Consider the following 115343-nt stretch of genomic DNA (forward strand, 5'->3'; position numbering starts at 1 on the left):
AATAAATATGCCTTTTATGACCTATGAACAGTATTTGCAGCTTTTGAGCATGCCGAAACGCACCATCATGGATGGGTGGCAGAAGGCAAACTTCCTCTTAAAATCAAAGATAGAGCGAAAGAAACACCCATGATCAATATGTGATAAAGCCTGATACTCATAGCCAAGCCAAAAATGGCTGGTCGTTGATGATTAAGTCGTAAGTAGTCGAATAAGAATTCGAAGGTATAGCCTTATCCGCTTTTAAAAACTGTTCTACTGAATTGTGGTGGGTGACTGGTTTCGGCCTACCTATTAGAGGTTTTGCTATATCTCTGGTAAACCGTCAAGTGACAGTTTAGTTAAACCCGTAAAACAGTTTTGTCCAAAAACGATTCAACCACCTCCCATTGAATCGTTTCGGATCTGTCAAATACTCATACTCAAAGAACTGGATGTTGGATTGCGTTAAGTGCACTAGTCAAAGCGTTTATTTTCCCAAGTGTACTTTCCGAACGTTCCTTCGCCCGAACATAGATCGGCATTAATAGTTCTTTTTTATCCGGGAAACGACTCATCAAACGGCTGTATTCCTGCTCTTCAGCATATGTGACAGACAATTCACTCTTGTACTGAACACGTTCTTTTTCTAATGCTTCAATGTATTGTTCCGTTTGAACTGTTTGGACACTTTTTTCCTCTTCCAATGACTTGCACTTATACCTTTTAACCGTTTTCTTGGAAAAAGAACCTAAATTAAAAGCTTCTGTTTTTATATAAAGCTTTTCTCGGCCTTTACCTAACGTCTTTAAGTAGCCATTAGATACCAGATGGTTGATCTGGCGGTATATGTACTTTCTCGCGTGATTATCATCATCAAACCGATCTTCCGATTGCTGCAGTTCATCCCGCGCCTGTATCACTGTAAAGCGATCCAAATTTCGATTTATCAAAAGGTTATAAATTGGATGACTGAGCTTTTTGGTTCTTTTCACTATGACCTCTAAATACCACAAAACTTAGGATTGCTAAGTATACAAAAATAAGTAAAACTTAGACAATCTAAGTTATCTATAGGTATAAAAAAGAATGTCTAAGTGGAAAACCCGATCCCAGCGAGGCTCAAAGCAGCGCGTAAAAAAGCCAAAATCACCCAAAAAGATCTTGGGGTAAAAATTGGAATGGAAGAAAGCTCTGCAAGTGGTCGAATGAACCATTACGAAAAAGGTCGTCATGTCCCTGATATCGGAACATTAACCCGTATGGCTGAAGAGTTGGATGTACCGCTGAATTACTTTTTTTGTAAGGACGAAGTGACGGCTGAATTGGCTTGTCTGATTGATAAGTTGAGTGATGAAGAGAAGGCGGGGTTGTTGGAAAGCCTGAACGTGAAAAGTAATCGCTAAGCTCTAAGCCCATTTTTGCTCAATAGCATGCTCAACGGAATGGCATCAGTAAAGCGAGGGGCAAGTATTTTATCTTCAGTGGTCATTGCATTTAGGTTGTAAGCAGAACCAGAGTCAATTTGATGAAGACTAAGCTCGTCTAAAGGACGATCAAAAGGGTTATCCAGGTAGGGGAACTTAAATGCAAAAGTGCGTGACAATATTGCTTTGTCGATCGTATCCGCATTCTCGTTGAAACTCACAAGTAGCGCATCTTTCAAGAAGTGTTTTAACGCTCGACACTCTCCTCGACACATTACAAACAAAGGAAATAGCACTTCATTCTTTGTAAGCACAGGTGGCTCATCAAAACCCATCCTTGAACTCAAACCCGCGACAAATCTGGCAAAGTGTTTTTTTTGTTCTAAGTCAACCCCATAAGATGCCGTTCTACTCGAACGCCTGTTGGCTTTCAACAACTTGAAATAATGTACCTTTCTTCTCCAACTTAGCCGCGAGTTCCATTGTGATTCTGTCGCTATCACATCAGCATAAGGCATACCCACTAACACAAACGAGACTCTTGCTTCTTCACTTATATATTTAAATGTGTTGGCAATAACTTGTCTCTGTTCTGCGGTTGAAAACTCAACGAGCTCTTGAATTTCATTAACAATAATAAGCTCTACAGATTTACGTTTAAGTTGCTTTACAACAGCTTCACCAAGACCAATTTCATTACGACGCCGGACACCTCTTCCTCCTGATTTACAATCCAAATCAACCAAAAATTGGGTAAGCGTGTTCTGTTCATTGATACGGCTTGGCACTCTAGTGCTTAATACTGGCTGCTTCCCCCAAGCTGAACCAGAATGAAAGCGTGACAAGTAGTTATTGATCAAAGCCGTCTTTCCACTTCCGGCCTCACCAGTTAACAGAAAAGATTCCGGCTCACCACCAAGGGTATGATTAAAACGAAGTTGATCGAAAATAGAATATATTTCCGTTATCGCGGGATACTCGATAAAGCAAGTTTCAAAAGATTTTAGCTGCTCAAATTGCTTTGGTGTTAAGTTCAAATTAATACCCTTCAATATCTTCAAAATCATCGTCTGCTAAGTACTCTGAAGCATCGAAGACAACCTCAGATTTATGCTTAACCGGAGTCGTATTGATTGAGCTTGGTCCCTCAGAACCCACATCATTAAACTTTGCTAGTTTCGAAGTGTTACCTGTTTTGGGAAGGTTGGGCTTGCGACTGTTAGCACTACGGAATCTATCAGTTTCTTCCTGAATACGTTTTTTCATATACAGAAATGTATCCGCAAGAGCTTCTTCATCAGCAAGCTGCTTAGTGTTAAGCCTGCGTACTTTTTGTATGCGTTCGTGTTCAAAAAGTGACAGTCCGTTTGTATATCCGCTGTTGTCTACCGCTGGAACTTTTATGTACCTCTTCTCTGATTCTAGGTAAACATGAATGTAGCTGATATCGGAAGGGTCTGTTTTGGTCTTAACAAAGAGCTTTTTACCATTGTTAGATGTGCAATATTTCCGGTATTCAATTAGCTCGGCGGACTGATAACGTAAGTTATGAAGCCTGATCCCTGCAACTCCAATGCTTCTGTGTCTGAGTAATCCTAACTCTACTCTGAGTTGCTCCTTCTCTGTACCGTCATAGTAAGACGGAGTCCATTTCGATTGGTTCCACTTGTGGTATGGAATCTCACGCTCTCTAGAATCTGGTGCCATGTGGTAATAATCGACAATCCACTTATGGAGTAATTCAAGAAATATCGATACCCTGACCACCGCATCCTTTTTAGGGTTGTAATCTTGTAGCTGAGTCGGGTTAGTAAATGTTTTACCAGGCAAAGCATTAATTAACCCTTTATTCATTTGGTCGAACAATTTTTCGATTCCTGACTTTCGCCATGGTTTAGCGGCTTGGCTGTATTGAATGTCTGACACCAAAGGCCGTAACGAATCTTCCAAGCTTTGACTCCAAAACTCGGCACCATTGTCGACAACCAAACAATCAACCTTACCGTGACAAGGCCATTCTTTCTGAATGGATGGATACTTTTCTTTAATCCAGTTCTTATCCAAAAGTGAATTCAACAGTGCCTTTCTAACAGAGTCAAAGCTAGGCTCTCTAAAGTTGATGCTGCAACCCACGATACATTTACTGAAACGATCATAAAGCATCGTAAGATAGGGACGGCCCAAAGGAATATCTAACTCATCATCAATCAAAATCACAGGAACGGGGGTATGGTCTATTTCGACAAACTCCATTGGTTTGGTCGCAGCTACCTGCTGACCAACCGATCGAAACTCCCGATCTGCATACCGTTTACCAAACCTTGCAATCGCTACTTCATAGGGAGGTAAGTCATTTATTCGATTGTAAAAAGCACGTTGGCTAATCAGCTTAATTTTTCCTTCGACAATCCCACGATTTATTTGAATCACTCGACTCTTATAATATCGGTAAGCTTCTGCAACACTAAGTCGTTCGCGAGTCAGGTATATGTTCTTAATTGCTTCATCGATCAAGGGTTGTGAATCCATTTCTTTTTGGCGATTCCCCTTAAAACTATGTTTCGGAATAAGTGCACATGAGTCTTTTCCTGCCTCAAAGTAGGCTTTCTTCCAATCTGCTAATGTTCGCCAACTTGGGGGAATAAGTTGTAATTCTGATTCAACGAGACTTAAGATTGGATTTAAGTTTTTCTCGGTCCACCCACCTTTTAAGCGTTTTTCCACAAAAGCAATGACTTTTATACGGCGAAGAACCTCTTTTTGCACCTTGTTGGGCAAGCTATCTATGGTTGAAGATATTTCAATATGTTCTTGAATTAGCTCTATTGGAGGCAGCTGTGACTCTTCTTCCGAAGCTTTAAACTCATCAAAGAACCCAAATATATTATTGGAATCCGATGGCATAGTTAGCACCAAACGTAAGTTTCGAGGCCAAATCCAATATTGCTGGGGTCTGCTTTAACTTGCCCCGCAGAGATCCAAGGCAGAGTGGAGATAAGCGTGTCTTGCTCTGATAGACCGAAATACAAAGACACCTCTTGCAACTTCACCATTTGCTTTCGTTGAATAAACGCTAAAACTAGCTTTTGAAATTCGGTCACTGTGCGCAATCCAGAATAGCGGTGTAGCAACTTAAAGTTGTCTAACGTTGGCCCCATTCTAATTTGTTTCTCAGTAACCAAAACTAAGCGTCTATTGAACTCATTCAACGCAACTCTTTGCTTCTCTTCAAAACGCTCCCTGAAAGCGGGTTTTAAGATCTGACTAGAATGTTTTACCTCGAAAAATGTTGATTGTTCCTTGTGATCCGTTACTAAAAAATCTGGAGTATATCGGCACTTACGATTATTGAATTGATAGTGGAAGCCAAAAGGTTGGGAAGTGAAGCTTTTGATGTTTGCGTTGTATTCTAGGTGAAAGCAGAAATCGAATTCCAGAATGGAGAGAGTGCGAACAACTGCGTCGTTCTTCAAACTCATAAACTTGCAGATGTTGTGTACGTGAGAAGAATTTTTGGTTTGGTCGAACATAGTGTGAGAACTTTTGTTGTAAACCTACAACAAAAAATAGACTATGAAGACTTATGCTGCAAATATGCAAAAAAGCCTGCAATTTATGCGAACATATATTGCAGGCTTCATAATGGGTGGGACCCCAGCCACATCCCGGCACACAAGTCACTCGCTGCGGCTGCTTCCTTCCGGACCTGACCGAGTTCACGAGCTATTGTTGCGAGAGGACCAGAGCCCCATTATTCTTTGCTGAGGGCTTACCTCAAACGATGGGGCGATTATTCAGTATCGGACTTCATATTGCAAGGGTAAAAAACTCGAATTTGAATTTTTCTCAATCGTTTGCACAAAACTCGATCAATTTAGACCTAGGACTATAGCTCGGCTTGCTCATCATCAATGCGCAAGATGTAATCGGTCATCCAAGCGGTACCAAGCAAACATATCCACACCACAAATATCGGACTTGGAACGTCGACACTTGGATTCACGACCAATGACGCAAATCCGACGGTTGGTAGTGTCCAACACAACAATTTACTCCATTGAACCGACTCCTTCATCTTGGTCAACGCTTCCATTGAAGCAAGCATTCCAACTAAACCCAGAGAAACGAACACCGCATGATGTAGCCCCGCGATCCACAACGGCAACAATAACAGTAACGGCCACCAGCTGTGTGTGCCTGTATTTTTCCAATGTGTGACTGACCACCATATAGCAATCACCGCTAACGCTTGTACCGCGGTTACGCTTGCCAAACCACCCAGCTTACCGCCTTGCTGAGTAACCATAATCCCGACTAGCAACGTCAAAGCAATTAGGCTCGTGGTAAGCAACACGCCAATTGAGCTTCGGTGTGAAAACACCACTCTTAATAATGGAAATAAAATGAGAATCGCAATAGACAACGTGATGGGCTGTGTGGAGAGCGTGGCCCCAAACGCCATCATCGCACCAAGTAAGACTACGCCTGCTACCCCTCCCTGAGGAAGTACCCACAATGCAGGCACCATGAGCACGAGAACAGGAAGCTCTCCCTCACTTAAGCTCATCACTCTGGCGCATACAACCGCGAGCAATGTGGTAACAATAAATTGAACTGTCGATAAAATCATAGCGCCTCCTGCTTCCCCACCTGATTGAGAACTCAACAGCCAACAAGACAGTACAGTAAGGCTGTTGAATGGGTCTAGATTCAAAATTACGTTCGTTTTGTTTTTCCTCGTTACTCTAGTCACTGCAAGAGTAAGAGCGAGCCTGACAAAAGTGTTGAGCGACGTCACGAGTAACGACCAATAAAAATTGGGAAAAAACAAAGCGTCTGTATTACCATTCCTTGGTAATGCACTTAGGTCTGTTGACCTTTAAGATAAACAGTGTCTAAGGACTCCTTTAGTATGGACCAATTTTTGCCACAAATCTTTGCTGTGATTCACCAAATTCCGTTCGGCAAGGTCTCAACTTACGGTGAAATCGCTAAAATGGCGGGGTATCCGGGTTATGCAAGGCATGTGGGTAAAGCATTAGGTAATTTGCCTGAGGGCAGCAAACTTCCTTGGTTTAGGGTAATTAACAGTCAAGGCGCTATATCATTAAAAGGGAGCGACAAAGACAGGCAAATACGCAAACTAGAAGCGGAAGGAATTGAAGTCTCGGAAGTAGGAAAGATATCGCTCAGAAAATACAAATGGCAGCCTTAACGTGACTGCCATCTATTTATTTTGTTTTGGCGTAACTTGTCTTCGTTGTATTAACGAACGCCCACCATTCTGATATTTAGCTCATGAGTTTGCGCTTCATCTGTGATCACTGCGTTATTGGTGTCGCTAATGAATAGAAGTTTACCGTCTACTTCGATACGAGCACGCACGCTGTAGCGGTGTTTCGCCTGAATGTCATTGCTGTCATAGCTTAGTTGAAAATCAAAAGGCACTTGCTTACCCTTCGTTTCGAACGTTTGCTTGGCCAGTACGGTCGCAGGAGCATCCGCGAGAGACACATCCTCTAGTACCACGGTTACCACCGCATTATCTGGCAGGGCAATACGCTCACGGTAAGCCACTGTACCTGTAATTGTCTTCATTGACGCTTCAGCAGATTCCATTTCTGTGGTTTGAGAAGTTTGGCAACCCGCTAACGCAGCACCAAAAAGTAAAGAAGTCACAAGCAGGTAAGTTTTTTTCATAGATTCCTCTGAAAGGGAAATTAAATCGCGTTAAGTATAGAGCTAGAATTCTAAACTGTCTCCTGATCGAGCGATGATTTAACAGTAGCTTGACCAAACGAGAATGAATCAATTCACTGATTTTATTGTGGAATTGTAGGAATTTACTGACCCAACACTTTACCCTTGTAGCCGGAATTGCTTCACACTTTGATAAGAAATGGGTTAACTTATCTCATGTACGTCAATGCATATCTGCCTACACCTTGAGGAAATCGAATGAGTAAACCACTAAGAGAACTGCTTAACCTACTGCAACTCGAACAGCTCGAAGAAGGCTTGTTCCGTGGACAAAGTGAAAACCTAGGTTTACCTCAAGTGTATGGTGGGCAAGTGATAGGACAGGCATTGTCTGCCGCGCGCTACACCGTCGAAGATACGCGCACCGTTCACTCATTCCACAGTTACTTTTTGTATCCTGGCGACCCTGAAAAGCCGATCATTTATGATGTTGAGAACTTACGCGATGGCCGCAGCTTTAGTACTCGCCGTGTGAAAGCAATCCAAAATGGACGCCCTATTTTCTACCTGACCGCCTCTTATCACGGCGATCAACCGGGGTTTGATCACCAAAAGACCATGCCCGATATTCCTGGGCCAGAAAACTTCCGTTCTGAAAGCGAGTTAGCCAGTCATATTGCCGAGCGTCTTCCAGAAAAGTTACGTCAAACATTTTGTGGAGAAAAGCCGATTGAAACTCGACCGGTTACGGTGATTAACCCGCTCAAGCCGAAAAAAGAAGAACCCAAACAGTACCTTTGGATTCGCGCTAATGGTGAAATGCCTAGTGACCAGCTTATCCACCAATATCTGCTGGCCTACGCTTCTGACTGGGGCTTTTTAGTGACGGCATTACACCCACATGAGGTCTCGTTAATGACACCGAACTTCCAGGTGGCCACAATTGACCACTCGATTTGGTTTCATCGCCCATTTAAGATGGATGACTGGTTACTGTTCGCGATTGAAAGCCCAACCGCAAGCAATACACGAGGTTTGGTTCGTGGTGAAATCTATAACCAACAAGGTCATTTAGTTGCGACTGCGGTGCAAGAAGGGGTGATGCGATTCACTAAGTAGTATCGCCAAGGACGGTAAAAATTGATCATTGAAAGGAGCCGATACGCTCCTTTCTTGTCTATCCAAGAGGAAAGTTCACCGTATCTACCGAAGCGGTAGCTCTGTGGTGTATTTCATGGACTCCATGGCAAACGTCGATGTAACATTGGACAGTCCTTTGACACTATTCACCAAACGTTTATAGAACTCGTCGAAGGATTTCATATCCTTGACCAGCACTTTCATCATGTAATCGTACTCCCCCGCCATACGATAAAACTCCATCACTTCGGGAAACTCCCGCACCGTGGTAACAAAGTGGTGATACCAATCCTCGGAATGGTCAATGGTTTTCAGTTGCACGAACGCAATAAAAGAAAGACCGAGCTTCTCTGCACTAAGCAAGGCAACCCGCTTTTCAATATAACCCTCGTCTTCTAACTTTTTCAGCCGCTTCCAACAAGGCGTGGTAGTAAGATTAACCCGCTCTGCAAGGTCATTGAGCGATAAAGTACTGTCCATTTGCAATAGAGAAAGTAACTGCCTGTCAATTCTATCCAAATTCATTTCTATAAAAAACCAAAAATAAAGAAAAATTTTCCACAAATGGAAGCATACAAAACAACTATAGCAAAGTTTTTCTCCAGTTTTATAGGTAAATTATACCCATAAATCAAGAATCTCAATCACTGAACTCAATCACTGAAATAGATGTATTCCAAGGAGAGACAACATGTGCACTGACCATAACTGGATAAACAATGCGGTGCGTAAGATCGAAGCCGATTACCAACGGTCTGCTGATACTCACTTATTTAAGCTCGACCTCCCATCACTTGATGGAATCGATATTTATTTGAAAGATGAAAGTACGCATCCAACCGGGTCATTGAAGCATCGCTTGGCACGCTCTCTGTTTTTGTATGCGATTTGTAATGGCTGGATCGGCCCCGAATCGACAGTGATTGAGGCATCCTCAGGGAGTACAGCCGTGTCTGAGGCTTACTTCGCGCGATTACTTGGTCTGCCCTTTATCGCGGTAATGCCCAAAAGTACGGCTCGTAAAAAAATTGAGCAAATCGAATTCTATGGCGGTCAAGCACACCTTGTTGATCGTACTGACCAAATTTATGACGAATCTCGTCGCTTAGCACAAGAGTTGAATGGTCACTACATGGATCAGTTCACCTATGCAGAGCGTGCTACCGATTGGCGTGGCAACAATAACATCGCCAATGCTATTTTCGACCAGATGCAATTAGAAGATCATCCGATCCCGAGCTGGATCGTGATGAGTCCTGGTACAGGTGGCACGTCGGCAACCATTGGACGATTCATTCGTTATCAGAAATACGATACTAAGCTTTGTGTTGTTGACCCGGAAAACTCGGTATTTTATGACGCATTCCAGTCAGGTAGCTCGCAGCTAACATCAGAAATTGGCAGTAAAATTGAAGGCATTGGGCGACCTCGCGTAGAGCCTAGCTTTATATCCGGTGTGATTGACGAGATGCGTAAGATTCCAGATACTGCCAGCGTTGCCACTGCACATTGGGTCTCACACCTAATAGGGCGTAAAGTTGGCGCCTCTACTGGCACGAATTTGTATGGGGTGCTGCAACTGGCCTGCGAAATGAAACAACGCGGTGAGACAGGCTCTATCGTGACACTGTTGTGTGACTCCGGCGAGCGCTACCTAGATACGTATTATGATATGGCGTGGGTAAAAGAAAACATCGGTGATATTCAACCTTACCTAGCTCAATTGGAGGTCATTCAAGCAAAAGGCTGCATTTAACCTGCCTGTTACTATCCTTTAATGAGTTAACGAAGCGATGAATCAGCCCAAGTTAAAGGGGCTGATTCCCACTTGCAAACTTACTTCTTGTTCTGACGCGCTTCAAATGCCGCCAGTTGCTCTGGCGTAGCTTTTGGTTGGTGGTGTTGTTTCCACTCATCGTAAGTCATGCCATACACGCGCTCACGAGCGTCATCGATATCCAGATCAACCCCTAAGCTTTCCGCTTCAGCAGTATACCACTTACTAAAACAATTTCGGCAGAAGCCAGCAAGTATCATCAAGTCTATGTTTTGTACATCTTTATTCGCATCTAAGTGCGCTAATAGGCGTCGAAATGTTGCCGCATCCAGCTTATCTTGTTCTTCTTGTGTCAGTTTTTTATATTTAAATTCAGCCACTTTACCTTCCTCTTGTTGTTTGCTTGCTGTCGCCCAGTTACTTTTTGTCTAAAAATCAGCCATTAACAAATATTTTGCTTTGTATAATCACTAACTTGTCGCATTAACTGTTATGATAAACACAAACTATATTATTGATTAATTTAATAATTGCACGACAAGTGCCGTCTATTCAAAGGTTATCGTCCTATTATGAAAAACGCTATCTTACTATTGTCTGCTCTGACTGTGAGTTTACCAACTTTTGCGGCTCAACAATCACATAATCCTTACTTGTATTTTGGTACTGGTAATGTCAGCTTTGACGTCCCTGATATCGGTTCAGAACGTAACAGTGACTGGTCAACGCCCCATTTCACTCTTGGTTGGGGCTACAATGTTAACCCACATCTAGCGTTTGAAGGGGTGCTGCGTTATTCACGTAATGAACGTGAGGTAAATGGTGTCGAGTTAGACTTACACCACTATCAAGCAGGCATATCGGCAGTCCTTCAAAGCGATAACCTAGGTGACACGCCACTATCACTCTTTGGTCGAGCAACAGCAATGGGCACCAAAGCGGAACTTTATGTGCCTGATGTACAGAAAATCGATGACGATACTGGCGCTTTATTTAACCTTGGCGCCGGTGTTCACTGGGATATGAACAAAGAGTATTGGTTACGTGCAGAATATATTTATAGTGTTGCCGACATGGGTTTTGAGAATTTTTACGACCGCTACGACGGTGTACAAATCAGTTTGGGTAAACGCTTCTAGCCAATTGCGAGCAAGTTTCTGACTCAAACACTCAGCCATTGGCTAAACACTTTGGGCGATTAACAAAATACTTTGTCATTAACAAAAAACACCGAGCTGGATGGCTCGGTGTTTTGTTTTATGACTTACGGGTGGGCGACTCGCCCTTTGGTGTCATGACTTAACGCTTTGTTTAATTCCACTTCTACATGCCCAGGCGCTTGTGTATTGGCGGAAATTAAACGGTACATCGCAGGGATAACGAACAGCGTAACGAACGTCGCAAAGCCCATACCAAAGAAGATGACTGTACCCACTGCAATGCGACTTTCATAGCCTGCACCACTGGAGATAATTAAAGGGATAGCCCCTGCCAATGTGGTAAAGGCGGTCATCAGAATCGGGCGTAAGCGTCGAGCTCCAGCGTCAATAATGGCTTTTTCAAATTCAACACCACGATCGCGCAATTGGTTGGCAAACTCCACAATCAAGATCCCGTTTTTGGTCACCATACCAATCAGCATCACCATACCTATTTGACTGTAAATGTTCATACCTTGATTCATGAGAACCAAACCCAAGAATCCGCCAAACACACCCATTGGCACAGTAAACATCACCACAAGCGGGTTAATAAAGCTTTCAAACTGCGCAGCAAGTACTAAGTAGGCAACCAATAGCGCTAACGCAAAGACGATGGCAACACTCGCTTGGTTCTCTTTAAAATCTTTCGACTCACCGGAGTAACTTACTGAAATGTCACCTGGCAAGTTGTCGATGGCTTGCTGATCAAGGAAATCTAACGCTTCACCTAATGTGTATCCATCAATTAGGTTGGCGGTAATCGTAATCGATTTCTGTTTGTTGTAGTGAGACAGACGAATGGATGCCGCGACTTCTTCCACCTTAGTCACTGTATCAAGTGTCACAAGTTCACCACTGTTCGTACGCAAGTAAATTTGGCTTAAATCGGCAGCGTTGTTAAAGCGACCTTCATCACCACGTAAATACACATCGTACTCTTCACCACGGTCGACATACGTGGTTTCACGTTTACCACCCAGCATGATTTCAAGAGTATCTGAAATGTCTTTTACGCTGACACCTAACTCTGCCGCTCGTTGTCTATCCACAGAAACAAGTAGCTCTGGTGTTTTCTCCGAGTAATCGATCTCAGCCCCTTCCATCATGGGAGAATCTTCTGCTTTACCTTTAAGGAGCTCTGCCCAGGTTAGGAGTTCATCGTAATCTGAGCCACCCAATACAAACTGTACTGGTTCGCTTGAGCCCCCTTGGAAGCCGGGCATAAAGGGGAACACTCGCACATCCGGAATTCCAGCTAACGCGCCCCTAGCCTGATTGAGCGCTTGTTGAGCGGTGACGTCTCGCTCGTTCCAATCTTCAAGAATCATGATCACGAAGCCCGTTTGGTCTCCGGCCTGACCACCAAAAGCTGGGGTCTGAATACTAAAAGATTTAAGCACCCCTTTCCCGAGCATCGACATTAAACGCTCTTCTACAATGTCCATATTGGCGGCCATTCGGTTATATGACGTGGCATCAGCACCACGTACAAACGCAAAAATAACGCCTCGATCCTCTTGCGGGGTCAACTGTGCTGGTACTAAATTCATCAGAACATAACTACCGCCAATACACGCGAGAATGACAAGTGGTGCAGCCCAGCGAACCTTCAACGCCCCTTTTAATAGTGAACGATACCCTCGCTCTAACTTGCCAAATAAACGGTCAACACCTTGATTAAATCGATTCGGCTTCACATTCGCTTTGAGGATTTTACTCCCGAGTACAGGGGTTAGCGTTAAGGCAATCAGCGACGAGAAAATCACTGACATCGCCAGCAATACGGAAAACTCGGTGAACAATAGGCCAACCATGCCGTCCATAAAGGAGATCGGTAAGAACACCATGACAAGAACGAGCGTCGTCGCGACAACCGCAAACCCAACTTCACGCGTCCCTTTATAAGCCGCCAATAAAGGGGATTCACCACGCTCGATATGGTGGAAGATATTTTCCACCACAACGATAGCGTCATCCACAACCAGCCCGATAGACAGAATCAATGCCATCAGAGTGATCAAGTTGATCGAGAATCCAAAGTAATACGCCGCGATAAAAGACGAGATCAGCGATACAGGCACAGTGATGGCTGGTATCAACGTCGCACGCGCTTGCCCAATGAAAATGTACAATACTAAGATCACCAAGCCACCGGTAATAAACAGCGTGTTATACACTTCTTCAATCGAACGCTCGATAAATACGGTCGCATCGTAATCGATGGCAAGCCTCGTTCCTTGTGGCAAAAATTGTTGAATGTTCTCGACTTCTTCGCGAACCCGTTTTGCCACATCAAGTGGGTTTGAATCTGACTGTGGAACAACGCCTAAACTGACATTGACTACACCATCACTTTTAAAGGTCGAGTTTTCGTTTTCTGCTCCAATAAAAACGTCTGCCACATCTTTTAAATAGATAGGAGTTTGATCACTTGCTCGCTTCACAACTAAGTATTGGAAATCTTCCGGCGTGTTATAGGTACGAGCTGTACGCACTGACATCACTGTTTGATCATTACGAACCTCGCCTCCCGGACTTTCTAGGTTTTCGTTGCGAAGCGCTTGGGTAATATCAGATGCCGTCACCGCTCGTCCAGCCATAAGCTCTGGCTTGAGCTTGACGTACATTACTTTGTATAAACCACCGGACAGATCAATCGAACTCACACCGGAAATTAGACTGAATCTGTCCATCAGTACGCGCTCTGCGTAGTCAGTCAACTGTGTTCGGTCCATTTCTGACGAGCTAAGGTTGATGTACAACGACGCTTGCCCAGAGCCGTTGTTTTTGAACACTATCGGATCATCCGCTTCATCGGGCAACGAGCGCTGAGCACGTGCAACCGCATCACGGACATCACTGACGCCAGTGTTAAGGTCATAGCCTAATTCAAACGTAATTGTTATGCGTGAAGAGCTGTTTCGTGTGGTTGAACTGATCTCATCAATACCACTGATTCCCGAAAGTTGGTCTTCTAATACCGAGGTGATCTGACTCTCAATGATCGTTGCCGATGCGCCTTCATAACGAGTGGAGATGGAAACAACCGGACTTTCAATATCTGGCATTTCTCGAACAGCAAGCTTGGTGAAAGACACAAAACCAAAGACACAAAGCAACATGCTTAACACGAGCGCCGCAACAGGGCGTTTAACCGACACATCAGAAAGTAACATTAGTTCTGTTCCTCTGCTGATTCACTTTGCGTACTGACTGGACTCTGACTGTTGCTTTTTGACGGTGCGACTGTTTCTGTTACTTTCACACCATCGCGCATGTTGACGATGCCTTGAACCACTATTTTGTCACCCACCTCGACGCCAGATTCGATCACCACTTCATTGCCAACACGAGCACCAAGCTGCACTTCTTGTCGAGATGCTTTGCTATCTTGGTCAATGACATAGACATAACGTTTGGTCCCCGAATACTCGAGGGCTTGCACCGGAATGATCGGTGCTTCAATAGCAGGAAATGCTAACGAGGCGTTCATCAACATACCAGGCTTTAACTGATTTTCTGGGTTATCAAACTTGATTCGAACCCGTAAATTCAATGTTTCAGCACTGATCCGAGTATCAATACCAATCACATTACCGATAAAACGTTGCTCGCCCCATGCACTCGACGTTGCTTCAACTCGCATGCCAACCGAGAGCATCGATAAATAACGCTCTGGGACTTGTAAATCCAACTCCATCTCAGATAAATCATCCAACGTGACCAATTCTGTGCCTGCGCTGACCATTTTCCCGCGGCTAAAGTCAATCAACCCCACTGTCCCTGAGAATGGCGCACGAATATGCAAGTCGGCTAAGTCTGCCTTTGCCGCATCCAAACGAGCTTCAGCGATTTGGACACTCGCCTTCTGAGCATCGATTTCAGTGGGCGTGATTGCGTTACGTTTCACTAATCGCTGGTACTCTTTGAGCTTACGCTGCTCATCTTTAAGGTAGGCGCTTGCTTCGACGATTGCGGCTTGCGCTCTGTCATCATTGAGCTGGATTAATAATTGACCTTGCTGAACATTTTGATTGGCTTTGACGGCAATTTTTTTCACCTTTCCTGACACTTCCGCAGCAATCACAACGGATTCTGCCGCTTTTAATTTACCAATAAGTGAGAGCGACTGATTGATTTGATGAGTTTGAACTTGCTCAGTCACGACCGTCACTGCAGACGGACCGCGGGGCGCAGAAAGAGCACTCGGCGATGCCATTATTAAAGACAGTGATAAAGATAGAATAGATACAGATAAAGTGGCTTTCATGCTCATAATCTTGGCTAGTAAAAGAATAAACAGGCTTGATGCTTGTTAAAAATAGGCTCGCTATATTTTAACAATAGATAAGCAGTAAAAACGTCAAGTATTGTAAATAAGCTGGGAAATATTGTGTCTTTCTGTATAAATGCTAAACAAAACGCTGAGTTTCTGCCATCTTTGCCCAAAAAGGCAGCATTCGACGTAAAAACAAAACAAAAACGCTTTACAGCCTGAGCGAGTTTGCTATGATTCGCTCCGCACTTGAGAGATGCGTTGGGAAAACATCTTTTAAGCATGCTTAAAGAGCATGAAATACCCTGGAGGGGTTCCCGAGTGGCCAAAGGGAGCAGACTGTAAATCTGCCGGCACTGCCTTCGATGGTTCGAATCCGTCCCCCTCCACCATATTGCTTTTATGACACTCAATTTAGTGTTGTAAAATATCGCTTGGAAAACTGCGTTGGGAAAACATTTTCTAAGTTTGCTTTTCAGAGCATAAAAAATACCCTGGAGGGGTTCCCGAGTGGCCAAAGGGAGCAGACTGTAAATCTGCCGGCACTGCCTTCGATGGTTCGAATCCGTCCCCCTCCACCATATTGCTTTTGTGACACTCCGTGTTATAAAACATCGCTTGGAAAATCGCGTTGGGAAAACATTTTCTAAGTTTGCTTTCAGAGCATAAAAAATACCCTGGAGGGGTTCCCGAGTGGCCAAAGGGAGCAGACTGTAAATCTGCCGGCACTGCCTTCGATGGTTCGAATCCGTCCCCCTCCACCATATTGGAAAGCCAGCTCAATGAGCTGGCTTTTTTCGTTTCTACTTCAGTCTATTCATGTTTTACCAATACTAATCTACCTCAGCATTATACCAATCGTAGTAAATAGCTGGTCATTCTTGCTTATTAAAATGTACATACTTCCAATCACTTACTGCGAATTCTGCCCTAATATATACAACAAATTGACCACCGACTTATCCAGATCCAGATTAGTAATAGTATTATTCCCCTATTCTTTTCCTAGAACCTAGGCGCCTAGAACCTTAAGTCCACTCCTAGAGCCTCAAGTCCAGACATAAAAAATCCCGCAACGAGGCGGGATTTAATCTTAAGACTAAATTGTATTGAGGGAATCGAATCGGACTAGCTTTGAATACCAATGATCAACCAAGGCGCATTTGGTGTTGTTAGGTCCCGCTCCAAATGCCAAATGTCGGTAACATCTTCTTCAATACCTTCAACTACATCACGGTAACGACCTGTAAATTGCAAACTTAGCTGCGCTTTATTTGCATCATAATCAGCACGAACAATCTCAGCATCAATGTACATCACATCAGTGTGTTGCTCTCCGTCGAGTTTCGCACGTTCTGATTTGAGGTCCTCAAACAAGCTTGGTGATACGTATTCTTCAATCGTTTCGAGTTGATTGTGGTTCCATGCACCTTGTAAAATACGATAGTGTTCACGAGCTCCATTTACAAATGCCGCTTGGTCAAAGCCAGGAGGGAAATTGTGTGGCACATCAGTTTGTGTACCAAAGCCCGCAAAACCACCATTATTTGTGTTTGGCTGCTGTTCAAAATTGTGCATGTTTGGCTGCTCGAATTTTGAATGATTGCCACCAAATGCCGGTTGCTGGCGGTGCTGATTCATGCTGCCTTGCTTCGCGCCCAACATGCCGCGCATCAATTTGAAGATCAAGAAAGCAATCAAGCCAATAATAAGAATATCCATAAACTGAATACCCTCAAAAGCACCACCAAAGAAGGCGGCAAGCAATCCACCAGCTAAAAGGCCGCCCATCAAACCACCCATTAAACCTTTTTTGCTTGATGGAGATTTAGCAGTTTGCTCTTTACCAATCGTATTGGTGTTTTGTTGCTGCTGTTTTGGCGCTGGTGCTGTCTTAAAGCTTTTACCAAAAGACTTACCACCACCAAACCTCTTTGCTTCCGCTATCGGGGTTACAGCAACGGTAAACATCAACAGAGCAACAATCGAAAATAAACGTTTCATCGTTATCCTTAAAATTGACGAAAAATAGCTATAGCGAACTGTCTTTACCTTGTTCAGATTGAATATCAACCGAATCATCAGTAGTAGCACGCTAAAAACCTACATAAATGAATCATACTCTGTCTATCTGGGAATGGAAACAAACGAACAGCCCCGACTTGTTTCAGAATATTGCCAAACATGTCACCGGTTAATCGGTTTGTATTATTGACGCTGCACGGGTAGCTGACTATTATATTGAACGATGTTCAATAAAACAGTTTAAAAGATGGCACGTAGAAACGATCATACTAGAGAAGAGTTAATCAACCTGACCTTAAAGACGGTCAAAGCCTTCTTAGAAGAAAGCTCCTACCACGAGCTCAGCCTGCGTAAGATCGCTAATATGATTGGTTATGTACCAAGTACGTTAGTCAACGTTTTTGGCAACTACAACCTTCTGCTTCTTCACACTGTCGCTCAGACGTTGGACGAACTCTCTCAAGAAGCGACCCAAGCAACCGCAAATTGCACAGAACCGAAACAAGCCCTCTTCGAACTCGCTTATTGCTACCATGATTTTGCGCAAACTCATCCGTATCGTTGGCAACTGGTTTTTGAGCATAACATGAACGGGGCAGAGTTACCTGAATGGCATGCTAAGCGCATTGATGGTATGACAGGTATGCTCGAATCGCTTCTAGCACAGATGGCGCCACAACGAACAGAGTCTGAAGTATTAAAGGCAAGTCGCGTTTTATGGTCTGGTGTGCACGGTATTACCCTACTCAGCGTTGATGATAAGTTTTTCTCTAGTGAACCGGTTGATGGTAAAGAGTTGATTGAAAACTTACTCACCAACTACCTTATAAACTGGTGATGGTAATAAAGGATTACTCATACTCATGTCCTCTGACAGACAGCCTTCTCTATTAAAGCAAAGAAAATTTCTGCCTTATTTCATTACGCAATTTTTCGGTGCGTTTAACGACAACATTTTCAAAAACGTATTGTTACTGTTTGTCGCTTTTGCGGGCGCAAGTGCGTTACCTGTGTCGAGCAACTTATTCATCAACTTAGCGGCAGGCCTCTTTATTTTGCCTTTTTTCCTGTTCTCCGCGTCCGCTGGTGTGTTGGCCGACAAATACGAAAAGTCGTGGTTTATTCGCAAGGTTAAACTATTCGAAATTGCGATTATGCTGTTAGGTGCGATAGGATTTATTACCGAGAGTTACGGTATTCTACTCTTGTTATTGTTCCTGATGGGCACACAGTCTGCTTTTTTTGGGCCGGTAAAATACGCTCTCCTACCACAAAATCTAAATGCAAAAGAACTCGTGCCTGGTAACGCCTTGGTCGAAGCTGGTACGTTCATCGCTATTCTTATCGGGACGCTTGGTGCTGGTGTCATTGCCTCTTCCGAAAACGCAAAATACATCGCGGCGTTTAGTGTGGTTCTGTTCGCTTTGCTGGGTTACCTCTCTAGTCGTTCGATCCCGCTTGCACCACCCAGCGCTCCAAGCCTCCGGTTTCGCTGGCAACCCTACCAACAAACCAAACGGACACTTTCTATTGCAAAATCCGATCGCACTGTCTTTCAGTGCATTATGGCGATCAGCTGGTTTTGGTTTTTAGGCGCTGCCTACCTCACCCAGTTCCCTAACTTTACCAAAGTGTACTTAAACGGAACCGAGAGCGCGGTTTCTTTTTTACTTGCCCTTTTTTCAATTGGTATTGCACTAGGTTCATTTCTTTGCAACTGGGTTTCTCATCATCGTATTGAAGTCGGCATAGTGCCTTTAGGCGCATTGGGCATTACGATATTTGGTTACTTAATGGCGACATCGGTTCCGAGCAACTTACCTCAATTCACCACATTCGTTGAATTCATCCAATATGAAGGGCTCTGGTTACTGTTTTTTTACTTACTTATGATTGGAGCGTCAGGCGGGTTATTTATTGTGCCTCTTTACGCACTGATGCAACACAGAGCGAAGGAAACCGAACGAGCTCAGGTCATTGCTGGACTCAACATTTTTAACTCGTTGTTTATGGTCGGGAGTGCGGTGCTTGGCATCATCTGCTTAAGCGTATTAAACATGACCATTCCACAACTGTTTGCTTTGTTGTCCATCCTGAATTTTGTGGTCGCAGCGTATATCTTCCTCCAGATCCCTGTTTTCGCAGTTCGCTTTGTCGTTTGGATGCTTACCCACACCATTTATCGAGTGAAACACAAAAATCTGCACCATTTGCCTGAACAAGGTGGCGCATTGATCGTATGTAATCATGTCAGCTATATGGATGCCTTACTTCTTAGTGCTGTATGCCCACGTTTGATTCGCTTCGTGATGGAAGAAGATTACGCTAATTGGACTCCAATTCGGCGTTTTCTGCGTCGAACTGGCGTCATACCTATTTCTGCTGGCAATCGAAGTTCGATTCGACGTGCGTTTAATGACGTTGAACAAGCACTCAATCAAGGACACATTGTGTGTATATTCCCGGAAGGCAAACTGACAACAGACGGTGAGATCCATGAGTTTATGCGTGGGATTGATATTATTTTGCGTCGCAGCCCGGTACCAGTGATCCCGATGGCATTAAAAGGGCTATGGGGCAGTTACTTTAGCCGAGCTAAAGGACGAGCCTGTAAAGGCATACCTTCTCGTTTCTGGTCTAAATTGGAAATCGAAGCCGGTGAGCCTGTCATGGCGACCGAGGCCACCGCAAAGGTTATGTACGACAAGGTGCGGGCTTTGCGTGGTGACTGGCGCTAACACACTCAAGTAAAAGCGATGACAACAGGCGTTCAGGTAAACTGAACATATGTTCAAATCATTAAGACAAACTGATCGTAAAGGTGCGTTATACTACCACCTTCGCAACCAACAACGAATACCGCACTTTGAACAGAAATCGCATTGTTTTTGGCTTGGCACTGCTTTTGTGCCTGACGCCGTTCGTTTCCTCTCCAATCGCCCTTGTCATTGGCTTCTTACTGACGAGCTTTGGTTTCGTACCCCAAGAGTTGCCCCTTGGCAGTATTACTAAAAAATTGCTGTCCTACTCTATCATTGGCTTGGGTTTTGGAATAAATTTTCAACAGGCACTGGCCGTTACATCTGACGGCATTGGACTTATCATTGCCACGATTCTAGGTACATTGATCATCGGTTCTGTGATTGCGAAAGTGATTAAGCTTGAGACAACCACTGCGTATTTGATTTCGTCAGGTACGGCGATTTGTGGAGGCAGCGCAATTGCCGCTGTCGCGCCAGCAATCAAAGCCAAAGATGAACAGATTGCGTTGGCACTGGCTACCGTCTTTGTACTCAACTCACTTGCACTGTTTATCTTCCCGGTCATTGGACATGCGTTAAATTTGGATCAACACACTTTTGGTACTTGGGCTGCGATTGCAATCCATGATACATCATCGGTGGTTGGTGCCGCGTCCGCATACGGTGAGGAGGCACTGACTACGGCGACTACGCTTAAGTTAGCCCGAGCATTGTGGATCATACCTGTTGCGTTGGTGAGTGCGATCATATTTTCCCGAGGAATAAAGAGAGTGGCAAGAAGAAGTTAGTGATTCCCTACTTTATTTTTTGGTACTGCGCTGCTATTGCATTCAGTGATTTTTTCCCACAATTCGAGATAGCTTATGACAGCATCTTTATGATTGCTAAAAAATCGTTGGTGATCTGCTTGTTTTTGATTGGATGCAGTATATCGATTGGAAAGTTAAAAGCAGCCGGAGCTAAGCCACTTCTATTTGGCGTAAGTTTGTGGGTGTTAATTTCGACCACGTCATTGAGCTGGCTAGTGTTAAGTTAGTGCCTGTTAGTCTTGGCGTGGTTTAGTACCGCTTTGATGGACGAAAACCAACGCCACAGCAACTAAAAATGCGGTTAGCTCAGCTAAAGAACGAGCTAATCCATCACTACTAAACGCAACACCAATTTGCAGTAAAACGGCCGCAGCCAGCACCACTTTAATCATAATGAATCTTATGCCTTTCTTGCTCACACAGAGGCTTTATTATGATTCATAGTTATAAGGTTGCGAAATTCCCTTTGTGACTAATACATAGCGAAATTGACTAATATGAGTTACGCGTGTTTCGTACCCACTCTCGAACCGCAGCGCGCGAGATTTTAATTCCACTCTGAAGTAACGAATCGGGCATCAGATAATACGCAATCGGCCACTTAAATTTTTCGAGCTTTTGCTGCAGTGCCTGTTGATACGCTTGGTCTGCAAGCAATGCTTCCGCTTGAATCACTGCAATGGGACGTTGTCCGTACTCCTGATCGTCAACGGGAATAACGATAGTCTGAACAACCCCTTCAATTTGATTTAGTACCGCTTCTATCTCTTCACAATGTACGTTTTCACCACCAGAGATAAACAAGTTATCAGCTCGACCGATAATCTTCAGTTCTTCCCCCTGCCACTCGCCTAAATCTTTGCTATCAAACCAGCCATGTTGATCAACCAACGCAGTTAAGTGTCCCTGATAGAAATAACCAGACGCCAGAGTTTGGCCACCAATGAAGATACGCTGATCAACCAGTTGAACTTCCCGATTCATCAACACATGACCAGCATTACTCCGCGAGTCAACTTGCTTAGCAGTCACGGTTGAAGCCGCTTCTGTCATCCCGTAACCGAGCCAGGTTTCTATCCCTTTGTCCGATGCGCTGATCGCCAGTTCATGAGGGACGTGACTGCCACCAAGCAGTACATGCGTTAATGACAGAGACACAGCGTCCTCGAGTAAGCGTTTAAGCTGAGTCGCCACTAAAGAAGCATGTGAAACACCGCAGATGTCTTCCGCCAGTGAGCCCTTACCAACTTTTAATACTGCGCCAGCAAAAAGCCAGCGATAAACAATTGCTAACCCAGACACATGATAAAGGGGCAGCGACAATAACCAAGTATCTTGCTCAGTATAAGTAAGCTCTCTCAATAACCCTTGCGCCGAAGCAAAGTGTTGTCGATGCGTATGAACCACCGCTTTGGGTACCCCTGTCGAACCAGAGGTAAAAACAATGGAAGCAAAGTTATCATGATAATAATGACTGGTAGCATCACCGACAGTTGCTGAATGAGGTTGACTATTTGCACTCAAGCCTACTGCTACTGGTGTTGATAGTACGTGACAATCTAATGTCACCAGCGCCTCTGACGAGCACTCACGTTGGTTATCGCTATCACTTGCAAACCATACAAACCTGGTTTGATGTGGTTTATAGAGCGTTTGCAATTTACTTTGCAGAGCCCCCGTTGGCTGCGGCATCGTCAGCGCCCCTATTGCGCCAATTTGCTGAGCAGCGAGATAAAACAACAATGTCTCCGGTTGGTTTTTCCCAACCAAAGTCACCACATCACCACGTTTGACGCCTTGCTCAATCAGATAGTGCGCATATTGGTCGATAAGTGACGCCAGCTGTTGCCAATCCATCACGCCAGTTGGCGTCTCATACGCAATAGAAAAAGGGCTCACTTGAGCCCAATATTTCCATGGTGCAGTTTCAACAGAATCTAAGCTGATTGCCACACTAACTCCTGCTCTGAAAGCGGAATAACTGGAAGCTCACACTTCGGCCATGTTTGTTGTAATTGTGCTTTAAACAAACCAATAGTATCGAGCCCTGGAACTTGGTCCGGTAACTGCCATTGAGCCAAGCGTGCAAGTTGAGTCAAGCCGATACTGGATTCTAAACTTGAGCTTATCACTGCTTTCATACCCAATGATTTGGCTTTTTCAATCAGTTTAATACAAAACTCAACCGAACCAATCAAAGTGGGTTTAATGATAATCGCTTTAACACCAGTGAGTTCTTCTAAACTGAAATCTTCACGTCGAACTGCATCTTGTAACGTCTCGTCCCACGCTATCGCGATACCTGTATCAATCGCAAACGATAAGCTGTCGCCAGGGGAACGGCAAGGCTCTTCAAGAAAAGCGATTCTTTGCCGTAGTGAAGGCGTGACATATTTAGCAAACTGCTGTGCTTTCTCAAGCGTCCAAGCACGATTAGCATCTAAACGTAATGTCAGCTGCGGAATGGATTCTAGAAACAGATTGACCAGCATACCGTCCCGAATGGGTTCGTAGAGCCCCACTTTCACTTTGGCAACTTTTTCACCGTCCATCTCATGGAGTTTAGGGATCAGTTCATCAGGATCGCCGGTACATAGAGGCGCAGTCTGGTAGTGACCTTCTTTTGGCAGCCCACTGGTTAATTCAAGTTGCGCCATTGATAAACCAAACGCGACCGATGGATACATGTTGGCATAATCGACTGGTAGATCAGCGACCCAACGTTCTGCTTGAGATTGCAGCTGAATACCCGCCTCTTCGGTGCCTTCAAGGCTAAATCCCTGTAAGGGCGCTACTTCTCCATATCCACAACGTTCGCCATCAGATAACTCTAGGATATAACCCGTTCGCTCTGTGAGCTTGTTATCACGTAATATGACACCACTGTCCATTGGCAGACAGTAGCGGTAGATTTTCGCTTTACGCATCATTCGTTTTCCTGAGCAATACCACACAAACCAAGTTGCACTTATGATTTATAAGTCAGCAACTTGGGATGAATAACATCAGGGAAGTTGGCTGACTTCCCTTTTGTATTGGTTAAGGGTTGCGAGGGAATTTATCAAAGTCTGGACGACGTTTCTCGTTGAAGGCATTGCGTCCTTCTTGGCCTTCGTCCGTCATGTAGAACATCATGGTCGCGTTACCCGCTAACTCTTGCAGGCCTGCCTGGCCATCACAGTCAGCGTTTAATGCGGCTTTAAGACAACGTAATGCCATTGGACTATGTTGCAATACCTCGCGGCACCAACGAACGGTCTCCTTCTCCAACTCATCGAGAGGGACAACCGTGTTCACTAAGCCCATGTCTAATGCTTCTTTTGCATCATAAAAACGGCAAAGGAACCAGATCTCACGTGCTTTTTTCTGACCAACAATGCGTGCCATGTAAGACGCACCCCAGCCACCGTCAAACGAGCCGACTTTAGGTCCCGTTTGACCAAATTGTGCATTTTCAGCGGCAATCGTTAAGTCACACATCATGTGCAAAACATGGCCACCACCCACAGCCCAACCCGCTACCGACGCAATCACTGGTTTTGGACACGTGCGAATATCACGCTGGAAATCTAATACGTTAAGATGGTGTGTACCTTGATCGTCTTTGTAACCACCGTAATCACCACGAATTTTTTGGTCACCGCCAGAGCAGAACGCATCTTCACCTAAACCAGTTAATACAATAACGCCAACAGCGGAGTCATAACGTGCGTCTGCGAGCGCGTCGATCATCTCCTTCACGGTTTGTGGACGGAACGCATTACGCACCTGTGGACGTGCAATCGTGATTTTAGCGATGCCATCTTCTGACTTATGATAATGAATATCCTCATATTTATCGCTGCAATCTTGCCATTTTACCGGAGCGTATAGTTCTTCTTCAGAAATGCCTACTGTTTTTGCCATGGTGGTTTCCATTGTTATTGTTGATCTCGTTAAGGTTATTGATCTTGCAACAATGTGTTGTTGCGTTGACCAAAACGAGAGTGAATTGTCTGTTGTATTTGTATCGCAAACGCTTCTGGTTGCTCTAAGTGAACATTATGTCCCGCACCTTCCACTTGGCGATACATCAACCCGCTGGATTGAGCCAGTTGACTGAATTTTTTGTCGTTTACTCCACAAAGGTAGCAAATTGGTATCGGTTGTCGCTGCAAAGCGGGCAATAAATCAGACTGCTTTGCCAATGACGTCGCCATCAGCATCGTTGCGACAGCCGCACCAAGGTTAGCACTTCGTTTGGCAATCAGTGTTTGTCTTTGCTCATGGTTTAGTGAAGAAAACACCGGTTGTTGATACCAATCGCTCAAAACATCTCCAAGCGCTTCAGTTTCAAAGCGCTGCGCCCAACGACGATCATTATCTAACCTGGCTTGCTTATCTGACTCTTTTTGTAGCCCGAAGTTTCCCCCTTCAACAATCGCTCCGCAAATATTGAGATCAGAAAAGCAGTCATTAGCAATTCCGTGCATCGTAATCCGGCCACCCATTGAGTAACCAATCAAGATTAGCGGTTGCTGATAAGAGAACAAAGAAGACAGCGTGGTGTGTATGCGTTGACAACAATCCTGTAAATCTTGGCACAAAGTCGCTTGACTGCCGCCATGCCCAGGGAGATCTATGGTGACGCATTCAAACTGCGGTAACGCTTTAATGCACGCTTGCCAATCTTGTCCGCTACCCAGTAAACCATGTAAAAACACCAAGGTAGGCAAAGTACTACCTTGATGCTTTTGGGTTGCGGGATAACGTTCAAAATAAAGCATGTAAGCGGATATTAAACGCCTTCATCAACTGAGCAGCTTGTTGGGGCGGGGTTTGAACTTCAACGACCAATGTTCCTTGACCATGTTCCAGATGTTCAGAGACGCGATTTTGATATTCTGTCAGAGTCGATGGCCGTTGATATAACAGGCCAAACTGTTTAGCGGCGTACTCAAAATGAAAACCGTGCGGCATTTGGTAGTAGGTTTCGCGCTGCTCTGACGGCACAGGCAGCATGTCAAAAATCGCTCCCCCGTCGTTGTTTGTTATCACAATCACCGTTGGCTGGTGGTGATGGCGAAACAAGGCTAACGAGTTTAGATCATACAATGCGGCGGTATCTCCAAGGAAGATCAGCAATGGTTTGCCACGGGAACGCTGCACACCAGCAGCAGTGGCCAACAAACCATCGATACCTGAAGCCCCGCGATTAGTGAACACATCGGTCGCCTCTAGCTTGGCAAACATATCCACCAAGCGAACAAACAAACTATTGCCAAGAAACAGATCCACGTTTGAGGCTCGCTTGGCAACGTCAGCAGCAAGCAAAAGTTCATTGAGAGCATCGGTTTCAGGCTGCATTTCGTCTGATATTTTATGTGTAACCTGCGAAACCTCCTTCGCCAACGCATTCGCCCAACCATATTGAGAGACAGAGTTAAGAGAATGGGCATTAATCGCAGTAGAAATCCAGCGTTGAGGCGTGGTTACCCAATGCAGTTGAGGAAGATGACTTTGATTGTTTCTGCTGGCGCAGTCAGCAACATACCAGTAATGAATATTGCGACCTTGCTGACGTTGAGAAACGTGTGCCTCCATCCAAGCATTTAAACGCTTCGACACGATGCGGCTGCCAAACTGAATGATAAGTTCACAATCATTGAGCTGTTGGGCAAGCTTCGGAATTTGCAGCCACAAGTCGTAATGTGACCAATGTGAGCTCACGCCACTTTGAGGATCTGAAAAAACTGGCCATCCCAACTTTTCGGCAAATTGCTTCGCAGAGAGGGCCTCTTCCAACGTAACACTGCCAATAACTACGATGCCTTTCGCATCCATAAACGACGGAATATCATCCATAAACGACGGAATATCATCCACAGAGGTACGGGTTAATTGTCGTGTATACGTTTCATTGTCAGTTTTCCATACCGCCACAGAATCCAGATAACGTTGATACTGTGTTTTCGAACCATCGGAATATAGAGGCTCAGGGAAGGCGCAGTTAATATGCACCGCTCCACCGCGTTGTTGTTGACGAAACATGACGTCATCAACGGAAGTCAACACCCAGTTGAGCGGTGTGTCTAGCGTTGGGCTGGGTAAATATAAACTGGCAGAAACATGATGAGAAAAAATACCCGGCTGTTCAATCGCTTGATTCGCGCCACATCCGACTAACTCTCGCGGACGATCCGCCGTTAACAATATGAGCTTTTCGCCAGTTAGCTTCGCCTCTGCAACCGCAGGGAGTAGGTTTGCTACCGCCGTACCCGACGTGACAATGACCGCGACGGGCGCTTTACTTGCTTTCGCCAAACCCAGCGCCATAAAACCCAGCCCGCGCTCATCATAATGCGTATGGAGCGTGAAATTCGGTTGAGCTGCGGCTTCTAATGTTAACGGTGTAGACCGTGAACCAGGTGCAATACAGACATGATTAACGCCAAACCGACTCAATTCTAGTAACAGCGTTTCGGACCAAATACGGTTTAACACCGCTTGATCGGCGTTCATGATGCCACTCCAATCGGTGGATGATCGGAAATTAACGTCGATAATGTCGACATTTTTTTATCCAGCTCGGCCCATTCATGTTCAGCAACCGATCCTGGTACGATACCAGCGCCTGCGAACAAGTGGACTTGTTCACCTTGAACCAGAGCACTTCTTATTGCGACACAAAACTCTGCACGCTCATGGCTAATGTACCCCATGGATCCAGCGTACCAACCACGAGCAAATGGTTCATTGTCCAAGATAAACTGCATGGACGCTTCGCGTGGTAGCCCCGCCACGGCGGCTGTGGGTTGCAGAGCAGACAACAACTGGACACCATTGATATCCGCTTTCAAACTCGCATGAATACTGCGCTTGAGGTGCTGGACCTTACGCAACCGGACTAAACGCGGTTCTTTTTCTACATCAACGACTTCTGAATGTGGCGACAAACGTTCAATAATATCATCAACCACATACTGATTTTCGTTCAGGTTTTTTGCATCCTTTGACAACCAATTGGCCAGTTCCATATCTTGTATCGCGTTTTCACCCCGCCCGATAGTGCCAGCAAGTGCCTCCGTCTCAAGTTCACACCCAACACGAGAATAAAGGCGCTCTGGTGTCGAGCCCATAAAACTGTGCTTACTGTCTAGACTCATTAAGAAGTGAAAACTGTGATGATTGCTTTGAGAACTTGCTTTAAGCAGTTGCGCAGCACTCAGTTCAGTGTCCAGTTGAAGCGTAGAGCGGCGCGCCAATACGACCTTCTTAAACGCGTTATTTTCAATGCCCTTTAGCACTTTATCCACGAGTTGTGTCCACTGAGGCTGACTCGGTGAATGCACAACAGAGCGGATATGCACCGAAATAGGCGCGACTGACATGACATCACCAAGCAATTTTTTCAAACCAGCTAATGTGCGGGCTTTATCACTACTGACATTCACCGCAAGTGACCATTGTTGATCAAATCGAATCAGTTCTATTTGCGGTAGGAAAAAGAACGAGCGCATACAACGTCGATTCTTTTCATGCTGACCATCGAACGAGCGCCCACCCCAAATCCTTTGCCCTTCACCAAGAATGGCATAAGCAGGACTAGGCTCAACAAAGGTATGTAACTGACCCAACGCAACAACCTCTTCACGAGTATCACGGGATTGCCAGTAAAACTTGGGAAAAAGTGGTTGAGCGTCAAGCCAATCAATTAAAGAGAAATTTGGTTTCTCGCGAAGAGGCTCTACTAGGCGTATCGGATTGCCCTGGGTTTGCTGAACTCGCTCGATTATTTTCGTTACGGCTTGATGAAACTCTGACAAATCAACCTCGAAGTATGTGAGGATAAAAGGTAACTAACGGCTACTCTAAGTTTAGACCCGAAGCAAATCAAGGTCATATACTATCTTTTGTTGCACGTCGTGATCGTAACTGAACAAAAACTAGCCATCAATTGGATAATTCACAGATATATATTCTATTAAAAAACAATTTCCTGTATTTTAATAAAGAAATTAACGAATTTTTAGGAATCAAACAATGCAAAATGTCGGGATGTCGTCAAAACTCGATAATGTCTGCTATGACATTAGGGGGCCAGTACTCAAACATGCTAAACGCATGGAGGAAGAGGGGCATAAAATCCTAAAATTAAATATCGGTAATCCCGCCCCATTTGGTTTTGATGCCCCTGATGAGATTTTAGTTGACGTTATCCGAAATTTGCCAACTTCTCAGGGTTATGTTGATTCCAAAGGCATATACTCCGCGCGTAAAGCGGTGGTGCAGCATTACCAACGTAAAGGCATCCGTTCTCTCGACGTTGAAGACGTCTATGTGGGTAACGGTGTGTCTGAGTTGATCATGATGTCTATGCAAGCGTTGCTTAATAACGGTGATGAAATGCTTATTCCAGCACCAGATTACCCACTATGGACAGCATCGGTCGCGCTGTCGGGTGGTAAGCCTGTGCATTACATCTGCGATGAACAATCTGATTGGTACCCTGACTTAGACGACATCAAAAGCAAAATTACCCCAAAAACACGTGGCATCGTACTGATAAACCCTAACAACCCAACAGGTGCGGTTTATAGCCGAGATTTCTTACTTGAAGTCATTGAAATTGCTCGGAAGCATAATCTGATCATTTTCGCTGACGAGATCTACGATAAAGTTCTTTACGATGGTGCGACACACACGTCTGTTGCAACGCTAACAGAAGACGTGTTGGTTATGACATTCAATGGTCTTTCTAAAGCCTACCGTGTATGTGGCTTTCGTGGTGGCTGGATGTTTCTCACTGGGCCAAAGCACTTAGCAAAAGAGTATGTGAGCGGTTTAGAACTGCTTTCCTCTATGCGTTTATGTGCCAATGTCCCAATGCAACATGCCATTCAAACTGCACTTGGTGGCTATCAGAGTATTAATGAACTGATACTTCCGGGCGGAAGGCTACTCGAACAGCGCAATCGAGCCTATGAGCTGATTACTCAAATTCCAGGGATTTCTTGTGTCAAACCAAAAGGCGCAATGTACCTATTCCCTAAAATTGATACCAAGATGTACAACATTAAGAACGACCAGAAAATGGTGCTGGATTTCTTACAACAGGAAAAAGTTCTGCTTGTACAGGGTTCAGGGTTTAACTGGCCTAAACCAGATCATTTCCGAATCGTCACATTACCGCATGTCGAAGATTTGGAAATTGCGATTGGTCGCTTTGAGCGTTTCTTACAAACTTATAGCCAATGATACTCATAGCCCCTACAGCAATAGCTGGTAGTAATTAGTGCCGAACTCTCATATGCTTAGAGGAGCTCACAACGAGCTCCTTTTTTACACCAGAAACGGAGGAAGCAATGAAAGAAAGCCATTTTTTTGCTCACTTGGCACGAATGAAGCTAATCCAACGCTGGCCTTTGATGCGCTCTGTATCTCCAGAGAATGTTTCTGAGCATAGTTTGCAAGTGGCGTTTGTCGCGCATGCCTTAGCGCTGATCAAAAACAAAAAATTCGGCGGTGCTCTTAACCCAGAGCGAATTGCGCTGCTTGCGATGTACCATGATTCCAGTGAAGTTCTGACAGGCGATTTGCCCACTCCAGTCAAATACTACAGCCCTGAAATCGCGAAGGAATATAAGAAGATAGAATCAGCGGCAGAGCAAAAACTCCTATTGATGCTTCCAGAAGAGTTCCAAGACGATTTTGCCCCCTTCCTCCTCTCCCATTCTGCACATGAAGAAGACGCAAAGATTGTCAAACAAGCGGACTCCATTTGTGCTTACCTCAAGTGTTTGGAAGAGCTCAGTGCCGGAAATCACGAATTTGCTTTGGCGAAGAAACGTCTTGATATCACACTACAGGAACGAAAAACGCCAGAGATGGAATACTTCCTGACCACTTTCGCGCCAAGTTTTGAACTGTCATTAGACGAAATCAGTTAGCTTTCAGCGTACGGAGAAACACGTGTTATTTGAACTGCATGAACGATGGCAAGAACGCCACGATGATGAACATAAAATCCGTCGCGACGATCATCGTAGTCCCTATCAGCGTGACAGAGCTCGGATTCTGCACTCGGCCGCTTTTCGTCGCCTACAGGCTAAGACCCAGGTTCACGGTACTAGCCTAGAAGATTTCCATCGTACCCGCCTCACCCATTCACTAGAGGCGGCGCAATTGGGGACAGGCATCGTTGCACAACTCAAGAAAAAGCAGCCCGAATTTCGCGAGCTACTGCCGTCAGATAGCTTGATTGACTCGCTCTGTCTCGCCCATGATATTGGCCATCCGCCATACGGGCACGGTGGAGAAGTCGCGTTAAATTATATGATGCGAGACCATGGCGGATTTGAAGGCAACGCACAAACGTTTCGTATCGTCACGCAGCTCGAGCCCTACACAGAGCACTTTGGCATGAACTTATCGCGCAGAACCTTACTTGGATTGATGAAATACCCTGCTCTCATCAGCCAAACTCGCTCTGCTCGCTTACCGGTTCCCGCAGAGCATCAGCGCAAGCTAAAAGCAAAGCAATGGGCTCCGGCAAAAGGCATCTACGACTGCGACAAAGGCTTGTTTGATTGGGTCATCGCACCACTTACAGAGAAGGACAAAACTCAGCTCAGTCAAATGCGCGGTCAGCCGGGTTCGGATTTCGAGCATAGCAAAACGCGCTTTAAATCACTCGATTGTTCGATTATGGAGTTAGCGGATGACATTGCGTATGGTGTTCACGACTTAGAAGATGCGATCGTGCTTGGCATGGTCACTCGTCAGCAGTGGCAAGAAGGCGCAGCCAGTCAACTTGCTGATTGCGGTGATTACTGGTTCGAGACGCACATAGACTCGATTGGCCAAATGTTGTTTAGTGGTAAGCATCATGAAAGAAAAGATGCGATTGGCGGGATGGTTAATGCGCTGCTGACAAGTGTATCCATTCAGGCGGTAGACGCATCGTTCGACAATCCATTATTGTCTTGGAATGCATGCCTCGCCCCGCAAACCACCAACGCACTAGAAACACTCAAAAGCTTCGTCAGCCAGTACGTTATTCAAGTGCCTCAAGTCCAAATAGTCGAATACAAAGGGCAACAAATCATTATGGATATCTTTGAGGCTTTAACCGCAGACCCTGAGCGTTTACTACCAATACACACCAAGGAACTGTGGTGTCATGCGGTTACAGACAGTGAAAAAATGAGAGTCATCGCTGACTATATTTCCGCAATGACGGATGGGCACGCCCAAAAACTGCATCGTCAGTTATTCTCATCGATAGCATTGTAAGCGGTTGAGCGTGTGATTAGCTCACTCTTTCAAGTAATTTTTTTCGAATACGCCTGGAGGCATCTGGGCGATTTGGAACTCAATCATCTTCTCAAATGCCGTGAGTAAAGGACTGAAATCACGACTGGGCTCTATCAACCTTAAGGCATGAAAACCCGCCTCAACCGTTGATAAACTGCTATCAGATGGTGCCTTACGGATCGTGTAATGACCATGTAGCGTGTCTGGTAACTTTACGGTTGGTAAGTGATGTAAGTTACGTGACAATTGCCACATCTTGTAGGCTTTCTTCCACGTTCCATCAAGCAAGATAAGTCGAATTTTTTTGCCTTGGCGCACACTAGAATCAAGCTCTGATAAGCACACAGAGTGCTCTGAAGGATAGAGGATAAAATGATCATATTTATCATCGGCCAGCCACTGATTTAGCAACGGGTGTTCGGAAAAATCTTCCCCGACGATACAGGTACATGTCTTTAAGCTTAATTTTAGAATCCGAGCCGTACCAAGGGGGCGGTGCTCTTCACTCCTGTGCTGAAGAATGATAAGTTCAACAGCGCTATCTAGCGGTACAATCCATCGGCAAATACAGGCTTTGCGTGATTTTCCACATTGAGAACAATAACGAGACATAGAGTGAACCTTTATACTTTGCTGACCATCATCAGCGTTATCTGCTTAGCACTTCAATTTGAGCCTATGGCAAGCTTAGCCGAGTGGCACAGTTACCATATACGTCACGGTGAGTGGTGGCGGATCGTAACAGGAAACTTAACTCATACCAACTTTGCGCATTTAGCCATGAACCTCGCCGGCTTATGGGTCATAGGTTTCATTTTCCGCCCAAGTACACGTAATTTTGCTATTGTATTTTTTCTTCTGTGCCTGTTGGTTGGGGGACTCAATCTCTTCAGTAGTCTCTCAATATACGTTGGACTGTCTGGTGTATTGCACGGTCTTTTTGGTTTCTGGGCACTGAGAGAAGTATTTGAGGGCAGAAGAAGCAGTTTACTTCTGGTACTTGGTCTGATGGCAAAAGTCGCTTGGGAGCAGTTCTATGGCCCTTCTAGCAGCACCGCTGCGATGATAGGGGCAAAGGTTGCGGTTGATGCTCATCTGTTTGGGGCATTAGGTGGGCTAGGAATGGCTTTAGTGGAGAAGGGCCTCCATCGTCGCCTATTCGGTTAATTTCAGCCCATTTTCGATCTCACTCCCGAACCACATAAAGCAAGGTTCGGGAAAATTGAAACTCAAACGATAAACATCGAGTTAAAGCAAAATGCGTCCTTGGTTTTTCTCGATTGTCGCTGCGCCAATGCCTTTTACGTTCGTTAGATCACTGATAGCCTCAAATGGGCCATGCTCATTGCGGTAATCAACAATACTCTGAGCTTTGCTGTCACCAATCCCTTTTAGCAAGCTCGCAATTTCTTCCGCAGACGCCGTATTTACATTTACTGTGATTTCGATGCCTTCATATTTGTCATCCTTCGTATCCGCAGTAGCCATACTAAACGGTGCGAAAATACATAAACACAAAGTTAAAATCCATTTCATATTAAACATATACTCTCCTAATTAGTGTTGAATCGCTCCTGCATCCACAGGCACAAAAAACGTGCGCACTAATCTAGATAAAGCAAATGAATCATTGAAGTTTTTCTGTGCAAAAATAAAACGGGTCGCTGATACGACCCGTTTTATTCAACATGCAAATTACATCGAAAACGCTTAGTTGCTCACAACAAAGTACTCAATGTCAGTATTGGCACGTAGCACCGACAACACTGAAGAAAGGTCTTGCTGTGAAGAAGAACGCTGCATTTGTTGAGCAACTTGTTGCTCAACCGTCGCATCGAGTTCTGACTTCACGCCGTCAAGCTCAACAATCACGATGTTACCTTCCGCATCCTTCGACTGGCCATACACTGGCTTGTCATCGACTGGTTTTGCCATGGCAAATACCGTCGCGGCAAGAGGAGAACGGCGGTCAACAGTTTCTTGTTCACCAAACGCAAGGTTATTTTTAGCTAATACGTCTGTATTACCGTCATTAAGTGCAGCAACGACTTGAGTACCAAGCTCTAGCGCAGCTTGCTCACCTTTTACGCGAGACAACTCAGTAACAACTTGCTCTTTAACTTCCTCAAGAGGTAATACGGTTTCGTCACGTGTCTCTTCAACACGTACAACAACGATGTGTTCTGGAGCAACTTCAATCGCTTCAGAGTTGAGACCGTCTTCTTTCACTTCAGGACTCATGATGGCTTGCATCACATCTGGATTGCGCAGAACTTCTGGCGCATCTTGTTGAGAAATAAAGTCCGTTGTTTTCACTTCTTGGCCAATCGCCTGTGAAGCATCGTACAGTGAATCAGGGAATTCAAAAGCAACTCGTTCTAGTTCACTTTGTAGCTCGTAGAACTTATCGACTGCTCGCTGATCAACCAACTCTTGCTTGATTTCAGCAGAGACTTCGTCGAAAGGCTTAGCGACTGCACCTTTTAACTCTTCAAGTTTAATGATGTGGTAGCCAAAATCAGACTTAACCAAGCCAGACATATCACCTGGTTGCTTCAGAGCAAATGCAGCTTCTTCAAACGCTGGATCCATGACATCTCGCTCAATCCAACCTAAATCACCGCCACTTTCAGAGCTACCAATGTCATCCGACTTTTCTTTCGCAAGTGTCGCAAAATCTGCACCGTTGTTTAGCTCGTCTAAAATCGCTTGTGCTTTTGCTTCGTCATCACCCTCAACCAAGATATGCGCTACGCGACGCTGTTCATCAGTTGAGTACTTACTTAGGTGTTCGTCGTAGTATTTCTTCACTTCGTCGTCAGAAATCTGAATCTGATCTTTCAAAGCCTGCGCTGATAGCTCAATGTAAGCAACCTTCGCTTGCTCTGGACGAGTAAAGTTATCAGGGTTGGCCTTATAGAATTGCTCAATTTCTTCGTCTGTCAGTTTGACATTTTTGGCAAATTCTTCCAGATCGATAGCTACCGTACGAATGTCACGAGTTTGAGTAAACAGTTTACCTTCGGCTTGTACTTCACCAGGTAAAGTAAATTCGCTGGTTTGAAGTGCATTCAACAACTGTTCACGAACAAGTTCACGACGCATGTACTCAGCAAACGTATCAGGAGAGAAACCAGCGCGACGAAGAGAAGCTTGGTAGATGTCTTGGTCGAATTGTCCGTTTGATTGGAACTGAGGCATTTCTAGAATCATTTTACGCACTTGTGTATCACTGATTCTTAGACCTAACGCTTCTGCTTGCTGATCTAACAATACGTCGTTAATCATACGATCAAGAACGGATTTGCGGAAAGAGGCAACATACGCTGGGTCTGCCAGCATCTGAGAGAAGTAGTCACCCAGTTGAGCTTGCATACGATTGCGCTCGTTTTGGTATGCCATCTCGAATTCTCCACGAGGGATATCGGTATTGCCCACTTTCGCCGCAGAGTTGTTGCTACCGCCAACAATGTAGCTGCCTACACCTGCAAATACGAAAGACAGGATGATAAGCCCAAGGATAATTTTGACCGCGATGCTATTTACGCCTTCGCGTAGTCGATCCATCATAATTTAACTGCTCTCCACAATTGAAGCATATGGCTTCTACTAGAAAATATAATCACGCGATAATACCAGAAAAAGAAATGCGCATCAGTATGATGCGCATAATTTAAGAAAGTTCGGCTCGAAGTTTGTAAATTTTTGTTCGAAACAGATTGTTTGAGCAAAAGTTATTCAAATAGCCAATTGTAGAGTCAACGCTCGACTTACTAATCTTAGTTTAGAGATTAGTTACAAGAAGATTAGTTACAAGCGTCTTTTAAGGCTTTACCCGCTTTGAAAGCAGGTACTTTTGCTTCTGCGATTTGAATTTCTTCACCCGTTTTTGGGTTACGGCCTGTACGCGCTGCACGAGTACGAACACTGAATGTACCAAAACCAACTAGCGCCACTTGGTCACCAGTTTGAAGCGTACCACTTACCGCTTCGATGAATGCGTCTAGAGCACGGCCCGCTGACGCTTTAGAAATGTCTGCATTTTCTGCGATTTGTTCTACTAATTGAGTTTTATTCACTGTGTATTCCCCTTTGTGCCATCTGTGATTTTATTTTGTGATGACTTTCGTTCCATAAATAATAATTTTAGCTTCGCCCCTTATCCTTCAAGGCTGAGAGCTGTCCAAACTAACTTAGCGTCCAAAAAAAACGCTGACAAGCCTTTTTAAGCTTATCAGCGCAAACTTTTACTTATTTTTGCTGCATATCACTATTTTTCGATTGCAAACTCAACGCCTGCCGGGTCTCGCTCTAATGCAACTTTTAAGACTTCGTCAATCCACTGCACCGGAATGACCTTGAGATCCGCGATAACGTTGTCTGGAATCTCTTCCAAATCACGCTCGTTATCTTTAGGGATCAGTACCGTTTTAATGCCACCACGGTGTGCCGCAAGTAACTTTTCTTTAAGACCACCAATTGGCAATACTTCACCACGCAAGGTGATCTCACCAGTCATCGCAACTTCTGCTTTTACTGGGTTACCCGTCAAGCTCGATACAAGCGCAGTACACATTGCGATACCTGCACTTGGGCCATCTTTTGGTGTTGCGCCTTCAGGCACGTGGACATGAATGTCACGCTTCTCATAGAAATCGTTGTTGATTCCAAGCTTTTCTGCACGAGAGCGTACTACCGTCATTGCTGCTTGAATCGACTCTTGCATCACATCACCCAGAGAGCCAGTTTGCGTTAGCTTGCCTTTACCTGGCATCGATTGTGTTTCGATAGTAAGTAAGTCCCCACCGACCTCTGTCCAAGCTAAGCCTGTTACTTGTCCAATTCGGTTGCTTTCATCCGCCTTGCCGTAATCGAAACGTTGAACACCTAAGTACTCTTTTAGGTTATCCATAGTAACGGTGACTGACTTAATGTCTTTATCCAACAAGATATTTTTCACTGCTTTACGACAAATTTTAGAGATTTCACGCTCTAGGTTACGCACACCAGCTTCACGGGTGTAGTAACGGATAATGCCGATAATCGCTGAGTCCTCGAGAATAATTTCATTCGGTTTCAAACCATTACGCTGTACCTGTTTGTCAACCAAGTGGCGTTTCGCAATGTTAAGTTTTTCGTCTTCGGTATAACCAGATAGACGAATCACTTCCATACGGTCGAGTAGCGGCCCAGGTATATTCATCGAGTTTGACGTAGCAACAAACATCACGTCAGAGAGATCGTAGTCTACTTCTAAGTAATGATCGTTAAACGAGTTATTCTGTTCAGGATCGAGCACTTCAAGTAATGCAGATGACGGATCGCCACGCATATCCGATGCCATTTTGTCGATTTCATCCAATAGGAATAATGGGTTTTTCACCCCTACTTTCGACATTTTCTGGATAAGTTTACCCGGTAGTGAACCGATGTAAGTACGACGGTGACCGCGAATTTCCGCTTCATCTCGCACACCACCCAGCGCCATACGAACGTACTTACGACCCGTAGCAGACGCAATCGAGCGGCCAAGAGAAGTCTTACCGACACCCGGAGGACCAACAAGACAAAGGATCGGACCTTTCAGTTTGTTGATACGGTTTTGTACCGCCAAATATTCGAGAATACGCTCTTTTACACGCTCTAAACCGTAGTGATCTTCGTTAAGAATTTCTTCCGCTTTTGCTAGGTTTTTCTTCACTTTTGAGCGTTTTGCCCAAGGTACGCTGACCATCCAATCGATGTAGCTACGAACCACTGTCGCTTCTGCAGACATTGGAGACATCATCTTAAGCTTCTGTAGCTCTTGTTCTGTCTTCTCGCGTGCTTCTTGCGGCATTTTTGATTCTTCGATTTTTTTCTGCAGCGTTTCAAACTCATCTGGCGCGTCTTCCATCTCACCAAGTTCTTTCTGAATCGCTTTCATTTGCTCATTCAGATAGTACTCTCGCTGAGATTTTTCCATTTGTTTTTTAACGCGACCACGAATGCGTTTTTCAACTTGTAGCAGATCGATCTCCGACTCCATTTGGCCCATAAGGAATTCCAAACGTTCGGTCACATCAACAATTTCTAGAACTTGTTGTTTATCGACAAGCTTTAATGGCATATGCGCTGCGATGGTATCGGCCAGGCGAGCAGCTTCATCAATCCCATTGAGTGATGTAAGCACTTCCGGTGGGATCTTTTTATTGAGCTTAATGAAGCCTTCAAACTGGTTAATCGCGCTACGCACTATAACTTCTTGCTCACGCTCATCTAACTCTGGCGTGACGACAAACTCAGCCTCAGCAAGGAAGAAGTCACTCTCTTTGAAGTGATTTATTTTGGCACGCTGTTGACCTTCAACCAACACTTTTACCGTACCATCAGGAAGCTTAAGTAGCTGAAGAATGGTTGCGACAGTGCCCACTTCAAATAGATCGTCAACCGTTGGCTCATCAGTATCCGCTTGTTTTTGTGCCACAAGCAGAACTTGTTTGTTGGTTTCCATCGCTGTTTCTAAACAGCTAATCGACTTCTCACGACCAACAAACAATGGAATAACCATATGCGGGTAGACCACTACGTCACGTAGAGGTAATACCGGGATTTCGATACGCTCGGAACGTTCCAAGTTCATATAATTCTCTCTTCCGCTTTCACGTTTACGTATTACTTTAGGATTTATATGGGGGCTAATTATTTGGATTCAATAAGAGAAATAAAAAAAGGAGGTAATTACTTACCTCCTTTTTATTTGTGACTAACTTTATTCTGCGCCAGCGGCCTGATTATCAGAATTGCTGTATATCAGCAGCGGCTCTGACTCACCGTTAATGACGGATTCATCAATCACAACTTTACTGACATCTGTTGCAGATGGCAGTTCGTACATGGTCTCAAGAAGAACACCTTCAAGAATAGAACGTAGACCACGAGCACCTGTTTTACGCTCCATTGCTTTTTTAGCAATCGCGCGTAGTGCATCTTCGCGGAACTCCAGCTCTGCATCTTCAAGCTCAAACAGCGCTGCATATTGCTTGGTCAGTGCGTTCTTCGGCTCACATAGGATCTGAATTAACGCTTCTTCGTCAAGCTCAGTCAACGTTGTTGTCACTGGTAGACGACCGATAAATTCAGGTATCAAGCCATACTTCACTAAGTCTTCAGGCTCAACCTGCATAAATAGCTCACCAACGGTTTTAGATTCGTTTTTAGAACGAACTTCTGCGCCAAAACCGATACCAGTGCCTGTTGCAACACGCTGTTCAATGACTTTATCAAGGCCAGCAAATGCACCACCACAGATGAACAGAATCTTAGATGTGTCCACTTGGAGGAATTCTTGCTGAGGATGCTTACGACCACCTTGAGGCGGAACCGAAGCGACCGTACCTTCGATAAGTTTTAGCAGCGCCTGCTGAACACCTTCACCAGATACGTCACGCGTAATGGATGGGTTTTCAGCTTTACGCGAAATTTTGTCAATTTCATCTATGTATACAATACCACGTTCAGCTTTCGCGACGTCGTAATCACATTTTTGCAGAAGCTTTTGGATGATGTTTTCAACGTCTTCACCCACGTAACCGGCCTCGGTTAGTGTGGTTGCGTCTGCCATTGTAAATGGCACATCCAAGAATCGAGCTAGCGTCTCAGCAAGCAGCGTTTTACCACTACCCGTTGGACCAATCAAAAGGATGTTACTCTTACCAAGCTCCACACCTTCGCTCGTTGTATCACCATTGCGTAAACGCTTGTAGTGGTTATATACCGCAACTGCGAGCACTTTTTTTGCGTAATCTTGTCCGATCACATAGTCATCAAGGTGTTCACGGATCTGTTTAGGCGTTGGTAACGCTTCAGATTCTTTCTTAGGGAGAACATCCTTAATTTCTTCGCGAATAATATCGTTACATAGGTCGACACATTCGTCGCAAATGTAAACTGATGGACCTGCGATTAGCTTGCGAACTTCGTGCTGACTTTTGCCGCAGAAAGAACAGTACAGCAATTTACCGCTGCCACCTTCTTTGCTTTTATCTGTCATTCGCTAACCTCTTAGCCTTTACTCTTCATGAATGAGTGTATATCAATTTTAACCAAAATGCGCTGGCTAAATTACTCGCTCGATGGTTTAACACTGCATCCACGATACCGTATTCTACCGCTTGATCTGCTGACATGAAGTTATCACGGTCAGTGTCGCGTTCAATAATCTCGAGAGGCTGACCTGTGTGCTCTGCTAACAGGTTGTTTAGCTTCTGTTTAATCGTCAGAATTTCCTGCGCATGAATCTGAATATCAGAAGCCTGGCCTTGGAAACCACCCAACGGTTGGTGAATCATCACGCGTGAGTTTGGTAGAACGTAACGTTTACCAGCAGCACCGCCTGCCAACAGGAATGCACCCATTGAGCAAGCTTGCCCCATACAAACCGTGCTCACATTTGGCTTAATGAACTGCATGGTGTCATAAATAGACATACCCGCAGTCACGCTACCACCTGGAGAGTTGATGTATAGGAAGATATCTTTATCTGGATTTTCAGATTCTAGGAAAAGTAGCTGAGCCACGACAAGGTTTGCCATGTGGTCTTCCACTTGACCCGTTAAAAATATCACACGCTCTTTTAAAAGACGTGAATAGATGTCATAAGAGCGTTCGCCTCGGGAAGTTTGTTCAACCACCATTGGTACTAGTGCGTCCATAATTGGCGACATTGCATTTTTTTCTTGGTAGCTCATATTCTTATGTCCCTAAAATAAATGGCCCGGATGATGAGTATCATACGGACCATTGTTAGCAGAATAGTCAACGATAAGTCAACCTTCTACGCTAGATATTGCTTATTATGCAGCAGGTTGTTGTTGATTTAGAAGCTCGTTGAAGCCAACTTCTTTCTCAGTAACCTGTGCTTTAGCGATGATCGCGTCGATTGCTTGCTCTTCTAGTGCAACATTGCGCATGTTGTTCATCATCTCTTCGTTTTGCTCGTAGTAAGCAATAACTTCAGATGGATCTTCGTATGCTGTTGCCATTTCTTCAATCAGTGCTTTCACTTTTTCGTCGTCTGCTTTTAGCTCTTCAGACTTGATCACTTCACCAAGTAGAAGGCCAACCGCTACGCGACGTTTCGCTTGCTCTTCGAATAGTTCACGTGGAAGCTGAGCAGCTGCTTCTGGGTTACCACCAAAGCGTTGTGCCGCTTGTTGACGTAGAACTTGGATTTCTTGATCGATAAGTGCAGCAGGAACATCAATGTTGTTTTGCTCAACTAGACCTTCAATTGCTTGCTCTTTAATGCGGTTTTTAACTGCTTGCTTAAGTTCGCGTTCCATGTTTTTACGAACTTCCGCTTTAAGTGCGTCAATGCCACCTTCAACCACACCGAACTTAGCAACGAATTCGTCGTTAACTTCTGGAAGCTCTTGAGCTTCAACTTTGTTCACTTTGATAGCGAACTTAGCTGCTTTACCTTTTAGGTTTTCTGCGTGGTAATCTTCTGGGAAGTTAACATCGATGTCGAATTCCATACCAACAGTTTTACCTGCGATACCGTCTTCAAAACCAGGGATCATACGACCAGCGCCCATTTCTAGTGGGAAGTTTTCTGCTTTACCGCCTTCAAACTCTTCGCCGTCGATAGAACCAACAAAGTCGATACTTACGCGCTTGCCAGCTTCAGCTGCTTCGTCAACTTCAACCCAAGTTGCTTGTTGCTTACGTAGCGTCTCGATCATCTCTTCTACGTCAGCATCTTTTACTTCAGTTAGCGGTTTTTCAACAGTGATGTTGTCTAGACCTTGTAGTTCAACTTCTGGGTAAACTTCGAAAGTTGCTGTGAAGACTAGGTCTGCACCTTCTTTGTTTTCAACTGGAGCGAAAGTCGGAGCGCCCGCTGGGTTGATTTTCTCTTTAACGATCGCTTCGATGAAGTGGCGTTGCATTACTTCACCAAGCACGTCTTGACGTACTGTTTTACCGTACATCTGAGCAACCATTTTTAGAGGCACTTTACCTTTACGGAAACCATCAAAACGACGGTTTTTAGCGATATTGCGTAGTTCAGCTGTTACAGCATCTTCGATGTTTGCAGCTGGAACAGTAATGTTTAGACGGCGCTCTAGGCCCTCAAGCGTTTCAACAGTAACTTGCATTATATATAAACCTCTAAAGTGGCTCGGTTTTCCGAGCGTATGAGCGCCCCTCACCGGAGTGAACGCTTCATCCTTGTGTTGTGCTCTGTCCGAACACCTAATTTAAAGTCGAGTATCGATGCTGTGTATCAGCACCGGACTAATCAGTGATATCTTCAATACAAGCATCAAAGGTATCTCCTATTAGCCTCAGGACAGCGTTTTTAGACGCGACATTCTAGCGATCTGTTTCTAGCCTGTCGAGCCAATAGCCGCTATGTGAACACTGTCTGTGCTAAATTCTCGAAATAGTGCGTCATTTATCATAAAAAAGTGCGCAAATGATGCCTGAGCAACGCCAGCATATCTAGAATGGGGACAATAGCGACTTTTTCAAGGGAATCGACTGCTTTTTTTATTGAAAAGCCTAAAAAGAGATCTTGCTCTTGTTTTACTCCACAGAGTTGATAACGAAATCCCCAATCTATCTTACATACCGTTAACATCTATCAAGAGGGTCAAACAAAGGAAAAATAAATGCCGCAACGAAATCGTATTCTACTGATCTTTTTCGTCTTATATTTCCTCTGTGCCACCATTGGCGGGCATTGGGTGTGGCAATCGAGTTACCAATCATTGCTCAATAAACACCAATCGCAACTCGAACAATTCTCTAGTCATATCAAAAATAAGCTCGATAAGTACGCGCATATTCCTAACCTATTGGCAAAGGATGCTCCGTTATTTGATGTACTTCTTTATCCGAATAACACCGCTCAAATCGAAATCACGAACCGTTACCTAGAATCCGTGAATGAAGTCATTAAATCGGAAGACACGTATTTACTCGATCAGTGGGGAACGACGATTGCGGCGAGTAACTGGCGTAAAGAGCGTTCGTTCATTGGGCGAAATTTTGCTTTTCGTCCTTATTTCAAACAAGCAATCCTCGGAGAACAGAGTCAATATTACGCTCTTGGGTCTACATCCGGAAAACGGGGATATTATTACTCGTATCCTATTATTTATGCTGGTGGCGTACTTGGTGTCGTTGTCGTGAAAATGGATCTCAATAAAATTGAAGATAACTGGCAGCAATCCGATAGTGTCTTTGTTGCCAGCGATCCTAATGGCATTGTTTTCATGAGTAGTCGACCAGATTGGTTGTTTAAGAGCTTTCGCCCCCTGAGTACAATAAAAAAACAGCAAGTACTGGCAAGTCGACAATATCTCGATACCCCCATCGGGAGCCTAAATTTTTTGGGTAACCTCGATCTCCCCCACTCGGAGGTCAAACAAGGTTATCCCTACAACAAGGGAACTCTTGTGATTTCTTCGTTCCCTCTTAACGAACTGAAACTTACCATCAGTGTGCTTTCACCAAAGCAATCTATCGTCTGGGTGACTCTGGGTTACTTGCTTGTGCTGACCCTAACATTTGCGGTTTTGTTTCTGATCGGCCAATTAATTTATCACCGCCAACTTCGACATCTACAGGTGGAGCGCATCCAACAAGAAGCCAACCAAAAGCTGGAATATGAAGTCATGGCACGCACGGCAGAGTTACAAGCCGAGATTGCTCAACGTACTGATACTGAAAAGACGCTACGACTGACCCAAGATGAGTTGGTTCAAGCGGCAAAACTGGCGGTTCTGGGGCAAATGTCTGCAAGTATTAGCCACGAACTCAATAATCCGCTAGCTGCCATTCGTAGTTTTGCAGAAAATGGTAAGCTATTCTTACATAAAGAAAAGTTTGAACGTGTTGAAGACAATCTCACGCGAATTTCTGCACTCACCGACCGGATGGCCAACATCAGTCAGCAACTGCGTTCGTTCGCTAAAAAAACCAGCGGCGACGAGCTTACAAAGACTCGATTATTGCCCGTTATTGCCTCGGCAAAAGCGCTAATGAACCCAACGTTTAAATCGGCTCGAGTCAATTTAACTACCGAGTCACCGATTGAAGATACAGAGGTTTACATCAATACGATTCAGCTCGAACAAGTCCTTGTCAACCTACTCACCAATGCGATAGAGGCCGTCGCAGACCAGGACGATAAACAGGTTTGGCTGTCGGTTGAATATGAACATCCATCCAACAAGGTCATGGTTCATATTGATGATAATGGACCAGGCCTAGGCCCCCTTACACTGAATGAACTTTGTGAGCCTTTTTTAACCACTAAGAAAAATGGACTGGGTTTGGGGCTCGCAATATCAAAACAAATTTTAGCGGGAATGAATGGGCAACTGATCGCACAGAATCGTTTGCAAGGGGGAGCGCGATTCTCTCTTTGTTTACCCATGACTTCTACTCTGCCACAACAATCAGAAGGATGAGAGCATGTGCCAGGTGTTTTTTATTGATGATGAAGCCGATCTCAGACTGGCAATAGAACAAACGTTTGAGTTAGCGGAGATCGACGCACAGTTCTTTTCCGATGCAGAATCCGCACTACTGGCGATAAAAAGCGGGGCTAACCCTGGGGTTGTCGTTACCGATATCTGCTTACCGGGAATATCCGGCATGGACTTACTTAATACTGTGGTTCAACGGGATAGTCACCTACCCGTCATTATGATCACCGGTCATGGTGATATTTCGATGGCGGTCACCGCTTTGCATCAGGCGCTTACGATTTCATCGAAAAGCCGTTTTCTCCGGAACATTTAGTTGAGACGGTAAAACGAGCCATAGAGAAGCGTCGTTTGACGAATGAAAATGAAAAGCTTCGCCAATCCCTAAAAGCCAGCCAAGCGCTGGGACCCAGAATCATCGGTGAAACGACCAGTATCCAAACACTGCGCGATACGATCACGCACATTGCCGACACCGACGCAGATGTTCTCTTATTTGGTGAAACCGGAACCGGTAAGGAGTTGATCGCTCGGTCGTTACACGAACAGAGCTCACGTAGGAATCATAATTTTGTTGCCGTTAACTGCGGTGCAGTGCCAGAAAATTTGATTGAAAGTGAATTGTACGGACATGAAAGAGGCGCATTTACCGGAGCAGAAAGTCGCCGAATCGGTAAATTTGAGTTTGCCCAAGGGGGAACACTGTTCTTAGATGAAATTGAATCCATGCCTATCCAAGCGCAAATTCGCTTGTTACGAGTCTTGCAAGAGCGCGCCATTGAGCGCGTCGGTTCAAACGAACTCATTTCTTTGGACATTCGCGTCATCGCAGCAACCAAAGTGAACTTAAAGCAAGCGGCTGAACAAGGCAGCTTTCGACAAGATCTCTACTATCGCCTAAATGTCGTCACGCTCGATCTACCACCATTACGCGATCGTAAAGAAGACATTCCTGCGCTCTTTCACCACTTCCTTTTAGTTGCGGCCTCTCGATACGGCAAAAGCTCCCCTAGCCTATCATGCCAAGACCTTGCAGCGCTGATGTCCCATGATTGGCCTGGCAATGTACGCGAATTAAGAAACGCAGCCGAACGCTTTGTCTTGCTTGGCAAACTGATTCAACTTAGTGATGCCACGCCTTCTCATTCATCGTCTCGCAGTTTAATGGAACAGGTAGCTGAATTTGAGAAAGCTGCCATTGAGCAAGCACTGCTAGAGAATAACGGCAGCATTAAGCAAACCATGACACAGTTGAATGTGCCTCGAAAAACCTTATACGACAAAATGCAACGCTATCAATTAGATAAAGATCTGTATAAATAAAATGCAACGCTATCAATTAGATAAAGATCTGTATAAATAAAATGCAACACGCAACTTGGTGTTCTATCCAGTCTAGCTAATACTTAGTGATACGGTACGACTGGGTCGCTAGGTTGATAAATAAATAGGCGATAAGTGAACAAGTAGGCGATGAATGAGAAAGTAAGAATCCCCATCATTACCGATACTGTTGTTGTAAATGGACAATACCGAGAAGAACGTCGATGTAGTCCTGACAGGCGTAAAAAAACCACTAAGAAATGGCGTGGTTATGAACGTAGGTTTCATCCCGATCCAAGAAAGCGTGGTTTTAAATCTATAGACGAAGAGGTGTGACGAGTCACACCTCTTTTTTTGGAGGGTTAGCTTATTCTCTTTGCTCAATTCACTGGTTAAAAAAACACGCCCTAAATAACAATAAGGGTCACTTCGTGATGATTTCTGGCCCCATTAGGGTGGTTGGTAACCAAGTCGAAACCCAAGGCACGTACGTAACGATAATCAAGAAGAGGAACATCACCGCTACCCATGGCAATGCAGCTTTGACCACATTCATCATCGACATTTTCGCCACGCCTGCGGTCACGAACAAGTTGAGCCCAACTGGTGGCGTTATCATCCCGATTTCCATGTTTACCACCATCATAATGCCTAGATGAATCGGATCAATGCCCAGTGCGATTGCTATCGGAAAGACCAACGGAGCCACAATGATCAGCAAACCAGAAGGCTCCATAAACTGTCCACCAATAAGCAGCAACACGTTGACAACAATTAAGAAAGTGATCGGCCCTAAACCTGCGGACAGCATGGCTTCGGTAATCATTTGCGGAATGCGCTCTTCTGTCAGTACATGCTTCAAAATCAACGCATTTGCAATGATGAACAACAGCATGATCGTTAACTTGCCAGCTTCAAAAAGCGTTTGTTTAGTATCACTGTGAACGAAAGCGTGTAGAACTTTTACAACCGCAGGTTTGGTATTTTGCTTATCGGCAAATGGTCCCATGTCTTTATAGACAAAATTGGCGATAAAAAACGAGTAGACTGCGGCAACCGCTGCGGCTTCGGTAGGAGTAAAAATCCCGCCATAAATACCGCCCAAAATGATCACCACCAGCAGCAAGCCCCAAATGGCATCTTTGGCAGAAGTAAAGGTCTCCTTCCAACCAACGAACGGTTGTTTGGGTAGGTTCTTGATCCGAGCTGCAATATAAATCGCAATCATCAACATAACGCCCGCTAACAGCCCTGGGATCACGCCACCTAAAAACATCCGCCCAACAGAAACATCCGTTGCTGCGGCATACACGACCATCACAATAGAAGGAGGAATCAGAATACCGAGAGTCCCGGCATTACAAATAACACCAGCGGCAAATTCTTTTGAGTAACCATTTTTAATCATCCCCGCAATCACGATGCTACCTATCGCCACAACCGTCGCAGGCGATGATCCAGAGAGTGCTGCAAACATCATACATGCCACCACTGACGCCATCGCCAGACCGCCACGGAACCAACCAACGATCGCTATAGCAAAACGGATAATTCGCTTTGCGACACCGCCCGTCGACATAAAGCTTGATGCCAGAATAAAGAATGGAATAGCAAGTAAGGTGTAATGTCCCTCAAAGGCGTTAAATAACGTTTGAGCGACCGACGCCAATGAGGCGTCTGAATGCAGCATTAAAAATAAGATACTGGATAAGCCCAATGACACCGCAATCGGCACGCCAATAAGCATAAAGCCGATAACCATCGCAAATAACAATAAAATATCCATGACTTAGCGCTCCTTGCGGTGAGTGTCGTTTTGTTGAGATGACATAACGTCGCCTGCGTCTTTGAGCTCTTCTTTTAGTGCGTCTAGCTCCTCTTCTGCTTCATGTCCGGAGATTAAGCGGTCGAGATTGCCAATTGCAATCTGGTACGTGGCTTGTGCAAAGCGAAACGTCAGCAACGCCATCCCAATCGGTAATGCCATATAAGGAATAAACCTGGGCATCTTTTCATAACGCTCGCCTTCGTTGAACCAATCAGACATGAACTGGAGTATGTCTGGCATGGGGATATCATCGGTTTCGTACCACGCTCGCTCGGTCGCGAACGGATACCAGTAATTCCAAGAACCAATTAACAACAATATTGAAAACGCTAAACAGCAAGCCGCTGCGGCTAAAGCGAGCAACTTTCGACGTTTTTCAGGGAAAAGATTGATGATGACATCAACCCCAATGTGAAAGTGTTTTTTAACACCGTAAGAGGCACCGACCAATACCATCCAGGCGAAGATAAAAACCGTTACTTCCACAGCCCAAAGAATATTGTCATTAAAAACATAACGCATCACGACATTGACAAAAGTCAGCATCGTCATCGCACCGAGAAAAAAGGCGATCAAGGTTTCTTCGACCTTGTCAGTAAATTGCCCGACTTTCTCAAAAAATGATTGTTCCATGTTAAACATCGCTCGAATCAGGTAAATGTGGCTTTTTGGAGCCTCTTAAATCAATCACCTAAAGGCAGTGATTGAACAATAAACCGGGTTCAATAAAAGGGGACAAAAAAATCATATTGAACCCAGTATATTGGGTTTGTTATTTTTGATTTGCTTGCATGGCTGCATTGAGCAAATCTGAACCAATGTCTTTCTCAAACTTCTCCCATACTGGCTTAAGCGCGGTAACCCATTCCTGACGCTGCTCTGGGGTAAGCTCTCGAACGACACCGCCTGCTTCAATAACATACTGTTTGTTTTGCTGTTCGACACGGTTAGATTCCGCATTACGAGTTTCTGTCACTTCTCTAAGGATAGTGGCAAGTTGATCACGCATATCATCAGGCAGCCCTTCCCACCATTTCGAAGACGTGACCACTAAGTAATCCAAAATACCGTGGTTGGTTTCAGTGATACCATCTTGCACTTCGAAGAACTTCTTACCGTAAATGTTTGACCAGGTATTTTCTTGGCCGTCGATAACCTTGGTTTGCAGCCCACCATAAACTTCTGCAAACGACATTTTTTGTGGGTTTGCGCCCAGTTGTTCAAATTGTGCCACCAATACATCAGAGGCTTGAACGCGGAACTTGAGACCTTTCGCATCATCAGGATGAATAAGTGGCTTATTGGCAGAAATTTGCTTCATGCCGTTATGCCAAAACTCAAGCCCTTTGATACCACGGCGATTCATCGCGTTTTTGAGTTTTTCACCAGCCTCTGAACTTTGGAATCGGTCAACAGCATCGACGTCATCAAAAAGAAACGGAAGATCAAACAGGCGGAATTTTTTGGTGAACTTTTCAAACTTCGACAACGATGGAGCGGCAAGTTGGACATCGCCGTTGAGCATCGCTTCAAGCACTTTGTCATCATCGTAAAGGGTGGAGTTGGGGAACACCTGCATACACGCTTTGCCGTTCATTTCTTCGTTAACGCGTTTCTCTAATAACGAAGCAGCAATCCCTTTCGGATGTTTGTCTGTGTTGGTTACATGGCTGAATTTGATGACCATTTCACCTGGGTCACAATTGGCGGCAGCATTGAAACTGGTAACAGCAAGAATGGAAGCAGATAGTAGGGTTAAAGGCTTAAACATTATTATTCTCCTTGATAAATGTACAACCCCATCACTGGGTGTTGATACATTAACTAGAGCAATAAGCGCACCATGTTTTAAACATTAACTTTTATATTATATTTCAATAACTTAATTTGATATGAGATTTTCAAAGTTACCCAGATCACAGAACGATTTTTGAAATGGGTGAAATTCACCCAAAGTAAATGGGTAAGTGGGTGGATTTACACACATTCGATAACATGCCCACCAATAAAAATGGCAGCTTGTCAGCTGCCATTTTTTCATCGATTAAAATACGTCTAGCGTACTCGACTGATGAAGTTAGTGAAACTCGATACGCTGCTCTGTCGATGCATCAAAGAAAACCGCCTTGGATAAATCGAAGTGCAGCGGTGCAACCTGCCCGACTTTGACATCAAACTCCGGCGACAAACGGCAAGCCACTTCTTGATCGTTAACCTTAATCATCGCAATCGTATCTGGACCCGTTGGCTCAAGCACCTCTAACTGTAAATCGAGCTGTGTTGTCGCAGCAGATTCTAGATTTTCACTGTCAGTAATGTGCTCTGGGCGTAGGCCAATCACTACCTCTTTACCATCTTGCTTACGCATGGATTCGGGTAGCTTGATGTGATGCTCCTGCGCATTACCGCCTCTAACTTTGATCACAGGATTATCCTGTTCATCTAGATCAACCATCGTTTTGATGAAGTTCATCGAAGGCGAACCCATAAAACCCGCAACAAACATATTATTAGGCTTGTTGTAGATTTCTTGAGGAGTCCCTAATTGCTGTAACTCACCATCTTTCATGACCGCAATACGGTCTGCCAGCGTCATCGCTTCAATCTGATCATGCGTTACATACACGATGGTTGTATTCAACTGCTGATGCAGACGCTTGATCTGATGACGCATCTCCACTCGCAACTTAGCATCTAGGTTCGATAATGGTTCATCAAACAAATACAACTTCGGACGCCTTGCGAGCGCACGCCCCATTGCAACACGTTGTCTCTGACCGCCCGATAACTGCGAAGGCTTACGGTCGAGCAAGTGGTCGATTTGCAGCATTTCCGCCACTCGCTCCACCTCAGCATCGATCGCCTCTTTCGCCATCTTGCGGATCTTGAGACCAAATTCGATATTGCCTCGTACCGTCATATTGGGATACAGAGCGTAAGATTGAAACACCATCGCGATATCGCGATCTTTAGGCTCTACATCAGACACATTATTACCGTCGATTACGATGTCACCAGAGCTGATATTCTCTAAACCAGCAATGGTATTCATGAGTGTCGATTTTCCACAACCAGACGGCCCGACCAAGATAAGAAATTCACCAGAATCAATGCTGATATCGATGCCTTTTAAGGTCTCTTGTTCCGCTTTTGGATAGGTTTTACGGATTTGTTTAAGTTCGAGTGTTGCCATGATAATTATCCTTTTACCGATCCAGCCGTTAGGCCACGAACAAAGTATTTTCCTGCTAATACATAAACTAATAACGTTGGTAACGCGGCAATTATCGCCGCCGCCATATCGACGTTGTACTCTTTCACACCTGTACTGGTATTGACCAAATTGTTTAACGCAACGGTGATAGCTGCGTTTCAGAGCCCGAATAAACCACGCCAAACAAGAAGTCGTTCCAAATCGCGGTAAACTGCCAGATAACCGTCACCATGATGATTGGGGTCGAGATTGGCAGTAGAATTTTAAAGAAAATGGTAAAGAAGCCTGCTCCATCCAATTTCGCGGCTTTAACCAATTCATCTGGAATACTGATGTAAAAATTACGAAAGAACAGTGTCGTAAAGGCCATACCATAAATAACATGAACGATGACCAGGCCTGTGGTGGTATTCGCCAATCCCAACTTACCCAACACCGCAGCCATTGGCAGCAAGATAACTTGAAACGGAATAAAACAACCAAACAACAACAAGCTGAAAAACAGATTTGACCCACGGAATTGCCACTTGGTCACAACGTAACCGTTAAATGCACCGAGCAAGGTCGAGATCGCCACTGCTGGAATCACCATTTGGAAAGAATTCCAGAAATACCCTTTTACCCCTTCACACTTAACGCCGGTACAGGCACTGTCCCAGGCTTTATGCCACGCACCAAATACCCACTCGGTCGGTAAGCTCATCAAATTGCCAGCTTTAATGTCTGGCAATGTTTTGAATGACGTAATCACCATCACAAACAGAGGCATTAGATAAAAAAAGCAAAAGAACACCAAACCTGAGTAAATAAACAGTCGAGAGAGATTTACATTGCGCATCATGATTTTTTCTCCCTAAGCTCTGAATACAAGTAAGGCACTAAAATGGCGAGAATACCCGCGAGCATCATCATCGCACTGGCTGCCCCCAAACCTATCTGGCCACGAGTAAATGAGTGGGCATACATAAACAGGGCGGGCAAATCGGAAGAGTAGCCGGGCCCACCAGCCGTCATCGCAGTCACCAGATCAAAGCTCTTAATCGCAATATGTGATGTGATGATCACCGAACTGAAAAACACGGGTCGTAAACAAGGCATGATAATGCGCCAGTAGATAGTTGGCAGACCAGCACCGTCAATTTGCGCGGCTTTAATGATCGATGAATCGATGCCACGTAACCCAGCGAGAAACATCGCCATGACAAAACCTGATGACTGCCACACTGCGGCAATTACTAAGGTGTATACCGACATTTCAGAGTTCACCAACCAGTCGAACTCGAAGTTGCTAAATCCCCAATCTTGCATCAGTTTCTCAATCCCCAGACCTGGGTTGAGAATCCATTTCCATGCCGTACCGGTGACAATAAAAGAGAGTGCCATCGGATAGAGATAAATCGTACGAATCGCCCCTTCCTGACGGATATTTTGATCGAGTAAGATAGCGAGGCCCACGCCAAGTGCAATAGCGATGAGCATAAACAACAAGCCAAAGATACCAAGGTTAGTGATAGAAGTGACCCAACGGTCGTTTTCCATCAACTTTGCGTACTGGTCAAAACCAACAAAATTGAAACTTGGCAAAAAACGGGAGTTGGTGATAGATAGCGCCGCCGTCCAGAAAATGTAACCGTAGATACAAACCACAGTGACTAAAACCGTCGGGGCAAGAACAATCTTCGGTAGCCAATGTTGAAGTCTATCCGCCAAACTTCGTTTTGCTTGAGACTTCTTTGGATACTGATTTACAACGTGCTCCATAACGAATCCTTACGTCTTAAAAAAGAAGGTCGAACAGGCTCCCTACAAGCCTATACGACCTTAATGAACTAGATCGCTGCTTTCACTGCCTTCGCTAGTTTCTGTGCAGCTTCTTTAGGATCCGCTTTAGCGTCGTTGAAGAAGTTCGTTACAACATCATAGATGGCACCTTGCGCATAGCTTGTTGTTGCCAGACCATGAGCCATACTCGGCACAAGATCACCTGACTTAGCGCTTGCTTTAAAGGTTTCCATTGAGTCCAAGGCACATTGGTCAAATTTCGCCATATCCATATCCAAACGGACAGGAATTGAGCCTTTATTTAAGTTAAACACCTCTTGGAATTCTTTGGTCAAGATAGTGCGCGCTAAGTCTTGCTGAGCTTTTTTATTCTCTTCGTCACTCAACTCAAAGAAGGCAAAACTATCGATATTGAAAGTGAACTGTCCTGCCGTTCCCGGCGCTGGAGCGCAGATATAATCTTCACCTGGCTTTTTGCCCGCGGCGGTAAACTCGCCTTTCGCCCAGTCACCCATGATTTGCATCGCTGCTTCACCGTTAATCACCATAGACGTCGCAACATTCCAGTCACGTCCTGGAGAGTTAGCATCAATGTAATCATGAATCTTCTTAAACTTGGTGAACACTTCCACCATTTTGTCGCCAGACAACACGTCCATATCCAGGTCAACAAAGGCTTTGTTGTAATCTTCGCTACCTAATACATCAAGTGCTACCGCTTCAAAAACGGTCGCGTCTTGCCAAGGCTGTCCACCGTGAGCAAGTGGGATGAAGCCTGCTGCTTTGATTTTTTCCGCAGCGGCAAAAAACTCATCCAACGTAGTCGGCACTTCAACGCCCGCTTTGTTCAGAACTTCTGGGTTCGCCCAAAGCCAGTTAACGCGGTGAACATTGACTGGAACCGCTACATATTCATTGTCAAACTTCATTACTTTGCTAACAACGGAAGGTAGGATGTCATCCCAGTGTTCTTGCTTCGCGGTACTATCAAGCGAAGTTAGGAAGCCCAGTCCACCCCACTCTTGAATATCGTGACCTTTAATTTGAGCTGCTGATGGTGGGTTACCTGACACCGCTCGTGTTTTAAGAACGGTCATCGCAGACTCACCACCGCCGCCAGCAACCGCAAAATCTTTCCAGGTATGATTTTGCTTTTCGAGCATTTCTTTTAGCACTGCAGCGGATTTTGCCTCGCCACCAGCCGTCCACCAGTGAAGCACTTCAACTTCACCAGCGTTCGCAAAGTTTGCCGCAGATAGTAGAGAGAGAGTCAGTAGGGTTTTATGTAATTTCATTATTATCTTCCGTGTATTGGATTAGACATTCAGGTCAACAACTCAATGACCTCAAGCGTTCTTGCTTTAACCTTTGTTCAGTCTATCCAACAGAAAGATTTTTCATTGAAACAAATAGTAACTTCAATGTAACAACCTGGTTACATTAAATATTATTTATACTAGAAACAAACACTTGCGCCCTGAGTCCGCTATTAGGCAAGTTATCAATTATGAGATCTCCACCATGTCCACGAACAATATTACGGCATATGCCAAGCCCCAAACCATGTCCTTGCCCATCATCAGCCAGTCGATAATAGGGCTCAAAGACCAGCTCTAATTGGTCCTCAGGAATACCGGGGCCATGATCACAAATCTCAATGGTAATCCCAGTATCAAGACGTTGAAGCGTTATCTCAGCTGTATCACCATACTTCACGGCATTTTCTACCAAATTGCCGATGACGCGTTTTATCGCAAGTGGTTTTGCCACGATAGGTTCGATTGGATTAGGAGTAAACGTCACACGCTCTTGCGGCTGGTTATAAGGCTCAATGACGCTCGTAATCACCTCATTTAAATCGACATAAGCCGTATTTTCGTGAAGTTCGGTATCTCTTACCGTTTGCAGCGCTCCCTTCACCATCATTTCTAAGTCATCCAAATCACGATTAAACTTTTCGCGTTTGACATCGCTTTCTAATAACTCAGCGCGGAGTCTAAGGCGTGTAATCGGTGTTTTTAGATCGTGGGAGATTGAGGAAAATAACTGCTCCCGATCAGAAATGTAATGGCGAATTCGTTGCTGCATCCAGTTAAAAGCCCTTGTTGCAGTCACCAACTCACTGGCCCCCTCTTCTTTGAGCGGTGCCTGTTCGACGTCCATACTCATTTCATTGGCCGCCTGTGCAAGTCGCTTCAACGGCTTAACCTGTCTTTTCATCAACAAGTAAGTGAGCATCAACAAAATCGTGGTGGAGAATATCAAAAACAAAATCTGCTCCCGGCCAATTAACGTATCATCAAGATTCACGTAGGGTGCAGGTAGCAAGGCTGCAATGTAAAGCCACTCACCTTTGGCTAACTCGAGTTGCACGACTAAAACGGGCGGATCTATCGGACTTAACGTTAAAGTATGGTGCGCCCAAGATCTAGGTAGGTCATTAAGATAGATATCATTTTTGAGTAAGCGTAAGTTTTCAGGCAATGAGAAATCAACCAGAATGGAATCCACTTTGGGGAGTTTCTTGCTGAGTACCTCTTCTACCGCTTTAATTGATGCTAACTTTAGCGGTGTATCTTTGAACGGCTCAACAATCAACGCCTCTCTATTGAAAGACACAAAAAACCGAGTGCCACCCATATTGCGAATCTGATCAAGCACAATGTGGCGATAGCCGACTGGCAACGATTGAAAAAATGTCACCGTTGAAGCGAACATATTTGCCATGCTCTGAGAGGCATCACGTATCCCTGCCAATTCCTTTTGTTTCGACTCTGTATACCAGATCGTCGTTGCCACTCCTTGGGCAAGGATAACGGCTAACAAGGTTAAACCTAAGGTGCGATTGACCAGCGAGTTAAATTTAAAGCGTTTTATAAGTGCCCCCAGAGTTACTCATAACTGACTGGTACAGCAAGTAGGTAGCCATTACCACGCATCGTTTTAATATAATGCGGGTACTGGGCACTTTCACCAAGGCGTTGACGCAGACGACTAAGCTGCACATCAATCCCTCGCTCAAACGGCAGCGCTTCCCGCCCCCGCGTAGCGATAGAGATGGTGTCTCTGTCCAATATCTGATTAGGCCGTTCTAGGAAGAGCATAAGCAACGAAAAGTCGCTGCCCGATAAATCGTGAGACTGCTGAGTTTCTTGGTGAGTGATGCGGTGAGACAAGGTATCCAGTAGCCAGTCACCAAAGCGAATTGGTCGGGAGGTTATCGGGCCGACCTTCTCTTCTTTGGTCACGTTAATACGGCGTAACACCGCTTTAATACGCGCATTCAGGTGACGAGGATTGAACGGCTTAGCCAAGTAATCATCCGCACCAATTTCTAAGCCGATGATCTGATCGGTATCGTCTGAGACGGCCGTTAACATGATAATTGGTACTGACGATGTCCGCCGAACTGACTGACACAACGAGAAACCATCTTCACCAGGTAGCATCACATCAAGCAAAATAAGATCGGGATAACCATGTTGCTCAAGGTAAGAATGCATTTGAACGCCGTCATTGACGGTATTGACGATATAGCCTTGCTTCGTCAAGTACTCCTGCAGTAATTCACAAATTTCTTGATCATCATCCACGACGAGAACTTTCGCTGACATTTTTCCACCCAACGTATTACCAAACTTGATCTAGCGCCAGTGTAATTCCTCAAAGCGAACCCGATTAACAAATATTTTTAATAGTTTGAACCCCTTGCGGATCAATGTCACATCTTGTTAACAAATTTTTGCATCAACCTGTCACGATGAGCAACTGATTTCCATTTTTTTACCCCAGTCTGGTGGCAACTTGGCGTATTCCTCATATTCAGGTTGCGAGTCGTAAGGTCTACGGAGTAACGCGGCCAAACGATGGACTTCAGTAAAGTCCCCTTCTTCAGCTTTATCAATAGCGATCTGCGCGAGGTAATTTCTGAGAATGTACTTAGGGTTTGCACTGCGCATTTGTTCGCACCGTTGCTCCGGCGTGATTTGTCGACCAACGTCATCCACTTCCAATTCACATCGCGCCAGATAGAGATCCAGCCAAGCTTGCGCCGCTTCCCTATCTATAAATAAATCGGTCACTTCTTGAGGTGGCTTGCTGTCTAAATTGGAGAGCGCGCGGAAGAAACGGGTATAATCTGTTTTGTTCTGATTAAGCAACTCAAACATCGACTCAAACAAACGCGCATCTTCTTTTATTTTAGTTTTTAAACCCAGTTTGTTACGCATCAAACGACTGAATTGTTGACTTAAACGGACTTCAAATTGACTTAGAGCAGCCTCGAGATCTGAACGTTCCACCAGTGGAGACAAAGCATGAGCCAGCGCAGACAAATTCCACAATGCAATTCTCGGCTGCTGATCAAATGCATAACGACCTTGGTAGTCGGAGTGGTTGCAGATATAACTTGGATCATAGTCGTCGAGGAAGCCAAATGGTCCGTAATCGAAGGTTTGACCAAGAATCGACATGTTGTCGGTGTTCATTACTCCATGGGCAAACCCAACCGCCTGCCACTGTGCAATCATATCTGCGGTTTTTTCCACAATGGCCGCAAACATCGCAGCGTAAGGCTGCTCGGCTTGAGAGCATTCCGGGAAGAGCCACTCAATCACTTTGTCAGCGAGTAACTGTTGTTCGGCAAGTTGATTGGTGTAAAAAAAGTGTTCAAAATGACCAAAACGAATATGCGTCTCCGTCATACGGATCAATAGCGCACCCTGTTCGGTTTTCTCTCGGTATACGGGCGTATCACTGACCATCATGCCTAGCGCACGAGTCGTCGCAATACCCAACCCAGCCATGGCTTCGCTGCATAGATACTCACGAATCGTCGAGCGAAGCACCGCTCTACCATGCCCATACGCGAATACGGGGTTAGTCCTGCGCCTTTTAAATGGACGTCAAACCACGAACCGTTCTGATGTTGAATTTCGGCAAGAAGTAGTCCTCGTCCATCACCAAGGTCAGGGTTATAAACGCCAAATTGGTGCCCAGCATATTTCATTGCTAACGGACGAAATTCCTCAACGTTAGCTTGTCCGGAAAAAGCGTTGAGTAACGCTTCATCAGGCGAAGATGGCAAACCAAACTGCTGTGCGAAATCACCATTCCAAACCACCCACTGTGTATTCTGTAGCGGCTGTGGCTCTATGAAAGTGAAAAACGCCGAAGGCAGTTGGCTGTAACGATGGGTGAAATTGACCCCTTGCCAAATGGACATGTTGGGTTCCTTATCTAAAAAGACTAACTACTAGTCAGTATACGTCTGATCCCAATTGTCATTCAGCCATGAATTAAACATGGGTATTTACTGCTTCTATCGCTCGAAAACAAATAAGCCACTCGAAACGAGTGGCTTACGTCAAAAGCGAGATTAGTATTAGTGACGACGTTTCTAACTAAACGCTCAAAGCAAGGTTCTGATGTTTCTCTTATAAATCAACCGGTCAATACCGTATCTTCTGGGTACTTAATCAGAGTAGGTTCTGGACGAGCAAGCATATAAGCCAAAGTCAGTGGACCGATACGACCGATGATCATTACCACAATCATGATGTATTTGCCCGGCTCCGATAGCTCCGCAGTGAGTCCAGCGGTTAAGCCTACCGTAGCAAAAGCAGAAATCGTCTCAAACAAAATTTTATCGAATGGCGCATTTTCCGTCAGCATCAACAAAAACATCGCGGTAGTAAGAATGGCGCCACTAACCACAATAATCGCGAGTGACTTGGTTACTGTTGGCCAGTTAACGGTTCTCTTAAACATCACGATGTGTTTTTTCTGAGTTAGAAACGCCCAAGTCGCCATAAATGCCACAGCAAATGTCGAAACCTTAATACCACCACCCGTGGAAGTAGAGCCTGCGCCAATCAACATCAAGATAATCATGATCAGCAGTGCGGGCTGGGTGAATAACGCCAAATCAACACTATTAAAACCCGCGGTTCGAGCACTGGCTGATTGGAAAAATGCAGCAAGCCATTGTCCGGATTCTGGCAATAACGCCATTGTGTCGGTATTGCTTCTTTCTAACAGCCAAAACAGCACAGTGCCGAACAAAAGTAACGACGGGGTCGCAACCAACATGATTTTAGTGTGAAGCTGTAGCGCTCTGAACCCTCTGCGCCAGTTGAGCCAAATATCACCGACAACCGTAAAACCCAAACCACCAAAAATAAACAGCCCTGCCAGGGTGAAGATAACGACAGGATCATCCACAAAGCTCATCATACTGTCAGAAAATAAAGCAAAGCCGGCGTTATTAAAAGCAGAAATGGAATGGAATAATGCGTAGAACATGCCCGTTTCCCATCCCATGTCCGGGACCCAACGAAAGCAGAGAAAAATGAAGCCTATTGTTTCTGCAACCAGTGCAAAGACAATTATTTTTTTGACCAGTTTATTGAGATTCACATGACGATCTTGGCCTAGCGCATCTTTCGCTAACGCTTGTTGACGCAAGCTGATCCGAACCCCAAACATATATAGCAATACCGCCGACAGGGTCATTTGTCCTAAACCGCCGATTTGCATCAGGAACATCAAAAGTATTTTACCGGGCAAAGTAAAGTGTTGACCAGTATCCACAACACCTAAACCCGTTACACTGATTGCGGACGTCGCGGTAAACAAAGCATCGGTTATCGACAAGCCAGAAACCGAAAAGACCGGCAACGTCAGCAAAATTGCAGAAGGCAGTAATACACCGAGAAAGCTCACTAAGATTATTTTAGGCTCACTGCCCTTCGCTTTTTCTCGTTTATTATCTGGGACGTAAAACACGCCCTTCTGGTGAAATTGATTCATAGTGATTTTAGTTTATTGGCAAGCATATCCTGAGGACCTACGACAATAATGAGGTCACCAATTTCTAACTGAGCATCCAATTCTGGTGCTTTGATGATTTGTGGTCCACGTTTAAAGCCTAAAACCTGCACACCTTCCACTTTGCACAACGCAAGATCGCCTAATGTTTTGCCCATCCATTTTGATCCTATGACAAACTCGGTCATGGCAAGGCCACTGCCTAATGGGTGAAAGTCGAGGACACGTCGGTCAAGCATTTTACGCGCAACACGTATTCCCATGTCGCGTTCTGGCATGATCACATGGTCAGCCCCAACCTTTTGCAGAACCCGAGCTTGAAATCGATCGTTCGCTTTTACCCAAATCGATCTGACCCCTGCTTCTTTCGCAATCAAGGTAGCAAGAATACTGGCGTTAACATCGGTGCCTATCGCAATCATCACCATGTTGTAATCATCAAGCTTCAGCTCTGCGACGGTTTCTTCGTGGGTACAGTTTGCTACGATAGCCTGACTGGCAAATCCAGCGGCTTGTTTGACTTTATCTTCATCGATATCGACAGCTAAGACTTCTGAGCCTGCATCTTGCAGCTCTTGACATACCGCCATACCAAATCGACCCAGACCAATCACAGCGAATTGTTTATCACCCGTTTTCATTTGTGCCTCATTTATGCATTTAATAGCAGGAGCGAAATTTTGCGCTTATTCTGTGTTCAGTGCAAACTCAACAACGAGAAATTAAGCAAAGACTTACTTATCATCTGAGTTTGCACCAATAACCATATGACATAAATCAATATTTTCCAGAAATACTAAGATAATTTCGTTCGTACTTCCTTCTTAATTACTTCGCGAATTTAACGGCAAACCACCTCAATTAAACAGCGCTCGACACAAAGCATATATTTCGTGCTCATTGCATTTTTTTGGCATAAATATTATCAAAATTAAGACAAACATCACAAAATCACCTACATGAGTTATATTCTGGTATAGTTTGCGCCGACAAATTGATTTGTACTCTAAGCAGTTTGAGAGGGATAATGTCTACAAACAATGATAAGTACAGTATAGAGAATACTGACTACACGGTCGGACAGGACAATGTGCAAAAGTGGGGTTTTGATGTTCATAACCCTGTTTTTGGTGCAAGTGCTGGTTTGATCATTCTTTTCCTAGTTGCGTTACTGATGGTTGATCCAGCCACAGCAAAAGCAGGACTTGACGGAATAAAATGGCAAATCATCAATACCTTCGATGACTTGTTTATGCTGGCGGGTAATGCCTTTTTAATATTCTGTATTGTTCTGATTTTTTCTCCATTTGGAAAAATCCGAATCGGTGGTGCAGACGCAACGCCAGAGCACTCCAACTTATCGTGGATAGCCATGCTGTTTGCCGCAGGTATGGGGATCGGTCTGATGTTTTGGGGGGTAGCAGAACCTGTCGCTTACTTCACTGGTTGGTATGAAACGCCACTTAACGTGACACCTTTTACGCCAGAAGCAAAGCAACTGGCGTTGGGCGCAACCATGTTCCACTGGGGTCTTCACCCTTGGGCAATCTATGCGGTCGTTGCTCTGTCCATGGCCTTCTTTGCGTATAACAAAGGTCTTCCCCTATCGATGCGCTCTGTGTTTTATCCTATCCTCGGAGATCGGACATGGGGAGCGTTTGGCCACGTCATTGATATTCTGGCCGTAATCGCCACACTGTTTGGCTTAGCCACCTCATTGGGCCTTGGCGCACAACAAGCCGCCAGTGGTATTGGCCACGTATTGGGCATCGAAGGGGGAACTGGCATGCAAATGGCAGTGATCGCTTTTGTTACCACGTTGGCGATCATCTCCGTAGTACGCGGAATCGATGGTGGTGTAAAAGTGCTGAGTAACCTCAACTTGGGGATTGCATTCGCCTTGCTGATATTTGTTATCCTTGCTGGATTAACAGTAGCGTTAAGCTCACTACCAACAACGTTAATGGGTTACATCGAAAACATCATTCCTCTGAGTAACCCATTTGGTCGTGAAGACCAAGCTTGGATGCATGGTTGGACAGTATTCTATTGGGCTTGGTGGATTTCTTGGTCCCCATGTGTCGGTATGTTTATTGCGCGTGTTTCTAAAGGCCGTACCGTTCGTGAATTTTTGACAGCAGTGATCATCATTCCAACCACCATCACACTAATTTGGATGTCTGCGTTTGGTGGCTTAGCTATTGATCAAGTGATCAATAAAGTGGGAGAGCTGGGCACAAATGGTCTAAGCGATATTACGCTTTCACTTTTCTATACGTATGAAGCCATGCCAATGAGCACCATACTATCAACCGTCTCTATTGTGTTGATCATGGTCTTCTTTATCACTTCGTCAGACTCAGCATCGCTTGTCGTTGATAGCATTACAGCGGGCGGTAAATTGGACGCACCGGTGCCGCAACGAATCTTCTGGGCTTCAATCGAAGGGGCGATTGCCGCGGTTCTACTTTGGGTTGGTGGTACGGAAGCCGTACAAGCACTGCAAGCTGGTGCTATTTCGACTGGCCTGCCATTCACCATTATTCTGTTGGTGATGTGTGTCAGTTTGATCATGGGTATGCGAACAGAACCCGAGTTTATTAAACAGCAAGTAACCGTAAAAGCGCGATAATGGTTTGGTGCTAAGCTATACCAGTATCAAAATCTAACAAGCCGCATCGTTATGATGCGGCTTGTTTTTATACTTACACTCTAGATATGAGTACGCTCAAGGTATATCAAGACAACTAATTTGACGCGCTATTTCTATCCGCATTATGGCGTGATTTATCTTGTGGCTTGCGTTTATTCTTCGGTACGTAATTTAGAATCGAAATCGGTACCGGTTTTCTTGGGGCAAAGCCTTCGATTTCAACGCGTTCAAGCAAATGACCCAAACGACTTTCAATCATACATAGATTTTTAAAGTCATCTTTCGATACTAAAGAAATCGCTTCACCTTGGGCACCCGCACGGCCTGTACGTCCAATTCGGTGGACATATTCATCGGCTGGGAATGGCAAATCATAGTTAATCACCACTGGCAAATTGTCGATATCGATACCGCGCGCGGCAACGCCTGTTGCGACTAGGTACTGGATTTCACCAGCTTTAAACTTCTCGATGAGCTCCTGTCGAACGCGCTGGTTACGTCCACTATGAAAAGCTTCAGCAACAATACCGCGCTTTTCTAATTGGCTGACCAGCTTAGCTGCGCCGTGCTTAGTCTCAATAAACACCAACACTTGTGACCAGTCATTCTCTTTTAGCATGTGGCTGAGCAAAGACGATTTCATGTCTTTATCTACGGTGGTGATCCATTGTTTGATGTTGGATTTCGATGCACTGTGCTTAGCAATGGCAATTTCTTCCGGATCAACAATCGCGTTCTTCGCTAAGTCACGAACTGGATTCGACAGAGTCGCAGAGAACAATAAGCTCTGTACCTCTTGTGGCATGCAGTCAACGATCTTATCGATTGAATCAATGAACCCCATATCAAGCATCTTGTCGGCTTCGTCCAAGACCAGAACTTCTACTTCATCAAAGTGAATGGCGCGTTGTCCATACAGATCGATCAATCGACCTGGCGTGCTGACCACGATATCGACTCCGTCAATCAAGGCTTGTTTTTGTGGCGCATAATCAACACCGCCAAACATGGCCATGGACCGTAGAGATAAATTCTTACTATACGCTTCAATACTCTGATGAACCTGAAGCGCAAGCTCACGGGTCGGGGTAAGAATCACGGCGCGTGCACGCTTTTTCCGCTGCGTTTCACCTTGGCTCAGCTTTTCTAAAATAGGCAAAACAAAGCTGGCCGTTTTACCTGTCCCGGTTTGCGCTGCTGCGATCAAGTTACTGCCGCGCAACACAATTGGAATGGCTTTTTGTTGGATAGAAGTCGGTTTTTCATAACCAAGCGCAGTCACAGCTTCAGTGATCGGTGCGCTCAAACCAAGCTTAGAAAATGGCATAGTAACGTCTCAACAGAGGATTGGGCGCGTAGTGTATCAGAATCCTGATTAAGTGACAGAAGGAATAGTCGGCACAATAAAGGACGACCACCTATCCTTTGAATATATTCAACATTGATGATTTGACTAGAAGGTTTCATGGATATTTTGCTGCTACTAGGCTTGATCGCCTTAATCGTGCTAAATGGTCTGTTCGCCATGTCAGAATTAGCGCTTGTCGCTGCCAAGACGAGCCGACTCAAAATGATGGCAAACAACAGCCGCCGTGCAGCCCTCGCGCTCGACCTGAAAAATAACCCTACGCAGTTCTTATCGACGATTCAAATCGGCATCACCGTGATTGGTCTGTTAAGTGGTATTTTTGGCGAGGCAACCCTTTCCGTCCCGTTTGCAAGTTGGCTGAATGAACAAGGCATCGACCAAGAAGTGGCCAGTGTGATCGCCACCTTTAGCATCGTTTTGCTCATCACCTATTTTGCCATTGTCATCGGTGAGTTGGTGCCAAAACGTATTGCACAGAATAACGCTGAAACTATTGCCATCAACGCTGCCTATCCGATTCATTGGTTGGCGAAGCTCACCAAGCCATTCGTGTTTCTATTAACATTTACCACCAACTCCCTGTTACGGCTAATAAAGCAAAATGAAAGTAACGGCGACACCATAACTGAAGATGACATTGTTGCGATCGTCACCGAAGGATCAGAGTCTGGAGCCATTGAACCGCAAGAACAACTCATGATTCATAATCTACTTCACCTGAATGACCGTCCCGCGCTTTCCTTGATGACACCACGCAGCAGTATTCACTATCTCGATTCTGACCATCCAATTGAGGATACTCTGCTCAACCTACGTCAAACCCAACATTCTGTATGGCCAGTATGCAGAGGTAGTTTGGATAACATCATTGGCACCATTTCATCTAAAGTACTGTTGGATGAGTATGACAATCTGTCGTTTGAACGTCTGTCTAAACAACTCAAACAACCGCGATTTGTACCGGAATCGTTGAAAGGGTTACCTCTGCTCAACTATATGCAGCAAACCAGTGCAGAGATGGTCTTTGTGGTTGACGAATACGGCGATGTACAGGGCTTGGTCACCTTGTACGATCTACTTAAATCTATTGCTGGTGAACTGGGTATGGAATCTCAACAGTTATGGGCTAAGCAGCAAAAAGACGGCACCTGGCTGATGAATGCCTTAATTCCAATCAACGAGCTCAAAAATAAGCTGGCACTCACCACTATTGAAGGGGAAGCAAGTGAAGGTTTCCAGACGCTCAACGGCTTCCTTACCTGCCATCTGGGTCGCGTACCTGAACAAGGCGAAACCATCGACTATCAAACTGGCGCTTCGAAGTACTGCGGGTAAAAAGCAACCGCATCATCCAAGTGAAGATCTCGCCGTTAGAGACCATAACGGAGCCACAGGCGGTAGAACACAGCGACGAAGATTAACCACCAATATCAGGGGCTGCATTGATACAGATACTTGAATAAAAACGCCCCACTGATGAGCAGAGGGGCGATGAAATACAGCGGCCAAGAATGGGGGTTCACTCCGATTGCCGAACGAACTCCGCCAAGGCTGATAAACGTTGTTCACTATGTTTAACGTAAGGGTTCTCGGTATCCCATGCGTAACCGGCAAGGATTGAACTGATCATCTGCTTGATACGTGGATTAGGGCTTTGGTAGAAAATCACATCTTGCAACGTGCCGTTGTACCAACCTTCTACGTAGGTGCGGAAAGTATTCACTCCTATCATCAATCGCTCAGCGTATTCACCTTGCCAGTCCACCGCGTCTCCCTTTAACTGGCGAACCACACAATCGGCGGCAAACTCAGCGACTTCATCGCAATCGTCACGCCCGATGAAAAAACCGGATCTAAAAACTCCCCCGCGTTACCAAGCAAGGCATACTTTTCTGTCGCCAGCTGTTTAACGTTTGCAGAATACCCACCGAGCTCCCCTGCTTGATTAGGGTACTCCGCATGACATAATAAAGAAGCTAATCCCGCTTCCTCATTTGCCAACTGTTTCAATGCAGCAATCTTGTCAGTGGGATACTTATCAAAAAATTCAGGCTCTCCTACCACACCGAGTGAACAGGTGCCGTTAGAAAATGGAATGAGCCAATACCAGACATCTTGATTATCCGGATGAACAGAGATAAGGATCTTGTTGCGGTCGTATTCTATTTCTGACGGTGAGATATTGTCTTTGATATGAGTAAAAATGGCTGCTCTCGGCGGCAAACAGGAGGGTTCTTCAAGGCCAAGTAATCGAGGCAAAACGCGACCAAAGCCGCTCGCATCGAGTACAAAATCCGCTTCAATTTGATAAGTATTCTGCCCTGGGCCAATCACGGTTAATCGTGACTGGTTATCGTCTAACGTTATACTTTGCAACTCGTGCTGATAACGAATCTCGACACCCTGATCCGCTGCACTGTCCGCCAATACTTTATCGAAATTGCCACGTTGAACCTGAAATGTCGTCCCCGGGCCATCAGTGAACTTGTCTTCAAAGTTAAATTGGGTATAGATGCCTTTGCGACGAAAAGCTGCACCATCTTTGTACTGAAAGCCAAATTGGGTTACCGCATCCAGCATTCCAGCTTGTTCAATAACTTCCATACAGGCAGGTAACAAGCTCTCACCGATAGAAAATCGCGGAAACGTCGCCTTTTCTATCACGACAACGTCCACCCCTCGCCCCTTCAATAATGCGGCAACGGTCGACCCTGACGGCCCCGCACCAATAACGACGACCTGTTTACGCTCTGATTTCATTCTATTTATTGGCTTGCTTGTAGTTTTAATAGTGTATGACCAAGGCCAATGTCATCGGTTCTTTCAATGACCTCCAACCCTGCTGCTTCGACGATTTCAAGAAAGTCATCACTGCGATAAAAACGGCTGTTGCCATTCGCTAAACACGTAAAGTAAAGAGACGTCGCATTGAGGCTGTAGGAGGCACCTTCATACTTTTGTGCATCCCAGAATAACTCAAGCACGTAAATTGTATCTCCTGGCGTCAACTGTGCTTTTACTTTCTTCAGAATGTTTAAAATCTCTATCGGAGAAAAACAATCCAAAAACTGGCTCATCCACCAGATATCCGCTTGTTCAGGTAAGGTTTGGCTCTTATCCAGCATGTTCGCAGGATACGGCTTGATCCGGTCACTGAGTTGATGTTCAGCGACATTTGCCATGGCAATGTCTAATTGTTGTGGCAGATCGACAATCGTGACCTGAACATCAGGATCATGGCAGCAACACTGCATTGACCATTTACCGGTATTGCCACCAATATCAACGATATGTTTTGGCTTACCTGCAAAGACTTCTTGAAGTAATAGTGGGAAAGAACGGTCGGAATAAAAGTGGTCAAACTTAAACCAACTTTGTTTGGCTTGCTCAGGCAAAGAAGAAAGCCCTTGGTAAATGGTTTCCCATTCACCCAACTCTTTTAATCCCGCGGGCTTGCCTTCTTTGATGGCTTGGGTCAAATGCATCATCGCGGCATAGCAAACGTCGGCGGTAAAATCCATATTGGCTTGCGTCATGCATCATGCAACAAGTAAAATCCTAAGTTTGCTAGGGAATAATTTGGTTTATCCCATAAGACAATATGTGCACTGACCGCCATATCCAGCAACACTTTAACCCCGTACTCAGAGACGCCCGTTTTTTCAGCAATGTTGACGGCACTCATGCCCTCAGCGCCCGCTTCATCAAGTGCGGTTAAAATACCTAAGTCTCTCAGCGTTCTGGCAGTGTGGAAGACGATGGGAGCGAACGATAATTTTTGCGCTTCTGTTTTCGCCTCAAGGGCGTTGAAAGGATCTTGTTTTTGATTTGGCACTATTGGACCTAGCTACTGGAAATAAAATATTCAAATAACTTCAAAATACAGAGCTTTGCGCAAAAAACAACATTCTGCATCCTGAAGTTTTATGACACTATTTTACGGCTGACCCGCCATCATTGCTAGAAGTCGCTGTGTATCCATATTTAGATTACGCACCCAACCATTGTAATTACGATGAATATTGCCACCCGCCGCATCAAGATTGAAAGAGTTCACGTAAAGAATTGAGTAATATTTATCGCTGTACGGAATTTTCACTTCTGCATAGTGATCGCGAACGTTGATTTTAGCTAACAGGACGCCTGGGCTGACTTCTTCAATCTGCCAGCCGCGATGACTGGCAGCCTGCGTAATAGCCAGCTTGACTTGATAACTTTGAAGATCATAAATAACTGGAGTATTCTCAATATTTCTGACTGGCTCGACACGAGCACACCCAACAACAAATAACGTAAAGAGCAACGGAATAAACCACTTAAAGCGCACCATGTTGAATCCTTTAATAATAACTTTGAAAAATTTTACTGTATTGCGCCTTAAAATAAACAATTTAATCAATTATGCCAAACTCTCAGTTAACATTATCCTTCAATATTGATGCATGGAAAGCAAATTCAGCTGGTTTATCAGAAATTGATGACTGGAAACAGTGGGCAATAAATGGCCACTGGCCAACTGATGAAAAAATAAACGCTGCTTTAATTCCCGCCATGATGCGCAGAAGAATGAGCACCATCAGTAAATTAGCAGTAAATACGGCCATCGAGTTATTAAACGTCCACCAAGTCGACTATTTGGTCTTTGCCAGTCGGCATGGTGAACTTCATCGTAGCTTTGGGATCATTAGCGATATTATCCAAGGGGAAGTGGCCTCTCCAATGGCGTTTTCTCAGTCAGTTCATAATACCGCTGCGGGTTTGGCGACAATTGCAACCAAACAGTCGATTCCGTTAACCTCCGTGTCTTCATCAGACAACACGTTTCAAAGTGCGATTTTGGAAGCGTGGTTATTCTTGGCTGATAACCCAGGCAAAAAGGTCTTGTTGGTGGACTTTGATGAACCATTACCGAATGCTTACCACGAGTTCGAATACCAACATTATCCAGCATTTAGTGTGGGGTTAATTCTGTCGAGTGGTGATGAGATTAAGGTTGTTAAATCATCATCAGTCGCGACACATAATCACGAACCACTTCCTCAAGGGTTGACGTTTTTGAAACATTACCTATCACATTGCAATCAGTGGCAGATTCACGCCCAGCGTCAAACGTGGGAATGGCATCAAAAATGAAGCGTTTAAATCAATATTGGCGCGTATTGGCGACTGGCTGTTGCTTTGTGCTATTTGGCTTAGGTGGCTTACTACTGAGCTTTATCATTATTCCCATCCTACGGTTTTTCGTTTCCAATCCAACCGAGCGCGAATACAAAGTTCAAAAAACCATACAGTTTGCTTTTAACACGTTTTGTAAACTCATGAAGTTCAGCCGCGTGATGGATTACGAAATTATTGGCGCCGACATTCTTCGACGAGATCGCAACTGTTTAATTGTCGCCAATCACCCAAGCTTGATTGATTATGTATTAATTGCTTCTCAGTTGCCCAGTTGTGACTGTTTAGTGAAATCCGCGATCTGGTCTAACCCTTTCATGAAGCAAATCGTAAAAGCCGCGGGATATATACCCAATGAAACACCAGACGATTTAATCTCTCTGTGTGAAAAGCGGTTTAACGCTGGCAATGTATTGCTCATTTTTCCTGAAGGCACCAGAACCACGCCCGGCGTTGAATCAAAAATTCAACGAGGAGCTGCGCAAATTGCAGTACGGACAAAACGAGATATCAGAATTATCCATATCTCAGTGAGTCCTAATTTTCTGACAAAACAAACAAAATGGTATCAAGTTCCATCAGAAAAGCCCTTTTTCCAAGTAGAAGTTAAGGATAAAGTTGAGATTGCTCCCTTTATAAAGCAAACTACGTCCCCTACGATCGCGGCTAGACGCGTGCAGCAGCACTTGGCTGATAGTATTTTCCCCGACAACACAAATTGATAAGCAGGGTCCAGTGGAACAGTTACACAACGATATCAAGCAACTTATTATTAATGCTTTAAACTTAGAAGATTTAACCATCGACGATATTGAAACCGAAGCTCCCCTTTTTGGAGACGGACTGGGTTTGGATTCTATTGATGCACTCGAGCTTGGACTTGCGATTAAAAAGCAATACAACATCGTGATTGACGCCGACGACTCAAACACACGTGAGCATTTTGCTTCTGTCGCCAATCTCGCGAAATACATTTCTTCTCAAACCAAGGCTTAAGTTGTAGGTAGTTTCATGACGGATATAAATAAAGATCAAGTATTTGACCAAGTTAAAGATGCACTTGTTGAACTATTTGAAATTGACGCTGCGGATATTCAGCCAAACGCGCATTTATACCAAGACCTTGATTTAGACAGCATAGACGCCGTGGATCTTGTCGTTCACTTACAAAATGTCACGGGTAAAAAGATCAAGCCAGCTGAATTTAGCGCTGTAAGAACCGTCGACGATGTCGTCAATGCGGTCGCTGAGTTACTTAAGGAAAGTTAATGCGCCAATTGCTGACTGGTCTGTCTGCAATTGTACTGCTTGCCTACCCTTTCGCGGTTTACTTCGGTATTGACCGATTTGGTCTGAACTTAGTTGGGGGCTTGCTCATAGTCGCGTTACTGCTGCGCGTCTTTGTCGCAAATAAGACCCCGCTAAAAGAGTTCAAATTTCTCGCGTTCACCAGTGGTGCCGTGGGCATTTTTCTCGTGACACTTGGTTTGATATTTAAGGATCACGGCCTGCTTACGTTTTATCCTGTCGCGGTGAATTTGTGCATGTTGTGCGTCTTTTCTCTAAGCCTAAAACAGCCGCAATCGCTGATAGAGCGGTTAGCTCGGCTACAAGAACCCGAACTTCCTCCAAGTGGTGTCAGCTACACGCGCAACGTCACTGTGGTTTGGTGCGTTTTCTTTGCGCTTAATGCCTCTATCGCTCTCTATACTTGCTTTCAACCAATCAAAGTTTGGACACTTTATAACGGTTTAATCAGTTATTTGCTTGTCGGCACTTTATTCGCAGCAGAGTGGGTTGTGCGTCAAATTGTTCGAAAGGATCATTAACGGAATGAGTTCTGCCTCGTCTACCAGACTATCTTTAGCCGCATTAATGCAAGCGAAAAGGTCCGAACAATCCCCCGTCGCGTATCATCGCAATACACACTTTACATGGGGTGATTTTCAACAACACGTTACAGCACTTGTACAACAGCTTAAAAGCCAGCCAGCGCATGATATCGCGTTGTGCTTCGGCAACAGCTATCTGTTTTCCGTCAGCTTGGTGGCTTGCGCTTACGCTGAGAAATCCATCGTGTTACCGGGCAACTATCAACCAGAAGCGTTAAAAGCACTTTATGACCATTATGATTTGGTCTTACACGATGGTGATGTTGACGTACCGGACACACTGACGACGTTGTCAGTCGAGGTGCAATCCTTGAGAGCACAACAGGATAAACGCCCTGCTGTTTGGCGTGAATTGGACCTGGCCGCGACGCCAGTGACACTGTTTACATCTGGCTCCAGTGGCACACCTAAAGCCATCGCAAAAACACTCAAGCAACTCGATATTGAAGTAGCCATTCTCGACCAACTTTGGGGAGAACACCTTGCAGACACGCGTGTCGAAAGTACCGTATCACACCAGCACATTTACGGTCTGCTCTTTCGAGTGCTGTGGCCACTGTGTTCCGCACGCCCGTTTGCTGTTTACAACCTCGAATTTCCTGAGCAAATTGTCCAACGCACAGACTCAACTACCACATTAATCAGCAGCCCTGCGTTACTCAAACGAATGACGGCAGAGCATGGTTCTGTTGATATGCGTAGTGTCTTTTCGTCTGGCGGACCGTTGCCTAATCACGCGGCACTGCATGCTCAGCAACACTTGGGGTCATTACCTATTGAAGTCTTTGGCAGCACCGAAACCGGCGGCATCGCTTATCGAAAGCAGCATGCAATAAATACAGCCTGGACGCTGTTCCCCGGCATTGACGCCGCTCTCAACCATGAAAACTGTTTAAAACTTCGCTCTCCACACATCGATGAAAACGCTTGGTACCAAACCGCAGACGAGTGCTATTTCCATGATAGTATTCACTTTGAATTGCGTGGACGCACCGATCGAATCGTCAAGGTGGAAGAAAAACGCATCTCATTGGTTGAAGTCGAAAAACGGTTAGAACAGCTACCCTGGATTGAAGAAAGCGTGGTCATTCCCCTTGAAGAATCACAACGACTTTCTTTGGTATCTATCATTGTTCTTACCGTTGAAGGCGAACATAAGCTCAACGAACTCGGAAAAGGTAAGTTTTGGATTGAACTTCGAAACACGCTCCGTCACTGGCTAGAACCTCTTGCGATTCCGAGAAAGTACCGAGTGGTAAAAGCAATCCCGCTAAATAGCCAGGGCAAACGCCAAGTGGCTGAAATGGAAAAATTATTCCAATAATACTGCTCCAGCAACAAGGCAGCTCCAGTAGCAATAAATCATATGGAAAAAAGAAAACCGACAATTAAACATATTGAAGTGAGCCAAAACACCGCTGAACTGGTGCTACGAGTTGATGAAGACATCCTCGATTTTAAGGGACACTTTGCTCACTTTCCGCTTTTACCCGGTGTCACGCAAATTGACTGGGCGCTGCTCTATGCCATCCAGTACCTGAAAACACCCACTGCATTTAAAGGAATGGAAGTGATTAAGTTCCAAGAGCCCATCCTACCCAACTCCATCGTTCACTTAGCCTGAGCTGGGATGGTGAAAAAGGAAAATTGGCTTTTAAATACACCTCGGGTAGCCATGACACACAGAACACGCATTCATCCGGAAAAATGAAACTGGGGCAGCCTAGTGAGTGAGTATCGCCCGTGTTTTTTGATCCCTTGCTACAATCACGGCACTACCATTGCCGATGTCGTGACATCGCTCTTGCCCTTTGCTATGCCAGTCATCATCGTCGACGATGGCAGTAACGGCACCACCAAGCGTGCGTTGGCATCGCTGCAACAACAGGACTGTATTGAATTAATCACCCTTGCTGAGAATCAAGGTAAAGGCGGCGCTGTCATGGCGGGTATACGTCATGCTCATCAGCAAGGATATAGTCACGCAATTCAGATCGATGCGGATGGACAGCACGACCTGACGGCACTGCCGGCCTTACTGAGTGCCAGTGAATCAAAGCCGGATATGCTGATTTCTGGTCAGCCAATCTATGATGACAGTGTGCCTAAATCTCGCTTGTACGGACGCTACGCTACCCACGTTTGGGTGTGGATCGAAACCTTGTCTTTATCAATCAAAGACAGCATGTGTGGTTTCCGTGCCTACCCTATTGGTCAAACCGTTGCTGTATTGGATAAATATAACATCGGCAAACGCATGGATTTTGATACCGAAATAATGGTACGAATGTACTGGGATGGGATCGATGTTGATTTTGTCCCAACGCGCGTGATCTACCCTGAAGGTGGCATTTCTCACTTTGATGTGTTGTGGGACAACGTTAAAATCAGTTGGATGCACACCCGCTTATTCTTTGGCATGTTGCCACGTATTCCTTCTTTATTGTTGCGGAAAACAGCCAAATCTGACGACACCAACACGCATTGGTCTAAGCGAAAAGAACAAGGCACCGTATTCGGCATCAAACTCTTGCTGGCTGTTTATCGTCTGTTTGGTCGAAAAGTGTTTGATCTGATTTTAAAGTTGGTCATGCGTTACTATCACTGGACAGGAAAGTCGGCTCGAGAAGCCTCTGAACATTATCTGTCTATTTTGAAACCGTATGCTCAGGATAAGAATATTGTTTTACCCCAAGAGTTAAACAGCTACCAACACCTGCTCTCTTTTGGTCGCACTATGCTCGACAAACTGGCGGCGTGGCAAGGTGACTTTAGTGCCGACAACTTGACGATTCATGGTCAGCATCACTTCGAAGAGATGGCGCAACAAAAACAAGGGGTGCTCATTCTTGGCTCTCACCTGGGGAATATTGAACTGTGTCGCGCATTAGGCCGCCGTCACTCTAATATTAAAATCAATGCGTTAGTCTTTACCCAACACGCTGAGCAGTTTAATGCTGTGATGAAGGCGGTGAACCCGAGTTCAGAACTCAACCTTATCCAAGTCAGCTCAATGGGACCAGATACCGCTATTTTGCTGCAACAGAAAATCGAGCAAGGTGAGTGGGTGGTGATCGTTGGCGATCGCACTTCCACCAGCAAAGAGAGTCGCGTGGTTTGGGCGGACTTTCTTGGTCAGCCCGCGCCATTTCCGCAGGGGCCATTTATGCTCGCTTCCGTGTTAAAAGCCCCCGTTTATCTCCTGTTTGGCTTAAGAGATGATACTGCGAGTACGCCACACTTTAATGTCTATTTTGAACATTTTAGTGACCAAATCAGCTTACCGCGTAAAGCGCGCCAACACGCCTTGGAAGAGGTCGTACAACGCTATGCTCAGCGATTAGAACACCACACGCTGCAAGCGCCTTTGCAATGGTATAACTTTTTTAACTTCTGGACGTTAAGTAATCAGCCACATGACAAACAACACTAATCACAACATTACTTTTGGTGCTCAACCGCTTACGATTGAAGATGTGGTTGCCATAGCGCACGGGGCGAAAGCCGCCATGAACGCATCATCGGACTTCAACGCTAAAATCGACCGCGGAGTAGCATTTTTAGAACGTTTGCTGCAAGAAGAAGGCGTGATTTATGGCGTGACAACCGGATATGGTGATTCGTGTACTGTGGCAATTCCGCCCGCATTGGTGGATGAACTACCACTTCATCTGACGCGTTTTCATGGCTGTGGACTGGGGCAGATTTTAACTCATGAACAAGCCCGCGCGGTGCTCGCCACCCGACTGTGTTCATTATCTCAAGGTGTGTCTGGCGTCTCTCATGACTTGCTCAACCAAATTGTGACACTGATTAATCACGACATTGCCCCACGTATTCCGCAAGAAGGCTCAGTTGGTGCAAGCGGTGATTTAACGCCTCTGTCTTATTTGGCGGCCACGCTCATCGGTGAGCGCGAAGTTCTATACAAAGGTGACGTGAGATCAACGCAAGAGGTGTTCACCGAACTCGGTATCGACCCTATCCGCCTTAAGCCTAAAGAAGGCTTAGCATTAATGAACGGCACGTCTGTCATGACCGCCCTAGCCTGCCTCGCCTACAAACGTGCCGAGTACCTGGCGCAGCTGTGCACCAAAATTACGGCAATGGTATCGGTTGGTATGCAAGGCAATGATTTCCACTTTGATGAAGCTCTGTTCGCGGTCAAACCACATCCAGGGCAACAGCAAGTCGCTCGTTGGCTGAGAGACGACTTGAACGCCGAACGTCCACCTCGTAACAGTGACCGACTGCAAGATCGCTACTCGCTGCGTTGCGCCCCTCACGTTATTGGTATGGTGCAAGATTCTCTACCTTGGCTACGACAGTTAATAGAAAATGAACTCAACAGTGCCAACGACAACCCTATCATTGATGGCGACAACGAACGTGTACTGCATGGTGGTCACTTCTACGGTGGTCACATTGCCATGGCGATGGATACGTTGAAAGTGAACATTGCCAACCTGGCTGATTTGTTGGATCGACAAATGGCACAGCTGATGGATTATAAGTTTAACAATGGCCTACCGTTTAACTTAACCGGTGCAGAAGGCGAACGTAAACCGATCAACCATGGCTTTAAAGCGTGCAGATTGGCATTTCTGCCTGGACAGCAGAAGCCTGAAAAACACAATGCCAGCAAGCGTATTCTCCCGTTCGACAGAATGCCATAACCAAGACAAAGTCAGCATGGGCACCATTGCGGCTCGCGATTGCTTGCGTGTGCTGGAGCTCACCGAGCAAGTTGCCGCAGCATCACTGCTCGCGAGTGTACAAGCGGTTGAAATTCGTCGTCGCCATAACGAATTAGACGAACACCATATGAGCAACAACTTACGAATGATTCGTGATGCCGTTCTAACCGAGTTTGAATTTGTGATTGAAGATCGCCCGTTAGAGTCGGATTTGCGTCACTTCATTGGGCGAATTCAGCAACGTCACTGGTCATTGTACGCGGAGGCATAATGCAAGACCCAATTCTCTATCCATTAGAAGCGGAGGTGACAATGGTCACCTCATTTCAAGATGCCGACCCCATGGGCGTGATTTATCACGGTAACTTTTTTCGTTATTTCGAAGAAGCACGCCGCGTATTGATGGAGAAAATTCAATACAGCTATCGTGACATGCAAGATTCAGGATACATGTGGCCGATCATCGACACTCGGGTCAAATATGTCAAAGCGATCCCCTTCAATCACCGAATTCGTATTACGGCAAAGCTGACCGAGTGGGAAAATCGTCTACGCGTGGATTACATCATTTACGATGCCGACAGCCATCAACGCATGTGTAAAGCGCACACGACTCAAGTCGCGGTCTCAATCGAAACACAAGAGATGTGTTTTGTCTCACCATCGGTTTTTTTGGACAAAGTGACGCAGTGGCATAACCAAGGGAGCGTCAATTGATGCAAAAATGGCTTCTCTCCTTCGCGCTACTGTTTTCGGTTTCCGCATGGGCAAATGTCACCGACCTGACGTCGCTGCAACAACAGCTATCACAACATCCAGTGGTGCGCGGCGACTTTACCCAACAGCGTCATCTTGACATGTTCAATCAGCCTTTGCGTTCTAGCGGTCATTTTACACTCAGTAAAATGCATGGGTTGCTGTGGCAACAGGACACACCGTTTCCAGTCAACTTAGTCCTCACTGAGAACAAACTTCTCAAACGTTTGCCGATCAAGAACCAAAAACGATCTCGGCCAAAGATAACCCAATGGCGTTCTATTTCAGCCGTATTTTTCTGTCTGTGTTTCACGGTGATACAACCGCTTTAAAAACGCAGTTCTCATTGGATTTTTCAGCCGATAAAGGTCAGTGGCGATTGGTATTAGTCCCTAAGCAGCCCCCCCTTAATGCTGTCTTTAAGTCGATTGTGTTATCTGGTAACGAGCACATTGACAACCTCACGCTGCAAGAATTACGTGGTGATAAAACTGACATTGAATTTAGCCATCAAACTTCGATACCACAGGAACTGACGGATGCTGAAGACGCCCAATTCCGCTTCTCGTTTTAGCCTTGGTTCGCGCTCCCTAGCTCTGGCTTGGCTAAGCATTGTTGTCTTGGCCAGCGTATTGCTGCTCAAACAATGGTTGTGGAACGCAAACTCGCCAATAGAGACCGACATATTAAAACTGCTGCCGAAGAATCAGCAGAACCCGGTTGCGGAACAAGCATTTGAATCCGTCTCTGCCAGTCTGAGTGACAAAGTCGTATTTGTGCTGACCGCGACGGAGAAAAAAGCGTTGTTCCAAGCGGTATCCGCCTTAGAGTCAGGGCTTCGCCAAATGCCACACTTTAATAAGGTGGTTGGTAAGATCTCTTTGCAAGAGCAGCAAGCGTGGTCCAATTATTACTTCCAGCACCGTTTTCAGTTTCTGACTCCAGAACAGAGAACACGCCTAAGTCACAACCCAGCGAAGCAGGTTCAACACGTTGTGCAGTCCCTTTATAACCCGTTTTCTGGCGTGACCGGGCAAGAGCTGCAAAGTGACCCCTTTTTGTTATTTCGGGACTATTTAACGCAAGTTACGCAACAATCTTCGTCTTTCCGACTGGATAACGGCTACCTATCGACGCAGAAGGAAGGTCGACAATACTTGCTTGTGACGGCAGAGCTCAATCACTCACCCTACAGTATTAAAGGGCAACAAGCGGTGCCTGATATTCGTGCGCTAGAAGAGAACGTCGAAAAGGCATTTCACGCAGACATCGCTCACACAGGTGTCTTGTTCTACGCCGACTTTGGCACCCAAAGTGCTAAGTCCGAAATCAGTACCATTGGCGTTTTTTCGCTGCTTGGTATTGTATTCTTGTTCCTCTTCGTATTCCGCAGTGCCATGCCTTTGTCACTCGCCCTGTTGTCGATAGCCATCGGGTTGCTCGTCGCACTTTCAATCACAACGTGGATATTTGGCAAAGTGCATCTCTTTAGCTTAGTCTTCGGTGCCAGCTTGATCGGGGTCTCCATCGATTATGCCTTCCACTATCTTACTGAGCGGCTCGCAGCGGGCGCCAGTTGGGACAGCCGAAAAGGTCTCAAGCATATTTTCATCGCCATTACGCTTGGGTTAGTCACCAGTTTGATTGGCTACCTCGGTATGCTGGTCGCGCCATTCCCAGGGCTACAACAACTTGCTCTATTTTCTTCGATTGGTTTAGTGGCGGCTTACGCGACGGTCGTGGCTTGGTATCCATTGCTCGCCTCTCTACCATCACATCCCAACGCGACGTTACCCGGGCGTCACTGTTGTCCAGCTGGCTGAAAGTATGGCAGCAGCCTTGGTTAAAAATAGGACTGCCGACCCTTTGTACCCTTTTCAGTGGCTACTTTTTAGTGGGCCTTAACTATAATGACGATATTCATCTGCTGCAAGCCATGCCAAAAGACCTCAAACAGCAAGAAGCGCTGGTCACCAAGCTCAGCGGCATGCAATCTTCGCAACAAATGTTGGTCGTCACCGCAGAAAACAATCAACGTTTACTAGAACAGCTGGAATCGCTAACGCCAACGTTAGCTTCATGGCAATCCGAGCACGTTATTGAAGGCTATCAGAGCCTGCATCAGTATGTGAGCTCGATTGAACGTCAGCAGCACGATCATCAGCTCGTACGCGACCTTTATGCGAACCAAGCAAACCAACTGAGCACTGCATTGCAACTCAGCGACCTCCCGGAACTCAACGACGTATTTGCTCCTGTCACGCTAGAGGCGTATTTACAACACCCTGTTTCTGCACCGATACGTTTTCTCTATTTGAACAAGATAGAAGGGCTTTCTGCTGCCATTATCGTGCTCAACCACCTGCAACATCCAGAAGTGGTCAAGGCATTTACCCAATCTGAAGCCAATGTCACCTACCTAAACAAAGCGGAAGAAGTTTCGTCACTGTTTGGCGAATATCGCGTTAAGATTATGGAACTATTGGCCGCCGCCAGTGCGGTTATCTTGCTCGTGTTAATCAAACGCTATGGCGTAGCCCACAGCTGGCAAATTTTTCTACCGTCCTGATTGCATGTGCATGTGGACTGGCAACCGCAGCCGCTACCGGAGCAACGCTCAACCTGTTCAATTTGCTCGGACTGATCCTGATACTCGGTATTGGTATTGATTACACGCTGTTTTTTGCCGAGAAAGCCCGCAGTTTAAGCACATTACTGGCGATCACTTTGTCTGCCATCACGACGGTACTGTCCTTTGGGTTATTGTCACTGAGCCAAACCCACGCCATTCATAGTTTTGGCATCACGGTACTCAGCGGTATTTTCGTGGCTTGGCTGCTCTCACCTATGGCCATAAAATCAGAGGAAGTGACCTCATGAGCAAACTAAAAACGTTTTACCGCGCTACGATCGTTCTATTCGGCCTACTGTTGGGAGCCTGTAGCCTCGTGCCGCAACACGCATCAACGCAGGTAGAAGCTGCTCCGAACATCAAGATTACGCTGCCTACACCAGCTAGCCTTGGTCACTCGTTAACGGCAAGCCAGTTGATCACAGCATCTTGGCAAGTTGCAGGAAACAAGAAAACCGAACAACTTCCCGTCCAGTTGCAAGTCACAAACCAAGATGTGGTGTTAGCGGGCTTTTCTTCTTGGGGTACTCGTATCCTCTCGTTGTCTTACGATGGACATACAGTAAAGACAGAAGTGCTCAATGGTTTACAACAGTCACTACCACAGCCAGAACAGGTGTTGTTTAACCTGATGCTCACACTGTGGCCGAGTTCCGCTTGGGAAGGCCCATTAAATAAGGTAAGCTGGCGAATGGTTGATACACCATACTCACGCACCATTGTTGATGGTGACGGTGAATCTGTGATTGTTATTCAGTACAGTTCCTCCAATCACCTAGAGGGAGATATTGAGTTTCATCACCAGAAACAAGCGTTTTCAATTTCTATTCAAACACTACAGCATCAGATAAATTAATAATAAAGAACGACCCTATGTCTATTCGCTCTCCCCAACCTTTGTATATCCAAGCCTGCGGCTTTCATTCCGCCATGGGCTGCGATGTCGAAGCGATTCATCAATGTTTGTCAGGAGCCAAAACGTCAAACATGGTTGTCGACCGCGATATTTTGAACTCAGGTCGCCAAACGGTGCTTGGTCTAGTCGCAGAATCGCTGCCGACTCTACCTGGCGCATTGAATCACTTTGATAGTACAAATAACCGCCTTGCCCTCTCCGCCCTCCAACAAATTGAGTCTGATGTACAAGATGCAATTCTTCGTTATGGCCGAGACCGTATCGCGGTAGTGATCGGTACCAGTACGTCAGGCATCGCGGATGGTGAAATCGCTCTGGAACAAAAAGCGACGAATGGCGCCTTTCCTTCTGACTTCCACTACAGCAAACAAGAGATGGGTAACTGCAGTGATTTTATCGCGGCCTATTTTGATTTAACTGGTCCGCATTACGCCATTTCGACTGCATGCTCTTCGAGTGGTCGCGTCTTTCTCACTGCGCAACGTTTAATGCGTTCTGGAGTGGTTGATGCGGTCATCGTGGGCGGTGTAGATACGCTATGCCGACTGACCGTCAATGGCTTTAACGGGCTAGAAGCGTTGTCCGACACCCACTGTAAACCCTTTGACCAGCATCGCAATGGTATCAATATCGGTGAATCTGCTGCGATCATGCTGTTAAGCAACGCTCCGGCTCGTGTTGCCTTACTGGGCGCAGGTGATAGCTCCGATGCTCATCATATATCAGCCCCGCACCCGGAAGGATTAGGCGCAGAACAAGCGATGCGAAAAGCACTGCAAGATGCGGGCTTGACCGCCGAAGACATTGGCTATATCAACGCACATGGCACCGCAACGCCACTGAATGACGCGATGGAAAGCAAAGCGATTCAGCGCTGTTTTGGCGATTCGGTTCCGGTGAGCTCAACCAAACCCCTGACTGGACATACCCTAGGGGCAGCCAGTGCCACAGAAGCAGCCATTGCTTGGCATATTCTCAAATACAATTTGGCGCTTCCGATCCAGCATTGCCAAAATAAAGACGACGGCATCGAGGTAACATTGGTAAACGAACCAACTAAACTCGGAGAAAAAGCCATTCTCAGTAACTCATTTGCCTTTGGGGGCAACAACATTAGTCTTATCTTTGGTTACGCTCATGACTAAACTTCCTCCTATCGAACAACTTCTTCCGCACGATAAGCCAATGATTTTGGTCGATCGTGCGCTCGATGTGCAGCAAGACTCGATCCATTGTCAGGTAGAAATTGGCGCGCACAATCCATTTTTCGATTCCGTTTCTCAAACCGTGCCAGCGTATGTGGGCATCGAGTTTATGGCGCAATCGGTCGCGGCTTGGTCTGGCTACCACGCATTTTTAAAGCAACAGCCATCACCAATCGGTTTTTTGTTAGGCAGCCGCCGGTACACCTCTGAATGTGACGCGTTCTCTCTGGGTGAAGTGCTTGACGTATACGCAGAAAAACTAATGGAAGACAATGGCATGGCGGTATTTTCTGCCAGAATGGAGCGACAAGGGACCACCGTGGCAACTTGTCAGTTAAACGTCTACGTGCCATCAGAAGAAAAATTACAAGAAATGAAAATTAGGAGTCAACAATGACCCGACAAGTCCTCGTTACAGGTGCAAGCAAAGGTATAGGCAAAGCCATCGCGGTACAGTTAGCCAAAGATGGTTTCCACATGGTCGTACATTACATGGGCGACCAAGCAGGTGCCCAAGAGACATTAACACTCATTGAACACAATGGCGGTTCAGGTCGATTGATCCAATTTGATATTAGTAACCGTGAAGCATGCCGAGAAAAGTTAGAAGCCGACATCGCAGAACACGGGGCCTATTACGGTGTAGTGAACAACGCAGGCATCACCAGAGACACTGCGTTTCCTGCCATGACAGAAGAAGAATGGGACGGAGTGATTCACACCAACCTCGACAGTTTTTATAACGTCCTCCACCCTTGCGTAATGCCGATGGTGCAAAAACGCAAAGGCGGTCGAATCGTCACACTTGCTTCTGTATCTGGTTTAATGGGTAACCGCGGCCAAACCAACTACAGCGCAGCAAAAGCAGGCGTCATTGGGGCAACCAAATCTCTGGCATTGGAGTTAGCAAAACGGAAAATCACCGTGAACTGCGTTGCACCAGGCCTGATTGATACTGGCATGGTTGATGAGCACGTGAAAGAACATGCGATGCCGCAAATCCCTTTACGCCGTATGGGCGAGCCAGAAGAAGTCGCAGGCTTGGTAAGCTACCTTATGTCGGACATCGCCGCTTACGTGACTCGTCAAGTTATCTCAGTAAACGGAGGTTTAGTATGAACCGTCGAGTCGTCGTCACAGGGATGTCTGGTGTCACAGCATTTGGTAACGATTGGAACTCCGTCGAACCCAAGCTGCGAGACTGCCAAAATGCCACTCAGTATATGGCATCCTACGAACAGTACGATGGTTTAAACACCAAACTGGCTGCTCCCGTACCGGATTTCCAGTTACCGAAGCACTATAAGAGAAAGCAAGTACGTGGGATGGGCCGAGTCTCTAAGCTGGCAACGGTCGCGACCGAGAATGCACTAGACCAAGCCGGTTTACTCGGCAACGCTGTGCTGACCAATGGCCAAACTGGTATTGCTTATGGATCATCAACTGGCAGTACCGACGCCATTGGTGCATTCGGCGTAATGTTAAATGACAAAACGACCAAAGCCATCACTGCGACGACCTATGTTCAAATGATGCCTCATACCACAGCGGTAAACGTGGGGTTATTCTTTGGTTTAAAAGGACGTGTGATTCCCACCAGCAGTGCTTGTACGTCTGGCAGCCAAGCGATTGGATACGCATACGAAGCGATTAAACACGGTTACCAAACTGTAATGGTAGCAGGCGGTGCGGAAGAGCTTTGCCCGACCGAATCTGCGGTCTTTGATACCTTATTTGCAACCAGTCTGAAAAACGAAGCCCCTCAAAGCACACCACGACCTTACGATTCTGACCGTGACGGTCTGGTGATCGGCGAAGGTGCAGGTACGCTCGTATTGGAAGAATATGACCACGCGGTCGCTCGAGGTGCTAAAATTTATGCGGAAATCATCGGATTTGCCAGCAACTGCGATGCCGCCCATGTGACTCAACCACAAATGGACACCATGCAAATCTGTATGGAAATGGCCCTGCAAAATGCCGGGTTACCAGCCGATAAAATTGATTATGTGTCTGCACATGGCACCGCAACCGAGCGCGGTGATATTGCTGAAAGCAACGCCACAGCCAACGCACTGGGTAGAGTCCCCATCAGCTCATTAAAGAGCTACTTCGGCCATACACTTGGCGCTTGTGGTGCCATTGAAGCTTGGTTAGGCCTAGAAATGATGCACAGCGGATGGTTTAACCCTACCCTCAACTTGGACAACATAGACGCCCAGTGTGGCGATTTGGACTATATTACCGGACAAGGCAGAGAACTCGACGTCGAGTACTTGATGAGTAATAACTTCGCCTTTGGCGGTATCAATACCTCCATCATTTTCAAAAAGCTGTAACACGGCCCGAACCGCTCATCCGCACCGTTAACTTTCGGTGCGGATTTCCAACTAAGGCTTAACCTCAGTAGCAAGATAAGACGTAGCCTTGGTCACTTTTTATCGTCAATGTTCGTGCTAGCATCGAACACATCAAGATAAGAACACTTAGAGAAACCACCATGTCATCAGATTACTACGGAAGCAGTGCCAACTACGCACGTAAAGAAGCCGGTTATCGAGAAAAAGCCCTGAAACTTTACCCTTGGGTATGCGGAAGGTGTGCAAGAGAATTTGTCTACTCTAACCTGCGTGAACTCACGGTTCACCACAAAGATCACGACCACACAAACAATCCTGAAGATGGCAGCAATTGGGAGTTATTGTGTCTCTACTGCCACGACAATGAGCACAGTAAATACCTAGAACATGAACGTTACGGCAGCGAGATTAAGCCCGGCGAAGATGAGCACGAAGGCGCCACCTATAACCCATTTGCTGACTTAGCCAAAATGATGAAGAAGTGATGGGTGAAAGCCACGTTGCAGCAGTTGATGTGGTTTATCCAATGTATATCAACTTATCGTTCATCGGCGTCACCCAATTTGCCTTTGAACGATTGGTTTACTGACATAATCACCCACTATCCCCTAAACGCTTTTTGGGACAAAACCTTGCTAGCGATCATCGTGCCGAAAAGTTACTGAGCAATTAAAGCCTAGAGACTTAGAGACACCTGCCTCACATAACTTTCCCAAGATTCGTAACACCGAATTGAAGCCTTTTTGATTGGAGGTGCTCCCTTAGTAACAGCAAGCTTTTCGGTCATTAGGTACAACGTTTGGGCTATTCTTTGTGCTGTGTCATATTGGTTTAAATTTGGGATCATATGGACATCAATGAAACCTCTGGCGATAGTTTTTGGGCACCGTGATAAGTTATCTGACCAAAATCGAGATTGCCTGTCATTAGATGGCTTTATATACCCTGAATCTACGTCGTCCGACCATGAAAAAAAGTCATTTTTCAAATTACCAAAAAGGTTAGGTGAGACAATGAAAATATCCAAATCAGATGTGCTATCGAACTGCTTACCCAGCTTGCTAGGAGCTAATGACTGGCCCAACCTAGCGCTGCCTGTTAAGTTAACATCCTTTGGGTCAATATCTAACCGCATTGCTATCCAAGTACGAAGAGACTCATAAACACCCGGACAGTCTTTGAAAGCATAAGGGATACCTTCCGATAACCACTGCCTTGCAATTGCATGTTTAGCCGAATCACCACCTTTTGCTGCTTCTTTAATCTCTTCAGCATTAGGGTAAGTACCAAGAACATGCCTTAACGGCTCTGGGACACTAAATGACTTCATATATTTCTTTTTCCTTAACCTTATGCTTTTAGCAACTATGTACAACGCTCTGTCGTTAATTAGCTCTTCTTTACGGATACTTTTGTATTTTGGCTCTGGGTACTTGAGACGCGCTATGATTGAAGCCGCTTGTTCATCACTGAGAGACTCTAATGATAGATTTAACTTCTTACACGCTGCATTAGCACCATGCATGTTCCATCCAAAATACGCTACCGAAAGATAGAGTTTAAGTATCTTATGTCGACCTAAATACTTAGTTAGTCTTACAGCCAAATATATTTCTTTTAGCTTTCTCAAGGCGGTAGCTTCATAGTCGCCAGTTAAAGTTCGCACCAATTGCATGGCTACTGTAGACCCGCCTTGCCTTGAACCAATTGCTATTGTTTGCCAAACAGCACGCGTTAGCCCTATGGAGTCAAAACCGTTGTGACACCAAAATCGATGATCTTCACCAGTAACTAGCATCTCAAATAGTATTTCCGGAAGGCCTTCGTAGACCTCTATCACTCGCAAATCTACCTCGCGCTGAAGCATGATCCAATCTTGCCGAAAAATCATGATTTAGTTCTTTTAAACAATAACATAAACTATATACCTGAATAACTACTGGCAGTTTTCATACAGGACATTCGGCCTCTCAATATTCTCACTTTTTTGTACGCTGGATGGTATAAAGCTCAAAATTTACAATACTTTGTAGCCACCTCCAACAATAATTACTACCTCGGTATTGCTATACTAATAGTCGACCCAATCAAGAATTGAGGGTTGTAGACGCATTAAAACTAACAAGCTCAGTGAATACTTCGGTGGTGTCAAGTTACTGATAGATTTAACAAAAAAGTTTGGGCATTTCATGTTTCCTGCCCTGTCGGCACACCTTTGGACATTTCAGAACTACATGTTTTGCTAAATTAGTGATTAACGGATTAGGTATGCTTAGGGTAAATATCTGCCATATTCGTTTGTTAGGTAGCATTACCACACAAACTTCCCACACTCACTTTGCTCAGCCATCAAGCTCAAAACTTTGGCTTGGTATTGACGGACTTTAATGGGAATAAAACTAAAGTCAGCATTATTACCATCATCGTCTGAGCAATGCCCTGTATATAACCATATTTCCGGAAAATCCAACGATTCACAGTATTCTGAGATGCTAGGTAAAGCCGAGTAAAAGTCGTCCATTTCAAGTGACATAGTACGGTTATCAATGATAATTACTGTTTGATCTTTACCTTCATGCCTCTTCACTGCTTTTTTTGAAATACTATCTAAAAGTACCTTTTCAGCAATTTTCACTGGAGAAGGTAATTTACTAATAAACACGGTTCTCTCTTTTGAACACAAAGGGTTAAAGACCAAATCGTTTTCACCAATACCCGCCAGTAAAAACTCTTGAACAACACTATTGATAGCATCACTTGGAAAGAGTTTTCCTAGCTTGATAAGCTCGTGCAGTGGTATTTCTTTTTGCTGTTTCCACTTAGTGTAACGTTCCTCACTAGAGTGGTTATTAAAGACTTTATATGACTCAGCTATTGAGGTTATTTCAACATTGAACTTTGAATTCTCACTTGTTTCAATTTGGAAGTCCCAAGGCTTATCTCGGGAAGTTAGATAAATACCTATATTTTTTTACAAAAATTCCTGACCAAGTGACTTAGATAATGTGTGAAAATAAGTGTTTCTCTGTGAAAAGGGTCTAGGACATCTAAAACAATTTTTTCCACTATATTCCCATCTCTCTTGATATAGAACACTCGTTTATAGTTGTTCTTATTCTCAAGATCACACTCAGGATAGAAGCTACTTTTTATCGTCTTCAACCGTATACCTCGAAGCAATTTTTGATGCCTAATGTTAAACTAAGTGCCTGATAACGCAAACACTCAACTCAAAATTTACGCCGTAAAAATCGCTGCCGCAATTGAAACCAAACTCACCAAGCGTTAGAAATCCGACTTAAGCCCCGTGTTAGTTTCATCTTTTCAGCCAGCAAAGTTTGCAAATTAAAACGGTAACTTACGGACAAAAATTCAGTTGGACAACAGCGCAAAGACAACCACTTGAAGTGCTTCAGTTTCGTGGTTAAATTTTGTTCGAGATAAAAGCATTTTAGACAAGGCAAGTTGATTGAAACCTAGTTATTCTAAGTAAATGAAACTTAACGCCGTATAAAATGCTTTTAGTGGGGCGCCTAGCTCGAACCCGAAGGGCAGCGTTTGTTGAGCTTTTCTACTGCGTCATCGGCTCCTCGTGTAGGCTAGCTGCACCACAAAGCCTCTTCCTTGTATAAAACCTCAACAACTCGCTGCAAAAATCATCTCGAAACATCAACAGACCCTAGGAGCCTGAATGAAGTAGCGGCTCTGACAATGTAACGAAGGTTGGCATTTGCCAATCGGGATTGAAACCGTGAGAGGACGATCCTCCTGATAACCACAAAATTGGGTGAGTGCTAGGTCGTCAGCATGATGAACATACGTTAATTCGCAGAAGGTGCGTTATACGTTGAAACAGCGGAAGTGGTTAATACGCTGTAACCAAAAGGGAAGAGCGTCGGAAAGAGATTGCCCCATGCTCTTTCGTGATCATTGAACTCTCCGCACCATCGCGAGCATCTACCCTGACATTGCGTAACATACGGAACACGGTAAGCCTGTATCACTCCCTCAGGGAAAGCCTCTGTGGCCGATAGTGATGCAGGTAAACCCGGCAAAGCAAAAGCGTTGCACTGGATACTGACCCACTCGCGCTCAGAAAAAATTATTGTTGTTAAGCGGGTATCACACAATAGAGGCTTAACACTCTCCGAAGAGAAAACACACATTACCCACATCAGCCCACCCAATGCTGCACCCCGAGAGGTCAAGTTTATTTCTGTGTTTGTCGTGATTTCCCGTGTTTTCTTATTTTTCTGTGCTCTACGCGTAATGGCGCAGCGGTGGTCGTGTCGTGGTGGGGTTTACAAAATTAAGCACAAGAAAGTTTAAATAACAGAGAAAGAAAGCAGCCCAGATACAAAATGTTTTCATTAGTCAAATTGTTTCCCCGAATAAATGAGAAAGGCATCACATTATTAAGCTTATATTAAGGCTCTTAATACGACTTACTGTTTCTTAAGAGGTTTTTTTAAAAATAAAACATATAAAACAATAGGTTATATGTGTTTTTGTTTAATGCTTAAAGTGACTTATATCACAAAAATAACTGTTGAAAATAGCGATTTAATCATAACAGCAAGTTGAAATTGAATATCTTTGTGACTTGATTCAAAAAAATAATCCACCTAAAAGCCAAAATAAAGTCATCAACTTAAGGGGAGGATTTATGAGAATAGCGATAGCAATCAGTGGTGGTGATGCCGTTGGTATAAATAACTTCCTTCTCCAAATATCTAAAAATACGTGCTCAGATATTGTTTTGTACGATGGTGGAATCAATGGATTGCTCAATGACAAGTTTAAGGAAGCCACTTACCGAGACTTAATTGATTACGCATTGTCACCAATGCCAATACTAACGTCTGGTAGAACAGAAAATAAACTTGTTGAAGGTGAATATTTAAGAATAGTTAAAAACTTAAATAAAAGTAAAATCGATGTATTAATTTTAGCCGGTGGAGATGGGTCTCTTCAATTTCTCAATAGATTATCACTATACGGTGTTAATTGTTTTGGTGTCGGAATGACCATAGATAATGATGTTAGTGGTAGTCATTATACCATAGGTTTCTCCACTGCTTGTGAACAAGTCAGGCTTGAAGTCCAAAAGCTTAGAATGACCGGAAGAGCACTGCCTAATCGTATTTTTATGGTTGAATTGCTGGGCGCTTATTCTGGTGAATTAACATTACAATCGGCAATAAAATCTAACGCAGATATCGCTTTGATCCCAGAATATCCTATTTCTATAGAAGCGCTATCACAGAAGATAAATCAGCGACTTAAAGTACAAAACTCTGTGGTTATTTTGTGCTCCGAAGGTTACACAAAAGAGTATTATCCCGGATTTCAGGGGGCTATTGATACCGTGATAACAGAGCTTGAACCCCTTGTTTCAACAAGGATTAGGAAAGCTATTCTCGGTTTTAGCTTACGCTCAGGTGAACCTTGCTGTGAAGAGTTGTATCAAGGCACTTTAATGGCTAAAGAAGTGATACGGTGCCTTCAATCAGGGTTAACAAATAAAGCCATCATTATTAATTCAAGTAACAGAGCAATCCCCATTGATCTGTCCAGTATACAAAGGAGACAAACGGAAAAGGACGACCATTACGTGAAACTCGCAAAAGACCTAAACATAATCTAAATCTAATATAATAAAGGATATAACATGATTAAAGTACTCTGTGTTTGTGGATGTGGACTTGGTTCTAGCTTTGCAATAGAAATGAGCGCAAAAACGGTTTTAAAAAAGCTTGGTGTTGATTTTACGATTGATCATACCGACGTTTCTGGAGCCAGTGCATTTGATTATGATGTGATACTGACTCAAAAGACATTTGCGGATGTATTAAGTTCTGATGCAACAGAAAACCAATCCTCAAAAATAATATCTTTAAATAAATTGACAGATAAAAAAGAAATAGAAGAAAAACTCACTCCTTTTTTAAATGTTTAATTAAAAAGTCAAACAAATAAATAAAACATAGAGGTCATCTATGAACGCTTTTTTTAACTTTATAATCCATGACTTATTAGGTCAGGCATCAATATTAATTGCTTTTATTGCAATGCTAGGTCTAATTCTACAAAAGAAATCTGTTGGTAAAACAGTAGAAGGTACCTTTAAAACCTTACTCGGTTTTTTGGTAATGATGGCAGGTATCAATATTATTGTTGAGACCTTAACGTTCTTAAACCAGATATTTACTCATGGTTTTGGAATGACGGGTTATATCACAGACGTTGCCGCTATCGCTGGGCTTGCCAATAGAGAACTAGGCTCTGAAGTTGCCTTAACCTTATTAGTTATTTTCATTACCAATATTATTATTGCGCGCTTAACACCTTGGAAGTATATCTTCCTCACAGGGCAAGCACTCTTGTGGATGGCGACTATTGGTGCGTGATTGGCTACAAATCGGGCTTAACAGGTCTACCACTTATCTTAACTGGCGGTATTTTCGGTGGGATCATGGCCGTTGTCATGCCGGCTCTGGCTCAGCCTATCGTCAGAAAAATCACCGAATCTGATGATGTTGCGTTAGGACACTTCTGCACCATTGGATACTTAGTGCAAGCGGCGGTCGCCAAGCTTATTGGTAAAAACTCAAAATCCATTGAAGACATTGAACTGCCTGATGGTTTCAAGTTCTTGAATGATACCTACCTGTCTATGGCGGTGGTCATGGTCCCGATGTACTTGATCCCAGCGCTTGTCGCAGGCCCTGAATACATTGAACCAATGGCTAATGGCATCAACTACTTGATGTACTCATTCATGCAATCTATCACTTTTGTGGCCGGTGTGTTTGTGCTGTACGCAGGTGTTCGTCTATTGCTTAACGAGTTGGTTCCTGCTTTCCGTGGCATTGCCATGAAATTGGTACCCGATGCAAAACCTGCTTTGGATTGTCCGGTCTTGTTCCCTTATTCACCAAACGCCGTCATTGTTGGTTTCCTTTCTACGACCGTTGGTTCCATCATTGGCATGCTGGTTTTCCCGATGTTTGGTCTGGCGATGATTCTACCGGGTCTGCTCACTAACTTTTTTGCAGGTGGCACAGCGGGCATTTTTGGTAACGCTATGGGTGGAAGACGAGGCGCTATTATCGGTGGTGTTGTGCATGGTTTATTCATCACCTTCTTACCCGCAATTCTTATCCCGTTATTAGAAAGTTACGGCTTTGTGGGCGTCACCTTTAGTGATTCTGACGTTATCTCTACCGGCTTACTGCTAGGCAATGCCTTCAATGGTAACTGGACATTTGTTGCTCTATTTACCGTCTTTATTATCGCTATTACTTATTTTGTTCATCGCAGCATCGACTCTGAAACCAAACAAAAGGAATTAACCAATGAAACTGTATAACTTTACTGAATTACGAGCTATCGCGAAGGAAAGAGGCTTCCAGGCGATTGGTTCATTTAATCTCCACTGTTTGGAAATGCTGCCAGCCTTTTTCAAAGCGGCTCAGGAAACTCAGTCTCCATTAATGATTCAGATTTCAACAGGGACAGCGCAATTCTTAGGTCATGAGTTGATAGTGGATTCCATCAAATCCCTGTCCCGAACCCTAGAGGTACCCGCTTGTCTGCACTTAGATCATTGCTCAAATATTGATGATATCAAATTGGCTATCGACACCGGTTTCAGCTCAGTCATGTATGACGGGTCGCACTTGCCGCTGGAAGAAAACATCGCCAATACGAAAGTGGTCATTGAGTACGCTCACCCTCGCAATGTGACGGTTGAAGGGGAATTAGGTGCGATTGGTGGCAGTGAAGATGGAAAAGCGGTTGCAGAAAGTGATATTGCCTTTACTACGCCAGAAGAAGTTCAAGCGTTTGTTGACGGTACCGGTGTGGATATGTTGGCGATCTCTATTGGGACGGTGCATGGCTCTTACACAGCAAAAACCAACATTCAGCATGAACTGCTCAGAAAAATTACTAGCCTGACAAAAACGCCTTTGGTGTTACATGGCGGTACGGGTGTGAGTGATGAAGACATGCGATTGGTGGTTGCCAGTGGTATTGAGAAAGTTAACGTTGGTACAGAAATGAATGTGCAGTGGGTTGGTAATGTTCAGAAAACCTGTGCGGAAGGCAAAGTGGATGACAGCGTACGTAAGTTCTTAATTCCAGCTAACAATGCGGTGCAGGAAGTATTGAAACAGAAAATTCAACTTTTTCAATAAAACACCCTTCTACATAGGTATGACTGCCGGGTTGTCCGGCAGTCAATAAAGGAGCTCTTATGTTGAAAGCGATCCAATCTTTGTTTCAATCTAAACCTCGTCCATCCCCTGCGGCAACAAAGTCGAACGTTCAGAGCGATACCGTCAGTGCTCAGGAGATAGAGGAAAGTATCCTTAAGTTGGAAACAGCATTACATCAAGATGAAGCGAACTTTGATACACAAAAGAAACTGATGGTTGAGTACAACAAAGCACTTAAAATTTTCGCCAAAACCCAAGGATACCAACATAAGGTCGATGAATTGTTTATAAAAATCGACGAGCTTAGAAACACAACCAGAAAAAATTTTTAGGCGAGATATGAATATAAAAGAATTATTAATTGAATCGGAAGCCATCCAGATAGGTGTCGATGAACCCAGTTGGGAAAAGGTCATCCAGCTGGCTGCTAAGCCGCTGATAAAAAATGGTTATTTGACCGAATCATATGCGGACTCTGTCATTGATAGCACTCGCGACAATGGCGCTTATTATGTCTTTGATGAAGGGATTGCTATCCCACACGCTCGCCCTGAATGTGGGGTGTTAAAAAACTGCTTTAGTTTAGTATTGCTTGATAAGCCTATTTCATTTAACGGCAGCGTCCCAGCCGATATTATCATTATGTTTGGTGCCACTGACAGCAATGGTCATATAGAGCAAGGCATAGGCTCCATCGTTTCAATGCTGGATGACGATGACAAAATACAGTCCATTCGTCAGGTTCGCTCACAGGAACAGTTACTGGAGTTGATATGAGTAAAAATATCGCCTCAACTGGAAAGACCGTGATTTTGGTGAATGGAGTACCAGCGTCTGGAAAAAGCTCTGTTGCGTGCAATATCGCCCGTTATTTTAATATCACGTATCTTTCCATCGATACGATCAAAGAGCCTTTTATGGCAACGGTTGAAAACTACAATCGTACGATTAACCGTGAACTTGGCAAAGCAGCGTATCAAGTGATTTGGGATATCATTAAACAAGCTCCCCAAAACCATATCTTTGTCGTGGATGCGTGGTTTGGATTTCAGCCAAAAGAAAGCCTGATTCACTACCTCTATGAAGCTCAAGTAGATACAGTTATCGAAGTTTGGAACCAGATTTCTGGGACGACCGTAGCCAAAAGATATGAAGAGCGAATCCCTCATCGCTCCGATAAACATCCAAAACACGAATATCTGCCAGAGTTGGCAGCGCTTGCTGATAGAGCCGAACCAATGAGCATTGGATCAGTGATTCGTCTTGAACAGGATAAGTGTTTAGATATGGAGTGGTTGTACTCTCGTATTTCAGAACTTCTCAGCACCCCCGAGAAAAAAACGGCATAACAATGATGTTTTTTCTAATGCTCGAATTTGAAGTGCTCCCCTGATAATCGGTACTTGTAACCCTCCCTGTTTTAGTGGCAGTCTAAATTAGAGTTGTTCCTACTTTTATGCCTTGCTAAATACTCCCAAGGAGTCAGATCATCGAGTGAGTCATTAAAAGGCTTCCAACGATGTCGCTAAAACGCAAAAGCCCCGACAACTCATCGAGTTATCGGGCTTTCTAGAATAAATGGCACGCCCTGTAGGATTAATTAAACTAATTCACCCTATTTCACCTCACCTAATTTACACTCACCATCTCTATACTTATCAATAACTTGAGCATATTCTCAACCCACCTTAGCTAATGTCAATTAACTCAAATTAACGCTCAAAGGTGGGATAAAGGTGGGACAGAATCATTTAGCACTGACAAAAACCGCAATTCTTAATTTGCCGGTTCCAGAGAGAAGAACACGTATTGCTGACCGTAATCATCGTGAATCAGTTAATGGTCTATTTGTTTATTTAACCCCCAGTGGTTCGAAAACTTTCTATTACCGTAGACGACTCGATGGAAAGTACGTCGAAGTTAAGATCGGAATCTTTCCAGATATGACCGTTGATAATGCGCGCCGTAAAGCCAAAGAATTGGCCGTTCAATTTGACAGAGGGATCAACCCAAATTATGAGAAACAGATGGAACGAGCAGCCGAGACAATCGACGACTTATTCATAAACTATTTAGAATTATTTAAGCTAGATATTCAAGCAGGAACACGCAGGGCTAGCAGTTTAAGAGGTTCCGAGACTCTTTATCGCCTCCATATTTCCCCAGTGTTAGGAAAGATCAAATACAGTGCATTAGATAAGGCACGAGCAAAGCGATTTTTACAAACAGTCTTAAAAAATAAAGGCTACTCAATGCACAACCATTGTTTAACCCTGCTTAAGTCTATGTTCAATCGTGCTGACCTACCTAACCCATTGATAGGTATTAATAAAATTGATGAAGCCCTACACCGTCGAGAACGAGTGTTATCACGTGATGAATTACAAAAACTATTCACCGCTATGGAAGAAGAAGAACAGATATATCAAGATGTAATCTTGTTGCTATTACTGACGGCACAACGTAAAGCGAGTGTTCTCAGCATGGAATGGAACGAAATAAACGCAGAGCAAAAAGCATGGGTGATCCCGATTAGCAAAATCAAGTCAAAAAAACCTCATGTGGTTCCATTGTCAGATAAATCGATGGAAATTCTAACTAGACGTTTCAGTGAGCGATCACCAGGTGAAAGATTTGTTTTCCCTAGCCCTACCAGTAAGACAGGTCATATTAGTGAGAAATCAGGTGCACAATCATTTTGGCGACGAGTAACCAAACGAGCAGGGCTTTACAGTAAAGACCGCAAACAGAGCGTAAGAATCCATGACTTACGTCGAACTATGGCAACAATGCAAGTTAGCCGAGGTGGTAGCCTACAAGCTACATCAAAACTACTAGGGCATTCATCAATAGGTATTACAAACGACGTTTACGCACACTTGGAACTTGAAGCAGTGCGCCAAGAATTACAACAAACAACAGAGGTTTTATTCAGTAATGAGAAACAGTAACTTTGTCAGCTTCAATGAAGCGAAAACTGACATGTCAGAGCAGCATACTAAAGAGACTTACTTTTTAGTCTTTAACTATGCTGGCAAAGACGACCAACCAATAATTCTTGAATGGACTTTCGGGTTTGAAAAAGAACCTCCTCAAGTCAACATTGAAGGTCTAATAAGTAACCTAAAAGGAAACAATGCTCCTCAAAACTACATTCAAAGATTAGAAGATGTAGACATATCCAATCACCCAGAATGGATAAGGGACGCTCAAAGATGGTTATTTAATAACTGTAAATCGCACATAAAAACTATCGAAGACTTCCAGATAATCGAATACAGAAGACAGTTAAAAGACACATTCCGTAAAAATAACGTTTTTATAAGTGACGATGAGGTAGTTAAAACACTGAATTGGCTAATTGAGCGTTCTAGAAAAGACGTAGGTCAGAAAGTGTTTAAAGGATACACAAAAAGCACTTCAATCAAGCGTTTATTTAGAAATTTTGACCGAGCCGTTGAAGGACTTGCTAACCAATTTTTCAACGACACCAACAAGCCTTAACATTTCGTTTACATTTAATTTAATTTTGGAATGCACGTACACACCCTCAATCTATAAAGTTGCTTCTAGTTAATTGAAAACCAACGAGGCAACTTTATGAATGACTTAATACCTAACCAAAAAGCAGCAGACTATTTAGGCGTAACTAAAGGAACATTGGACAACTGGCGTTCAAGCGGTCGATACCAAATCCCGTACATTAAAATGGGACGTTACATCAAATACAGAAAAAGCGACTTAGATGCTTTTATTAACTCTCGCACCATGGTGCAGACGTCTACAGAACCAGCGAATATCTACGAAAAACGTGGGTTATTAAGCGTATGAGTAAATGTATCAGTGTCTCCATTCCATACAACAAGCATGGCGCGTATGAAGAATGGGTTAACGCTATAAAGCAAATTAAACCACTGACACCCAATGAAGTACGGGATGTAGTAGGTCGACTTAATAGACTGTTTGGTATCACTAAAAAACAAGTCAGAAAAGATCTAGGAGTATAACTATGGAAGAACGACGAGGAATTGTAGCTGTTGAACAAGAAGATGGAACATGGTCAATCATCGACACTATCCATCATCAAGGAATAAAGACAGGCCTGACTCAACCTGAAGCGCGAGAATTAATTGAAAAGCTCACGATGTACGCTTTAGAAAACCTATAAACGGAAAACCCCTGACTAGTCGCCACTGGTCAGGGGTTAAAACAACTCTCAACGAGGCAACGTCAATCGTTGTCAACACACGGGGTACAATCCAATGTGTAAAATAACTTTACAAGAAATCTTTGCAATACGCAATTTATTGACCGAGCGTCAATTCATTCGACTAGTTAAGTGGACACAAGTCGAGGGAAGAGAATGATGGAATCGGTTAACGTCCCAGAGGTTGAGTATTCCCATTTACACGAACGGTACACGCTAATCCCTTGGTTCGACGATCTAAACAAGCCAGCACCTTTCAAAGACGGCAAACAATACCCCTACAATCACCCACGCTGGATACGAGCTTCAAATCAGCGTGTAGGTGTTCGCCTTGATCGCTTAGTTTTAATAGACTGGGACGGCTACAAAGAAGATGAAGCAACCCCTTATGGTGTACTTGCTTCATCATTAGGGATGAACGAAGACGAGTTGCTTAACCATTGTTCACAATGGAATGATGATAGCTCAAGTTTGCACTTCCTCTTTGAACTCCCTGAAGACGTAGAATTAAACAGTATTAAACACAGTAACGATGGACACTGGTTAAAAGGCGTTGACGTAAAAACAGGTAATCAACTGTTCTACATTAAAGCAGGGAAACACAACCGCTTAGACGATTTTCAACCTGCTACGGTTCCGAGTGTTATTGTCGATACGGTTCTAAAGAAACACGAATCAAACAATAGACCACCAGCAATAAGCCACAACCTGAGACATGCAGAGGCAGTGTTATCTAAGATTGATTCAGATTGTGATTATCAAACGTGGTGCAATGTCATAGCAGGAACCGTTCACGAATTTGGTCATGGTGAAGACGTGATCGACATACTCGACAATTGGAGTATGTCAGCCAACAACTACAAAGGCCGTCATGATGTTGAAAATAAGGTCCATTCGTTTGATCGTGATGGTGGTTTTACGTGGGGAGGTGTTAAACACATTGCAGGTGTGACACGAGCACAACAACAAACAATAAGACCTAGATTCGGAAAAGTAAGTAAAGACAACGTAATATCACTACCCGTTACACATGACGGCATCCCGTCGATATTCCCCGATGTGAAGATACAACGTAATGGCAAGAAGGTTTTAAGCACTAACGACAACCTGAAAGCATTACTCAATGAATTAGGGGTGCAAGTAGCAACTAACCAGATGAATCTGAACATGGACGCTCAACGAGATAACACCATTCACGAATGGCAGTTTGATGAATTGCGCTCATTCCTAATTAGTGAAGCTGAAAAAACAGGTTTACCGAAAGTAGCTATCGACGAACATCTAACCGCTATTGCCATTAAAAACAGCTATCACCCTATTGAAGCCCATTTCACTGATAAACAATGGGACGGAATACCACGAGTGCAACGGGTAATCGACTGCATACCATCAAACAACCGCAGAGTGCGCGATCTAGTTATCCGCAAGTGGTTTGTATCTGCTATTGCTGCCATTTATCAACGAGGATTCAGCACTAAATTGGTTCCAGTGTTGAAAGGCAGTCAGTCGGCTATGAAGTCAGCCTTTCTTAACCGTGTTTGTTCAATTCTACCGAATAGCTTTTTAGGTGAATCAGATTTAAACGCTGATGATGTCGATAGTGTCATTCGTGTACTGTCTCACCATATCGTTGAACTGGCCGAACTAGAAAGAACGACCAAGCGTGAAGCAGGTTCATTGAAAGCATTCATCACGAACCGAGAAGATAAATTCCGTAAAAAGTACGGACGCAGCGACACCGCCAAAGCTCGACAAACCGTTTTCATTGCAACAGTAAACGACGAGCAGTTTTTCAAAGATGAAACGGGAAATACTCGATTTGCAGTTATTGAATTAAATGGCGCAATCGACATGGAGCAAGTGAACAACATTTTAGGCTACACATGGAACAATGGACGATTAACACACGACAGCCCCCACGAACTCGAACAGTTCTGGCTGGAAATTAAATCATGGTTTGATAGTGGTGAATCATGGATGTTGACCAATGAAGAACAACAGTTAACAGAATCTGTTAATAACAAATTTGTGGTTAAGAGCCAGTATTATGACGATATTCTTGAACGCATAAGCATGTTTGATTCAAGTTTCGGTATGAAATCAACGCAGATCGCTGACAGGATGGGCTTACCGAAAGGCTATTCTGGTCGTGTTGGTAGAGCACTTAACGACTTAGTAAGGGATGGTTATCTCAGGCAGGGAACCGGACGGGATAGGCGCTCATATTATAAAGCATGAAACGAAGCTCATCTTGATGATGGGCTTTTTTATTACCTGGTGACAATATTTACACATGCATGATCGTTAATACTCTTCCAGTGGTGACAGTAGTGGTGACACTATGGTGACAGCAAAATAATAGTTTACCGTCACACCTAACCCATTGTTCCATGGGCATTATATCTATCGGTGACAGTTGTGACAGTAGTTTTCTATTAAAGTAGATAATATAAAGAAATAGTGTGTTGTGTATACCGTATTATAAACAATGGCAAAAATACTGTCACAACTGACACCATAAAAATAAGCTATTGATATATAAGAAAAATAACGTGACAGCTACTACTGACACCATAGTGTCACCACTGGAACAATATATACATGTATGATCGTTAATACTGTTCCCCTCTCTTAACACTTCAATCTCACCAGCGCCATCCTTCAATTTTCACACACCTTCATTTTGTGAGGACTTGATCAGTCAATTTCTAGTAAGCCTCATTTAACCTCATTTAAAACACTTTAATTTTCAACAACTTGAATAAGACAAATTGTTTCCATACATTAAAATCATACTAGTCTAACAATGGCACCCACTATGGAACATTTAATCAAATTACGTCGAGAGCTAGACGAGAAACGCTCACAGATGAAAGAGATCCTTTCTAGTGCTGAAACTGAGAGTCGTTCTCTTAATCAAGCAGAGAAAACCCAGTTTGACGAATTACGCGCTCAAGCTGATGACCTAAAAGAAACCATTACGCGAGTGGAAACGCTTGAAGCTGAAGAAATGCGCTCACTAAGCGATGGTTCAGGAAACCAGGATAAAGCAGCACCAACAAGTGAAGAATTGCGCAGTTTACTTGCTGATGGTGTTGTGACAGAGCGAGCGATGACAACCGTCAACACTGGCGAAGTAATGATCCCCGAAGTAACACGCAACATCATGCGTTTACTGAAAGAAGATTCCCCGATTCGTCGTTTAGCAAATCACCACACAACCAGCGTTCATCAATTTGAAATCCCTGTTCAAATGTCAAAGGCAACCGTTGAGCGTGTATCTGATGAAACAACAACCCGCAATGGTACAGACACACCGACATTAGACATGGCTCAGATCACACTGGGTGAAGTTTCAGCATTGCCGAAAGTGTCAAACCGATTACTTGATTTAAATTCAGGTTTCGACATTGAAGGTTTTGTCAATGGTTCCGTGGCTGATGCGTTCTCAGAAGATGAAAACGCCCGTTTCGCCGATGTATTGAACAATGCTACCGAATCAGCAGACGCCTTTGACACCATTGGAACAATTAACACCCAATCATTAACCACCCTTACCAATATCGACGAGCTACGCGATTTTACTAAAAAGCTACCGCGTAAGTATCGTAAACACGGCTCATGGTTAATGACTGAATCACAACTGACTGAACTTGAGAAATTAAAAGACGCTGACAATAAACCGTTGATTGGCTCTATTGAAGGTTCAGGAGTATCAACTCTATTTGGTTTTGCAATCGAAGTGGATGACAACCTAACGGCAGATACTTTTTATTTCGGTGACTTCTCACGTGGAATGGCTGTAGTTGATCACACAATGGGCGTTTATCACCAAGTAGACAAGATCACCGAGAAAGGCCAAACCAAATTCCACAGCTACATCTACAGCGGTGCTGGCCTAGTCGACCCTCATGCAATGCTGAAAGGTAAGCTATCAGCCTAATCCACACAGGTTGATAGTTTTCGGGGGGCAGCTTTTCCTGAATCCGGAGCTGTCCCCTTTTTTTAAATTCAAAGGCACCCACTATGGAATTGAGAGCATCAACAATTAAATCAGAATCAGGGCAATTGGTCGGAAAAGCTATTGCTTTTGGTTCTCAATCGCATGATCTAGGCGGTTTCGTGGAAATCATTGAACCGGCAGCATTTGATAATCATTTATCAACTAACCCCGATGTCAGAGCGTTATACGAACATGACGGTAAAGAGCTATTAGGACGCACCACCAGTGGAACATTGACCATTAACAAGCGTTCAGATGGTATTCACGTCGAAATTGACCCACCATCGACTCAAGCAGGTAACGACTGCAAAGAACTAGTAAAACGTGGCGATATTAACGGGATGAGTTTCGGTTTTGTAGCGATTCGAGACCGTTGGGACTGGAACGCACAGCCCGTACCTGTTCGACATGTACTTGAAGCAGAACTACGAGAAGTAACCGTGACGGCCACCCCTGCTTATGAAGCGTCAAGCGTTGTATTGCGTTCACTAGCAGACCATAAACGTGAGGGAACAGACCTCAACGAATTATGGCTACAGTATTTAGAGGTCTGATTATGCTTGGGTTATTCAAACGAAAAAAAACGGAAGAACGAGCGTTAACACTAGAACAACTAGAGCGCATGTTTTCACATAGTACCAGCACAGGTATTGCGGTAAATGCCGACAATGCACAATCAGTAAGCGCGGTATTCAGCGCAATGAGCTTTATATCAAAACAAGTTGCAGGTTACCCAATCACCAGTGACAACCCTGGCACAAGTGTTTTACTCAGCATTTCACCAGACACACTACAAGCTATCACTGCATATCAGTGGCGTATCAGCACAATGCTGAACCTGCTAGCCAATGGTAACAGCTACTCTCGCATCCACTGGGACCGAACAGGACAAGCAGAGCGCATCGAATTTCTAGCGAGTAATCGTGTAACTAATATTATCGAAGCCAATAAGCTAAAAGGCTACAGAGTCGACGGTTACCCCGTACCTACACACAGCGTATTACATTTTCGTATCAACTCGTTAGATGGACTGACAGGGCGATCCCCTATCACGGTTTGTCGTGAATCTATTGGTGAAGCGATTAAGCAGAATCAAGTTTCAGGTGAACAGCTAAAGAGTAGCTTTAAACCTAATGCAGTGATCGAGGTAGAAGGGGCTTTCAACGATAAAACGGCTCTCATGCGATTTAAAGAGCGAATGAACGCCAGGGAAAAAGGCGGTTTATTAATGCTTGAAAAAGGCATGACCATGAAAACCGTTTCTGTTTCGAATGCCGATATGGAATTCATTGAAAATCGTAAATTTTCAGTCGATGAAGTCGCCCGAATGTTCAACCTGGACAAAATCTGGTTACAAAACAGTGGAACCGGTGCGAAATACGACGAAGTAAACGCAAGCCAAAAATCCCTACTAACTAACACTATTCATCCATATCTGAACGCTATCGAATCAGAGTTAAAGCTAAAACTCATTGATGCGTCAATAAAATTCAACCTGTCAGAGATTCAAAGGCTAGATGTAAACACCCGTTATGAAGTTTACGCAAAAGCAATCGAAATGGGACTACTGACCCCCGAAGAAGTAAAAGAGCGTGAAGGTCTAATATGATTTTCCGTTGCAATGATTGTGGCAGACGAATAGCAGAATCAGATAAAGGGCGGTGCTCACAACATCGCCGCGAGTATAACCGAGTATCAGATCGCAACCGCAACAGAAAAAATCACTCAGCACAGTATGGTTATGAGTGGCAGAAAACCAGAGCGTATATGAGAGCTATTTACCCGTTATGTTTGAACTGTTTTCTCAATGACAGGCTGACACTTGCTGATGAAGTAGATCATATTCGCAACCTAAACGATGGTTCACAGTTTACCGACATCCACGGCCATGAAAATTTAGCCCCTTTATGCAAAAAATGCCACACGTGGAAAACATACAACATCGACCCATTGCCAAGAAATTCACCAACCCTAAGACGATGGATCAAACATATGAACACAGCCAAGAGGAAATTTAATAATGGCTAGAATGAGACAACCACAAAACAAACCATTGCTAGGTAAATCAGGGATGAAAATGTGGCGACGTTATGCGCCATTATTGCCAAATCAAGCAACTGAATCAGACTGGGATTTATTAGAAAACTATTGCTTACAGTTTGCTATGAATCAACAGTCAGCCTCAGAGATACAAGAACAAGGCTCAACAGTAACCAATGGAGCAGGAACACGAGTTCAGAACCCTGCTAACGCTATGTTTAACGCAACCAGTAAGCAAATTGTTGTATTAGCTAAAGAGTTGAACCTTACAGCTCTATCACAACACCGTAACCAGTTAGAGAGCGAAGAAGATGACGGATTCGACGCTTAACTATCATCAATATGCGCTAGACATACAACACGGGGTAATCCCTGCATGTAAATCTATGCTTAAAACTGTAGAGCGTTATTTTAATGACCTACAGCGTAATGACATTTATCTGGATGTTGATGAAGCTAAACGAATCATTCATTTTTGCTCGTACGTCACCCACTTTAAAGGACCATTAGCTGGCCAACCCTTTACTATTGAACCGTGGGAAGAATTCATTTTAATCAATGCAATTTGCTGGAAGTGGTCAAGCACTGGTTTGCGCCGGTTCCGTGAGGCGTTTATTTTAGTTCCACGTAAGAACGGAAAATCATTTCTGTCATCGATAGTCGCTAACTACTTCCTACTAATGGAACAAAAGCAACAAGACATTGCTTGCTATGCCATGAACGCACAACAAGCAAGAATTGTGTTTGATGGTGCAAAAATGATGGTGACACAAAGTAAGGCAATGAAAAGGCGAAGTGTCATAAACGCCCACAAAATGACCCATGTTAAAAGTAATAGCCGGTTTGAACCCGTAAACAGTAAAGCTGGCGGTCAAGAAGGACGTAACGACAGCATCATCATTTGCGATGAATTACATACTCACCCTAATAGCGACATGTTTGACGTAATGTCGCTAGGAACAGCAGCCCGACCAGAATCATTACATTTCATCATAAGCACCGCTGGAACCGACACAATCAGTTTTTGCAAACAACTTTATGACCAATTTAAAACCTACACCCCCGACACTACATTTACAGCAATTTATGAACTCGATGAAAAGAAAGAGGTTGAATACCCGTCAACATGGATCAAGGCAAACCCGAATCTGGGTGTTTCTGTCCACTCGCAAGAAATAAGCGACACCATAGAAAAAGCCAGGGCAATTCCTCACCGATTTAGTGAGGTATTAACTAAGCGTTTCAATCTATGGACACAAGGGGAACAACAGTTCATAGAACAAGACGACTGGAACAAGTGTTTTAAGCCTAAGGAACACAAACCGAGTAACACACTACCTGTAATAATTGGCATCGACCTTTCCAGTGTTAGCGATATATCCGCTTTATGGTGTGTCCAGCCTACGGGAAAAACAGGTGAAGTTCGAGTATGGGGTAAGTGTTATTTACCTGAACGAGCACTGGAACGAGGACGCAAAAACGCTGACATATATAAGCAATGGGTAAAAAGAGGATGGTTAACGATTGCCGGTGATCGAACCATTGATTATGAATACATCGAAAAAGAAATTCATCACCTAGCTGAACAATATCAAGTAATCAGTGTTGCTTTTGACCCGTGGAACAGTAACCAAATGTTGACCCGTCTTGAATCTGAAGGCGTACCCGTTGAGAAAGTAAGACAAGGTTTTATTACCCTATCCCCTGCCACTAAAGCCTTACAAACCGCAGTTATTCAAGAAAAAGTTATTCATGATAATAACCCTATTCTGAATTGGGCAATAGAGAACGTAACCCTTTCCAATGACGCAGCGGGGAACATCAAACCAGACAAGCAACGCAGCCACAACAAAATAGACCCAGTAGCAGCACTTATTAACGCCTATCACGTGTGGGGACTTGAAGAAGAACAGCAGACATTAACCGGGGAAGTGTTCACAATGGAATGGTGACATCCAAATAATCACATGATTTATTTTAATGTGGGATATGGGTGGGATAGAACGACAAAGCCCCGACAACTCATTGAATTATCGGGGCTTTTTGAATAAATGGCACGCCCTGTAGGATTCGAACCTACGACCACATCCTTAGAAGGGACGTGCTCTATCCAGCTGAGCTAAGGGCGCGCTACAAGGAAAGGATTATACGAGTTCAAATGGGTAAATCAACGGCTTTTCGTAACATTATGTTCTGAGTGCCTAAAAAAAGGACACCAAGCAAGATTATGTTTAAAATCACCACAAAGCAAACGTTTGCGTATGGATGTTAATTTGAATTTCTGCGACAATGCGCGGCAAATAATTTGCCTTCTTAATATATAAGGAAAGTCATGACTGCTCAAAATATAGACGGAACTCTCATTTCCCAAACTGTTCGCTCCGAAGTTGCTGCACGTGTAAAAGCGCGTGTTGAGGCGGGCTTACGTGCTCCTGGTCTTGCAGTAGTTTTAGTTGGTGAAGATCCAGCTTCTCAAGTTTATGTTGGCAGTAAACGCCGAGCATGTGAAGAAGTTGGCTTCATTTCTAAGTCTTTTGACCTTCCTGCTACCACGACAGAAAAAGAGTTACTTGCTCTCATTGATGAGCTGAATAACGATAACCAAATCGACGGTATTTTAGTTCAATTACCACTGCCAGCGGGCATTGATAGTACGCATGTTCTAGAGCGTATTCACCCTGAGAAAGACGTCGATGGTTTCCATCCGTACAACGTTGGTCGCCTTGCTCAGCGCATTCCTAAACTGCGCTCATGCACGCCGAAAGGCATTATTACCCTGCTCGATCGTTACAATATCAATTTGCGTGGTAAACACGCTGTGGTTGTGGGTGCATCAAACATCGTTGGTCGCCCAATGACGCTAGAGCTGTTGCTTGCAGGTTGTACCACCACAACGTGTCACCGCTTTACCAAAGATTTAGAGCACCATGTTCGTCAAGCTGATGTGGTTGTGGTTGCGGTAGGCAAACCGAACTTCATCCCTGGTGACTGGATTAAGAAAGGTGCTGTGATTGTGGATGTCGGCATTAACCGTTTAGACTCAGGTAAATTGGTTGGCGATGTGGAGTACGATAAAGCGCGTGAGCACGCAAGCTTTATTACGCCCGTTCCAGGTGGTGTTGGCCCGATGACGGTCGCTAGCCTGATTGAGAATACCATGTTGGCGTGTGAGCAGTTCCATACCGACAAGTAATGCCCTGTCTTATGTCTTAAATAAGTCATGAAACAAGACATTGAAATAAAGAAGGCTCCTCGCGGAGCCTTTTTAGTAAATGTCTTGTAAATATAGCACTCGAGGTTATTTATCGAATTGTGTCCGCTAAGTGACTTACCGCCAATGCAAAGTAATAAGAACGATTCCACTTCATTAGCACGTTGTAGTTGTTGTACACCAAGTAAGTACGGCCATTTTCGTCATCTGGCATGATTAGCCATGCTTTGATGTCTTCATCGAGTGTTGGCAATGGACTACCGTCGTACTTAGTGATACCCAGTTTGCTCCACTCTTGCAGGTACTTACCTTTTTCTTCCGTGCGGCCTTCTAATTCACGATCAATGCCATGTGGCACTTTCACCTGACGTCCCCACGTGTAGCTGTCATCCCAACCGGATTGACTCAAGTAGTTGGCTGTCGAAGCAAACACGTCAGCTTCGGTTTTCCAAATGTCCTTCTTACCGTCACCGTTGCCATCCGCGGCAAAGCGAAGGAAAGAGCTTGGCATGAACTGACACTGTCCCATCGCCCCCGCCCATGAGCCTTTGAAGTTGTCTAGATCGATGTGGCCTTGGTCAAGGATTTGCAATGCAGCCATGGCTTCGCTGCGGAAGAACTCTTCACGGCGACCTTCAAATGCCATCGTCGACAGTGCATCAATGATGCGATAATTACCCGTGAATTTACCGAAGTTACTTTCTACGCCCCATAGAGCGACAATAAAACGCGGCTGCACGCCATAAGTATCGCCAATGCGCTTTAACTCTGCGTAATGCTCTTTATACAGGCTACGAGCTTGTTTCACCTTCCAATCTGGTACAGCACGAGGAATATATTCATCTAGCGTTAGCTTCTTCTCTGGCTGATTACGATCCGCTTTGACCGCTCGAGGTTTGTACTCAACATTCGCGAACGCAGCACTGATCACTTGTTCAGAGATGCCTTTTTCACGCGCTTCTGTACGTAGTTTCTGTAAATATTCTTCAAAACCCTCACTACTTGCGTAAGCCGAGGTACACACACCAACACTGAGCAACGTTGCCAGTAACTTTTTCATATTGACTCCTTGAGCAAATCAGAAGCTCTTCGCAAGCCAGCTTACTGTTCGCCTTTTTGCTGAGCTTTTTGTTCTTTGTATTGTTCTAATAAGTTTTCCGGCGGAGGCGGAAGTTGTAGAAAAAAACCTTCGCTTTGTAATGACGTTTTGACTTTCTCTATGTCAACTTGTGCCAATGTACGGCCATCAAGTTTAATCGTCATGACAGCGATAGGCTTACCGAACATCTGCATCAAGGTGTCAGGAACCTGTGAAAAATCATCCTTTTTAGGGATATAGAGGTAAGCACCTTCTTTTTTTGCGCTTTTATAAATAGAACAAAGCATGACACGCCTTTTATGCTGATTTTGCCGCTTTTACAACGGACTGAGTTGAAAACGTCAAATTCTCGCAAACTAAACAAAAAATTTGAGATTAATTCGCTTATTTACCTTCGAGAGAACTTGCTGCGTTAAAGGATGAAATATAACATGACAGACCTAGTTTAAGGCAACGCTCTTTCAATAAAGGCAAGAAGTCCACGATGACCCATTCACCAGACCTTAAAGGTAGCAGTTTTACTTTGTCAGTTTTACACCTTTCTGACAACAAGATCATAAACACTGTCGAATTTTTGCAAGAAAAAGTGTCTCAAGCACCCTCTTTCTTTCAATCCGCGCCTTTAGTTATCAATATAGCAAAAGTCGCTGGCGACATTGATTTCACCGCCCTTAAACAAGGTATCGCAGATGCGGGCTTTATCCCGGTGGGTGTCACAGGTTGCAAAGATAAGCAGGTACAAAAACTTGCTTCAGAAGCAGGCTTTGCCATTATGTCTGCAAGTAAATCGGCAAGCCAAGAGGCAAAGAAGCAGAAAGTGGCGACAAATGTAGAATCGCTGAAAAACGCAGAACCGGTGAAAAAGGCATCAACGAAAACGGCACCCGCGAAAATTGTTCGTACGCCGATTCGTTCAGGGCAACAAATTTATGCGAAAGATGGCGATTTAATTGTGCTATCACATGTAAGTGCAGGCGCAGAAGTGATTGCCGATGGCTCAATCCATATCCATGGTACGTTACGTGGCCGCGCAATTGCGGGAGCAAACGGCCAACAGGAAGCGCGGATTATTTGCCACGATTTACAAGCAGAACTGGTTTCCATTGCAGGGAATTATTGGTTAAGCGATCAAATTAAGAGTGAGTATTGGCAAAAGAAAGTCATGATCAGTAAAGCAGATGAATCATTACATCTAGAGACGCTCACGATTTAATCTAAAAAGGAAAAAAAATGGCACGCATTATTGTAGTAACGTCTGGTAAAGGTGGCGTTGGCAAAACCACTTCAAGCGCAGCCATCGCCTCAGGCTTGGCTCTTAAGGGTAATAAGACTGTGGTGATCGATTTCGATATCGGTTTGCGTAACCTCGATCTTATCATGGGTTGTGAACGCCGTGTTGTTTATGACTTTGTTAACGTCATTAACGGTGAAGCGACGTTGAATCAGGCGCTGATCAAAGATAAGCGTACTGACAATCTGTTCATTCTCCCTGCTTCTCAAACACGTGATAAAGACGCGCTCACCAAAGATGGTGTGCAGCGCGTGTTCAATGAACTGGGTGATATGGGCTTTGACTTTGTCATCTGTGATTCACCAGCAGGCATCGAGCAAGGTGCATTAATGGCACTGTACTACGCCGATGAAGCGATTGTAACGACCAACCCTGAAGTCTCTTCTGTTCGCGACTCTGACCGAATCTTAGGTATTTTAGATTCTAAGTCACTGCGCGCCGAGCAAGGGCTAGAGCCTGTCAAGCAGCACCTGCTTTTGACTCGTTACAATCCTTCACGCGTAAACCAAGGCGAAATGCTGAGCGTGGAAGACGTCGAAGAGATTCTTCATATCCCACTATTGGGTGTGATCCCAGAAAGCCAGGCGGTACTGAATGCATCAAACAAAGGTGTACCTGTTACGTTTGACGAAAACACCGATGCTGGTATGGCGTATTCCGACACGGTTGATCGCTTATTAGGCAATCAGGTTGAGTTTCGTTTCCTTACTGAGGAGAAGAAAGGATTATTTAAACGACTGTTCGGAGGCTAGACATGTCACTATTAGAATTTTTCCGCCCACAAAAGAAAAAATCGGCAAGCCTAGCAAAAGAGCGCTTGCAAATTATTGTGGCAGAACGCCGTAGCCAAGATGACCCTGCGCCTTCTTACTTGCCTCAGCTAAAAGAGGACATTCTTAAGGTGATTGGCAAATACGTTGATATTGATCCGAACATGGTTGATTTGTCGTTTGAGCATAAAGATGATGACATCTCTGTACTTGAGCTAAACGTGAAACTGCCAGACGACGAGAAATAACCGCTCGAAACGTTCGACAGCGAATGTCAGTACTATCCCGAACGGCATAAAAACAGAACGTGCATACAAAACGTGCAAAACAGAAAAAGGTTGCAACAGGCCAACCTTTTTATTTGCTATCACTTATTTTCTACAACTTGTATTATTTCAGTGCTTTACTCATCTTCTCACCGAGAAGTTCAAGACGCCAACCTTGCATTAAATCTGGGAGCTGAGCAGGGTCACGGTCCTTCTTCCATACCCAACTGATAAGTTGGTTGATCTGCTTTTTAGAAGCTAAAAACTCCGTCGCTAGCCCTGATTTCTGTGACGCGCTTTTCACCAAGTCTTTCATATTTTTGAACACCTGCTTGTAACCGGGGTAGTCCATAAGGCGCTCTATTTTATCCGGATACTCGTCAGCAGGGGTCTGCTTGGCCTTTTTGACAAGTGCAGAGATTTTTGCCCCATGGCGATTGATAGCACGCACATCCATCCCTTCCGCTTCCATCTGACCAGGAGTGGTTAACCCTAGACGAGCGACGGTGAGCAAGTCGCCTTCTTTGAACACAAAGTTCAACGCAAGATCCCGCTTGATAGCTTGGCGATACCGCCAGGTTGCGAGCGGCTTTAAGATGGCTAACTCCGAAGGCTTTAGCTGCCATGCCCCTTTAATATCGCGATAGACGTTGTCTTCGTCCACATCACGGATACGCTTGGTGACCAGCAAGTCACTTTCTTGCTGTACCGCATCCCACCAACCCGTTTCGGTAACTTTATCAAAAAGTTTTTCATAAAGCGGCAGTAAGTAGTACACATCTGCTGCCGCGTAGTCTAACTGCTTTTGGCTAAGAGGCCGCGCCATCCAATCGGTACGTGATTCACTTTTATCCAGTTCCACGCCCAAGTACTCTTCTACTAGAGTCGCAAACCCTGTAGATAAACCATAACCAAGAAATGCCGCCATAAGTTGGGTATCGACCATAGGAAATGGCGTACAGCCAAACGCATTTTGAAACACTTCCAAATCTTCACCGCATGCGTGCAGTACTTTCAGTACCGACGTGTCTTTCAATAACTCTACAAACGCAGACATGTCCGTCAATTCTGTTGGGTCGATCAAAGAAAGGTTTTTGCCGTCGAAAAGCTGAATCAAACCTAGTTGTGGGTAGAAAGTCCTAACACGAACAAACTCAGTATCGAGCATCACGACGTCTGCATCTCTGGCTTGAGCACAAACTTCTTCTAGGTCTTTGTTTTTATTAATAATGTTATAATTCACACGCTTCTCGCTATAAAAAATGCCAGCAAAACGCTGGCATTCTAACATTTTTTACTCAATGCGACTTAACAAATCGGCTTACGCACTTTTCTTTTCAGCGTTTTCTGTTTGTGTTGATTCCGCTTTCTTTGCGAGCTGAGCATCATTTTCTTCACGAAGCACACGACGTAGAATTTTACCGACATTGGTCTTAGGTAACTCTTCACGGAACTCAACCAGTCTTGGCACTTTATACCCCGTGAGGTGCTCACGACAATGTGCAATCACTTCGTCTTTGGTGAGGCTCGGGTCACGCTTCACAACATAGATTTTTACTAATTCGCCAGAGACTTCATGTGGCTGGCCAATCGCTGCGACTTCCAGCACTTTACCATGCATGGCAACGACATCTTCAATTTCATTCGGATAAACATTGAAGCCAGAGACTAAGATCATATCTTTCTTACGGTCAACGATATGGAGGAAACCTTCGTCGTCAAATTTAACAATGTCACCAGTGGATAGCCAACCGTCTTTATTAATCGTGTCTTTAGTCGCTTCTGGTCGCTGCCAGTAACCTTGCATAACCTGAGGGCCGCGGACTTGTAACTCGCCAGTTTCACTATTCGCCAAGACATTGCCTTCTTCGTCAACAATGCGAACTTCTGTTGAAGGAACAGGTAAACCGATCGAACCGTTATATTCAGTTAAGTCATGTGGGTATGCAGCCACCAGCGGCGAGCACTCCGTTAGGCCATAACCTTCGAGAAGATAGCAGCCTGTCGTCTTGAGCCAACTTTCAGCCACAGCACGCTGAACGGCCATCCCCCCGCCCACAGCTAAACGCAGGTTACTGAAATCCAACTCGTGGAAATCTTCGTTGTTAACCAGTGCATTGAATAATGTATTAACCCCCGTAATAGCGGTGAATGGGTGCTTTTGTAATTCCTTAACGAAACCTGGAATGTCACGAGGTTGGTGATTAACAAATTTCGTCCGCCCATCTCAATAAAGAGTAAGCAGTTTACCGTTAATGCAAACACGTGATACAGCGGTAATGCTGTGACCACCATCTCTCGGCCCGGTGTGAGTACCGGTCCGTAAGCCCCTTTCGCCTGCAATACATTGGCGATCATATTGCTATGTGTTAGCACTGCGCCTTTCGCCACCCCCGTCGTACCACCGGTGTATTGTAGAAAAGCGATGTCATCTCCCGACATAAACGGTTTCACGTATTGTAAGCGACGCCCTTTACGGATCGCCTTACGCATCGAAATGGCACCTGGTAGGTCGTATTTGGGCACCATGCCCTTGATGTATTTCACAACAAAATCGACAACCGTTCCTTTTGCTCGTGGCAGCATTTGACCAAGGCTGGTCAGCACTACGTTTTTCACTGAGGTATTATCGACAATTTGCTCGAGCGTATTGGCAAAATTAGAAACGATAACAATGGTCGTCGCACCAGAGTCATTCAACTGGTGTTCAAGTTCACGAGGCGTGTAAAGTGGATTGACGTTCACCGCGATACAACCCGCGCGCAATGCCCCAAACAGAGCCACAGGGTATTGAAGCAGGTTTGGCATCATAAGCGCTACACGATCACCTTTTTGCAACTTTAACTCGTTTTGCAAATAGGCAGCAAATGCACGGCTACGTTCTTCCAGTTTACGGAAGGTCATCACCGAGCCCATGTTCATAAATGCTGGCTGGTCGGCGTACTTTTGGACTGACTGCTCGAACATCTCTACCAAAGACTCATATTGCTCTGGATTAATGGTTTCAGGTACGTCACTTGGATAACGTGAAAGCCATGGTTTATCCATGATCTTGCTCCTCGATTATAGCTGGCGAATCTTAGCGCCCTTTTATTATGGGGCTATTACAACACAGCAAACGTGCTTGAGCACGTAACTCTCAAACACTTGTTTAAATTTTGTTAACTACGCCAAGAATTCTCTCTGCCACCTTGAGTATTTGCTCTAAATGACAGTGATGACCACCTGAGACAGAGATCACTTGAGGTGGATTCTCTCCCCAATTTACTTGGCTGGATGGTAAATTCTGAAACCCGTGGTCGCCCAATATGATCAAATGAGGGCAACGTATTTGGCTCGTTATCGCATTCGCATGCGCTTGTGCCATTCGGTACAGTGAAGCACACTTTAACCGAGTATCGTGACGCCAATACCATTTGCCTTCACGACACACGGTTCCGCGCTTGACGATGGGTAAAAGCTGGTCTGCAGTCAAACGATTAGCCTGCATGCGCAGTTTTAACGCCAGTTCAAAAGAAGCAAGGCTTCGCTCTGGTTTGCTTTGTTGACGATGCCGACTTAACACACCATCACGCAGACGCTGTACGCTGTTCGAAGGTGATTCAGCAAGTGGCCCTGCCCCTTCAATTTGTACTAACGCTTCAACCTGTTCAGAAAACGCTGCACTATAGCAACTTGCAATTAAAGCACCAAGCGAATGACCAACTAAAACCAGTCTATTTGGTAACAATTCGTACAAAAATTGATGTAAATCGGCGATATAGTCGTGAAAGGGGTAATAATTGTCATGGGATTTATGGCTCGATAACCCATGACCATAGAGATCAATCGCAATCAGATGAAGGTTGGGATTAAGCTGATGCAATTGCTCCATCAGCACTTGAAAACTACCCGCATTGTCTAACCACCCATGAATAAAAACGACTGACAAGTCAGCCGTTTTTTCATTTCCAATTTCAAGGGCGGACATTTTCCCAGCAGGTAGGTCAAATAGGCGCTCACGCATTTAAGGCTATTTCACCTCTTTGATCACTTTGCCGTCCGTCGGGAACCGATCGCGCGTCATACGACAGTTGATCGAATAACACGGATAAAATGTCGTTGGTGATTCGTATATACGTACACGCTCTTCTATCTTCCACAAACGATATCCCTGGCCTTTAATGACTGGAAATACGTATTGATGTTCACCAATCTGACCGTTTTCTTCCCCAATGCCTTTACCGACCACCGTAACCAGGCGTCCTTCGCTAAACGCAACGGGTTCTAGATAACCATCAAAGTAGACAACAAAACGACCTCTTGGATCTTCGTTTAACGTCGGCTGACCCGTATCACTGATGGGTAAGTTGACGATTTCTACGCGCGTTTTATCTTCCAAGTTCTCGACTTTAGCGATGATACCGCCAAGTCGCACATCCGTACTCAACTGACCTTCTGCTTCAGCAAAGGTTTTGTAATCCATCACGACTTGTTCTGTCGTTGCGGTTAACTCCTGAGGTAAGGAACCACACGCAGACAAACCTATCGTAATACTCAAAATCAGAGCAAACTGTCCGAAAATTTTCATAAACCACCCTTTACCTTTCAGCGAGTTAGCTTTCTGCTATACATAGATATCGACCCCGAGTAACTGAGCGAGTTCCTCTTTTCTTGCTCGATTCATCACATCCATATAATGCTCCATCGCTCTACGACCGTTTCCTTCCGGAAGATCATATTGTATGTGAGCATGGTGCAGTTGAGATTCATCCACGTGTTTTATGGAATGCGCAACAGCATTCGCCACCTTCGATGGCTGGTTTATCGACTTCTCGGTCTGTGATGTTTGTACCTGCTTTTTCTTTCTCGCCTTATGAGTGCGATTTGCCCCCGGAACCAACGAGGGAGGTAAACCATTTATCGACGCCATAACACTCCATAAATATAGGATACCCTGATCACCTTGTTGTCCGGAATCCTAAGTTATCCTGCTCAATTGAGCACAACGTAAATCCGTTTATGCACGAATCAGTCTGTTTATTTCTATTACTCGCGACCTGGCAGTTTTTTCCATGTCACGTTATCGCGTAAATAAACCGGGCTCGACTCTTCAACAGCTACCGTGTTGCCTTTTTCCAGCTCTTGTTTTGCGAGAATGACAATGTCTTGCGCATCTGGTAGAGCACTTCACTGGCTGTCGTGTCATATGGCAAACCGGCAAGAATCTCTTGATAAGCCGACCACCCCGTCCCTGCCATAGTCCATGATGTTTCGTCAGCTTGCGCTTCTTCAACCAAACGAGCGGGTGGAATGACACACTCTTGATCAACATTGTGCCACTCACCGTTTTCCTGACGGGTGTAGCGTGCCCAATATACTTCACTCATGCGTGCATCTATCGCCACAGCGATATCTTTAGCCGCATGAAGTCGAAAACTCCCCTGAGCCATCGCGGCGAGTGTTGAAACACCGATCATCGGCAGTTCCGCACCAAAGGCTAAACCTTGAGCAATGCCGATGCCAATACGCACACCGGTAAAACTGCCAGGACCACGGCCAAACGCCAACGCATCCAGCTCTTGTAGCGTGAGACCGGCTTCTTTTAAGACTTCATCAACCATCGGCAAGACTTTTTTAGTATGGTCTCGCGGGGCAATTTCACTGCGTGAGATCACTTGATCGTTGACCAGTAATGCAACTGAACAGTTTTCAGTCGATGTATCGATAGCAAGAATTTTTGCGCTCATGTAACTCTCTACAACTCTATTTAATTGGTTTATGCCACGGCACTCGTCCGTCGGCTAATTATTCTGCTTTTAAGAACGCTTTAACTCGTTCTAAGTCCCGGGTCCGAGGAATCGGCGGCAAACTGGCTAAGAAAGTACCACCATAGTCACGCGTCACTAAACGGTTATCGCAAATGATCAACGCGCCGTGATCTTGCTGATCTCGAATCAAACGCCCAACTCCCTGTTTTAAAGTAATGACCGCATCAGGAATTTGCACTTCAGCAAATGGCTCACCGCCACGTAAACGACAATCTTCTATTCGGGCTTTGAGTAGCGGATCATCAGGGGCCGTAAAAGGTAATTTGTCGATAATAACACAGCTCAGCGCGTCACCTCTAACATCGATCCCCTCCCAAAAAGCACCAGTGGCGACTAATAAGGCATTTCCTAGTGCCATAAATTCGGCCAGTGTCTTTTGTTTGCTCATTTCGCCTTGCATTAACACGGGAAGCGTCAAAACTTCACGAAACTTCTCGCCCAGATCTCGCATCATGCTATGAGATGTACAGAGAAAAAAGCAGCGTCCTTGGTTTTCTTCAATCACTGGGGCGAGCATTCGGACCAATTTATCCGATAAACCACTGCTATTCGGTTCAGGTAAATACCTTGGCACACACAAGCGAGCCTGCTTTTCAAAATCGAACGGGGACGGCAATGAAAACTGCTGTTTCGGTTTAAGTCCAAGTCTATTGGTAAAATGCTTGAAGTCACCGGACACTGCGAGTGTAGCCGAAGTAAATATCCACGCACCTTGCTTCAATTCGATCTGTTCATGGAATTTATCTGCCACTGACAGTGGAGTAATGTGCAGCACAAAGTGACGTGGCGAGGTGTCGTACCAATAGGAGTAACCGGTAATATCAACATCACACACTCGGTCAATTCGCCCTTTGATTAAATTGGCACGTTCAAAGGCGGTATCAAGCAGTTGGCTCCGACCTAAAGCCAATTTAAGCACA

General features: G+C 44.7%; 99 protein-coding genes, 4 tRNA genes, 1 other RNA gene and 14 pseudogenes (1 of these 118 running past the window's edge). 62 read left to right on the forward strand and 56 right to left on the reverse strand.

Annotation, left to right across the window (positions count from 1 at the left end; genetic code table 11):
* Nucleotides 1–422: 422 nt before the first annotated feature.
* Complete coding sequence (locus SU60_RS02380) at nt 423–974, reverse strand: hypothetical protein (protein ID WP_041154152.1); 552 nt, start codon at nt 972–974, stop codon at nt 423–425.
* 102 nt (nt 975–1076) lie between these two features.
* Between SU60_RS02380 and SU60_RS02385 the strand changes: the two genes are divergently transcribed.
* Nucleotides 1077–1385, forward strand: coding sequence for a helix-turn-helix domain-containing protein (locus tag SU60_RS02385; protein ID WP_041154153.1), 309 nt, complete (start codon nt 1077–1079; stop codon nt 1383–1385).
* On the opposite strand, the gene SU60_RS02390 is transcribed toward SU60_RS02385, so the two are convergent.
* From SU60_RS02390 to SU60_RS02405, 5 genes are all read right to left on the reverse strand, one after another.
* Entirely contained in the window at nt 1382–2473 is a 1092-nt protein-coding gene (locus tag SU60_RS02390; RefSeq protein WP_041154154.1) for a TniB family NTP-binding protein, read from the reverse strand. The two genes, SU60_RS02385 and SU60_RS02390, sit on opposite strands and share 4 nt — an antisense overlap.
* On the reverse strand, nt 2445–4310 hold the full coding sequence (locus SU60_RS02395; protein WP_041154155.1) for a Mu transposase C-terminal domain-containing protein: 1866 nt from the start codon (nt 4308–4310) through the stop codon (nt 2445–2447). Before SU60_RS02395 ends, SU60_RS02390 begins: the two co-directional genes overlap by 29 nt.
* Nucleotides 4311–4312: 2 nt before the next feature.
* Entirely contained in the window at nt 4313–4936 is a 624-nt protein-coding gene (locus SU60_RS02400) for a TnsA endonuclease N-terminal domain-containing protein (protein WP_041154156.1), read from the reverse strand.
* A gap of 119 nt (nt 4937–5055) precedes the next feature.
* Nucleotides 5056–5152: signal recognition particle sRNA small type (gene ffs, locus SU60_RS21160), an RNA gene on the reverse strand.
* 140 nt (nt 5153–5292) lie between these two features.
* Nucleotides 5293–6036, reverse strand: coding sequence for a VP0952 family biofilm-associated protein (locus SU60_RS02405; RefSeq protein ID WP_041154157.1), 744 nt, complete (start codon nt 6034–6036; stop codon nt 5293–5295).
* Between the two features lie 282 nt (nt 6037–6318).
* Between SU60_RS02405 and SU60_RS02410 the strand changes: the two genes are divergently transcribed.
* Entirely contained in the window at nt 6319–6621 is a 303-nt protein-coding gene (locus SU60_RS02410) for a DNA base-flipping protein (RefSeq protein WP_041154158.1), read from the forward strand.
* A gap of 50 nt (nt 6622–6671) precedes the next feature.
* Here the strand turns inward: SU60_RS02410 and SU60_RS02415 are convergent, their stop codons facing one another.
* Nucleotides 6672–7106, reverse strand: a complete 435-nt coding sequence (locus SU60_RS02415) for a YbaY family lipoprotein (protein ID WP_041154159.1) — start codon at nt 7104–7106, stop codon at nt 6672–6674.
* A 258-nt stretch (nt 7107–7364) separates the two neighbouring features.
* Here SU60_RS02415 and tesB point away from each other — a divergent pair, with 258 nt between their 5' ends.
* Complete coding sequence (gene tesB / locus SU60_RS02420; RefSeq protein WP_041154160.1) at nt 7365–8225, forward strand: acyl-CoA thioesterase II; 861 nt, start codon at nt 7365–7367, stop codon at nt 8223–8225.
* Nucleotides 8226–8309: 84 nt separating this feature from the next.
* Here the strand turns inward: tesB and SU60_RS02425 are convergent, their stop codons facing one another.
* A complete protein-coding gene (locus SU60_RS02425; RefSeq protein ID WP_041154161.1) occupies nt 8310–8771 on the reverse strand; it encodes an Lrp/AsnC family transcriptional regulator in 462 nt (153 codons plus the stop codon).
* Between the two features lie 166 nt (nt 8772–8937).
* On the opposite strand from SU60_RS02425, the gene SU60_RS02430 reads away from it, so the two are divergent.
* Nucleotides 8938–10002: a PLP-dependent cysteine synthase family protein gene (locus SU60_RS02430; RefSeq protein ID WP_041154162.1), complete on the forward strand. Its 1065-nt coding sequence runs from the start codon at nt 8938–8940 to the stop codon at nt 10000–10002.
* Nucleotides 10003–10082: 80 nt separating this feature from the next.
* On the opposite strand, the gene SU60_RS02435 is transcribed toward SU60_RS02430, so the two are convergent.
* Nucleotides 10083–10403, reverse strand: a complete 321-nt coding sequence (locus SU60_RS02435) for a DUF1244 domain-containing protein (protein WP_041154163.1) — start codon at nt 10401–10403, stop codon at nt 10083–10085.
* 192 nt (nt 10404–10595) lie between these two features.
* Here SU60_RS02435 and SU60_RS02440 point away from each other — a divergent pair, with 192 nt between their 5' ends.
* On the forward strand, nt 10596–11162 hold the full coding sequence (locus SU60_RS02440) for a porin family protein (protein WP_041154164.1): 567 nt from the start codon (nt 10596–10598) through the stop codon (nt 11160–11162).
* 125 nt (nt 11163–11287) lie between these two features.
* On the opposite strand, the gene vexH is transcribed toward SU60_RS02440, so the two are convergent.
* The gene (vexH, locus tag SU60_RS02445; RefSeq protein WP_041154165.1) at nt 11288–14401 is read right to left on the reverse strand and encodes a vibriobactin export RND transporter permease subunit VexH; all 3114 of its coding nucleotides are present in this window, start codon (nt 14399–14401) and stop codon (nt 11288–11290) included.
* Nucleotides 14401–15501 (reverse strand): efflux RND transporter periplasmic adaptor subunit, encoded by a 1101-nt coding sequence (locus SU60_RS02450; protein ID WP_128814593.1) that lies wholly within the window; start codon nt 15499–15501, stop codon nt 14401–14403. The genes vexH and SU60_RS02450 overlap by 1 nt, the downstream gene beginning before the upstream one ends.
* 307 nt (nt 15502–15808) lie before the next feature.
* Between SU60_RS02450 and SU60_RS02460 the strand changes: the two genes are divergently transcribed.
* The 3 genes from SU60_RS02460 to SU60_RS02470 all read left to right on the forward strand — a co-directional run bounded on the left by SU60_RS02460 (nt 15809) and on the right by SU60_RS02470 (nt 16265).
* Nucleotides 15809–15893 (forward strand) — tRNA-Tyr (locus tag SU60_RS02460).
* A 104-nt stretch (nt 15894–15997) separates the two neighbouring features.
* Nucleotides 15998–16082 (forward strand) — tRNA-Tyr (locus SU60_RS02465).
* Nucleotides 16083–16180: 98 nt separating this feature from the next.
* Nucleotides 16181–16265 (forward strand) — tRNA-Tyr (locus SU60_RS02470).
* 364 nt (nt 16266–16629) lie between these two features.
* Here the strand turns inward: SU60_RS02470 and SU60_RS02475 are convergent.
* The gene (locus SU60_RS02475; protein ID WP_041154168.1) at nt 16630–17505 is read right to left on the reverse strand and encodes a Tim44 domain-containing protein; all 876 of its coding nucleotides are present in this window, start codon (nt 17503–17505) and stop codon (nt 16630–16632) included.
* A gap of 268 nt (nt 17506–17773) precedes the next feature.
* Here SU60_RS02475 and SU60_RS02480 point away from each other — a divergent pair, with 268 nt between their 5' ends.
* The 3 genes and pseudogenes from SU60_RS02480 to SU60_RS02490 all read left to right on the forward strand — a co-directional run bounded on the left by SU60_RS02480 (nt 17774) and on the right by SU60_RS02490 (nt 21324).
* Nucleotides 17774–18364 carry a TetR/AcrR family transcriptional regulator gene (locus SU60_RS02480; RefSeq protein WP_041154169.1) on the forward strand — a complete coding sequence of 197 codons (591 nt, stop codon included), beginning with the start codon at nt 17774–17776 and terminating at the stop codon, nt 18362–18364.
* A gap of 25 nt (nt 18365–18389) precedes the next feature.
* A complete protein-coding gene (locus SU60_RS02485) occupies nt 18390–20264 on the forward strand; it encodes an MFS transporter (RefSeq protein ID WP_041154170.1) in 1875 nt (624 codons plus the stop codon).
* 128 nt (nt 20265–20392) lie between these two features.
* A pseudogene (locus tag SU60_RS02490) lies at nt 20393–21324 on the forward strand (YeiH family protein).
* A 6-nt stretch (nt 21325–21330) separates the two neighbouring features.
* Here SU60_RS02490 and SU60_RS21905 read toward each other — a convergent pair.
* The 7 genes from SU60_RS21905 to SU60_RS02525 all read right to left on the reverse strand — a co-directional run bounded on the left by SU60_RS21905 (nt 21331) and on the right by SU60_RS02525 (nt 28902).
* Nucleotides 21331–21489, reverse strand: a complete 159-nt coding sequence (locus SU60_RS21905; RefSeq protein ID WP_041154171.1) for a hypothetical protein — start codon at nt 21487–21489, stop codon at nt 21331–21333.
* 100 nt (nt 21490–21589) lie between these two features.
* Complete coding sequence (menE, locus tag SU60_RS02500) at nt 21590–23050, reverse strand: o-succinylbenzoate--CoA ligase (protein WP_041154172.1); 1461 nt, start codon at nt 23048–23050, stop codon at nt 21590–21592.
* Complete coding sequence (menC, locus tag SU60_RS02505) at nt 23035–24024, reverse strand: o-succinylbenzoate synthase (RefSeq protein WP_041154287.1); 990 nt, start codon at nt 24022–24024, stop codon at nt 23035–23037. Before menC ends, menE begins: the two co-directional genes overlap by 16 nt.
* Before the next feature lie 112 nt (nt 24025–24136).
* Nucleotides 24137–25003, reverse strand: coding sequence for a 1,4-dihydroxy-2-naphthoyl-CoA synthase (gene menB, locus SU60_RS02510; protein WP_041154173.1), 867 nt, complete (start codon nt 25001–25003; stop codon nt 24137–24139).
* Nucleotides 25004–25038: 35 nt separating this feature from the next.
* A complete protein-coding gene (gene menH / locus SU60_RS02515) occupies nt 25039–25863 on the reverse strand; it encodes a 2-succinyl-6-hydroxy-2,4-cyclohexadiene-1-carboxylate synthase (RefSeq protein WP_041154174.1) in 825 nt (274 codons plus the stop codon).
* Nucleotides 25850–27598, reverse strand: coding sequence for a 2-succinyl-5-enolpyruvyl-6-hydroxy-3-cyclohexene-1-carboxylic-acid synthase (gene menD, locus SU60_RS02520; RefSeq protein ID WP_041154175.1), 1749 nt, complete (start codon nt 27596–27598; stop codon nt 25850–25852). The genes menH and menD overlap by 14 nt, the downstream gene beginning before the upstream one ends.
* Nucleotides 27595–28902, reverse strand: coding sequence for an isochorismate synthase (locus SU60_RS02525; RefSeq protein WP_041154176.1), 1308 nt, complete (start codon nt 28900–28902; stop codon nt 27595–27597). The genes menD and SU60_RS02525 overlap by 4 nt, the downstream gene beginning before the upstream one ends.
* Nucleotides 28903–29119: 217 nt before the next feature.
* Between SU60_RS02525 and SU60_RS02530 the strand changes: the two genes are divergently transcribed.
* The 3 genes from SU60_RS02530 (at nt 29120) to SU60_RS02540 (ending at nt 32371) form a co-directional block, all read left to right on the forward strand.
* Nucleotides 29120–30334 carry a pyridoxal phosphate-dependent aminotransferase gene (locus SU60_RS02530; RefSeq protein ID WP_041154177.1) on the forward strand — a complete coding sequence of 405 codons (1215 nt, stop codon included), beginning with the start codon at nt 29120–29122 and terminating at the stop codon, nt 30332–30334.
* Between the two features lie 107 nt (nt 30335–30441).
* The gene (yfbR, locus tag SU60_RS02535; protein WP_041154178.1) at nt 30442–31026 is read left to right on the forward strand and encodes a 5'-deoxynucleotidase; all 585 of its coding nucleotides are present in this window, start codon (nt 30442–30444) and stop codon (nt 31024–31026) included.
* 22 nt (nt 31027–31048) lie between these two features.
* Nucleotides 31049–32371, forward strand: a complete 1323-nt coding sequence (locus tag SU60_RS02540) for an anti-phage deoxyguanosine triphosphatase (protein WP_041154179.1) — start codon at nt 31049–31051, stop codon at nt 32369–32371.
* Between the two features lie 21 nt (nt 32372–32392).
* Here SU60_RS02540 and SU60_RS02545 read toward each other — a convergent pair whose 3' ends face one another.
* Entirely contained in the window at nt 32393–33004 is a 612-nt protein-coding gene (locus SU60_RS02545) for a tRNA-uridine aminocarboxypropyltransferase (RefSeq protein ID WP_041154180.1), read from the reverse strand.
* 3 nt (nt 33005–33007) lie between these two features.
* Between SU60_RS02545 and rrtA the strand changes: the two genes are divergently transcribed.
* Nucleotides 33008–33559: a rhombosortase gene (rrtA, locus tag SU60_RS02550; RefSeq protein ID WP_041154181.1), complete on the forward strand. Its 552-nt coding sequence runs from the start codon at nt 33008–33010 to the stop codon at nt 33557–33559.
* Nucleotides 33560–33640: 81 nt separating this feature from the next.
* Here rrtA and SU60_RS02555 read toward each other — a convergent pair whose 3' ends face one another.
* The 8 genes from SU60_RS02555 to SU60_RS22205 form a co-directional block, all read right to left on the reverse strand.
* The gene (locus SU60_RS02555; protein ID WP_041154288.1) at nt 33641–33928 is read right to left on the reverse strand and encodes a ComEA family DNA-binding protein; all 288 of its coding nucleotides are present in this window, start codon (nt 33926–33928) and stop codon (nt 33641–33643) included.
* 174 nt (nt 33929–34102) lie between these two features.
* On the reverse strand, nt 34103–35962 hold the full coding sequence (gene ppiD, locus SU60_RS02560) for a peptidylprolyl isomerase (protein WP_041154182.1): 1860 nt from the start codon (nt 35960–35962) through the stop codon (nt 34103–34105).
* Nucleotides 35963–36198: 236 nt separating this feature from the next.
* Entirely contained in the window at nt 36199–36471 is a 273-nt protein-coding gene (locus SU60_RS02565) for an HU family DNA-binding protein (protein ID WP_041154183.1), read from the reverse strand.
* Between the two features lie 191 nt (nt 36472–36662).
* Nucleotides 36663–39014, reverse strand: a complete 2352-nt coding sequence (gene lon / locus SU60_RS02570) for an endopeptidase La (RefSeq protein ID WP_041154184.1) — start codon at nt 39012–39014, stop codon at nt 36663–36665.
* Between the two features lie 129 nt (nt 39015–39143).
* Nucleotides 39144–40424 (reverse strand): ATP-dependent protease ATP-binding subunit ClpX, encoded by a 1281-nt coding sequence (clpX, locus tag SU60_RS02575; RefSeq protein ID WP_041154185.1) that lies wholly within the window; start codon nt 40422–40424, stop codon nt 39144–39146.
* 25 nt (nt 40425–40449) lie between these two features.
* Complete coding sequence (clpP, locus tag SU60_RS02580) at nt 40450–41121, reverse strand: ATP-dependent Clp endopeptidase proteolytic subunit ClpP (protein WP_052481464.1); 672 nt, start codon at nt 41119–41121, stop codon at nt 40450–40452.
* Nucleotides 41122–41226: 105 nt separating this feature from the next.
* Nucleotides 41227–42534, reverse strand: coding sequence for a trigger factor (gene tig, locus SU60_RS02585; protein ID WP_041154186.1), 1308 nt, complete (start codon nt 42532–42534; stop codon nt 41227–41229).
* 302 nt (nt 42535–42836) lie between these two features.
* Complete coding sequence (locus SU60_RS22205) at nt 42837–43019, reverse strand: hypothetical protein (protein WP_084735534.1); 183 nt, start codon at nt 43017–43019, stop codon at nt 42837–42839.
* 31 nt (nt 43020–43050) lie between these two features.
* Between SU60_RS22205 and SU60_RS02590 the strand changes: the two genes are divergently transcribed.
* Entirely contained in the window at nt 43051–44856 is a 1806-nt protein-coding gene (locus tag SU60_RS02590; protein ID WP_041154187.1) for a sensor histidine kinase, read from the forward strand.
* Between the two features lie 4 nt (nt 44857–44860).
* A pseudogene (locus SU60_RS02595) lies at nt 44861–46197 on the forward strand (sigma-54-dependent transcriptional regulator).
* 424 nt (nt 46198–46621) lie between these two features.
* On the opposite strand, the gene SU60_RS02600 reads toward SU60_RS02595, so the two are convergent.
* The 12 genes and pseudogenes from SU60_RS02600 to SU60_RS02655 all read right to left on the reverse strand — a co-directional run bounded on the left by SU60_RS02600 (nt 46622) and on the right by SU60_RS02655 (nt 60490).
* A complete protein-coding gene (locus tag SU60_RS02600) occupies nt 46622–47983 on the reverse strand; it encodes a TRAP transporter large permease (RefSeq protein WP_041154188.1) in 1362 nt (453 codons plus the stop codon).
* A 3-nt stretch (nt 47984–47986) separates the two neighbouring features.
* Nucleotides 47987–48658: a TRAP transporter small permease gene (locus SU60_RS02605; RefSeq protein ID WP_041154290.1), complete on the reverse strand. Its 672-nt coding sequence runs from the start codon at nt 48656–48658 to the stop codon at nt 47987–47989.
* Between the two features lie 139 nt (nt 48659–48797).
* A complete protein-coding gene (locus tag SU60_RS02610) occupies nt 48798–49796 on the reverse strand; it encodes a TRAP transporter substrate-binding protein (protein ID WP_041154189.1) in 999 nt (332 codons plus the stop codon).
* A 306-nt stretch (nt 49797–50102) separates the two neighbouring features.
* The gene (locus tag SU60_RS02615; protein WP_041154190.1) at nt 50103–51218 is read right to left on the reverse strand and encodes an ABC transporter ATP-binding protein; all 1116 of its coding nucleotides are present in this window, start codon (nt 51216–51218) and stop codon (nt 50103–50105) included.
* A 5-nt stretch (nt 51219–51223) separates the two neighbouring features.
* Nucleotides 51224–52080, reverse strand: a pseudogene (locus SU60_RS02620) (carbohydrate ABC transporter permease).
* Nucleotides 52077–53000, reverse strand: a complete 924-nt coding sequence (locus SU60_RS02625) for a carbohydrate ABC transporter permease (protein ID WP_041154191.1) — start codon at nt 52998–53000, stop codon at nt 52077–52079. Before SU60_RS02625 ends, SU60_RS02620 begins: the two are co-directional and overlap by 4 nt.
* Before the next feature lie 68 nt (nt 53001–53068).
* Nucleotides 53069–54316, reverse strand: coding sequence for an ABC transporter substrate-binding protein (locus SU60_RS02630; RefSeq protein WP_041154192.1), 1248 nt, complete (start codon nt 54314–54316; stop codon nt 53069–53071).
* 145 nt (nt 54317–54461) lie between these two features.
* Nucleotides 54462–55898, reverse strand: a complete 1437-nt coding sequence (locus SU60_RS02635) for an ATP-binding protein (RefSeq protein ID WP_415679326.1) — start codon at nt 55896–55898, stop codon at nt 54462–54464.
* A gap of 14 nt (nt 55899–55912) precedes the next feature.
* Entirely contained in the window at nt 55913–56635 is a 723-nt protein-coding gene (locus SU60_RS02640) for a response regulator (protein ID WP_041154194.1), read from the reverse strand.
* Nucleotides 56636–56776: 141 nt separating this feature from the next.
* Nucleotides 56777–58245: pseudogene (locus SU60_RS02645) on the reverse strand (protein adenylyltransferase SelO).
* 218 nt (nt 58246–58463) lie between these two features.
* A complete protein-coding gene (locus SU60_RS02650) occupies nt 58464–59831 on the reverse strand; it encodes a TrkH family potassium uptake protein (protein ID WP_041154195.1) in 1368 nt (455 codons plus the stop codon).
* Complete coding sequence (locus SU60_RS02655) at nt 59828–60490, reverse strand: potassium channel family protein (RefSeq protein WP_041154196.1); 663 nt, start codon at nt 60488–60490, stop codon at nt 59828–59830. The genes SU60_RS02650 and SU60_RS02655 overlap by 4 nt, the downstream gene beginning before the upstream one ends.
* A gap of 386 nt (nt 60491–60876) precedes the next feature.
* Between SU60_RS02655 and SU60_RS02660 the strand changes: the two genes are divergently transcribed.
* On the forward strand, nt 60877–62481 hold the full coding sequence (locus SU60_RS02660; RefSeq protein ID WP_041154197.1) for a BCCT family transporter: 1605 nt from the start codon (nt 60877–60879) through the stop codon (nt 62479–62481).
* Nucleotides 62482–62596: 115 nt separating this feature from the next.
* Here SU60_RS02660 and SU60_RS02665 read toward each other — a convergent pair whose 3' ends face one another.
* Nucleotides 62597–63829 carry a DEAD/DEAH box helicase gene (locus SU60_RS02665; RefSeq protein WP_041154198.1) on the reverse strand — a complete coding sequence of 411 codons (1233 nt, stop codon included), beginning with the start codon at nt 63827–63829 and terminating at the stop codon, nt 62597–62599.
* 138 nt (nt 63830–63967) lie between these two features.
* On the opposite strand from SU60_RS02665, the pseudogene SU60_RS02670 reads away from it, so the two are divergent.
* Nucleotides 63968–65292: pseudogene (locus tag SU60_RS02670) on the forward strand (hemolysin family protein).
* Nucleotides 65293–65390: 98 nt separating this feature from the next.
* Here SU60_RS02670 and SU60_RS02675 read toward each other — a convergent pair.
* The 3 genes and pseudogenes from SU60_RS02675 to SU60_RS02685 all read right to left on the reverse strand — a co-directional run bounded on the left by SU60_RS02675 (nt 65391) and on the right by SU60_RS02685 (nt 68201).
* Nucleotides 65391–66631: pseudogene (locus tag SU60_RS02675) on the reverse strand (NAD(P)/FAD-dependent oxidoreductase).
* Between the two features lie 5 nt (nt 66632–66636).
* Nucleotides 66637–67706: pseudogene (locus tag SU60_RS02680) on the reverse strand (methyltransferase).
* A 102-nt stretch (nt 67707–67808) separates the two neighbouring features.
* Nucleotides 67809–68201 (reverse strand): hypothetical protein, encoded by a 393-nt coding sequence (locus tag SU60_RS02685; RefSeq protein ID WP_041154199.1) that lies wholly within the window; start codon nt 68199–68201, stop codon nt 67809–67811.
* A gap of 71 nt (nt 68202–68272) precedes the next feature.
* On the opposite strand from SU60_RS02685, the gene SU60_RS02690 reads away from it, so the two are divergent.
* The 18 genes and pseudogenes from SU60_RS02690 to SU60_RS02775 all read left to right on the forward strand — a co-directional run bounded on the left by SU60_RS02690 (nt 68273) and on the right by SU60_RS02775 (nt 83989).
* Nucleotides 68273–69004: a beta-ketoacyl synthase chain length factor gene (locus tag SU60_RS02690; RefSeq protein ID WP_041154200.1), complete on the forward strand. Its 732-nt coding sequence runs from the start codon at nt 68273–68275 to the stop codon at nt 69002–69004.
* The gene (locus SU60_RS02695) at nt 69001–69768 is read left to right on the forward strand and encodes a lysophospholipid acyltransferase family protein (protein WP_041154201.1); all 768 of its coding nucleotides are present in this window, start codon (nt 69001–69003) and stop codon (nt 69766–69768) included. The genes SU60_RS02690 and SU60_RS02695 overlap by 4 nt, the downstream gene beginning before the upstream one ends.
* 13 nt (nt 69769–69781) lie before the next feature.
* Nucleotides 69782–70042 carry a phosphopantetheine-binding protein gene (locus tag SU60_RS02700; RefSeq protein WP_041154202.1) on the forward strand — a complete coding sequence of 87 codons (261 nt, stop codon included), beginning with the start codon at nt 69782–69784 and terminating at the stop codon, nt 70040–70042.
* Nucleotides 70043–70057: 15 nt separating this feature from the next.
* Nucleotides 70058–70315, forward strand: a complete 258-nt coding sequence (locus SU60_RS02705) for an acyl carrier protein (RefSeq protein WP_041154203.1) — start codon at nt 70058–70060, stop codon at nt 70313–70315.
* On the forward strand, nt 70315–70875 hold the full coding sequence (locus SU60_RS02710) for a COG4648 family protein (RefSeq protein WP_041154204.1): 561 nt from the start codon (nt 70315–70317) through the stop codon (nt 70873–70875). Before SU60_RS02705 ends, SU60_RS02710 begins: the two co-directional genes overlap by 1 nt.
* Before the next feature lie 4 nt (nt 70876–70879).
* On the forward strand, nt 70880–72262 hold the full coding sequence (locus SU60_RS02715; RefSeq protein ID WP_041154205.1) for an AMP-binding protein: 1383 nt from the start codon (nt 70880–70882) through the stop codon (nt 72260–72262).
* A gap of 42 nt (nt 72263–72304) precedes the next feature.
* Nucleotides 72305–72672 (forward strand): annotated as a pseudogene (locus tag SU60_RS02720) (ApeI family dehydratase).
* Nucleotides 72665–74371 carry a glycosyltransferase family 2 protein gene (locus SU60_RS02725; protein WP_041154206.1) on the forward strand — a complete coding sequence of 569 codons (1707 nt, stop codon included), beginning with the start codon at nt 72665–72667 and terminating at the stop codon, nt 74369–74371. Before SU60_RS02720 ends, SU60_RS02725 begins: the two are co-directional and overlap by 8 nt.
* A pseudogene (locus SU60_RS02730) lies at nt 74355–75906 on the forward strand (HAL/PAL/TAL family ammonia-lyase). The gene SU60_RS02725 and the pseudogene SU60_RS02730 overlap by 17 nt, the downstream one beginning before the upstream one ends.
* Nucleotides 75906–76352 carry an acyl-CoA thioesterase gene (locus SU60_RS02735; RefSeq protein WP_041154207.1) on the forward strand — a complete coding sequence of 149 codons (447 nt, stop codon included), beginning with the start codon at nt 75906–75908 and terminating at the stop codon, nt 76350–76352. The pseudogene SU60_RS02730 and the gene SU60_RS02735 overlap by 1 nt, the downstream one beginning before the upstream one ends.
* Nucleotides 76352–76965 (forward strand): annotated as a pseudogene (locus SU60_RS02740) (outer membrane lipoprotein carrier protein LolA). Before SU60_RS02735 ends, SU60_RS02740 begins: the two are co-directional and overlap by 1 nt.
* Nucleotides 76931–79271 (forward strand): annotated as a pseudogene (locus tag SU60_RS02745) (MMPL family transporter). Before SU60_RS02740 ends, SU60_RS02745 begins: the two co-directional pseudogenes overlap by 35 nt.
* Complete coding sequence (locus SU60_RS02750) at nt 79268–79879, forward strand: DUF3261 domain-containing protein (RefSeq protein WP_041154208.1); 612 nt, start codon at nt 79268–79270, stop codon at nt 79877–79879. Before SU60_RS02745 ends, SU60_RS02750 begins: the two are co-directional and overlap by 4 nt.
* Nucleotides 79880–79896: 17 nt before the next feature.
* Complete coding sequence (locus tag SU60_RS02755) at nt 79897–81084, forward strand: beta-ketoacyl-[acyl-carrier-protein] synthase family protein (RefSeq protein WP_041154209.1); 1188 nt, start codon at nt 79897–79899, stop codon at nt 81082–81084.
* Nucleotides 81077–81541 carry a hotdog family protein gene (locus SU60_RS02760; protein WP_041154210.1) on the forward strand — a complete coding sequence of 155 codons (465 nt, stop codon included), beginning with the start codon at nt 81077–81079 and terminating at the stop codon, nt 81539–81541. Before SU60_RS02755 ends, SU60_RS02760 begins: the two co-directional genes overlap by 8 nt.
* A complete protein-coding gene (locus SU60_RS02765) occupies nt 81538–82263 on the forward strand; it encodes a 3-ketoacyl-ACP reductase FabG2 (protein ID WP_041154211.1) in 726 nt (241 codons plus the stop codon). The genes SU60_RS02760 and SU60_RS02765 overlap by 4 nt, the downstream gene beginning before the upstream one ends.
* On the forward strand, nt 82260–83483 hold the full coding sequence (locus tag SU60_RS02770) for a beta-ketoacyl-ACP synthase (protein ID WP_041154212.1): 1224 nt from the start codon (nt 82260–82262) through the stop codon (nt 83481–83483). Before SU60_RS02765 ends, SU60_RS02770 begins: the two co-directional genes overlap by 4 nt.
* 161 nt (nt 83484–83644) lie before the next feature.
* Complete coding sequence (locus SU60_RS02775) at nt 83645–83989, forward strand: YajD family HNH nuclease (protein WP_041154213.1); 345 nt, start codon at nt 83645–83647, stop codon at nt 83987–83989.
* A 191-nt stretch (nt 83990–84180) separates the two neighbouring features.
* Here SU60_RS02775 and SU60_RS21175 read toward each other — a convergent pair whose 3' ends face one another.
* Together SU60_RS21175 and SU60_RS02785 are read right to left on the reverse strand one after the other, a co-directional pair.
* Nucleotides 84181–85395, reverse strand: a complete 1215-nt coding sequence (locus tag SU60_RS21175) for a biosynthetic peptidoglycan transglycosylase (protein ID WP_084735547.1) — start codon at nt 85393–85395, stop codon at nt 84181–84183.
* A 420-nt stretch (nt 85396–85815) separates the two neighbouring features.
* The gene (locus tag SU60_RS02785; protein WP_041154214.1) at nt 85816–86166 is read right to left on the reverse strand and encodes a hypothetical protein; all 351 of its coding nucleotides are present in this window, start codon (nt 86164–86166) and stop codon (nt 85816–85818) included.
* 1379 nt (nt 86167–87545) lie between these two features.
* On the opposite strand from SU60_RS02785, the pseudogene SU60_RS21565 reads away from it, so the two are divergent.
* The 21 genes and pseudogenes from SU60_RS21565 to SU60_RS02880 form a co-directional block, all read left to right on the forward strand.
* A pseudogene (locus tag SU60_RS21565) lies at nt 87546–87641 on the forward strand (reverse transcriptase N-terminal domain-containing protein); the annotation flags it as partial.
* 466 nt (nt 87642–88107) lie between these two features.
* Nucleotides 88108–89151, forward strand: a complete 1044-nt coding sequence (locus tag SU60_RS02795; protein WP_245228342.1) for a 6-phosphofructokinase — start codon at nt 88108–88110, stop codon at nt 89149–89151.
* Nucleotides 89152–89175: 24 nt separating this feature from the next.
* The gene (locus SU60_RS02800; protein WP_041154217.1) at nt 89176–89463 is read left to right on the forward strand and encodes a PTS sugar transporter subunit IIB; all 288 of its coding nucleotides are present in this window, start codon (nt 89176–89178) and stop codon (nt 89461–89463) included.
* A 40-nt stretch (nt 89464–89503) separates the two neighbouring features.
* Nucleotides 89504–89914: a PTS transporter subunit IIC gene (locus SU60_RS22555; protein WP_209419661.1), complete on the forward strand. Its 411-nt coding sequence runs from the start codon at nt 89504–89506 to the stop codon at nt 89912–89914.
* Entirely contained in the window at nt 89890–90876 is a 987-nt protein-coding gene (locus SU60_RS02805; protein WP_209419662.1) for a PTS transporter subunit IIC, read from the forward strand. Before SU60_RS22555 ends, SU60_RS02805 begins: the two co-directional genes overlap by 25 nt.
* Nucleotides 90863–91705 (forward strand): class II fructose-bisphosphate aldolase, encoded by an 843-nt coding sequence (locus SU60_RS02810; protein ID WP_041154218.1) that lies wholly within the window; start codon nt 90863–90865, stop codon nt 91703–91705. Before SU60_RS02805 ends, SU60_RS02810 begins: the two co-directional genes overlap by 14 nt.
* Nucleotides 91706–91764: 59 nt before the next feature.
* Nucleotides 91765–92058 (forward strand): hypothetical protein, encoded by a 294-nt coding sequence (locus tag SU60_RS02815; protein WP_052481465.1) that lies wholly within the window; start codon nt 91765–91767, stop codon nt 92056–92058.
* Between the two features lie 7 nt (nt 92059–92065).
* Complete coding sequence (locus SU60_RS02820) at nt 92066–92503, forward strand: PTS sugar transporter subunit IIA (protein WP_041154219.1); 438 nt, start codon at nt 92066–92068, stop codon at nt 92501–92503.
* Nucleotides 92500–93075: a P-loop nucleotide/nucleoside kinase family protein gene (locus SU60_RS02825; protein WP_041154220.1), complete on the forward strand. Its 576-nt coding sequence runs from the start codon at nt 92500–92502 to the stop codon at nt 93073–93075. Before SU60_RS02820 ends, SU60_RS02825 begins: the two co-directional genes overlap by 4 nt.
* 387 nt (nt 93076–93462) lie before the next feature.
* Nucleotides 93463–94677: a tyrosine-type recombinase/integrase gene (locus SU60_RS02830; protein ID WP_052481466.1), complete on the forward strand. Its 1215-nt coding sequence runs from the start codon at nt 93463–93465 to the stop codon at nt 94675–94677.
* 31 nt (nt 94678–94708) lie between these two features.
* Nucleotides 94709–95230, forward strand: coding sequence for a hypothetical protein (locus SU60_RS02835; RefSeq protein ID WP_128814595.1), 522 nt, complete (start codon nt 94709–94711; stop codon nt 95228–95230).
* 96 nt (nt 95231–95326) lie between these two features.
* Nucleotides 95327–95557 (forward strand): helix-turn-helix domain-containing protein, encoded by a 231-nt coding sequence (locus tag SU60_RS02840; RefSeq protein WP_052481467.1) that lies wholly within the window; start codon nt 95327–95329, stop codon nt 95555–95557.
* The gene (locus SU60_RS02845) at nt 95554–95733 is read left to right on the forward strand and encodes a hypothetical protein (protein WP_041154222.1); all 180 of its coding nucleotides are present in this window, start codon (nt 95554–95556) and stop codon (nt 95731–95733) included. The genes SU60_RS02840 and SU60_RS02845 overlap by 4 nt, the downstream gene beginning before the upstream one ends.
* 2 nt (nt 95734–95735) lie before the next feature.
* Nucleotides 95736–95894 (forward strand): hypothetical protein, encoded by a 159-nt coding sequence (locus SU60_RS21910; protein ID WP_164833025.1) that lies wholly within the window; start codon nt 95736–95738, stop codon nt 95892–95894.
* A 195-nt stretch (nt 95895–96089) separates the two neighbouring features.
* Nucleotides 96090–98171, forward strand: a complete 2082-nt coding sequence (locus tag SU60_RS20975; RefSeq protein ID WP_084735551.1) for a VapE domain-containing protein — start codon at nt 96090–96092, stop codon at nt 98169–98171.
* A gap of 580 nt (nt 98172–98751) precedes the next feature.
* Nucleotides 98752–99876: a phage major capsid protein gene (locus SU60_RS02855; protein ID WP_041154223.1), complete on the forward strand. Its 1125-nt coding sequence runs from the start codon at nt 98752–98754 to the stop codon at nt 99874–99876.
* 83 nt (nt 99877–99959) lie between these two features.
* Nucleotides 99960–100490: an HK97 family phage prohead protease gene (locus SU60_RS02860; protein ID WP_041154224.1), complete on the forward strand. Its 531-nt coding sequence runs from the start codon at nt 99960–99962 to the stop codon at nt 100488–100490.
* Nucleotides 100491–100492: 2 nt separating this feature from the next.
* Complete coding sequence (locus SU60_RS02865) at nt 100493–101545, forward strand: phage portal protein (protein ID WP_041154225.1); 1053 nt, start codon at nt 100493–100495, stop codon at nt 101543–101545.
* Nucleotides 101546–101703: 158 nt separating this feature from the next.
* Entirely contained in the window at nt 101704–101964 is a 261-nt protein-coding gene (locus tag SU60_RS22840) for an HNH endonuclease (RefSeq protein ID WP_164833026.1), read from the forward strand.
* Nucleotides 101957–102307, forward strand: a complete 351-nt coding sequence (locus SU60_RS02875) for a P27 family phage terminase small subunit (RefSeq protein ID WP_041154227.1) — start codon at nt 101957–101959, stop codon at nt 102305–102307. Before SU60_RS22840 ends, SU60_RS02875 begins: the two co-directional genes overlap by 8 nt.
* Nucleotides 102288–103928: a terminase large subunit gene (locus tag SU60_RS02880; RefSeq protein WP_052481469.1), complete on the forward strand. Its 1641-nt coding sequence runs from the start codon at nt 102288–102290 to the stop codon at nt 103926–103928. Before SU60_RS02875 ends, SU60_RS02880 begins: the two co-directional genes overlap by 20 nt.
* A 100-nt stretch (nt 103929–104028) precedes the next feature.
* Here SU60_RS02880 and SU60_RS02885 read toward each other — a convergent pair.
* Nucleotides 104029–104105 (reverse strand) — tRNA-Arg (locus SU60_RS02885).
* Between the two features lie 203 nt (nt 104106–104308).
* Here SU60_RS02885 and folD point away from each other — a divergent pair.
* The gene (gene folD, locus SU60_RS02890; RefSeq protein ID WP_041154228.1) at nt 104309–105169 is read left to right on the forward strand and encodes a bifunctional methylenetetrahydrofolate dehydrogenase/methenyltetrahydrofolate cyclohydrolase FolD; all 861 of its coding nucleotides are present in this window, start codon (nt 104309–104311) and stop codon (nt 105167–105169) included.
* 109 nt (nt 105170–105278) lie between these two features.
* On the opposite strand, the gene SU60_RS02895 is transcribed toward folD, so the two are convergent.
* On the reverse strand, nt 105279–106247 hold the full coding sequence (locus SU60_RS02895) for a lytic murein transglycosylase (RefSeq protein ID WP_041154229.1): 969 nt from the start codon (nt 106245–106247) through the stop codon (nt 105279–105281).
* A 41-nt stretch (nt 106248–106288) separates the two neighbouring features.
* The gene (locus SU60_RS02900; RefSeq protein ID WP_041154230.1) at nt 106289–106573 is read right to left on the reverse strand and encodes a YcgL domain-containing protein; all 285 of its coding nucleotides are present in this window, start codon (nt 106571–106573) and stop codon (nt 106289–106291) included.
* 197 nt (nt 106574–106770) lie between these two features.
* Between SU60_RS02900 and minC the strand changes: the two genes are divergently transcribed.
* From minC to minE, 3 genes are read left to right on the forward strand one after another with little or no spacing between them, the layout of a single operon-like run.
* Nucleotides 106771–107499, forward strand: a complete 729-nt coding sequence (gene minC, locus SU60_RS02905; protein ID WP_041154231.1) for a septum site-determining protein MinC — start codon at nt 106771–106773, stop codon at nt 107497–107499.
* 17 nt (nt 107500–107516) lie between these two features.
* Nucleotides 107517–108329, forward strand: a complete 813-nt coding sequence (minD, locus tag SU60_RS02910) for a septum site-determining protein MinD (protein ID WP_041154232.1) — start codon at nt 107517–107519, stop codon at nt 108327–108329.
* A 2-nt stretch (nt 108330–108331) separates the two neighbouring features.
* Nucleotides 108332–108595, forward strand: coding sequence for a cell division topological specificity factor MinE (gene minE / locus SU60_RS02915; protein ID WP_041154233.1), 264 nt, complete (start codon nt 108332–108334; stop codon nt 108593–108595).
* A 142-nt stretch (nt 108596–108737) separates the two neighbouring features.
* Here minE and rnd read toward each other — a convergent pair whose 3' ends face one another.
* The 7 genes and pseudogenes from rnd to yoaA form a co-directional block, all read right to left on the reverse strand.
* Nucleotides 108738–109856 (reverse strand): ribonuclease D, encoded by a 1119-nt coding sequence (gene rnd, locus SU60_RS02920; protein ID WP_041154297.1) that lies wholly within the window; start codon nt 109854–109856, stop codon nt 108738–108740.
* Between the two features lie 78 nt (nt 109857–109934).
* A pseudogene (fadD, locus tag SU60_RS02925) lies at nt 109935–111661 on the reverse strand (long-chain-fatty-acid--CoA ligase FadD).
* Nucleotides 111662–111764: 103 nt separating this feature from the next.
* The gene (locus SU60_RS02930) at nt 111765–112619 is read right to left on the reverse strand and encodes an alpha/beta hydrolase (protein ID WP_041154234.1); all 855 of its coding nucleotides are present in this window, start codon (nt 112617–112619) and stop codon (nt 111765–111767) included.
* Between the two features lie 6 nt (nt 112620–112625).
* Nucleotides 112626–113183 carry a Slp family lipoprotein gene (locus SU60_RS02935; RefSeq protein WP_041154235.1) on the reverse strand — a complete coding sequence of 186 codons (558 nt, stop codon included), beginning with the start codon at nt 113181–113183 and terminating at the stop codon, nt 112626–112628.
* 36 nt (nt 113184–113219) lie between these two features.
* The gene (locus SU60_RS02940; protein WP_041154236.1) at nt 113220–113525 is read right to left on the reverse strand and encodes a hypothetical protein; all 306 of its coding nucleotides are present in this window, start codon (nt 113523–113525) and stop codon (nt 113220–113222) included.
* Nucleotides 113526–113641: 116 nt separating this feature from the next.
* Nucleotides 113642–114342 (reverse strand): annotated as a pseudogene (tsaB, locus tag SU60_RS02945) (tRNA (adenosine(37)-N6)-threonylcarbamoyltransferase complex dimerization subunit type 1 TsaB).
* 58 nt (nt 114343–114400) lie between these two features.
* On the reverse strand, nt 114401–115343 hold the final stretch of the coding sequence (gene yoaA, locus SU60_RS02950; protein ID WP_041154237.1) for a DNA repair helicase YoaA. 968 nt of this gene lie beyond the right edge of the window; the window shows 943 of its 1911 coding nt (coding positions 969–1911); the start codon falls outside the window, past its right edge; the stop codon is at nt 114401–114403.

Origin of the sequence: Vibrio mytili (assembly GCF_000830505.1) — a bacterium.
GTDB lineage: Bacteria > Pseudomonadota > Gammaproteobacteria > Enterobacterales > Vibrionaceae > Vibrio > Vibrio mytili.

Bases quoted from the DNA above. Each gene is read 5' to 3' on its own strand.
- SU60_RS02390 (WP_041154154.1), bottom strand. From the start codon at position 2,473: ATGATTTTGAAGATATTGAAGGGTATTAATTTGAACTTAACACCAAAG.
- SU60_RS02395 (WP_041154155.1), bottom strand. From the start codon at position 4,310: ATGCCATCGGATTCCAATAATATATTTGGGTTCTTTGATGAGTTTAAA.
- SU60_RS02400 (WP_041154156.1), bottom strand. From the start codon at position 4,936: ATGTTCGACCAAACCAAAAATTCTTCTCACGTACACAACATCTGCAAG.
- SU60_RS02405 (WP_041154157.1), bottom strand. From the start codon at position 6,036: ATGATTTTATCGACAGTTCAATTTATTGTTACCACATTGCTCGCGGTT.
- SU60_RS02410 (WP_041154158.1), top strand. From the start codon at position 6,319: ATGGACCAATTTTTGCCACAAATCTTTGCTGTGATTCACCAAATTCCG.
- SU60_RS02415 (WP_041154159.1), bottom strand. From the start codon at position 7,106: ATGAAAAAAACTTACCTGCTTGTGACTTCTTTACTTTTTGGTGCTGCG.
- tesB (WP_041154160.1), top strand. From the start codon at position 7,365: ATGAGTAAACCACTAAGAGAACTGCTTAACCTACTGCAACTCGAACAG.
- SU60_RS02425 (WP_041154161.1), bottom strand. From the start codon at position 8,771: ATGAATTTGGATAGAATTGACAGGCAGTTACTTTCTCTATTGCAAATG.
- SU60_RS02430 (WP_041154162.1), top strand. From the start codon at position 8,938: ATGTGCACTGACCATAACTGGATAAACAATGCGGTGCGTAAGATCGAA.
- SU60_RS02440 (WP_041154164.1), top strand. From the start codon at position 10,596: ATGAAAAACGCTATCTTACTATTGTCTGCTCTGACTGTGAGTTTACCA.
- vexH (WP_041154165.1), bottom strand. From the start codon at position 14,401: ATGTTACTTTCTGATGTGTCGGTTAAACGCCCTGTTGCGGCGCTCGTG.
- SU60_RS02450 (WP_128814593.1), bottom strand. From the start codon at position 15,501: ATGAGCATGAAAGCCACTTTATCTGTATCTATTCTATCTTTATCACTG.
- SU60_RS02475 (WP_041154168.1), bottom strand. From the start codon at position 17,505: ATGAAACGTTTATTTTCGATTGTTGCTCTGTTGATGTTTACCGTTGCT.
- SU60_RS02480 (WP_041154169.1), top strand. From the start codon at position 17,774: ATGGCACGTAGAAACGATCATACTAGAGAAGAGTTAATCAACCTGACC.
- SU60_RS02485 (WP_041154170.1), top strand. From the start codon at position 18,390: ATGTCCTCTGACAGACAGCCTTCTCTATTAAAGCAAAGAAAATTTCTG.
- SU60_RS21905 (WP_041154171.1), bottom strand. From the start codon at position 21,489: ATGATTAAAGTGGTGCTGGCTGCGGCCGTTTTACTGCAAATTGGTGTT.
- menC (WP_041154287.1), bottom strand. From the start codon at position 24,024: ATGCGTAAAGCGAAAATCTACCGCTACTGTCTGCCAATGGACAGTGGT.
- menB (WP_041154173.1), bottom strand. From the start codon at position 25,003: ATGGCAAAAACAGTAGGCATTTCTGAAGAAGAACTATACGCTCCGGTA.
- menH (WP_041154174.1), bottom strand. From the start codon at position 25,863: ATGCTTTATTTTGAACGTTATCCCGCAACCCAAAAGCATCAAGGTAGT.
- menD (WP_041154175.1), bottom strand. From the start codon at position 27,598: ATGAACGCCGATCAAGCGGTGTTAAACCGTATTTGGTCCGAAACGCTG.
- SU60_RS02530 (WP_041154177.1), top strand. From the start codon at position 29,120: ATGCAAAATGTCGGGATGTCGTCAAAACTCGATAATGTCTGCTATGAC.
- yfbR (WP_041154178.1), top strand. From the start codon at position 30,442: ATGAAAGAAAGCCATTTTTTTGCTCACTTGGCACGAATGAAGCTAATC.
- SU60_RS02545 (WP_041154180.1), bottom strand. From the start codon at position 33,004: ATGTCTCGTTATTGTTCTCAATGTGGAAAATCACGCAAAGCCTGTATT.
- SU60_RS02555 (WP_041154288.1), bottom strand. From the start codon at position 33,928: ATGAAATGGATTTTAACTTTGTGTTTATGTATTTTCGCACCGTTTAGT.
- ppiD (WP_041154182.1), bottom strand. From the start codon at position 35,962: ATGATGGATCGACTACGCGAAGGCGTAAATAGCATCGCGGTCAAAATT.
- lon (WP_041154184.1), bottom strand. From the start codon at position 39,014: ATGAACTTGGAACGTTCCGAGCGTATCGAAATCCCGGTATTACCTCTA.
- clpX (WP_041154185.1), bottom strand. From the start codon at position 40,424: ATGACAGATAAAAGCAAAGAAGGTGGCAGCGGTAAATTGCTGTACTGT.
- clpP (WP_052481464.1), bottom strand. From the start codon at position 41,121: ATGAGCTACCAAGAAAAAAATGCAATGTCGCCAATTATGGACGCACTA.
- tig (WP_041154186.1), bottom strand. From the start codon at position 42,534: ATGCAAGTTACTGTTGAAACGCTTGAGGGCCTAGAGCGCCGTCTAAAC.
- SU60_RS22205 (WP_084735534.1), bottom strand. From the start codon at position 43,019: ATGTTAACGGTATGTAAGATAGATTGGGGATTTCGTTATCAACTCTGT.
- SU60_RS02590 (WP_041154187.1), top strand. From the start codon at position 43,051: ATGCCGCAACGAAATCGTATTCTACTGATCTTTTTCGTCTTATATTTC.
- SU60_RS02600 (WP_041154188.1), bottom strand. From the start codon at position 47,983: ATGGATATTTTATTGTTATTTGCGATGGTTATCGGCTTTATGCTTATT.
- SU60_RS02605 (WP_041154290.1), bottom strand. From the start codon at position 48,658: ATGGAACAATCATTTTTTGAGAAAGTCGGGCAATTTACTGACAAGGTC.
- SU60_RS02610 (WP_041154189.1), bottom strand. From the start codon at position 49,796: ATGTTTAAGCCTTTAACCCTACTATCTGCTTCCATTCTTGCTGTTACC.
- SU60_RS02615 (WP_041154190.1), bottom strand. From the start codon at position 51,218: ATGGCAACACTCGAACTTAAACAAATCCGTAAAACCTATCCAAAAGCG.
- SU60_RS02625 (WP_041154191.1), bottom strand. From the start codon at position 53,000: ATGGAGCACGTTGTAAATCAGTATCCAAAGAAGTCTCAAGCAAAACGA.
- SU60_RS02630 (WP_041154192.1), bottom strand. From the start codon at position 54,316: ATGAAATTACATAAAACCCTACTGACTCTCTCTCTACTATCTGCGGCA.
- SU60_RS02640 (WP_041154194.1), bottom strand. From the start codon at position 56,635: ATGTCAGCGAAAGTTCTCGTCGTGGATGATGATCAAGAAATTTGTGAA.
- SU60_RS02650 (WP_041154195.1), bottom strand. From the start codon at position 59,831: ATGAATCAATTTCACCAGAAGGGCGTGTTTTACGTCCCAGATAATAAA.
- SU60_RS02655 (WP_041154196.1), bottom strand. From the start codon at position 60,490: ATGAAAACGGGTGATAAACAATTCGCTGTGATTGGTCTGGGTCGATTT.
- SU60_RS02660 (WP_041154197.1), top strand. From the start codon at position 60,877: ATGTCTACAAACAATGATAAGTACAGTATAGAGAATACTGACTACACG.
- SU60_RS02665 (WP_041154198.1), bottom strand. From the start codon at position 63,829: ATGCCATTTTCTAAGCTTGGTTTGAGCGCACCGATCACTGAAGCTGTG.
- SU60_RS02685 (WP_041154199.1), bottom strand. From the start codon at position 68,201: ATGGTGCGCTTTAAGTGGTTTATTCCGTTGCTCTTTACGTTATTTGTT.
- SU60_RS02690 (WP_041154200.1), top strand. From the start codon at position 68,273: ATGCCAAACTCTCAGTTAACATTATCCTTCAATATTGATGCATGGAAA.
- SU60_RS02695 (WP_041154201.1), top strand. From the start codon at position 69,001: ATGAAGCGTTTAAATCAATATTGGCGCGTATTGGCGACTGGCTGTTGC.
- SU60_RS02705 (WP_041154203.1), top strand. From the start codon at position 70,058: ATGACGGATATAAATAAAGATCAAGTATTTGACCAAGTTAAAGATGCA.
- SU60_RS02710 (WP_041154204.1), top strand. From the start codon at position 70,315: ATGCGCCAATTGCTGACTGGTCTGTCTGCAATTGTACTGCTTGCCTAC.
- SU60_RS02715 (WP_041154205.1), top strand. From the start codon at position 70,880: ATGAGTTCTGCCTCGTCTACCAGACTATCTTTAGCCGCATTAATGCAA.
- SU60_RS02735 (WP_041154207.1), top strand. From the start codon at position 75,906: ATGCAAGACCCAATTCTCTATCCATTAGAAGCGGAGGTGACAATGGTC.
- SU60_RS02750 (WP_041154208.1), top strand. From the start codon at position 79,268: ATGAGCAAACTAAAAACGTTTTACCGCGCTACGATCGTTCTATTCGGC.
- SU60_RS02755 (WP_041154209.1), top strand. From the start codon at position 79,897: ATGTCTATTCGCTCTCCCCAACCTTTGTATATCCAAGCCTGCGGCTTT.
- SU60_RS02760 (WP_041154210.1), top strand. From the start codon at position 81,077: ATGACTAAACTTCCTCCTATCGAACAACTTCTTCCGCACGATAAGCCA.
- SU60_RS02765 (WP_041154211.1), top strand. From the start codon at position 81,538: ATGACCCGACAAGTCCTCGTTACAGGTGCAAGCAAAGGTATAGGCAAA.
- SU60_RS02770 (WP_041154212.1), top strand. From the start codon at position 82,260: ATGAACCGTCGAGTCGTCGTCACAGGGATGTCTGGTGTCACAGCATTT.
- SU60_RS02775 (WP_041154213.1), top strand. From the start codon at position 83,645: ATGTCATCAGATTACTACGGAAGCAGTGCCAACTACGCACGTAAAGAA.
- SU60_RS21175 (WP_084735547.1), bottom strand. From the start codon at position 85,395: ATGATTTTTCGGCAAGATTGGATCATGCTTCAGCGCGAGGTAGATTTG.
- SU60_RS02800 (WP_041154217.1), top strand. From the start codon at position 89,176: ATGATTAAAGTACTCTGTGTTTGTGGATGTGGACTTGGTTCTAGCTTT.
- SU60_RS22555 (WP_209419661.1), top strand. From the start codon at position 89,504: ATGAACGCTTTTTTTAACTTTATAATCCATGACTTATTAGGTCAGGCA.
- SU60_RS02810 (WP_041154218.1), top strand. From the start codon at position 90,863: ATGAAACTGTATAACTTTACTGAATTACGAGCTATCGCGAAGGAAAGA.
- SU60_RS02815 (WP_052481465.1), top strand. From the start codon at position 91,765: ATGTTGAAAGCGATCCAATCTTTGTTTCAATCTAAACCTCGTCCATCC.
- SU60_RS02820 (WP_041154219.1), top strand. From the start codon at position 92,066: ATGAATATAAAAGAATTATTAATTGAATCGGAAGCCATCCAGATAGGT.
- SU60_RS02825 (WP_041154220.1), top strand. From the start codon at position 92,500: ATGAGTAAAAATATCGCCTCAACTGGAAAGACCGTGATTTTGGTGAAT.
- SU60_RS02835 (WP_128814595.1), top strand. From the start codon at position 94,709: ATGTCAGAGCAGCATACTAAAGAGACTTACTTTTTAGTCTTTAACTAT.
- SU60_RS02840 (WP_052481467.1), top strand. From the start codon at position 95,327: ATGAATGACTTAATACCTAACCAAAAAGCAGCAGACTATTTAGGCGTA.
- SU60_RS02845 (WP_041154222.1), top strand. From the start codon at position 95,554: ATGAGTAAATGTATCAGTGTCTCCATTCCATACAACAAGCATGGCGCG.
- SU60_RS21910 (WP_164833025.1), top strand. From the start codon at position 95,736: ATGGAAGAACGACGAGGAATTGTAGCTGTTGAACAAGAAGATGGAACA.
- SU60_RS20975 (WP_084735551.1), top strand. From the start codon at position 96,090: ATGATGGAATCGGTTAACGTCCCAGAGGTTGAGTATTCCCATTTACAC.
- SU60_RS02855 (WP_041154223.1), top strand. From the start codon at position 98,752: ATGGAACATTTAATCAAATTACGTCGAGAGCTAGACGAGAAACGCTCA.
- SU60_RS02860 (WP_041154224.1), top strand. From the start codon at position 99,960: ATGGAATTGAGAGCATCAACAATTAAATCAGAATCAGGGCAATTGGTC.
- SU60_RS02865 (WP_041154225.1), top strand. From the start codon at position 100,493: ATGCTTGGGTTATTCAAACGAAAAAAAACGGAAGAACGAGCGTTAACA.
- SU60_RS22840 (WP_164833026.1), top strand. From the start codon at position 101,704: ATGAGAGCTATTTACCCGTTATGTTTGAACTGTTTTCTCAATGACAGG.
- SU60_RS02875 (WP_041154227.1), top strand. From the start codon at position 101,957: ATGGCTAGAATGAGACAACCACAAAACAAACCATTGCTAGGTAAATCA.
- SU60_RS02880 (WP_052481469.1), top strand. From the start codon at position 102,288: ATGACGGATTCGACGCTTAACTATCATCAATATGCGCTAGACATACAA.
- folD (WP_041154228.1), top strand. From the start codon at position 104,309: ATGACTGCTCAAAATATAGACGGAACTCTCATTTCCCAAACTGTTCGC.
- SU60_RS02895 (WP_041154229.1), bottom strand. From the start codon at position 106,247: ATGAAAAAGTTACTGGCAACGTTGCTCAGTGTTGGTGTGTGTACCTCG.
- SU60_RS02900 (WP_041154230.1), bottom strand. From the start codon at position 106,573: ATGCTTTGTTCTATTTATAAAAGCGCAAAAAAAGAAGGTGCTTACCTC.
- minC (WP_041154231.1), top strand. From the start codon at position 106,771: ATGACCCATTCACCAGACCTTAAAGGTAGCAGTTTTACTTTGTCAGTT.
- minD (WP_041154232.1), top strand. From the start codon at position 107,517: ATGGCACGCATTATTGTAGTAACGTCTGGTAAAGGTGGCGTTGGCAAA.
- minE (WP_041154233.1), top strand. From the start codon at position 108,332: ATGTCACTATTAGAATTTTTCCGCCCACAAAAGAAAAAATCGGCAAGC.
- SU60_RS02930 (WP_041154234.1), bottom strand. From the start codon at position 112,619: ATGCGTGAGCGCCTATTTGACCTACCTGCTGGGAAAATGTCCGCCCTT.
- SU60_RS02935 (WP_041154235.1), bottom strand. From the start codon at position 113,183: ATGAAAATTTTCGGACAGTTTGCTCTGATTTTGAGTATTACGATAGGT.
- SU60_RS02940 (WP_041154236.1), bottom strand. From the start codon at position 113,525: ATGGCGTCGATAAATGGTTTACCTCCCTCGTTGGTTCCGGGGGCAAAT.